Genomic DNA, 110,947 nt, shown 5'->3' on the forward strand with positions numbered 1-110,947 from the left:
ACATGGAGGACAAGCAGAAGGGCCAGGGCGAGCAGTTCGTGATGATCAGCGCCGAGGATGCGCGGGCGCGGGGCATCCTGGACGGGGACCGGGTGAAGGTCGCCAACGACCGCGGCGCCTTCAAGGGAGTGGCGCGGATCACCGACGACGTGAAGTCCGGCATCGTGGTGGCGACGCTGGGCTACTGGCGCCAGCTCAACGAGGGCACGGTGAACAGCATTTCGTCGGGCGCCTTCACCGACATGGGCCACGCGCCGTCCTTCTCGGACAACCTCGTCGAGGTCTCGCGCGCCAACTGACGACCTGGCTTGGCAAGCTCGTGCGCCCGTCCCAGGCCGGGTCGCACGAGCACGGGTTTCGTGGCGGGATGAACTTGAACCGGTTCGTCCTGTAGCCGATACTGTCGCCTGCGTTATGTGTCGGTATGCGCTGCTTCCCGCCTGAACGGATCGTGTGTCTCACGGAGGAGACCGTCGAGACCCTGTATCTTCTGGGCGAGGAGGACCGGATCGTCGGCGTGTCAGGCTATGCCGTCCGCCCGCCACGGGTGCGTCGCGAGAAGCCCCGTGTGTCAGCCTTCACCAGCGCCGACATCCCCAAGATCCTGGCCCTCGCGCCGGACTTGGTCCTGGCCTTCTCGGACCTGCAGGCCGGCATCGTCGCCGACCTCGCCCGGGCCGGCGTTGCGGTCCATCTCTTCAACCAACGAGACGTGGCCGGCATCCTCGCCATGATCCGGACGGTGGGAGCCCTCGTGGACGCGAGGGACCGTGCGGAGGCGCTAGCCCGCGGCTACGAGGAACGGTTGGCAACGGTCGCCGGACAATCGCACGGACGCCCGAGACCCCGGGTGTACTTCGAGGAGTGGGACGAGCCGCTGATCTCCGGCATCGGGTGGGTGTCCGAGCTCGTGCGCATCGCGGGCGGTGACGACGTCTTCCCCGAACTCGCCCGGCAACCGGCCGCCAAGGACCGCATCGTCACGCCAGAGGCGGTGTTGGCCACCCAGCCGGAGGTCATCCTGGCATCCTGGTGCGGGAAGAAGGTGGTGCCGTCGCGCATCGCGTCGCGGCCCGGTTGGTCGTCGATGCCGGCAGTTGCGGAAGGACGGATCGTCGAAATCAAGTCGCCACTCATCCTGCAGCCGGGGCCGGCGGCACTGACTGACGGCTTAGACGCGATTGTTCGGGGGCTGGGCCTATCGCTCTAACGCGTAAGTAGACGCATTAGCCCGTAAACGTAAGCAAATCCGCATCCACCGGAATACAGTATTGCTAGAATTCAATTAATTGCAAGATAAACTTCGGCACGAAAATCAAAAATTTGGATGTTTGATCAACACCGGAACAATATTGAGCCGTCATTATTGGCATCACGCTCGATTCACAACGCAATGCAGACCCGGGTTGGTGCAGACGAAGTACTAGGGCTCCTTCAGTGACAGTTCCTCCGTAGACGATACAAGCCCAGCCCCAATCGCGATCCAGACGAGATGCGCATCGGTGCGTGCCCCGAGCGTGGCGCGGATCACCGAGAGGTTGTTGTGCACCGTCTTGAGGCTCAGACACAGTGCCTCGGCGACGGCTTGGGCGGTCATCCCGCCGACGGTCAGACTCAAGATTTCGAACTCCCGCGGGCTTAGGTCGTCAAGCGCCGTGCGCCCCCCGGCCACCTCGTCCTGAGCGATCGCGCGCGCAATGTCGGTACTCATCGCCTGCTCGCCGCGGAGCACGGTCGCAACCGCCGCCAGCAGCTCACGGGGTGGGCTCGCCTTGCTGACATACCCGCTCGCCCCGGCGGCGAAGGCTTGGCGCGCGATCATCGCCCCGGTGCGCATGCTGAACACGACGATGCGGGCGGACCCATCCCATTGGCGGATGTGACGGATGGCTTCGATGCCGCTGGGGCCGGGCAGCGACAGGTCGAGGATCACGAGATCGGGGGCGTGAGCCTTGTACTGGGAATAGGCCATTGCCGCGCTTTCGGCCTCCGCGACCACCACGAAGCCCGGCTGTCGCTCAATCAGGCGGCGATAGCCCTCGCGCACGACGGGATGGTCATCGACGAGCAAAATGGTCGTGGCCATGGGGCGCTCTCAGCCAGCCGTCGGGACGGATGCGCAGGCACGGATGCCCGAACCGGTGCCGGTGAGCGAAAAGCTTCCTCCGAGGGCGGCGAGCCGTGCTCGGATGCCGACGAGCCCACGACCATTGTGAGAAGAGGTTCGGGACACACTGCCCCCGCCGTCATCGTCGAGAGTCAGCGTCACCGTTCGTGGTCCGGCCTCCGAACGACCGAGGCGCAGGAAGATCCGGCTCGGCCGGCCGTGGCGCAAGGCGTTCGTCAGCAGTTCCTGCGCGATCCGATAGAGGCTCGCCGCCACGTTCTCGGGTATGTCGGTGAGATCCCCCCTGACATCGAAATGCAGGGCCGGGCCGGACCTGAATTGTCCTCGCCAGTCCGCCACGAGACCACGCAGCGCCTCCTCCAATCCGGCCTCGGCGAGATCGGGCAGTTCGAGGCGGGCCAGGGCTCCCTGCAGGCTCTCCCGCATGGTGGCGATAATGGCTTCGATACCCTGGGCGTCGTCGCGAAGATCGTCGCGCTCCGGGGGGGCCGCCAGTTCGATCGCCGCGGCCCGTGCCCCCGCAGCGGCCAGGCACTGGCCGAAGGCATCGTGCAGGTCGCGCGCGAGAGCCTGCCGTTCTTCTTCCTGAACCGTGACGAGCCGCTGCATCAGGCCGGCGCGCTCGGCCTCAGTGTCGGCAAGCCGGTCGGCGAGGGCGTTGCAGGCGTGGGCAATCCGGTCGAACTCGGTGGCGGCGAAGCGTGGCAGCGGCGGGCGGGTGCTGGCCGCGTCGAGGTTTTCCAGCCCGTGCACGATCCGCCCGACCGGGGCGACGAGGCGCGTCACGGCGAGCCAGTTGAGCAGGAGCGTCGCTGCCGCCACACAGAGGGCCAGCCCGCCCGCGAGGCGCACGCGCCGCCAGAGACGAGCCGCCGACGCCATTGCATCGGGCCACGCCGTGACACTGCCGATGGTGCGTTCGCGATACACGATCGCCCGGATCGTCGGCGTGGCGGCGGCTTCCCAGACGAGGGTGTCGCGGAACCACGCGGGGGCGGCATCGAGGCCGTCCCAGTCACCGCAGAAGCGGCGGGGCAATTCCACGCCGAGATGAATGTCGGCGCAGATGCCCGGCAGGAGCGTGACGATGGCCGGGGCCGCCTGTGGTGCGCTGGCGGGCATGGCCGCCGGTCCGGCGCTTCCGAGGCCCGGCTGACGCGCCAATTGTGCGGCGATCCGATCCGCCGACATGGCGGCCTCCCAGCGGAGGCTCGCGTGAGCGTCCCAGACGGCCCATGCGATCGCCCCCACTAGGCAGAGCGCAGCCACAACGAGAAGGCGCAGACCGAGATGCGTGGGTAGGCTCATGGATCAAGCAGCCGGGCTCGAAGCGAGGCTCTGATTTGGCACCGGGACCGTCGGGGTGCGCAAGCCATCGATCATTCGGACGGGAAGAATGCCCGGGCTTCAGCGGGAGGACTTCCCTGGTCTGATCCCGTCACGATCCGGAAGATGGTGATGTCCCTGCTCCATGGAGCCGACCATGACGCTTCACCTCTCTCGCCGCAGCCTCTTGGCCGCGTCCGCCCTGCTACCCCTGGGGTTGCAGGGGCCTGCTGTCGCCGCAGCCTCGAGCGGTTCTTACCGGGTCGGTGCGTTCACGGTGACGCCGTTGCGTGACGGCCTCTTTCCGCTGGAGCCGAGCATGATCCCGGCCGCCGAAAGCCCAGCCGGACAAGCCTTGCTGAAGGGGGCCGGTCTTCCTGCGAAGGGCCCCTCGCCGGAGCCGGTCAACGCGTTCCTGATCCGACGCGGGGAACAGCACTGGCTGCTCGATGCGGGCTGCGGCACCGTCCTCGGGCCAGGCTTCGACCGCGTAACCGCGGCACTGGCGGCGGAGGGCGTGCGGCCGGAACAGATCGAGACCATCTGGCTCAGCCATCTGCACGCAGACCATGCCGGCGGTCTCTTGACGCCGGACCGCCTCGCGCGGTTCGCGAATGCGGAACTGGTGCTGCAGGAGCGTGAGGTGGCCTACTGGTCGGATGCGGCGGCCAGAGCCTCCGCTTCGGCTCCCTTGAGCCCAATGTTCGAGACTGCACAGGCGGTGCTAGCGGCCTATCCCGACCGGGTCCGGCGTATCTCCGGCGAGGCGGAGCTTGCACCGGGTATCCATGCTGTGCCGCTGCCCGGCCATACGCCGGGACATATGGGCGTCTTGATCGCGGACGGCTCCGACCGCCTGCTGATCTGGGGCGATATCGTCCACTCGCAAATTCTGCAGATGCCGCATCCGGACTGGACGGTGATCTGGGACACCGATCCAGCGGAAGCGATCACGACGCGACGGCGCATCCTCGATCGTGCGGCAGTGGACGGCTTGACGGTGACCGGGATGCACCTCGCGACGAGAGGACGGATCGAGCGCAAAGATGCCGGTTACGCGCTAGTCTAGCTGCGCCAAAACTAGGGGATTGCGGATGTTCACTTCTGAGGTCACTTTAATGATCAATTGGCGACGGTCTGCTTTCAGGCGTCGAACTCGAAAATCGGACGTCCGACGAAGAGTTGAGTCTCGCCAAGCGCGATGCTTCCCCCCTACCAACGAGGCGGTGCGGGTGACTTGAGAAGGCGAAGTCACGGTACCGTTCGAGCTTGTGCATCTGGTGTGCGGCTGCTGGCCGCCGTTGGCGACCGGCGTGACTGGGTCCGGCTGCTCCGCCTTCTGAGCCTGGTTCCGCCTCGACAGGTCACCGCTGTGGCTGGTCCCGGGCATGGCCTGAGCGGGGCGACCCGGCGTGCGATCAAGGATCACCGCCCCTTGGGCAAGCGCTAACTCGCGAGACATGCTCCGAGACCCGACCGCGGCGCCTTATGACTTACCTATATCGCGGCGCCCGCCTCCGTCTTGTTCCCTAACGGCGTAAGCGGGACCTCTCGCACCACCGGGCCTTCGCCCGCGTGGAGCATCCAGATGACCGTCTTCCGGCACATCGCTGCGGAATACAGGGACGACCGCGTCTTCGCCGTGATGATCCTCGTCCTCGGATCGTGGACGGCCGTCTCCCTCGCACTGCTCGCCCTGAACGTCCTCGCCGTGCTGTCGGCATCTTGAGTGTCGGTCCCCGCCTGGGCCTGCGCGGCCGGTTGCCGTGCCCGACCCCCAGGTTTCCCTTAGCCTCCCCGGCGCCGGAAGCCGCAGCCGCGACGGACGCCGTCCTTCGCCACATCGACGGCCGCTGCACCGCGTGCGGCATCCCGTTCAGCGGCTTCGCCGGTGCGGAGACAAGCGTGGTCCGCGTCGACCGGGCCTCGTGGCGCGCGGCCTGCCATCGGGCGGCGCACATCGACACGCCCGGCGCCTGCCAGGAACTGCGTTCCGCCTGGCGGCCAGGCACCTGTCCGGCGAGCGCGGACGGCCCGGAATCCGAGCGATCCTAACGGCTTCCTTATAAGATCGCCCTTGGCTCCGTCTCGAACCCTAACGCGGTTCCGGTCCACATTCAGGGTCGGCCAAGACCGGTCGCGGCGTCCCCGCGGTCGGCACGCCGAACCGGATCCGACCATCATGCTCGACATCGTCTTCATCGCGGGTGCGCTCGCGTTCTTCGCCGCGGCGGCGGGCTACGCCGCGCTCTGCGAACGCCTCTGAGGGCCGCCGCATGACCCTCGACCTTGCCCTCGGCGCCCTCGTGACCGCCGGCCTCCTCGTCTACCTCACCTACGCCCTCGTCCGCCCCGAGCGGTTCTGAGCGGCCAGACGGACCTCCGCCCATGACAACCACCGGCTGGATCCAGATCGCGCTGTTCTGCGCGGTCGTCCTGGCGCTCGTGAAGCCGCTCGGGGCCTACATGACCCGCGTCTTCACCGGAGAGCGCACTGTCCTCTCGCCCGTCCTCGCACCCGTCGAGCGCGGGCTCTACCGCGTGGCCGGCATCGACGCCCGCCACGAGCAGACCTGGCTCGGCTACGGCCTCGCCATGCTCGCCTTCCACCTGCTCGGCTTCCTGTTGCTGTACGCCGTGCTGCGCCTGCAGGACGTGCTGCCGCTCAACCCGATGGGGCAATCGGCGGTGGCGCCGGACCTCGCCTTCAACACCGCCGCGAGCTTCGTCACCAACACGAACTGGCAGAACTACGGCGGCGAGAGCACGCTCTCGTATCTCTCCCAGATGCTGGGCCTGACGCACCAGAACTTCCTGTCGGCGGCCACCGGCATCGCGCTCGCCGTGGCGCTGATCCGCGGCTTCGCCCGGGCCTCGGTCAAGACGGTGGGCTCGTTCTGGGTCGATCTGACCCGCTGCACTCTCTACGTGCTGCTGCCGATTTGCATCGTCTACACCCTGTTCCTCGTCTCGCAGGGGATGCCGCAGACACTGGGCGCGTACGTGGACGCGACCACTCTGGAGGGCGCCAAGCAGACCATCGCGGTCGGGCCGGTGGCCAGCCAGGTGGCGATCAAGATGCTCGGCACCAACGGCGGCGGCTTCTTCAACGCCAACGCCGCGCATCCCTTCGAGAACCCCACCGCCCTGTCGAACTTCGTGCAGATCGTCTCGATCTTCGCGCTCGGCGCCGCCCTCACCAACGTCTTCGGCCGGATGGTCGGGGACGAGCGCCAGGGCTGGGCCATCCTCGGCGCCATGACGGTGCTGTTCGTGGCCGGCGTCGCGGTCACCTACTGGTCCGAGGCCAACGGCAGTTCCGTCCTCAACGGCCTCGGGCTGACCGGCGGCAACATGGAGGGCAAGGAGACCCGCTTCGGCATCGTCGCCTCGGCGCTGTTCGCGGTGGTCACGACCGCCGCCTCCTGCGGCGCCGTCAACGCCATGCACGACTCGTTCACGGCGCTCGGCGGCCTGATCCCGATGATCAACATGCAGCTCGGCGAGATCATCGTCGGCGGTGTCGGCGCCGGCCTCTACGGCATGCTCGTGTTCGTCGTCATCACGATCTTCGTGGCCGGCCTGATGGTCGGCCGCACACCGGAATACCTCGGCAAGAAGATCGAGTCGCGAGAGGTGAAGATGGCGATGCTCGCTATCCTGTGCCTGCCGCTGATGATGCTGGGCGGGACCGCCGTCGCCACGGTGGCGGCCGCCGGCCTCGCCGGCCCCGCCAACGCGGGCCCTCACGGCTTCTCGGAGATCCTGTACGCCTTCACCTCGGCTGCGGCGAACAACGGGTCTGCCTTCGGCGGCCTGAGCGGGAACACGCTGTTCTACAACAGCCTGCTCGCCATCGGCATGCTGGTCGGCCGGTTCTTCGTGATCATCCCGGCCCTGGCCATCGCGGGCTCGCTCGCGGGCAAGAAGACGCTCCCGGCCTCCGCCGGCACGTTCCCGACCCACGGCGGCCTGTTCGTCGGGCTCCTCGTGGGCGTGATCCTCATCGTCGGCGGCCTGACCTTCTTCCCGTCCCTGGCGCTCGGACCCATCGTCGAGCACCTCGCCGGGTCGGCCGGCCAGACCTTTACGACGGGGGGCTGAGATGCCCCGCGCCTTCCCGTCCCGGCGTGTGCCGCGCCATCACCTCGCGCTGCACCGGCCCCCGCAACGGCGGGAGCGCGCCAGCGCCCAGCCCCTGCGGACCTCCGACCTCGTCCTGGCGCTGCTCGGTGTCGTGATGCTCGGCGGCCTCGCCCTCACCGCAGCCTTCGTCCTCGCCGCCGGCAACGCCTGAACCCGGCAGGCCCGGCCCATGAGGCCGGGCCTCGATGCCCCTCATCGGACACGTCATCCCATGTCCCGCCAGTCCTCATCCCTGTTCAGCGCCGCCCTCGTCGGGCCGGCCCTCCTCGGCTCCGTCAGGAAGCTCGACCCCCGCGCCATGATCCGTAACCCGGTCATGTTCGTCGTCGAGGTGGTGGCCGCGTTGACCACCGTGCTGTTCCTCCGCGACCTCGTCACCGGGGGCAGCGACTTGCTCTTCTCCGGCCAGATCATCCTCTGGCTGTGGTTCACCCTGATCTTCGCCAACTTCGCCGAGGCGCTGGCGGAAGGCCGCGGCAAGGCCCAGGCCGACAGCCTGCGGCGCACCCGCACCGAGATGACCGCCAAGCGGCTGACCGGCCAGGGTCGAACCTACGAGAGCGTGCCCGGCACCTCCCTCAAGGTCGGCGACGTGGTGCTCGTCGAGGCCGGCGACCTGATCCCCTCCGACGGCGAGGTGATCGAGGGCGTCGCCTCGGTGAACGAGGCCGCCATCACCGGCGAGTCCGCCCCGGTGATCCGCGAATCCGGCGGCGACCGCTCGGCGGTCACCGGCGGCACGCAGGTCCTCTCGGATGAGATCAAGGTGCGCATCACGGCCGCCGCTGGCTCGACCTTCGTCGACCGGATGATCGCGCTGGTCGAGGGCGCCTCCCGGCAGAAGACGCCGAACGAGATCGCCCTCAACATCCTCCTCGCCGGCCTGACCATCGTGTTCGTCTTCGCGGTGGCCTCGATCCCGAGCTTCGCGAGCTACGCCGGCGGTTCGATCCCGGTGATCGTACTGGTGGCATTGTTCGTCACGCTGATCCCGACCACCATCGGCGCGCTGCTCTCGGCCATCGGCATCGCCGGCATGGACCGGTTGGTGCGCTTCAACGTGCTCGCCATGTCCGGCAGGGCCGTCGAGGCGGCGGGCGACGTCGACACCCTGCTGCTGGACAAGACCGGCACCATCACCCTCGGCAACCGGCAGGCCACCGAGTTTCGCCCGGTGCGTGGCGTCTCCGAGCAGGACCTCGCCGATGCGGCGCAGCTCGCCTCGCTCGCCGACGAGACGCCGGAGGGCCGCTCCATCGTGGTCCTCGCGAAGGAAAAGTACGGCATTCGCGCCCGGGATATGGGCAGCTTGAACGCCACCTTCGTGCCCTTCACCGCCCAGTCGCGGATGTCGGGGGTGGACCTGCAGGGCACGTCGATCCGCAAGGGCGCGGTCGATGCCGTCATCGCCTCGGTCTCGGGTCAGCCCGTCGCGTCGCGCGGCTCGAACGTCGCGCTGGCGGTGCGCCCCGAGGCCGAGACCGGCGTCGTCGGCGAGATCCGCGCCATCGCGGAGGAGATCGCCAAGGCCGGCGGCACGCCGCTCGCCGTGGCCAAGGACGGACGCCTGCTCGGCGTGGTCTACCTGAAGGACATCGTGAAGGGCGGCATCCGCGAACGCTTCGCCGAGCTGCGCCAGATGGGTATCCGCACGGTGATGATCACCGGCGACAACCCCATGACCGCCGCCGCCATCGCGGCCGAGGCCGGCGTCGATGATTTCCTCGCCCAGGCCACCCCGGAGGACAAGCTGGCGCTGATCCGCAAGGAGCAGTCGCAGGGCAAACTCGTCGCCATGTGCGGCGACGGCACCAACGACGCCCCGGCGCTCGCCCAGGCCGATGTCGGCGTCGCCATGAACACCGGCACGGTGGCCGCCCGCGAGGCCGGGAACATGGTCGATCTCGACAGCGACCCGACGAAGCTCATCGAGATCGTCGGCATCGGCAAGCAGTTGCTGATGACGCGCGGGGCGCTGACGACCTTCTCCATCGCCAACGACGTGGCGAAGTACTTCGCCATCATCCCGGCGATGTTCCTGACGCTCTACCCGCAGCTTCAGGCGCTGAACGTCATGCACCTCGCTTCGCCGCAGAGCGCGATCCTGTCCGCGATCATCTTCAACGCGCTCATCATCATCGCCCTGATCCCGCTCGCCCTGAAAGGCGTGACCTACCGGGCCGTCGGCGCCGCCGCGCTGCTGCGCCGGAACCTGCTGATCTACGGCCTCGGCGGCGTCCTCGTGCCGTTCGTCGGCATCAAGGTCATCGACCTCGCCGTCAGCGCTCTCCATCTCGCCTAAGGTCCCGGAGACCTCCCATGTTGAACCAGCTTCGCCCCGCCCTCGTCCTCCTCGTCGCCCTGACGGCGGTCACCGGCCTCGCCTACCCGCTCGCCATGACCGGCATCGCGGGGGCCATCTTCCCGGCCAAGGCCGCCGGAAGCCTCATCGAGCGCGACGGCAAGGTCGTCGGTTCCAGCCTGATCGGCCAGAGCTTCACCGGGGCCAACTACTTCCACGGCCGCCCCTCGGCCACCACGGCGGCCGACCCCGCCGACGCCACCAAGACCGTGCCGGCGCCCTACAACGCGGCGAACTCGTCGGGCTCCAACCTCGGGCCGACGAGCGCGGCGCTGGCCGAGCGGGTGAAGGCCGACCTCGAGACGCTGAAGGCCGAGAATCCCGGCCAGCCGGTTCCCGTCGACCTCGTGACCACCAGCGGCTCCGGCCTCGATCCCGAAATCAGCCCCGATGCGGCCCTGTTCCAGGTGCCGCGCGTCGCCAAGGCCCGGAACGTGTCCGAAGACAAGCTTCGCGACCTCGTCGCCAGCCAAGTGCAGGGCCGCACGCTCGGCCTACTCGGCGAGCCGCGCGTCAACGTCCTGGCGCTCAACCTCGCCCTGGACGATATGGCGAAGCGCTGAGGAGCCAGGATGCCCGAGACCGGCCGCGACCCGAACCGCCCCTCGCCCGACGCGCTGCTCGAAGCGGCGCGCCGGGAGGAGCGGACGCGCGGCCGACTTAAGGTGTTCCTCGGCGCCGCCCCCGGCGTCGGCAAGACCTACGAGATGCTGACCATCGGCCGCGCCAAGGCGAAGGCCGGGGCCGACGTGGTGATCGGGGTGGTCGAGACCCACGGCCGCGCCGAGACCGAGGCCCTGATCGACGGGTTCGAGGTGATCCCCCGGCGGCCCGTGCCGTATCACGGCACCGTCCTGGAGGAGATGGACCTCGACGCCCTGCTGGCCCGCCGCCCCCAGATCGCCCTGGTGGACGAACTCGCCCACACCAACGCGCCGGGCTCGCGCCATCCGAAGCGCTATCAGGACGTCGAGGAACTGCTCGACGCCGGCATCGACGTCCTGACGACCCTCAACATCCAGCACGTCGAAAGCCTCAACGACGTCGTCGCCTCCATCACCCGCATCCGCGTCCGCGAGACCGTGCCGGACGGTGTCCTCGACCGGGCCGACGACATCGAGGTGGTGGACCTCAATCCCGACGACCTGATCGACCGCCTGAAAGCCGGCAAGGTCTACGTCCCCACCAACGCCGAGCGTGCCCTGAAGCACTACTTCTCGCGCGGAAACCTCACGGCGCTGCGCGAATTGGCCCTGCGCCGGACGGCCGACCGGGTCGATGACGAACTTCTCGGCCATATGCGAGCGAACGCGATCCCCGGGCCCTGGGGTGCGGGGGAGCGCGTGCTGGTCTGCGTCAGCGAGGACCCCCGCTCGTCCGGCCTCGTGCGCTACACCAAGCGGCTCGCCGACCGCCTGCACGCCCCCTGGACGGCCCTGGCTGTGGAGGGGATGCGCTCGGCCTCCCTGAGCGAGGCGGAGCGCGACCGCATCGCCGAGGCATTGCGGCTCGCCGACAAGCTCGGGGGTGACGCCGTGACCCTGCCGGGTGGTCGCCGCATCGCCGAGGATATCCTGGCCTTCGCCCGCTCGGCCAACGTCAACCACATCGTCGTCGGCAAGTCCGAGCGCTCCCGCCTGTTCGAACTCGTCAACGGATCGGTGGTGCACGACCTCGTGCGCCAGGGCGGCGCCATCTGCGTTCACGTCGTGCCCGGCGAGGCGGTGCAGCTCGAGAAGCCGACGCGCCGGGCGGTCGCGACCGCCGCGCCCCGGGCGACCTTCGACCCCCGCCCCTACCTCGTCGCCCTCGCCGCCGTGGGGGCCGGCCTCGGCACGGCCATCCTCGCCCAACCGTATGCGGGCGTCGAGAACGCCGACCTGTTCTTGCTCACCGCCGTGGTGGGCGTCGCCGTCCGGTGGGGCCTCGGCCCGGCGCTCGCGGCAGTCCTCGCCGCCTCGCTGTCCTACAACTTCTTCTTCCTGCCGCCGGTCTACACCTTCACCATCGCCGACCCGACCAACGTCGCGGCCTTCCTCCTCTTCACCCTCGTCGCCGTGCTCGTGTCGAACCTCGCCGCGCGCGCGCGACTCACGGCGGTGGTCAGCCAGGGCCGGGCGCGGTCCACCGAGCGCCTGTTCGGGTTCTCCCGGAAGCTCGCCGCCTGCGGCACCCTCGACGACGTGCTCTGGGCGACCTCGGCCCAGGTCGCGGCCATGCTGAAGGTGCGCGTGGTGCTCCTCCTGCCCGAGGGCAAGGCCGTCACCGTCAGGGCCGGCTACCCGCCGGAGGACATGCTGGACGAGGCCGACGTGGCGGCGGCGCAATGGGCCTTCGACAACGACCGCCCGGCGGGCCGTGGCGCCGACACGCTGCCGGGCGCCAAGCGCCTGTTCCTGCCGATGCGCACGGGCCGCGGCACCATCGGGGTGATCGGCCTCGACGCGGACGGGACCGGCCCGATCCTGACGCCGGAGGGCCGCCGCCTCCTCGATGCCCTCGCCGACATGGGGGCGCTCGCCATCGAGCGGGTGCGGCTGGTGGAGGATCTCGACCGGGCCGAGCGCGCCGCCGAGACCGACCGCCTGCGCCAGGCGCTGCTCACCTCGATCAGCCACGACCTGCGCACGCCGCTCGCTTCGGTTCTGGGCGCGGCCAGCACGCTGCGCGACCTCGACGCCGTCCTCGATACGGAGGCCAAGGCGGACCTTCTCTCGACCGTCATCGAAGAATCGGAGCGGCTGAACCGCTTCATCGCGAACCTCCTCGACATGACCCGCCTCGAGGCCGGCGCGGTCGCGCCGAACCTCGCCCCGCAGGACGTGGCCGAGACCGTCGACACGGCCCTGCGCCGGCTCGAGAAGATGCTGCGCGGGCACCGGATCGCGGTCGATCTCGCGCCGAACCTGCCGACCCTGCGGCTCGACCCGGTCCTGTTCGAGCAGGTGCTGGTCAACCTCCTGGACAACGCCGCGAAGTACGCGCCCGAGGACACGACCGTGACGGTGCGGGCCCGGCAGGACGGACGGTCCGTCCGCATCGAAATCCTCGATGAGGGCAACGGCATCCCGGAGGAGGACGTCGAGCGCCTGTTCGACAAGTTCTACCGGGTGCGCAAGAGTGACCGTGTCCGCGCGGGCACCGGACTGGGGCTCGCCATCTCGCGCGGCTTCGTCGAGGCGATGGGTGGCACCGTCACCGCAGCCAACCGGCGGGACCGCTCCGGCGCCGTCTTCACCGTGACCCTGCCGGTTCCCGCCCGCACGCTCAAGGACATCGCCGCATGAGCCCGACCGTCCTCGTGATCGACGACGAGCCGCCGATCCGCAAGCTGCTGCGCATGGGCCTCTCGACCCAGGGCTACGCCATCCTGGAGGCGCCGAACGGGGCGACCGCCCTGGATGTGCTCGGGCGAGAGGGCGTGGACCTCGTCCTCCTCGACCTCGGCCTGCCGGACATGCGCGGCCACGACCTGCTCCGCGCGATCCGGGCGAGCCATCCCGGCCTGCCGGTGGTGGTGCTGTCGAGCCGGGACGACGAGGGCGGCAAGGTCGAGGCCCTCGATCTCGGCGCCGACGATTACGTCACCAAGCCGTTCGGCATGGCCGAGCTCCTGGCACGTCTGCGCGCGGCGCTCCGCCACCAACTCGCCCAGCGCGGCGAGCGTCCGGTGTTCCGGGTCGACGGTCTCAGCGTGGACCTCGTCCGCAGGATCGTGAAAGTCGACGATTCCGAGGTGAAGCTGACCCCACGGGAATACGATTTCCTGCGCGTGCTCGTGCTCCATGCCGGCAAAGTGCTCACCCACGCGCAGCTCATGAACGAGGTCTCGGTCTCCTCGGACCCGCAATATCTGCGCGTCTACGTGCGCCAGCTCCGCCAGAAGCTTGAGGCCGACCCCGAACGGCCGCGCATCCTTCTCACCGAGACCGGCGTCGGCTACAGGCTCCGCGCCCCGGACGACGAACCGAACATCAAGCCGCGCACGACGGAGACAACGCATTGATGCCGCTCACGACGCTCCGCCGGCCGGCACCATGACCATCGACGAAATCCTCGCGCCCGAGGACGTCCTCGCGAACCTGCGTGCGCCCTCCAAGAAGGCCCTGCTGGAAAGCCTGGCCGCGCGTGCGGCGGACCGGCTCGGCCTCGGCGTCGATGACATCCTCGCCCCGCTCGTCAAGCGGGAGGAGTTGGGCTCGACCGGCGTCGGGGACGGCGTAGCGCTGCCCCACGCGAGGCTCGAAGGCATTGATCGCCCGTTCGGCCTGCTCGCGCGGCTGCGCGATCCGCTGGACTTCGACGCGGTCGACGACCGCCCGATCGACCTCGTCTTCCTGCTGCTGCTCCCCGCCGACAGCGAGGGGCAACACCTGAACGCCCTGGCCTGCGTGGCGCGGTGGCTGCGGGATCCGGAGACGGCGGCCGCCCTTCGCGGCGCCCGCGACGGCGCCACGCTCCACGCCGTCGTCGGCGCCCGGACGCTCAGCAAAGCCTGAGCGAGACCGGGCCGAGCCCGCCGAGCCGGGCCGTCAGGGTCTGACCGGGCAGGACCTGTGCGAGGCCGCAGCAACTGCCGACCGATACGAGGTCGCCGCCGTTCAGGCCCGAGCCACGGTCGGCGAGATGGCGTGCCAGCCACGCGACCGCGGCAAGGGGGATCACCCATGACGTCGCGCCCGTGGCCACGGGTGACCACGTTTCCGTCGATGGCGAGGCTTGCCTCGCCGGCGGTGATGTCAGCACTCATCCAGCCGTCGATCCACGGTCCCGCCACGTGGGCGACTTCCAGCCCGAGGTCCGCCGTCGCTGCCCGCGCGTCGAGTACCGTCGGCAGCGCGGTGCGCCTCCCCACGACGTGGAGGTCGAGCCGGCAGGCGGCGCAGGCGCCGTAGGCGTTGCGCGCCGTCGTCGCCTCCTCGTCGGTGAACGGGTACGAGCGGCCGATCAGGAAGGTGAGTCCCACCCCGGCGCCAAGCACGCCGCGCGGCAGCCGGAGGGTCGTACCGTTTTCAAGGATGGCCTCGCGCAGGAGCGGGCCGACGACCGGCGCGTCCAGCCGGAGGATCCGCGCCACGCCGGGATGCGTGCCGACGAGGGCGTAGCCGACCTGCGCCCAGCCCAGCGCCCGCACGGTCGCGTCGGAGAGGTCCTGAGCATCCTCCAGGGTCGTGACGGCCGAGAGGTCGACGTCGGCGAGGCTGCCCGCGAGGCACGCCTGCGCGAGCCGTCGCCCCTGGGCGTCGGGATCGATGGCGGCGGTGCTGATCGCGAGCATGAGCGGGTTCCGACTCGGATCGGTGACAGGAACGATGTGCGAGGCGCGGCCCGACCGCTCCAATAGGCCGGGCACGGTCTCAGATGTGGAGTTCGACGCGCTCACCTGACAGGAAGACCGCGTCGGGCCGGTGGCCGGTCTCGTCCTCGGCGTAGTCGACGGCGGCCTTCCGGCTGCGGAAGAGGCCGCCGGCCCGTCCGTGGGTCTCGATGGCGACCCAATGCCCTTCCGGGTCCTGGCCAACGATGAACCGGGCGGCTTCCGAGGCAGGGGCCTCGGCGTGGATGGCGGCGACGTGGATGATGGAAGACATCGTGTGTCTGGGGTTCGCGCGGTCCTCGTGGAACCGCGCCCCTAAGCTGGGCTCGAACGCGTAAGGGTACGAGCGGGAAGCGACACCGATTTCGTGAGTGTGTCGTTAGGATTTTCGCAACCCGTCGACGCCACCTGCAATGCGCCGGGAACCGGACTTTGGGGGCCGGGTTCGCAGGCGTACCTTAATCCCGTCCACCTCAGGATCATCCGGGGCGCGGGTTGTTCCTGTTGCAGATCGATGCGATAGGCCCGGCAGGGTGCGCGGTCCGTCATTTCGGACCGGTAGGTCGAGCGCTGGTCGGGCCGCCAGCGCCGGAGACCCGTGCCCGTGTCGTCCACCACCCAAGCCGTTCCGCGGCGTCGCCGCCCCGTGTCGGTGTTCCGCGATATGCTCGTCAGCGAGGCCGGCGGCGGCCTCGTCTTGATGGCCAGCGCGGCGCTGGCGCTCGCCGTCGCCAACTCGCCCCTGGCGGACACCTACTTCGCAGCCCTCAAGGCCCATCTCGGCCCGCTCTCGGTCCTGCACTGGATCAACGACGCCCTGATGGCGATGTTCTTCCTGCTCGTCGGCCTGGAGATCAAGCGCGAGGTGCTCGACGGGCGCCTGCGCACGTGGCCCGACCGGATCCTGCCGGGGCTGGCCGCGCTCGGCGGCATGGCCGCGCCGGCAATCGTCTACGCGGCGGTAAACTGGCACTCCCCCGAGACGCTGCGCGGCTGGGCGATCCCCGCCGCCACCGATATCGCCTTCGCCCTCGGCGTGCTGGCGTTGCTGGGCTCGCGCGTGCCGGTCTCACTCAAGATCTTCCTCACGGCGCTCGCCATCATCGACGATCTCGGCGCCGTGCTGATCATCGCCCTGTTCTACACCGCGGACCTCTCGCTCCCGATGCTAGCCGGGGCTGCGGCGACGCTCGCAATGCTCTACGGGATGAACAAGGCCGGCGTCGCGCGCCTGTGGCCCTACCTCGTTCTCGGCATCGTCCTCTGGGTGTTCGTCCTCGCTTCAGGCATCCACGCGACGATCGCGGGCGTGCTGCTCGCCCTCACCATCCCGCTGCGCCTCAGCGTCGGCAAGCCGGACGATCCGACTTCGCCGCTGCATATCCTGGAGCACGCGGTCCATCCCTGGTCGGCCTATCTCATCCTTCCAATCTTCGGCTTCGCCAATGCGGGCGTGTCGCTTGCGGGGATCACGCCGCGCATGCTCCTCGACCCGGTGACGCTCGGCGTGGCGCTGGGCCTGTTCGTGGGCAAGCAGGTCGGCGTGTTCGGCCTCGTCCTTGCGGCCGTGAAGCTCGGGCTGGCGCAGCGCCCCGCCCATGCCGGCTGGTGGCAGATCTACGGCGTCGCACTGCTCTGCGGCGTCGGCTTCACCATGAGCCTGTTCATCGGTCTGCTCGCCTTCGCGAACGCGCCCGAACTCGAAGCCGAGACCAAAGTGGGCGTGCTGATCGGCTCGCTCGCCTGCATGGCCGCCGGAGCACTGGTGCTCCGGTTCGCCCCGGCCCGCCCGTCTCACCGCTGAGCCGACTGATCTCCACCTTCATCCGGCTCCCTGACCGATGACGACGTTCACCGCGACGCTGCGCGAACTCTACGAAGAGGACACCGGACGCGCACACCGCTTCCGCTACGCCCTGCTGGTGTTCGACGTGGCGACCATCGCCTTTGTGGTCGTCACCTCGTTCCTGCCGCTGAACCCCTGGATCGTCGCCTGCGACGTGGTGGTGGGCCTGGTTCGATTGTGCCCGGCCATGTGAACGGTGGCCGTTCTTCGCATCATGCACGGCCAAGCCCGCAAGTAAGGAAAAATAAGCCCCGCCGAACCGGAAAAAACACGCGCGCGTGGGATTTTCCCTCGTGTCGCCGGGCCGCAAGTCTATGAAAGTCTGTTGATCCCGGTCCTCACGGCGACGACATATTCAAGTGCACTCACGCGACCGCACGCGACAGGCGCCCTTGAAAGCCGGTCGCCACGGCTTTCCGAGGTCATTGAGCGATTGCGTCGGAGACCGTCGCGGCCCTGGCCCGAGAAGCGGGACTGTCGCGTTCGACACGCTTCGAACGGTTCGGGCGCGAGTTGGGCGTCACGCCGATGGCGTATCGCGCTGGCGAAGGATCTGCTCAGTCGCGAGGGAGCCGGCGTAGCGGAGGTCGCCGAGCGCGTGGGCTACGGGTCTTCCAGCTCCTTCAGCACTGTCTTTGCTCGTCATGTCGGCAGACCGCCGATCCACTACGCCCGTGAGCAGCGCGCCCAATCCCGGAGCCCTACACCTCCGAACGTTTGAGCAAGGTGGGTTTCTGCCGGCCCGCTTTTGGACCGCGGATGCATCGGAGCCGACATCAATGCGAGAATCGCACTCAGCTATTGCTGAGAATGGGAACGTTCGCTTCCCAGCGCTTGCCTGCTCCCGCAAGGCGTGCTCTTTTTTCCTTTGCCTACGACTTCAAAGCATCAAACGCAGCCGGCATGCCAAATCTCGCACAGAACAAGGCGAACGTAATCGCGTTCTATAAGCTAATGTTCAACGATTGCCGTCCGCGCGAGGCTATCGAGCGTTATGTCGGCGCTACTTACATCCAGCACAACCCACACGTCGCCACGGGCAAGGACGGCTTCGTTGCCTATTTCGAGCGCATGTCGCGCGAGTGGCCGGGCAAGCGAGTAGAGGTCAAGCGGGCAATTGCTGAAGGCGATCTGGTTGTGTTGCACTGCCTTCAGCACTGGCCGGGTGATCATGACTATGCGGCCATAGATATTTTTCGCCTCGATCAGGACAGCCGGATCGTGGAGCACTGGGATGTGCTGCAGATCATGCCGGATGCCTCAGCCAATCCGAACGGGATGTTCTAGATTTCGGATACTTACTCGGTCGCGGCATCGATGGTGGCATCTGATCTGCCATCACGAATAGAATTCGCGCGACGGATGCGAGATCGAGACTGTAGCCGGCGCCCGCGACAACGTCGTTCTGGCTATCGAGGGGGAGCAAACCACCGCGGTTTCGGACATACGGCTGATGCCAACGCAACTTCGACAGCTTCAGCCCGAAGCGCTTCGCCTGCTTGCGCAGTTGTGCAAGGCGGAGGGCGTCCTGATAGCTTGGGGTCAAGTCGATCTCGCTCACAGCTACCTCCCACGCCATGGCATGTCACCATGGCACGCCATGGGGCGGGCCATGGTCATCACGCCCACTGCAGCTCTGCGCCTCCATCCTCAGCCGAAGGTGACGCCAATCACCACCGATAAATCAGACTGCCGATTACCGTCGCTGGCTGGTTGAAGTTGCAAAAGCCGAACGAGCAGGTCGTGTAGTTCCGGTTGAAGATATTGTAGCCGTTGATCTGCGCGCGGAAGCCCTTGTACTTTGGATCGAGCGCGGCAAAATCGTAGGCGACCAGCGCATCGTAGAGCGTGACGGCGGTGTTGCGCACAGTGTTCTGGTCATCGGCAGGGCTCGACCCGATGTAGCGGATACCACCGCCGATTTGCAGACCGCGCAGAGGCGAGGAAGGTGGGAACGCATAGGTCAGGAAGGAAGCGTAGGTGTCACTGGGGATGCCGGATACGCGGTTCCCGTTGAGAGACTCGCCGGTGAACGAGGTCGAGTTCACAAACCGGATGTCGACGTGCGTGTAGGCGATAGTCAGGTTCGTTCCGGGCGCAAGGTTGGCCGTGGCCTCGGCTTCGAAGCCCTTCGAGCGAACGGCACCGCCAGCGGTCTGAAACGCAATATTGGTTGCGTCAGGGATAAGGATGTTCGACTGGTTGATGTCGAAGCCGGCGAACGCTGTTTGGATGTTGGTGTTTGGGATCAGGTACTTCACCCCGGCCTCGATCTGGTCGCCTGTGGCGGCCTTGAACGCCTGTCCGTTCCGGTCGAGGCCGACCTGAGGCGTGAAGGTCGTGGCGTAGCTGGCGTAGGGCACGAGCCCGGGCGCCAGGACGTAGCCTAAGCCGACGCGGCCGGTAAAAGCGGTGTTATCCTGGCGCGAGACCGGACTGTCAGGTGTGGCGAAGCTGTCTTGGGAAACCCAATCGTGGCGCCCATTGAGTGTCAGGATGAAGTCGCCGAACTTGGCCTGATCCTGCAGGTAGACGCCGATCTGGTCCTGCGTCTGGCGCGAGGCGGATCCCAGGGCTGGCGTCGGGATGAACTGCTGGCCGTAGTTCCGCGTGACGAGGTTCAGGTCCGGGGCCAAGCCGAACCCGAGTCGCTGGCTTAGGCTGTATCGGGCATAGTCGACGCCGCCGACCACGGTGTGACCGATGGGACCAGTAGCGAAGCGTGCCTCCAGCTGATTATCCAAAGTTTGCTGCACCAGCCCTTCGCGAATATAGCCGGTGTCACGCGTGCCGATAGTGCGCTCAGCGTTGATGTTGTTGATGTCAACGTACTTGCCGCTGAGGAACAGGCCGTAGTGCCGGAAGTTCTGGCGGAAAACGAGATCGGGCGTGAAAAAGTGCTCGAAGGCGTAGCCGACCCGGTACTGCGTTTGGTCCAGGCCAATGAAGCGCGGGTCACCCTGATAGAAGTTGGTCACCTGGAAGCCTGGGTCATTATAGAAGAACGTCGCCGCCGGCGTATTGGTGATTTGGAACTCACTCAGGAACGTGAAGGTGGTGTCGGCCGATGGCTTCCAAGTGAAGGCGGGCGCGATGTTGAATTGGTCGTCTCTGGTACCGAGGCCGATGAATGTGCCCGCCTCGCGGCGCACGCCGGTGAGGCGATAGGCCATGGTGCCATCCGAGCCAGCGATCGGACCTCCAAAGTCGAAATTGCCCTGAAAGCGGTCGAAGCTGCCGGCCTGAAACTGGACCTCACCGAACGGCACGAAGACGGGGCGCTTGCTCGTGATGTCGAGGATGCCGCCGGGTGAGCCGAGGCCGTAGAGGCCGGACGCCGGACCCCGCAGAATGGTGAGCGCCTCCGCGCCATAAGGCTCGCTCTTCGGGTAGGCGAAGCCGCTGCCGATCACACGCAGACCGTCGCGGTAGATGCCTTGATTCGTCAACACGTCGAAGCCGCGGATAAAAATCTGGTCGAAGCGTGGATCAAAACCAGATCGGGCAGAGATGGCGCCCGGCACGTAATTGACCGCGTCCGTAAAGGTTTGGACGTTGCGGTCGTTCAGTTGCTCACGGGTGACCACCGAGACTGATTGAGGCGCCTCGATCAAGGGGGTGTTGGTCTTCGTCGCGGCAGTCGAGACTCGAGCCGTATAGCCCGTGACCCCAGAGGGGCCACCGCCGCCGCCACTCGTGGCTGCCGTTCCGCCGTCGCCGGCACTGAGATTGAGTCCCCCCGGGCTGGGCGCGGGAGCGGAATTACCAGGCGCCGCTGCCTCGACCGACAGCTCGTTGAGCTGCACGGCATTCTGCGCGGCTGCCGGACCGACGAGGATAGTGGAAGAGAGAACGACAGGGAGGAGCGAAAAGCGTTGAGACATGGATCACGCAGGCACGCGCCATAAGCGGCGCAGTACCGAAGTCATCGCCGTCGACCACTCCGCGATCAAGAAAGAAAAGTGTTATAAATGACACGTTTACATCGGTTCAAATCTGAAGTTGTTCTAAGCTGGGGATTATGGGCAGGGCTTGTCCATCGAAAATCGTGTCATTTCTGCGGGATCGAGCTGAGAGTGAACTTCAGTACATCGGTGTGGATCAGTCGATAGTTGCAGAGAAGGACTTAGTCGATGCTCCGTGTTCAAGCCTTGAGCTAGATGTTTGATCCCAGAGTTTGATGGTGCAGTCTACACATCGAAGCGGAGGGACGCGCTATGGGCTAACTTCACGGCAGCGCCACGACGATTGAGGCAATCAGTCAAGTGATCCAGCATAGTGAAGCGAGACTGAGAGCACTCTCATAGCGCGACGGGATCAACCAGGAGACGGTCGCCAAGTGGCGGCAGCGGACCTCGGTAACCGTCCAGCGCACTGGTGCGAGGGAACCGCATTCGACGGTGCTGTCGCCCGAGGATGAATCGTTCGTCGTCGCCTTTCGTCGTCACAGACCTTTGTCGCTGGACGACTGCGTCTACGCGCTGCGGGCCACGATCCCGCACGGACGTTCCGTGGGACCGAAAGGCCTCGACTCCCCTATCGTCGCGCCAGATCGACCCTTCTGCACGGCTTCGCGAACGGTGACGGTCTATCGTCGTCTCCAAGGACCGGGCAGACGGTGTTGTTCGCCCGGTCCTCACCGTCCAAAGCTCGTGACCACTTCTTCGCGATACGGCTGATCCCAATCAGAAGGCGTAGCGCACCCCGCCACGGACCGCCTGGATCGTGTCGCTGGAGGCGAGTTCCGCGTCGTAGGCGACGAAGCCCTGGAGGCGGGGGGCGAACTCCATGCCGAGACCCGCCGAGACGAGGGCGCGGTCCCGGTCGAGCCGCCGTCCGGTCACGAGGAACGGCACGGTCGGCGCCAGCGTGAAGCTCGCGCTGATCGTCCGGTTCACGTCCGCGAAGTCATGGACGTAGGCCGCCTTCACCCAGAGCGAGACGGGCTTGCCCGCGACGGCCGTGGCCGTCTCGATCCGTCCACCGACCAGTGTCCGCGCGGACAGGAAGTCCTTGCCCGCGACGGTCAGGTCGAACAGGCCGCCGCCGGTCTCGCGGACGCGATCCTGGCTGAACGTGTTCACCTGATAACCGACGAGGGGGACGATCTGCGTCGCAGTGGCGACGGGCACCCGGTAGCCGAGTTCACCTGCCGCGATGAATTGGTCGCCGCCGATATCACCCTGGGCGCCGCCGGGCTGGAGTTGCGGCAGGCCAAGGGAACGGTTCACGCGGCCCTCGGCGCGGGCATAGCCCAGGGCGCCGTTGGCGTAGAACGCCCCGTCCGTGTAGCCGCCGTAGACACCAACCTGCGCATTGTCGACATGCGCCCTCTCGCCGGTGCGCCGGAGCGACACGTCGACGGAGCCGTAGCCCACCGCAACGCCGACGACCGTGTTGATGGTCGGATGCATGTCGATGCCCGCCGCCATGCCCGCGACGGTCTCGCTACGGCCCGCTGAGTTGGCCGTGGAATCGACGTTCCCGAATTGGCCGTAGCCCGTCGCCCACACGCCGTAGCCGCGGTTCACTTCGACGAAGCGCGGAGCCGGTACCGGCCCACGGTTGGGCAGGTCGGCGGCATAGACCGCCGGGGGCAGCACGAAGCCGGTCGATCCGGCCTCACTGCCCGCCGCATAAGCGCGGTTCATCATCTGGCTGCCGAAGGCGCGGCCGGAGCGCAACACGGGATCCGCCACGGAGGCGTAGCCCTGGCCCGAGAGCCGGTCGAGGGTCGCTGCATTCTGTGCGTCGCTCTGATTGTCGAGCACGGTGAGCGCGGCCCGGTTGCCGGCAAGCAGCGTATCGACGCCGCGCGCCACGCTGCGCTGGTTGTCGGTCCGGGCGACGAGGGCGAAACTCTGCTGCGCGAGGGTGACCGTCGTGGCATTGCCATTCGAGGCCAGGGCCGCAGCCAGAAGCGTCGGAAGCCCCGTCGAGGAGACCGAGGTGAAGGCCCCCGTCGTCGAACCGGCGGTCAGAACGGTGTAGGTGGTGCCCGGCACGTAGGTTCCGGCGGCCCCGTTCAGGACGAGGGCGCCGTCGAGCTGCGCCCGACCGGTCACAGCCAGCTGCGCGTTGGCGCCCGGCGCCACCGCGATGGCGAGGGTGCCGCCCGGCGCTTGCATGTAGTTGCCCGCGACGGTCAGCGTGCCGTAAGGCGCAGCGGCGCTGCCCGGGGCAACGGTGCCCGCATTGGTCACCGCGCCCGTGATCGTGCCCGCCCCGCCGAGCGTCGCGCCGGACGCGACCTGTGTCGCCGCGTTGAGCGCGGAGTTCACGGTGAGGGCGCCCCCGGCCACCGTCGCGCCGCCGGAGAAGGTCTGGGTCGTGCCCGAGGCCAGGGTCCAGGCGCCGTCCGTCTGTGTGAGGGTGGAGAAGCCCGCCACGTTGCTCGCCAGCGTCCCCGTGCCCGTGAGGGTGAGGGCGTTCGTGCCGCGCCCCGTCGCCGTGATCGCACCGCCGACCACCGATCCGGTGCCGAGGGTGACTCTGTTGCGGCTGGTGGCGACGTCCGCGAAAGTGATCGATCCGCTGATCGTGCCGGTATTGGTCAGGGTCTGGTTACCCATCCCATAGGCCAGGTTGCCGTTGATCGTGCCGGTGTTCACCGTGGTCGAGTTGCGCCGATTGGCGGTGGTGGTGTTCTGCGGGTCGGCATCGATGAAGCGGACGTCGCCGGTAATGATCCCGCTATTGGTCAGCGACGCAGTGCCGGCGCCGGAGACGACGATGGCCTGCGCGCCGGACGTGGCGCTGATCGTGCCCGCGTTGGCGATCGTGTAGCTCTGCGCGCGGCCCTGGATCGCCCGGGCATTCGTTCCGCTGGCGGCGATGCGCGCACCCGCTTGGTTGGTGACGGTGAGGGCGACGACGTCGTCGTCCGAATCAACGGCAGCGACGGCGGCGGTCCCCGTCGAGCCCGCCGCGCGGGTGGCGGAGATGGTGCCGGCGTTGGTGATGCTCATGGAGGCGATGTTCTCGCCCGCATAGATGCCACGGGAGATGCCGATCCCGTTCTCGGTTACCGCGATGGTGCCGTTGTTCACGACGGCGACATTGGCGAAGTCCGCCCCCGTCGAGTTCGAGATCACCCCGTAGATCCGGTTGGCGGCAGTGTTCGCGCGGCCCGAGGCGCCGGTCCCGGTGATCGTGCCATTGTTGACGAGGCTCGTGTTCGATCCGGACAGGTTCACCGTCTTGGCGAGCGCCGTGTTGTTGGTGAGTTGCGCCCCGGACCCGGTGACCTGGATCAGGCCGCCGACGCTCTGTTGCGAGCCGGCCGCCAGGGTGAGGTTCCCGCCGGCCACGGTGAGATTGCCGGAGATGGCGACGGTGGAGTTCGGTCCGAGGGTCCAGGCACTGCCCACGCCGTTCTGAGTGAGGCTCGTGAAGCCCGACAGACTGCCCGCGAAGGTGCCCGTGCCTGAGAGGTTCAGGGTGTTCGTGCCGAGGCCCCTGGCGGTGATCGCCCCGCCGATGACCGAGCCGGTGCCGAGATTGACGGTGTTGGTCGTGTCGGCGACGTCGAGGAAGCTGATGTTGCCGGTGATGGTGCCGGTGTTTGTCACCGTCTGGTTGCCGCCGCCGAAGGCGACGTTACCGTTGATCGTGCCGGCATTGCTGAGCGTCCCAGTGCGGCGCAGGTTCACGACGGTCGCTGCGGTCTGGAGGTCCTGATCGGTGTTGCGGACGTCGCCGTTGATCACGCCGGTCGCCGTGTTGACGATCACGGTGTTGTAGGCGCGGGTCGTCGTCGCGCCGGCGTTGCCGGCATTCACTGCGAAGGTCGCGATCGCCGCCTCGCCCGGCGTGGTGTTGCCGATCACGCCGGCATTGGTGATCTCGTACTGTGCGGCCCGCCCGCTCAGCGCACGGCTATTGGCGCCGCTCGCCGTGATGCGGCCGGTGGCACCGTTGGTGACGACCAGCCGGTCGGTGTCGTCATCGGAATCGATTCCCGCGACGGCGTTGGTGCTGGCGGTGGCAGTGCTCCCCCGCGCTGCCGAGATCAAACCCGTATTGGTGATCGTGAACAGCGAGGTGTTCTCGCCTGAATAGATGGCCCGGGCGATGCCGTTGCCGTTCTGCGTGACCGAAATGGTCCCGCTGTTGGTGACGGTCGTGCTCGCGTACTGGCTTCCGTCCGGCGCGCTGGAAAAGGCGCCGTAAACCCGGGTCGTGGTGTTGCCGGCGGGCGCGGTAAGCGTGATCGTCCCGGTATTGTTGAGCGTCGAGAGGTCGCCGGCGAGGTTCACGCCATAGTTGTCGCGATTCTGCGCCGCAGCATTGCTGATTGTGCCTGCATTGTTGACGATGCTCGACCCGTTCACGCGGATATTGGTGAAGCTCGGATTGGTGCCGCCGCTGGTCTGCGTCGCCGCGACGGTGGCGTCGGGGGTGATGGCGACGGTGAGGGAGTTCACGCCGGCCGGCGCGATGAACGCGGCCGACGCGCCCGAGCAGGTCACCGTCTGGCCCGCTGTGGGCGTCCCGGGGGCGCAGGCCGCTTCGGCGCTTGTGACGTTCGCCCCGGCGAGGACAGCAGCCCAGGCCGGCACGCCGGCAAGAAGCGAGCGGCGCAATCCGCCGATGCCCGAACTGATCACGATGTATCCCCCAATTTATAGGTTGGCCGCTTATGACGCGGCAGCGCATTCTTGCGCGCAATCGAACGCTAATTTGGCAGGCTGAATTTCGTCAAACTGTTGTTGCAATCAAAGCCTGTGCTGCATTCACGGACTTACAAACTGTTGCAACAATGAGACTTAGTTCTAGAATGGCGCCAAAACATCCCTAGATCGGCCGGGATACTGTAGAAAATTTGGCCAAGGATATTCGGCAAGATCGCCCGGGAGTTTTAGGCGTAGGGCGAAAGAGGTGACGCCCTGCCCCGATCGAAGAGCGCGATGGCGATCTTGCTGTCCCGCGAAAGGCAGGACCGCTCTCGATGGCGAATCGAATCGCACCTGCATTGACCGATCCCTGCAACCGGCAATGGCGATCGGGAATTCTTTATGATTGTATTATATAGGAGAAGTGGCAGCCCCAGATGGCAATATATCTTGCCTCTGATTGTCAGTCATCATAAGCAAAATTTTAGCAATAATAGCCTTGACGACATGCGTTAGAACGAGGGACCCTAGACCCACTTTCGGGCGGTCGACGGATTGATAGGACTTCGACACAACGAAGGCCGACCTTATCTTCGATCAATGTGCCTGAGCTTCGCTGCGATCCGACCATTCAGGATCCACCGACCCATGACGTTCGCGCGGTCGACGCAGCGTCCTTCATCCACGGGCAGGCAGTCGCGATGAAAAGGCTCTCGTTCGTCCTTGTCTTCTGCTGTGCCATGGGGTCGGGGCCGGCCTGGGCGCGCCTGAAGATGGACGATCTCGCCTCGCTCTGGCCGCGGGCCTCGATCACTGACAAGATCGACTTCACCAACCGTATGGGCAAGGCGATGGTCGCGCTCTCGCCGGATCTCACCCGCGAGTATTTCATGCGCTGCCTGGAGGAGACGGCCAACATCGGCGACACGAGGAACCTGACCTTGAGCGACATGGTCCGCACCTGTGTCTCGCTGCATGCGCAGCCCTCCAGCGAAGAGCCGTGATGGCGCCTTGCGGCGGGGATCGGCGATATGAGTCGGGCGGTATTCCTCCTCGCCTCCGTAGCGTTGCTGAGCGCCGGTTACGCGCCGGCCGGCGACATCGCCAATTCGGCTTCCGATCCCGAGATCATGGGTGTCGCCACCGCCGCGATTGAGAGGCAGCTCGGCAGCGCCGATGCTAGGGTGAGCGGCCTGCGGATGGGCCGGAGCGGAGTCCTGTGCGGACGTGTCGATGTCCGCAACCGGATGGGCACCTATACCGGCGCACGGCCCTTCGTCTTCGACCCCGCCACGGGCGTAGCCGGGCGGCTTCCGGAGGGCCCGGAACTCCGTAATCCGGCCAGCATGGCCGATTACCAGGCGTTGGAGCGGACAAGGGCCCTCTATGGTGCCCACTGCACCGGTCTGTAATTCAAAAGAAGGATCATCCCCATGTGGTTTCACGCTGTGCTTCTGGCGGCGTCTATGCTCGTCGCGGCCGGACCGGCCGCGCGGGGCCAGGAGGCCGGCGACATCCCTGCGGAAAAGCGCAACGCGGCCAAGCTTGCCGGTCTCGTCGGCTTCGTGAACCTCCATTGCAGCGCGCTCAAATCGGACGCGGAACGCTTCAAAGGCGCGGTCCGGTCGATGGGAGTCGATCCCGCAGAGATCGATCGCGACGCGCTGATGCTGCAGGCCCGCGCCTACCTTGCCGCCTACGAGAAGGATGTGCCGGCAAATTGCGGAAAGGCCGCGGAGCTGTTCGGTGAGAAGGGCCGGATTATCCCGGGGATCTTCCTCCCACGGTGACCCTCACCCAGCCCTCCCACCGGACTGGCCCAGGGCGATGTGGATGAGTTCGGCGAGGCTGCCCGCGCCGAGCTTGACCCGCATGACGGCGGTGATGCTCACGACGCTGCGGTAGTTCAAGGTCAGGATCCGGGCGATTTCCGTATAGGTTTTGCCCTTGCCGAGCAGCGACAGGATCTGGAGCTCCCTCGCGGTGAGGCGCGAGAGGGGCGAGCGGTCGGGCGCGAGATCGAGCATCGCGATACCGGTCGCGATTGCGTGCGGCAGGTATCCCCGGCCCGTCCGAACGGCCTCGAGGGCTTCGAGGAAAACCTCGACGGACGAATCCTTCATCACGAAGCCCAGTGCTCCGGCTTGGACCGCGCGGGCGGCGATGACCGGGTCGTCGTACATGCTGAAGGCGAGGATGCGGGTGGCTGGTTCCAGCGCCTTGATCCGCCGGATCAGCGAAAGGCCGGACAGCCCGTCCTCTCCCAGCGACAGGTCCGCCACGACGAGGCCGGGCCGATGCCGGTGGAAGATCCTGTAGGCGGAGACGACATCGCCCGCCTCGTACACCGGCCCGATCTCGTCCATCTCGGCGAGCTGCCGGAATCCCTGAAGCACGACCGGATGATCGTCGACCATCAGGATTCCTTCGGGCGAACGAGAGGCCCTCCGGGGCGGGGCGATGTCGAGGCCGGCGCTCACGGCGTGCTCCGGGTGAGAGGCCGCATCTCGTGCGCGGAGAGTTCGGCAAGCGCCGCCTCGTGCCCCAAGCCACGGGTGCGGATGTTGAAATAGTGCTGGCACATCTCGCCGTAGAGGCTCTTGTGTCGGCCCCGGGTGGCAGCGATCTGCGCGAAACCGTCGAGGAGCGTCCCGTAGGCCTCACCCTTGCCGACCTCGCCGAGCATCTGGCCGAGTTGCACGGTGCGGTTGGCGATCATCCGGCGATCCTCGACGAAACCCTCCGCAGCCCGGACGAGGCTCCCGCGCATCGCCTGCACCTGCGGCGCGTCGAGGGCCAGGGGGTGCCCCGCCTCTCGGCCGGCGAGCCATCGGCCGGGATCGGTTCCGTCGCTGTGCGTGAGCCAAGCGGGCAGATCGGTTTCCGACGTGCGGGCGACCACCGCTTGATCGGCATTCGCCTCCTCGTCGCCACGGTTGCAGGCGGTGAGCGAGACCGTGAGCGCAAGGGCGGACAGCAGAAGACACCTCATCGTGCCGCCTCCGGTGGGGCGATCCGCGCCACGGCGAGGGTGCGCGGGCCCTCGGCCACCGGGAGCCGGCGCACTTCCTTTCGGGCGGCGAGGTCGATGACCGAGACGTCATCGGAAAACCAGTTGGCGACGTAGGCGAAGCGACCGAGGATCGCCACCCCCTCGGGATACCGACCAACCGGAATCGTGGCGGAGACGGCGAGCGCCCGAGCCTCGATCACCGAGACGGACGCGGCGTGCTGGTTGGTGACGAGCACCCGGCCGCCACCGGAAACGACGGCGACGCCGTAGGGCGCCGTCCCCACCGGGATGGTGGCCAGCACCTGCCTGGCCGCCGCGTCGATGACCGTGACGTCGTTGCTGCGGACGTTCGCCACGTAGAGCCGGGCGAGATCGGGATCGTAGGCAAGGGCGAAGGGGCCGTCGCCCACCGGCAGACCCCCGACGCGTCGGAGCGCGCCCGTGTCGATCACGCCGACCGAGCGCCCCTCCCGCTCGGCGACGTAGAGGCGCCCAGGCTCGCCGAGAACGAGGCCTGCCGGGTCCGGTCCGACCGGGATTTCGCCCGCGACGGCTCCGGTCGGGAGGGAGAGGCACAGCACCCGGTGGCCCGACCAGTCACCGACATAGAGACGGCTTCCATCCGGCTCGACCGCGAGGCCGAAGACCTGAGCCGGCAGGGGCAGGCGGCGAACCGCGCCGTCCGGCTCGATAACCGAGACCGCGCGTCCGTCCGGGTGGCTGACATAGAGCCGCCCGCGTCCGTCGGCGGCCACGACCGCCGGCGAGGCGGGAACGGTGAAAGACCCGGTGACGGCCTCGCCCTCGATCCGCGTGAGCCGCGCGCCCTGCTGGCTCGCGACGACCACGGCCTGCCCGGCCGCAGGCCCTGCGATCAGCGCGATCAGGAAGGCGAGACAGGACCGCCGGGTCGTCATGGCGTGCGCCCGCCCTCCACCTTCGCTTTCAGGCCCTTGAGTCCGTCGGCGAAGTAGCGGTTCATCGCCTCGCGTCCGGCCTCGTCGCTGAGGTTGTCCGGTGGCTCGTTGCCCGTGTCGCCGCGATAGAAGCGACCCATCCATTCGACCTTGGAGCCGTCGCCGTCCGGGGTCACGGTCAGGGTGGCCGAGTAGGAGGAGACCGGCAAGGCCGTGAGGTCGGGGTCGGACATCCGGTAGGAATAGGTCCGCTCCGGCACCTTCCACTCGTCGCGGCCCTCGACCAGCGTCCCGCCGGACTTGAGCGTTACCTTGCGCGTCGCGCCCTCGGCGTTGCCGCCGGTCGCCTCGGCCTTGGCGACATCCGGATGCCAGGAGGCGATCCCGCCGAAATCGCCGACGACCTTCCACACGGCGTCGGGCGATGCCTTGATCGTCACCGTCTGAGCGATCTTCTGAGGCGTCGGGCCGTGCGCCAGGGCGGGACCGGCGGCGAAGGCCAGGAACAGGGCCGGAAGGACGCGACGCGGCAACCAAACCATCAGGTTTTCTCCGAGGGGGACAGAACGCGCGGGAGGCGGCGGCGCAGGGCGTCCGCTTGGCCGGCGCCCAGGGTGGCGAGCACCAGGGCGAGGGCCATGCCCCCCAGGACGGGGCGCAGATCGAGGGAGCCCGGCAACGCCCGGGGTGTCGCGGCGGCGCGCACCGGCCCTTCGAGGTCGTCGGGACCGTCGAGATGGGCGTAGGCGAGGCCGGTCGCCGCCGCGAGGCGCTTCAGGTAGGGCTCGCGCACCGAGGAAAGATGCTCGGTGCCCTGGGCGGCGGCCGAGCCGAAGGGCGCGTTGCGCGGGTTGTAGCCTTCACGGGTTTCCGCGTCGGCGGGGGGCGGGCCGAAGCGGTTCTCCTGCGGCACGTCGGCCTCGCCGTAGAAGCCCTTTTCCCGGCCGCGATCATCGTAGCGGGGAATCGGCGAGAGGGCGTATCCGCCCGCGCCGACGATGAGGCCGCGCACCGCCCCCGGCTTGCCCTCGAACGTGGGCGGCTCCCCGCCGGGCAGCGGTGGCGATTCTTGGCCATCGGTGACGAAGACGAGGTCGGTCCCGAGCCCGGCCGCCATGTCGATCGCCCGGTACAGCCCGGCCGCGACGCGGCTGTCGCCCTCCCAGGCCATGCGCCAGTCGAGGGCGGCCAGGGTGCCGTCGAGGGGGGCGAAGTCGCCGCAGGTTTCGATCGGCTCGAACAGGAGGAACGGGCGCCGCTCGGTGAACAGGCCGAGCGCCACCCGCGAACCGCAGGGCAGCTCGGCCACGAGCCGGCGCAGGGCGGCCTTCGCCCGATCGAGCCGGCTCTCGGGACGGCCGTCGCGGGCATAGTCGCGGACGTTCATCGAGCCGGTGATGTCGATGACCGCCAGGAGCTTGACCCCCGTGCGCGTGAACGGAACAGCCGGAACGACCAGAGCCGCGCCGGCGAGCGCCAGCGCCAGGGCGAGCGCCAGAAAGCGCGGCGCGCGCAGGTTGCGGGCGAGCGGCAGGGCGGCGCTCACGGGCCGCCCTTCGGCTGGCCGGGTATGTCGGTCCAGATCTTCTTCGGCTCGACGCGCAGTTCGTCGCCCTCGCCCCGGCTCAATTCCGGGTAGTCGCGGATCAGGCGGGACGCGACGTCGAGGTTGAACTTCGCGTCCCAGAAATCCGGCATCGCGGTCAGGGCCCGGCGATACTCTTGTCGGGACAGCGTCACCTGTGGCCCGGCCTTGCCCAGGTCGCCCCGGGCGAGCAGGCCGAAGGCCTCTCGCATCCGGGCGTTGGCGATCTGGTAGCGGGCGCGGGCGACAGCGCCGGACTCGCCGACGGCATCGAGGGCGGCGAGCAGCCGCTCGGCCTCTTCCCAGCGTCCGCGCCCCGCCAGGAACCCGACCCGCGCCGCGAGGACCGGGGCCGGGGCATCGGCCGCCACCGCCACGTCCCGCCCGCTTTCGAGTGCGGCGATGGTGCGGTTCGCCATCTCCTGACGCCACGCCTGGAAGCCGAAAGCCGCCGCCAGCCCAAGAAGCACGATGGGCAGCGCGACGACGATCTGCGGACGCAGGCGGCGCCACACGCTTCCCCCACCCCGCAAGGACGGGAAGCTGAGCGCGGTCGATCCGCGGCGCGTCTCCGAAAGGCCGATCATGCCGCCCTCCGCAGGGGCGCGTCTTCTGCCGGGCGCTCCACCCGGCGGCGCGCGGACATGTCTGCCTCGGCGAGCGCCGCGAGAACGAGGACCGCGAGGCCCAGAGCGGCAAGGCCATAGGCCCAGCCGGTGAGATCGCGGCGGGGGCGGACCTCCGTGTAGGGGATCGGATCGCGCTCCAGGGCCTCGATCCGGGCGATGGCGTCGGCCACTGCCTGCGGTCCCTCGGCCTCGAAGGCCCGATAGGGGATGCCGAGACTCTTGAAGAACAGGTCGAGGTGGCGCTCCGGGGCGGCCTGGGGCGTATCCTCGCCCTCCGGCCGGTCCTGGATCGACGGGGAGCCCTTGGTCCGCAGGAACAGCCAGTAGAGGTTCGGGCGGATCTTCGCGAAGTCGGCCCGAAGCTGGTCCTGCACCCTGGGGTCGATCACCGCCGCGCCGTCCGAGATGAACAGCAGCACGCGGGAGATGCCGTTGTCCGTGCCGAATTGCGAGAGCGCCATGGCGAGGCCACGGGCGACGTTGGTGTAGTCGAGGCCGGGCCGGTCAATCGCCGCGATCGCCGCCCGCACGGCCTCATGCCGGTCGGTCATAGGCAGGACGAGCATCGGCGCCGTCGAGAAGGCCGTGACGGCGAACAGATCGTGCTCCCGTTCGCCGACGAAGCCCGCGAGCAGGCGCCGGGAGGCCGCGGCCTTGGATGCCTCCGCACCGGAGGGCTGCCGCCCGGCGAAGGTCTCGTTCATGCTGCCCGAGCGGTCGATCAGCATCGAGACCTGGGCGCCGATGCCGATCCGCGTCACCCGCTCGCCGACCCGGTAGGGCTCGGCCAGCCCGAGCACCAGACCGGCGACGGCGGCAACCCCCGCGAGGGTGAGGGTGGCACCGATCCACCGGGACAGCGCATCCGGCGGGGCCGCCGCGACGGCGGGCACCGCATGTCTGCGCCGCCCCGTGGCGACGAGGGGCAGGAGGGCCAGCGGCAGGAGCCAGAGCGCGAGGGGCAGGGCGAAGCCGAAGAGGGCGAGGTGCGCACTCATCTCACGCCCTCCGCTCGGCGGCGGCGAGGCGACCCACGGCCGCCTGCAGCGTGGGCCAGGGCCAGAGCTCGCGCGCCTCATCGACCGCCCGACCGAAGAAGGCCCGGCGCGAGGCCGCGAAGAAGCGCGCCAGCGCCTCTCCCTCGCCCCGGAAGGCGGGGTGCCTGTCGAGGAAGTCCGGAAGGTCGTCCGCGAGCAGCCGCCGCCCGTCGGTCTCGTCGAGGCCGCGATGAATCAGGCGCAGGGCCTCGCGGTAGCCGCCCTCCCCTCCTCCGGGGAGCTTGCGCAGGCGCCGGGCGGCCCGGGCAAAGGGGCGGCCCCGGCGGCGGCCGAGCCAAGCCCGGTCCCAGGCCAGCAGCGCCAGGGCGGGCAGCGCGAGTCCGGCGAAACCGAGCGCCGCCATCGCGGCGGGCTCCGGGTCCATGCGGCGCGTGCGGCCGTCCGGCTGAAGGTAGTCGGCCGGGTCGTCGCGCCTCTCCGGCTGCACCTCCCTCAAGGGAGAGACGCCGAAGGTCCAGGCCGGGATCTCGGCCTGCGCCGTCGTGGTGCCGCCGGGAGTCTCGTCGGCGAGTGCCACGGTGAATCCCGGCACTTCGAGCCGCCGCGCATCGAGGGCGGCGTAAAAGCTCTGGTAGGTCAGGCGCAGGCGCAGGCCCCCCGCGATCCGCTCGACGGCGACGTCGCGCAGGTCGAGCCAGTAGGTCACGGGGCCGGGGCGCGGCAGCGAGGCCTGCTGCACGGTGGTGCCGGGTTCGAGGGCGATATCGACCCGGGCGTGCAGGAGGTCGCCGAGGAAGTATCCAAAGCCACGGGGCACCCGCACCTCGACGGAGCGCACCTGCGCCGCGGCGGCGCCGGCCTGGAGGACGAGGAACAGGACCGCGAGGAAGCGCATCTCAGTTCGCCAGCAGATGGCGGCTGAGCGCCTGGGCATCGAAGCGGTCGACCATGGCGAAGGGTCGGCGTGCGCCCGCCGCCGCCGCAGCGGCGGTCAGCGCCTCGCGACGCTCCCGCTCCCGGGCGATCCAGCGGCGACGCAGGGAAGGGCGCAGGAACACCAGCCGCCGGCCGGCGCCTTCGAGATCGTCCAGTTCCGCCAGCCCCCATTCGGGCAGACCCTCGTCCTCGGCGCTGTCCGCCAGGATGACCGGCACGACATCGTGGAGCGCCAGCGACTCGAAGACCCGTCGGGTCAGGTCCGGCGGCCAGCGAAAATCCGAGATGAGGAAGACGAGCCGGGGCCGCCCGAACAGCAGCCGCGCGGCCTCCAACAGCCCCCCGGGACTGCCCGCCGCGCAGCGGGCTCCGGACAACTTGCCGGCCATGGCCAGGGCGGCGCTCCGATGGCGGGTGGCCATCAGGGTCAGGTCGGCGCGGATGGCCGCGTCGCAGCCGATCAGCCCGAACCCGTCGCCGATCCGGGTCGCGGAGGCGGCGAGGCCAGCGCAGAGTTCGCCTGCCAGCGCCATCCGGTCGCCGGCGCCGCGATAGCGCATCGAGGCGGAGAGATCGACCAGCGCCCAGATCTCGACCGGCACCCGTGCCTCGAAGCGGCGGACATGCACTCCTTCGAACGGGTCGCGCAGGGTCGCGCGCAAGTCGATCCGCCTCGCATCCGGCAGGCTGAGGAAAGGGACCTGATCCCGGAACGTGCCGAGACCGCCGGCATCCCGCCCGCGATGCGCGCCCGGGCGGCTTCCCCGGGGCCGCCAGCGCGGCAGGTAGAGGATGTCGGCCGAGGGGGGCTCGCTCATGGGGCCGGCACCGTGTCGAACACCGCCCGGCAGAGGGCCGGGACGATCTCGGCCCGGCGCAGCTCGTGCACCGGCTCCAGGAAGATGCGGTGGGCCATGATTTCCGGGAAGATCGCCCGGATATCCTCCGGCACGAGCCACGCTCGGCCCTCCAGCCAAGCGCGGACACGGGCGGCCCGGACGAGAAAGGCGAGGCCGCGGGGTGAGGCGCCCCCCTGGACGAGACGACCCATGTCGAGATCGGCCAAGCGGATGCCGGCCTCGGCCGGGCGCAGGAGCGCATCCCACAGGGCGACGACGTAGGCTTCGATCTCCGGTGTGGCCTCGACCGCGTGCTGGATCGCCCCCGCGATTCCGCCGATCGCGGCATGGTCGAGTATGCCCGGCGCGACCTCAGCGATCAGTCTGTCGGTGTCGTGGAAGCGCGGATCGAAGGCCAGCGCCCGCCGGGCTTCGGCCTCTCGCGGCGCCTCCATCCCGATCTCCATCAGGAACCGGTCCCTGGCGGCGGCGGGGAGTTCGAAGGTCTCCTCCCGCTCGACCCGGTTGCGGTCGGCGAACACCTGGAGATGGGGGAAGCGCCATTCCCGCTCGAAGGCCGTCACGGTCCGCTCGGCCATCAGGCGCAGGAGCAGGGCGTGGACCTGGGGACGGGCGCGGTTGATCTCGTTGAAGAAGAAGATCGACAGGTCCTCGGCCTGCCGCAGCACCGGCCCGGGCTCGATCCGCGGGCGGCCATCCTCACCGAGAAAGGTGTGGTAGATCAGGTCGGTCGGCATCATGTCGACCGTGCCCTCGACGCGCTCGTAGGCGCCTCCGAGCGCCCGGGCGACGGCGCGCAGGAGGGTCGTCTTGCCGACGCCCACATCGCCTTCCAGCATCACGTGGCCACGGGCGAAGATCGCGATGGTCACGAGGCGGATCGCGCGGGCTTGGCCCACCACCGCCTTGGCAATCTCGGCCTCGAAGCGTCCGGCCGCCTCCCGCCAGTCTGTCAGCATCGCGTCGCCGGGGCGCGGAGGGTTCATGGATCGCAACTCGAGACAGGGTCCGGGCCGATGAGCATGCGCAAGGCGGACATGGACCGGTGCCGGCCCATGTCCGCTCAGTCTCAGTTCGCCGAGATCTTGGCGACGTCGTATTCGAACTTGCCGGTCTTCTTGGCGTTCTCAATGCGCTTCTTGTTGCGCTCTTCCATCGCCTTGATGGAATCGGCTTGCTTCGAGAGTTCCTTCGGGTCGTGCTTCGGGTCGTACTTCGATCCCGCGACCTTCTCGGGGAAGCCGGGCTTCGGTTCCCAGCAATTGCCGGGCGCCTTGCACTTCTGCCCGTCATAGGCCGAGGCCGGGCCCGCGAGCAGGGCCGCACCGGCGATCACCGCCGCCATCATCACCGTCTTGCGCATGTCAGCTCTCCTCGTTCTCTCCCCAGGGCGGCCTTGAGGGCCGTTCGCTCGCCCCTTGCCGGGACGTCGCTCCGCGCGGACGCTCACTCCAGCGGCTTGCACTGGCCGGGGGCGTCCTTGGCGAAGGTCTCGCCTTCCTTGAACGGCGTGTAGTTCTTCTTCTGCTCGTCGGTGAGCCACGCCGCATCCTTGACCGGACCGGTGTAGAGATGCCGGATCCAGGCGATGACCTGCAGCATCTCGTCGGGGTTCAAGTCCTCATTGTGGGGGCCCATCATGCCGTTGGCACCGCCCCACAGGGTCGAGAACAGACCGACATCTTCCGTGTTGGCCGGGTAGGTCCAGTAATTGTCGTTGAGACCGGGGCCGACCTTGCCCTCGGCGAGGTGTCCGTGGCAGCCCGAACACGAGGTCAGGAACAGGCTCTCGCCGTTCCGCAAGCAGGACTTGTCGTCGATGTAAATGTTCTGCCCCGTTTGGAAGAACGTCTTGACCGCCTGGGTGTCCCGGCCACCGGCCTTGCCCTCGTGGGTGTCCATCGCCTCGCCGGTGATGATGTTGCGGAAGACGATGCCGCTCTGGGCGCCCGCCTGGGGCTGGGCCAACACCGCCCCCGCCAGCACCGCGGTGCCGAGGCCGAGGGCGGCCGCCATTGTCAGGATACGCGTCGATCCGATCATCCGAAGATTTCGCATTTCTGATGTGATGAGGAGTGGGGGCGAAGGTCAGTTGGTCGCGATGACCGGGACGCCGTCCTGCTTCAGGATGGCATCGACCTGCGGCTTCGCCTTGGGGATCGCGGCGTCGAGAGCGTCGCGGAGCGCGGTGTCGTCCTTGCGGACGCCCATGGACTGGTCGAACGCCTGGGGCATCTTGCGGCCGTCGCTGCTCACCGTGTCGTTCGGCACGGGGTTCATCCGCAGCGGGACCGTCGAGTCCTTGACGTAGCGGGCGATGTCCGGGGCGAAGGCGACGCCGACCGCAGCCTTGCCGCCGGCCACCTCGTTGACGAGGCGGGCGGGATCGATCTGCGTGTACTGGTTGCGCGGCGCACGGAAGTTCACCAGCGAGTAGAGGTAGGCCATATCCTCCTCGTAGCGGCCGATATCCTTGAGCATCGCCTCGCCGGGGGAGCCGAAGGGGACGACCATGTGGTCGATCGTCTTCAGCCGCGGGTCGGACCAGGACTTGATGTCGAGGTCACCGTCGGCGCGGGTGAGGAAGACATAGCCGCTGCGGTAGTAGGGCTTGGTTGTGAGCACCCGCGGGTCGTCGCTGTCGAGGCCGACGACGACGTCGCAGAGCTTCTTCTCCAGGCCGTCGCGGACGAGGTAGATCGCGGGCTTGGCGATCCAAACGAAGACCGGCTTCCGGCCCATCGCCTCGGCGACGGCGGCGGCGATCCGGTTCTCCAGGCCCGAGCCGTCCCGCATGGACAGGGGCGGCTGCTTCTCGGACGCGCAGATCCGCAGCGTCGACGGGTCTGTCGGAGGCGCCGCCGGGAGCTTGGGCGAGTCGGTCCGGTCGGCCTGCGCCTCGGATTCCTGCGCTTGCGTTTGGGTACTGAGCGGCAGGGCCGCCAGTGTCAGAAGGGCGGCGGCACAGGTCGCCGCGCGCAAGGGCCCGCTGAGGAACAGCATGAGTTCCGATCCCTGATGTCGTTTTCTGGTTGCCGTCGCGCCGGCCCTTGAGCGGGACTGGCGTGCCCCGGGGCTCTGGCGGTCGTGTCGGGATGGGGCCCCGCCGGCCCGAAGGCCGGCGGGAACGTCGTGAGGCCTACTTCACGGCCGCCTGCTGGTATTCGCCGACGTTCGGGTCGTCGTAGGGACCCTTGCCGTCGAGGGAGAATACGATCACGCCGCCGCCCATCTGGGTGTAGTTGGCGAGCTTCTTGAACGCGCCGACCGCGCCGAGACCGGCCGTCGGATCCTGCAGGTCGAACACCAGGCCCACGCCCGGCCAGCCACCGACGCCGTAGTTGATGGCGACGTACTGCGTGCCCTTGTGGGTGTAGGTGATCGGATAGCCAATCGCGCCCGAGGGAAGCTTGAACTTCCAGAGCAGATCGCCGTTGTCCGAGTCACGGGCCTTGATGAAGCCGTCGAGGGTTCCGTAGAGCACGATGTTGCCGGCTGTCGCCGTCGTGCCGCCCCAGACCGCGAAGCGCTCCATCTTCTCCCAGTTGAACTTGCCGGTGATGGCGTTGTAGCTCTTGATCTGGCCGAGACCTTCGTAGTTCTGCCGATCACCCTTCGGACCCGGATACATGTTCAGCGTCGCACCGACGAAGAACTGTCCCGCCCGGTAGGGCAGCATGAAGGGCTCCCAATCCATGCAGATGTGGTTGATGCCCATGAAGAAGGCTTCACGCTTCGGATCGTAGGAATCGTGGCCCTGGTTGTGGTAGCCCATCGCCGAGGGACAGATGTCCTTGGCGAGGTGGTCCATCCGGGTGCCGTATTCCGGATCGCGCACGGGGGTGCCGGTCTTCAGATCGACCGACTTGAACACGTTGACCGTGTCGTCGATCTTGTTGGCCGAGACGAGCGAGCCGTCCGTCCGGTCGAGGGTGTAGACGATGCCGTTGCGGTCCGGGTGGGTGAGGAGCTTCCTCATCTTCCCGTCCTTGTCCTTCTGTTCGGACAGCATCATCACGTTGACGCCGGCATAGTCCCACTCGTCGTGAGGCGTCTTCTGGTAACCGAAATGCGCCTGACCGGTATCGGCGTCGCGGCCGAAGATGGTCATGGTCCACTTGTTGTCGCCCGGACGCATGGTCTCGTTCCACGGCGCCGGGTTGCCGGTGCCGAAGTAGATCATGTTCGTGCCGGGATCGTAGGCGTACCAGCCCCAGTTGGTGCCGCCGCCGATCTTCCAGGCATCGCCCTCCCAGGTCGTCGTGCCGAGGTTCTTCTGCCCGTAATGGGCGTTCTTGATGTTGAAGTCGTCGGCGAGCAGCAGATCCTGGTCCGGACCCGTCGCGTAGGCGCGCCACACCTGGGCACCGGTCTTGACGTCATAGGCGGTCAGGTAGCCGCGCACGCCGAGCTCGGCGCCCGAGGAGCCGATGATTACCTTGTCCTTCACGACATAGGGGGCGATCGTCAGCGTCGAGCCGACTTTGATGTCGGAGTTCTCGACCTTCCACACGGTCTCGCCGGTGTTGGCATTGAGCGCCGCGACGTTGCCATCGAGCAGGGTCTTCAGGATCAGCGGCGGCGTCTTGCCGTCGCCGGGCCAGTAGGCGAGGCCTCGGTTGACGAGATCGCAGCAGGCGACCGAGCGCGCGGCCGGGTTCTGCTTCGGCTTGTCCTGCCAGAGGATATGGCCCGGATCGTCCAGATCGAGGGCGAAAGTGTAGTTCGGGAACGAGGTGTGGATGTACATCTTGCCATCCACGACCAGGGGCGCACCCTCGTGGCCGTTGAGCAGGCCGGTCGAGAACGTCCAGGCCGGCTTCAGCTGCTTGACGTTGGTCTTGTTGACCTGAGTCAGATCGCTGAAATTGTTCGAGTCATAGTTCTTACCGGGCATCACCCAGTTGTCGTCGCTTTTCGACATCTCGACGAGCTTGTCGTTGGCGCTGGCGCCCCCCACCAGACCGACCGGCGTGGCCAGGGCCAGGGTCAGGATCGACACCGACCGTGAAAGCCTTCCCAATCTCATTGTGCATCTCCTCGCCAAGCCGCCGCGCCTTCAGGCCTCGCGGCAGATGTTTGTGCGATGCGAGACAAACACCAAGTCCATCTCTGTGGCTGCTCGTCGATTACAAGAACTTACAGAAGCAAGCTTCTTATAAAAGACTTATTACAACCGCAATCGCTTGTCATTTTTACAGAGTGAACCTGGGAATTGTCTCTAGGATGTCGGTTATTTGTTGGCGGGATAAATCGGCAATAGATCGCGGATAGTATGGAATTCGTCTGAACTGCTTGACGGCGGCGTGGCGCATGCTCAACCATTGGGCTTTTCACCGGCAGCGCGGTCATGGCGGGGGCGAGATGGGACGCGTGCAGGCTTGGCACTGGTGGACCCGAACCCTCCCGCTGCTGGCTGCCGCACTGCTTGGCCTCTCCAGTGCGTCACAGGGCGAGCCTCGGCTGGCCGCCCTCTATCCGAAGGACGGACGACGCGATCTTACCGGCGCCGATCTCGACCGCTACAAGGGCGCGGGCGTCCTCTGGTGCCGTCGGCCGGACGGGGTCCCACGGCGAGCGGCGGCGGCGTGGCTGATCGCCGACCCCACGATCGTCGTTCTCAACGCCCACAACTTCCGCAGCCGTCGCCTGGAGACGACGCGACAGGTCTCGGACTGCTATTTCCAGATTGCGGGCCGCAACTACGAGTTCGTGCCCGACAGCCTCCACCTCGGGACAGCCCCGGACGCCACGGCCCTGCACATCACCGACGACTGGGCCATCCTGCGCCTCGCCACCCCGGCAGATGTGCCCCCCCAGCCCCTGCCGCAGCCCCCCGACCTGCCGACGGGGGACGTTTCCCTCTCGGTGACTATGGTGTCCCCCGCGGGCCACGAGAATTACCGGGGCGAGAGCAGCCTGGAGCACTGCACCGTCCGTCGCATCGATCCGCCGGGCGAGGACGGCATCCGGCGCATCCGCCACGATTGCAACGACGGCTACGGCGGATCTGGATCGGGGCTGTTCGATGAAGGCGGGCGGTTGCTCGCGATGCAAAGCGCTTCATCGGTGATGAACGCCAAGCACGCGTTCGATCCCGAATTCCACTACGGCTCGGCTTTACTGTTTGAAGGGCAACTGACAGCTGCGCTGGCAACGATGCGTAGACCTGCGCGGTGATCGTCGATCGTTTGGCTCAAGGCGGCTGTCGTCATCCTGGCGACCGGCAACTGTTATGGGAGTACGCCTGCTTTCGGCCAAGGCTGCTCCGTAGCAAGCATGCTGCTTTCGGACCGTTTCTGACGGACCCCGGACGTCCGATTTCTTATCTTTGCACCCGAGAGCAGAAGGACAGGAAGCCACCCGACCTAGCCATTCAGCGACATCCGCCTGAGCGACAGGGTTTGGCCGTCAGCGGCGGATCCGCTTCGGAGATGATCCGTCGCAAAGCCGGACAGTCTCCTGCCGGCCTATGGTTACTGCTCAGATCGACTACGGCACCACCCGGAAACGGCATCCGACAGATCGTCAGTAAATCTTTTTTCAGATAAGATAATTCTATCACACTTTGCTTATGATTGATAGTTCTTAGGTTTAAGCCCACGCCGCATCGGTCCAACTCAATCGAAGATGTCAGATCCCTAGGCGCTGAGCAGCTGCCAACGCGGCTTCCTGGGCTTGGCCGTCCATCCAGACCCGTCCAGACCAGAAGAACGTCCTCCGCCCCGCCCCCGCCAGCCCGCTGCTGTTCCAGTCCTCGACCGGTCAAGTCCGCTCGCACGGCCTCGAACTGGAGGCGACCGCCTCCCTCGCCCCAGGCTGGAACTTCACCGCCGCCTATACGCATCTCGACGTGACGATCGTCAAAGGCATCGACGATCCGACGTTGGGCGTGACGACCGGCAAGCAGCTGTCCGGTATTCCCAACGACACCTTCGCGGCTTTCGCGAAGTACACCTTCCCGCCGGGCTCCATCCTTGCCAGCATCGGCATCAGCGGGGCGTCCGCTACCTGGGTCCGACCTTCGCCGACGACCAGAACACTTTCCGCAGCAAGGGCGCGGCCCTGATCGACGGGGTGATCGACTACGACTTCGCGCGATTGAACCCGAAATACGCAGGGTTCAGGGCGCAGGTGAACGCCACCAACCTGTTCGATACGCGCCGCGTCGTCTGCCAGAGCGGTCTCTGCCTCTACGACGCACGGCGTCAGGTCATCGGCAGCCTGATCTACCGCTGGTAGCGCCTATCCCGCCTTCGCCCCCTCCCCTCAAGGATCGTCACATGCCCGATATCGATCGCCGTAAAGCCGCCCTTCTGGCCCTGCTCGCGCCCTTCGCGAGCGAGGCTGCGCAGGCCGAGACCCCGACGCCATCGACGCACCCGGCAATGGAGGGCTTCGATATGGGCCGTGGGGACGGTGTCCACTGGATCGGCCACGAACAGATCGCGATGCTGATGTATCCCGGCATGACGGTGATGGATCTCATCGGCCCACACAGCATGTTCGCGGGAATGATGGGGGCGACGATCCATCTCGTCGCCAAGACGGTCGACCCGGTGACGAGCGATGCCGGCGTCACCATCACCCCGACCGCGACCTTCGAGACCTGCCCCCGCGACCTCACCGTGCTGTTCACGCCGGGCGGAACGGACGGCACGCTCGCGGCGGCCGTCGATCCGGCGACCCTGGCCTTCATGGCCGACCGGGGCGCGCGAGCGACTTACGTCACCAGCGTGTGTTCGGGCTCGCTGATCCTCGGGAAGGCCGGCCTGCTCAAGGGCTACCGGGCGACCTCGCACTGGTCCTGCCGCGACGCGCTCGCCGGCTTCGGCGCGATCCCGACGGAGGCGCGCGTTGTGCGCGACCGCAACCGGATCACCGGGGCGGGCGTGACGGCGGGGCTCGACTTCGGCCTGACCATGGTTGCCGAGATGCGGGACCGGACCTACGCCGAGTGCTGTCAGTTGATGGGCGAGTACGATCCGGACCCGCCCATCCACGCCGGCTCCTTGAAGACAGCGCCGCCGGAAGTACGCAAGCCGATGGAGGAGTTGATCGCGGGCTTCAAGCAGCACGCGCTGGCTCTCGCGGCGACTGGCCCGATGCCGTAACCGCATCGGCGCTGCAGGTTATTCGTACGACGTTGCAAATGTTGACGCTGCGAAGGTCATAGGCAATGTTGATTATACAGAGTAATTTTGGGATAGAGGCGCCTCCGCATCGCACGCGATCGAGTTACGAATTCGAATAATTCCAAATTTTACAGGAACGCGATGCCGGTCTAGAGGATGGGCGCCGTTCACGTGCCCGCAGAGATCGCCCATGGCCGATGGCTCGACCTTCCTCCAAGCCTTCACCATCCTGTTCCGTGAGGGGCTGGAAGCGCTGCTGATCGTCTCGGCACTGGCGGCCTTCCTGCGGCGGGCCGGGGCGGGCGAGCGGATCGCCTCGGTCTATGCCGGGGCGGGGGCGGCGGTGATCGCCAGCGCCGGCATGGCCTGGGTGTTCTGGACCTACTTCGACGGCAACCACAGCGACCTGTTCGAGGCTGCCGTGATGATCGCGGCGGCGGCCCTGATGTTCTATATGAGCGGCTGGCTGTTCGTCCGGCAGGACCCGAAGGCGTGGCAGGCCGATCTGGACCGGCTCGCCCGGCGGGCGCTCGGGGCCGGCACGGTCCTGTCCCTCGCCGGCATCGCCTTCCTGGCGGTGTTCCGCGAGGGCGCGGAGACGATCCTGTTCCTCCAGGCCCTGGCGAAATCCGCCAACGGGTTCGACGGTGCCCTGCTCGCGGGTCTCGCCGCGGCGTCCCTGGCGCTGGCGGCGATGTTCGTGGCGATGCAGTGGTTGGCCCTGCGCTTGCCGCTGCGGCCGATGTTCCTTGTCACCTCGGCCTTCCTGTTCGTGATGGGCCTGAAGCTCGTGGGCGAGGCGATCCAGGAGTTGCAGGAGCAGACCATCGTGTCCGTGCACAACGAGACGGTGCCGGACTTCGTGACGACGCTGGGGCTGAACGGAAGTTGGGAGGCGCTCGCCGTGCAGGGCGTGCTCGTCCTGATCGCGCTCGCCTGCCTCGCCACCCATCTCGTCCGCGGACGGCGGGTCCAGCCGTCAAGGCGTCTTGAGCGGGCCCCTGCCTCCTGACTGTTCGGCCTGCTGCCGATGATGGAACCCGAGCGGCCGATCCGTGGTCGCGCGTCGATGCCGCGTTGACGATCGGTCGGCCCGTGGCGCACAGTGCTCCCATGCGCAGGCTCTCGGACCGATCGGCTCGATGCCGCGCGGTCCTTGCCGTGGCCGCGCTCTACGGCCTCGTGCTGCAAGCGTTCCTCGTCACGTGGCTGCCCATCACCGTGCAGGCCCGCGAGAACGGGGTGATCTGCGCGGCGCAGAACGATAGGGCGTCCGACCACGGGACACCGTGTCCGAAGCAGCTCTGCTGCCTTGTAGCCAATCTCGCGCAACCGCTCGTTGCGCCGGATCCGCTTCCCGTCAGCCTGGTCGTTCCGTGGCGGCATGCGGTGGTCCAGGTTTGGCGGCCCGTTGCCGTTCGATCAGCCCGTGGTCCGCCGGATCGCGCTGTCTCGTCACGAGGTCCACCGGCCGCCTGATCGATCCGCTTTCGATCGCTCAAGGCCACGGACCGTTCCATGTCTCTCCTTCCGAGTGCTTGCGCGCCTTTCGGCCTGCGCTCCCGCTTGTCCATGGGTCTGCCCTGCGACAGGACCCGATGACCGGTTGCGCGCCCGAGCGCTGCCCATGTTCGCCCTGACGCCCCCCGTTCCGATCGGCCCCGCTCCGTCCCGCCCTTTGCGGCCGACGGCCTTCGGAGCCCAACTCGCGGCCATCCTCACCGTCTATGTGATGGTCCTCCAGGCCGTGCTGGGGGCCGCCGTCGTGGCCGCGCAGGCCGAGCCCCATCATGATCCAATCTTGTGCGCGCCTCTCTCGACGGGCGGCGAGTCGCCGTCAGCGCCAGCACAATCTCAACGCCATCCCTGCTGTCTTGTAGCGTGCCGGGCCGGCGCGCCTCCGCCGGAGGTGCCCGAGCTCTCGGATCCGGACGTCATCGTTCGAGCCGTCGTCTATGGTGGGGCGCCCGCCGCCGCGGCTCCCGTCCGCCATCCCATCACCGGCTCTGCCCGGGGCCCCCCGCTCTCCTGAGACACTGGCCGTCCGAGGTCGCGCCATGTGGCGATCCCGGTTCCTGCACGCCGGCCGCCCTGTGAGGGGCCGGTCCTGTCGAGATGGAGAGTCCCTTTGTACGTCAGCGCCACATCCGTCGATCCGCCTTCGTTCGTCGAGCAAGATGCCCCTTTCCGGGTGATCGTGACCCCTTATCGTGCCCTGTCGGGCCCGCAGTACATCGCCCTTGCGAGCCTGTGCGTGACCCTCACTCTGGCTCTCCAGATCCCCCTCGCACGCGCCGGGGCGTGGCCTTGCCTCGTGTTCGGCTTGAGCGAGACCACGCTCCTGCTCGGCGCGATCTGGCTGCATCGCCGCAGCCAGGATCGGAGCGAGACCATCGCGCTTGCCGGCGGCAGCCTCCAGGTGGTCCGCTGCTACCGGGGCCAAGTCCTCGACTCCCGCCGCCTGCCGGTCTTCGGCCTGCATGTCATCAGGACCGACGACCCCGATTACGGTTGCCAAGCGATCGCCGTAGAGAGCCGTGGTCGCCGGATCGAGATCGGCCGTGACCTGTCGCCCGATGAGCGTCCGAGCCTCGCACAAGCGCTCACCGACGCCGTCGAAGACGCCGGCGGATCGCCGCGATTGCGGATCGAGACACGCCGTTCCCTTCTCGAACACCTGTCACCGAGAGAAGCACAATGATCCGTTTCACACGTTCAGCAGTCCGAAAGTCCGTCCTTGGCGTCGTCGGCTATGGCCTCGCGGGTGCGTTGTTCGTCGCCCCGCTCGCCGCCGCGCACGACTACACGGCGGGCGCCCTGAAGATCGGTCACCCCTGGTCGCGGGCGACGCCCAACGGGGCGAAGGTCGCGGGTGGCTACCTGACCGTCACGAACACGGGCGCCGAGCCCGATACGCTCACCGGCGGCACCTTTGCTGAATCGGGCAGCGTCGAGTTGCACACGATGTCGATGGAGGGGGGCGTGATGAAGATGGCCCCTGTCGAGGGCGGGCTCGCGATCAAGCCCGGCGAGACGGTGACGCTCGCCCCCGGCGGCTACCATCTCATGTTCATGGGCCTGAAGGATCAGCTCAAGAAGGGAACACGCGTCAAGGGCACGTTGACCTTCAAGAAGGCGGGCTCCGTGCCGGTGGAGTTCGCCGTCGAGAGTATTGCCGCCAAGGCGCCCGGCGGCGAAGCCGGAGGCATGACGATGGACCATGGCGGTGGCCATCAGCACTGAGAACGCTCTGCCTCGCTTCTCGCGAGGACCGCGTCGCTAACCCCCGGTTTTCGTACGCGAGCCATCGCCATGGCCGGGATAGCGACCATTCTCGGACCCGGGGGCTCAACACCCTCGGGTTTGGCCGGTCCTCGACCCAGGTCTGTTCCTTCTCCGGTCTCGTCCGGCACGACCATCGGCGCCATGGTCCTGCCGGGTGGCCGTCTTCTAGGTACTTCGGCTGATGCGTTGCTCGATCATCGCCCCCTCCCACAGCAAGCACGTCCGTGGATTGCGGCAGAGGGTCGGCCTGCTCTACGCCGTGCTGATCACAGCCAATGTCGCGGCGTGGCTCTGGGCCTATAGCCTGTTCGCAGGACAGCCTGCGCTGCTCTCGACCGCGCTGCTGGCCTACGTCTTCGGTCTGCGCCATGCGGTCGATCCGGACCACATCGCCGCCATCGACAACGTCACCCGTAAGCTCATGCAAGACGGTCAGCGGCCGGTCACGGTCGGCTTCTGGTTCGCGCTCGGTCACTCCACGATCATCGTCATCGCGGCCGCCGCGGTGGCCTTCGCGGCCCAGAGCCTGTTGACCGCCTCAGAAGGCTATCGGGAGCTTGGAAGCCTCATCAGTACGAGCGTCTCGGCCGCGTTCCTGATCCTCATCGGCGTGGTCAATCTCGTCGTACTCACCGGCGTCTGGCGTACCTTCCGGCAGGTGCGCCGCACGGGACGCTACGTCGTGGAGGATCTCGATCTGCTGCTTGCCAACCAGGGCTTGCTCGCGCGCCTTCTGCGCCCCCTGTTTCGCCTCGTGACCCGATCCTGGCACATGTACCCGCTGGGCTTCCTCTTCGCGCTGGGCTTCGATACGGCGACCGAGGTGAGCCTGTTCGGCCTCTCGGCGGCAGAGGCCAGCAGAGGGACCGGCATCGGGACGATTCTCGTCTTCCCAGCGCTGTTCACCGCCGGGATGGCGCTGGTGGATGCCACTGACGGTGTGCTGATGCTGGGCGCTTACAACTGGGCTTACGTGCAGCCGGTCCGGAAGCTGTTCTACAACCTGACGATCACCCTGGTCTCCGTCGCAGTCGCCCTCGTGATCGGCACGCTGGAGGCTCTCAACCTCATCGGCGACAAGCTCGGTCTAAAGGGAAGCTTCTGGACTTGGATCGGTGCGGTCAACGACAATTTTGGCGTTCTCGGCTTCGCCATTGTCGGCCTATTCGCGGCGGCATGGCTCCTGTCCTACTTGGTCTATCGCCTCGGCGGCTTCGACAAGATCGCGGCGACACCGGCCGACGCCGCCTGAGTTCTGTGAGGCTGTCGCAAAAGGCCCAATCCAGACGAAAATGCCTGCGGCAATTGACGCGTTGTTTCCGTATCGCCTAGCGTAAGCGCGACGGTTCCCCTCGGGGATCAAAAGGGAACGCGGTGAGGGTGCAAGCTCGATGCCGCGGCTGCCCCCGCAACTGTAAGCGGCGAGTCCTTCATCACGGCGTCACTGGGCGGCCTCGCCCGGGAAGACGATGAGAGGACAGCGACCCGTGAGCCAGGAGACCTGCCGTCAGCCGTGGTCACACGCGGAGCTTGCCGGGCGGGGTGTCCTGGGAGGTGTCGCGGCGCCGTGGTTCCCTTGAGGACGCGACCGCCGAGGCCTCGTTCGCGGTGACGTGCCACAGCCGTCCCCCGAGGCCGTCCCGTGTCCTGTTCCGTCCCCTCCGCGCTCCGGCGCACGCTGGCGCTGTCCTGCGCCGCATCCGCGCTGCTCGTCTCCATTCCCGCCTTCGCGCAGCAGGTCGCCGCGCCCTTCGCCGATGCCCAGGGAGGCGCGCAGGCCGCGGTCTCCCTGTCCGAGATTTCGGTCTCGGCCACAGGTGTGCCGACGCCGATTGCCAACACCGGATCGAGCGTCACCGTGCTCACCGACCGCCTGCTTCAGGAGCAGCAGCGCCGGACGGTGCCGGATGCCCTGCAGCAGGTGCCCGGCCTCAACGTCGTGCAGACCGGCGGCGCCGGCGGCCAGACCTCGGTCTTCATCCGCGGCACCAACTCGAACCACGTGAAGGTTCAGATCGACGGCATCGACGTCAACGACCCCTCGACCCCGAACCGCGCCTTCGACTTCAGCCAGTTGCAGACCTACGACCTCTCGCGGATCGAGGTGTTGCGCGGGCCGCAGAGCGGCCTCTACGGGGCCGACGCCATCGGCGGCGTCATCTCCGTCGTGACCAAGCGTGGCGAAGGGCCGGCTCAAGCGACGGCGACCGTCGAGGGCGGCTCGTTCGGCACGTTCAACCAGTTCGGCAACATCTCGGGCTCAGAGGGGATCTTCGACTACTCGGTGTCGGTCGGCCACATCCGGCAATCCGCCGTCCAGATCACCCCGTTCGAGCTACTACCCCGCGGCGTGCCGCTGCGGACCGCCTTCACCGACATCAAGACGGTCTCGACCAAGCTCGGGGCGCAACTTACCGACGCGTTCCGCCTCAATTACGTCCTGCGCTTTTCCGACAGCGCCTATCTCGACCAGGCCGATGGCGGCTTCTCGTACGTGCCGCTGCCGTACCGGAACCTCAACGACCAGCAGCAACTGATCATGAGGGGCGAGGCCGAGTGGACGCCGGTGCCGGGCTTCCACAACGTCTTCGGCGCGAATTACTCGAAGTTCGACTGCCTGTTCGCCGGCCCGCTCGACCCGCTCGCGCCGCCGACGCCCACCACCTACCTCGGTGAACGAACCCGGTTCGATTACCGTGGCGACTGGCAGGTCTCGCCCGGCAACCTCGTCCTGTTCGGGGCCCAGCGCGAGGATGAGCGCTTCGAGACGACCGGCATCGACCGGTCCAACGGCAACACCGCCGGCTTCGCCGAGCTTCAGACGACGCCCTTCGCGGGAGCCGCGCTGGTGGCCAACATCCGGCACGACGCGAACGACCAGTTCGGCGGCGCCACCACCTACCGGGTGGCGCCGAGCTACATCGTGCCCGGCACGGGGACCCGCTTGAAGGGCAGCGTCGGCACCGGCTTCAAGCCCCCGACCCTCAGCCAACTCTATCAGGATTACCCGGGCTTCCGCTTCTTCGGGAACCCGAACCTGCGGCCGGAGGAAAGCTTCGGGTTCGACGGCGGCTTCGAGCAGCCGCTGTTCGACGGGTTCATGACCGTGGGTGCGACCTACTATCAGACAGACTTCAAGAACCTGATCCAGACGGCCTACTACCCGACCTTCTCGACCAACGTGAATGTCGGCCGGGCGACCGCCTACGGCACCGAGAGCTTCGTCGCCCTGCGGTTCAACGAGTTCTGGAGCGGGCGGCTGGACTGGACCACCACGGTGACGAAGTACGAGATCGCCCACCAGGAGTTGCTGCGCCGGCCCCGCAACAAGGTCAGCGCGACCGCGATTTGGAACCTGATGTCGGGCCTGACCATGACCGGCACGCTCATCGTGCTGGGGTCGTTCGTGGACGGCAACCGCGACTTCTCCGTGCCGCGCCTGAAGGCCCCCGGCTTCACCCTGGTGAACCTGTCGGTCAACTACGCCTGGAGCGAGACCCTGACGGTGTTCGGGCGGATCGATAACCTGTTCGACCAGCGCTACCAGAACCCGACCGGCTTCCAGGGCCCGGGGCTCGCCGTCTACGGCGGCGTCCGCGTGACGTCGTTTTGAGGTCAAGGATGCTGTCACGCCTCGCGCTCGCCCTCGCGGTGATCCTGTCCGCCGTGCCCTCGGTCGCGGCGGCGGCACCCGTGCGTGTGGTCTCGATGAACCTCTGCGCCGACGAACTCGTCCTACGGCTGGCCGACCGCGATCAGGTGCTGGCGGTCACCTACCTTGCCCGTGATCCGCGTGGGTCGACGGTCGCGGCGGAAGCGGTCGGGTTGCCGGTGATGCGGGGGCTCACCGAGGAGGTCGTGGCCCTGAAGCCCGACCTCGTGATCGCCGGGGCCTTCACGACGCGCATGACGGTAGGCATGCTGAAGCGCGTCGGCGCCCCCGTGCTCGAACTCGGCGTGCCGTCCGACCTCGACGGCGTTCGCGCCCAAATTCGGCAAGTCGCGGCGGCGCTCGGCCACCCCGAACGAGGCGAGGCGATGGTCGCGGCGCTCGATGCGCGTCTCGCTTCCATCGTGCCGGCGAGGCAGCCCCTTCGCGCGCTGGTGATGCGTCCGAACGCCTTCACGGTCGCGCCCGGCGGGCTCGGTGACGCGCTGATCCGCGCCGCCGGCCTCGTCAACGTCTCGGCCGAGATCGGGCGTGACCGCTTCGGGCAGGTTCCCCTCGAAGAGGCAGTGCTGGCCAAACCGGACCTGATCGTGGTCGACGAGGGCGAGCCGGGCTGGCCTTCCTTGGCCGATACCCTTCTGCACCATCCCGTCTTCCAGGCCCTCGCGCGGGCGCACTGGACGGTCGACATCCCGAACCGCTTCTGGACCTGTCCAGGACCACAGGTCGCGGAGGTCGTGGCGCGCCTCGCCGACGCAGCGAATGCGCAGGCGCCCCGGCCATGAACGCTCCGGTCACCTCGCTCCGTCCAACGGCCTCCCGTCGCCTCGGCACACCGCGCGCCCGGCGAACTGTCATCGCCGTCCTCGGGCTGACCGCCCTCGCGCTGACGCTCGCCTCCCTTGCCATCGGCTATGCGCCGTTCGACGTGCCCGCCGCCTTCTTGGACCTCGTTGCCGGTCGCACGACGCTTCCATCCCTGGTCCTGTGGGAGCTTCGCATTCCGCGCGCCTTGCTCGGCGCCCTGGTCGGCTTCAGCCTCGGTCTGACCGGCGCGGCGATGCAGGGCTACCTGCGCAACCCGCTCGCGGACCCGGGAATCCTCGGCATCTCGTCAGCGGCGGCGCTGGGCGCGGTCATCGTCTTTTACGGCGGTTTCGCCGCCACCATGAGCCTTGCCCTGCCGCTCGGCGGTATCGCGGGCGCCGGCGTCGCCGCGCTCCTCCTGAACGCGCTCGCCGCCCGTGGCAGCAGCACCCTCGGGCTGATCCTCGCGGGAGTCGGGCTGTCGAGCCTGGCCGGGGCTTTGACCGCGCTGGCGCTGAACCTGTCGCCGAACCCCTACGCGGCCCTGGAGATCGTGTACTGGTTGATGGGCTCGCTCAGCGACCGCAGCCTCGACCACGTGCTACTCTGCCTGCCGCTGATGGCTGTCGGCTGGGCGCTGATGCTGTCCACCGGCTCCGCCCTCGACGCCCTGACGCTCGGCGAGGACACCGCCGCGAGCCTTGGGGTCGGCCTAGTCTCCGTGCGCCTGCGTCTCGTCACCGGTGCGGCCCTGGCCGTCGGCAGCGGGGTTGCGGTCTCGGGTGCCTTCGGCTTCGTCGGCCTCGTCGTGCCGCACCTGATGCGACCGCTCGTCGGCGCCCGTCCCAGCGCCAGCCTGCTGCCGAGCGGCCTCGCGGGGGCGGTCCTGGTCCTTGCGGCGGATATCGGCGTGCGCCTGCTCGCCACCCGGCCGGAACTCAAGCTTGGCGTGGTAACGGCGCTGATCGGGGCGCCGTTCCTGATCGTGCTGCTCCTGCGCAGTCGCGGGAGGCGGGCATGAGCCTCGCCCTGCAGGACGCCCGGGTGACGCTGGATGGCCGGACCATCCTTTCGGACATCGGTCTCGCCCTGGAGCCCGGCCGCTTCGTCGGGTTGGTCGGCCCGAACGGGGCCGGCAAGACTACGCTTCTTCGCGTTCTGGCGGGGCTGATCACCCCGAACGGGGGTCGGGTCACCCTCGACGGTCGTCCGTTGTCCGCCTTGGCCCGCGAGGAGCGTGCCCGCCGCATCGCGGCTCTTTTCCAGGGGGCTGGCGTCGGCTGGCCGATGACGGTTTACGAGATCGTGGCGCTCGGCCGGCTGCCGCACCGTCGTGCGTTCTCGTCCCTGGCCGAAGCCGACGAGGTTGCGGTGGCGCGAGCGATGGCGCGGACAGACACCGCCCATCTCGCCGCCCGAGCCGAGCCGACCCTTTCCTCGGGCGAGCGCATGCGCGCGTTGCTCGCCCGGGCGCTCGCGGTCGAGGCGCCGTGGCTTCTCGTCGACGAGCCGGTCACGGCCCTCGACCCGGCACACCAACTCGACGCGATGGCGCTTCTGCGGTCCATCGCGCGAGACGGCACCGGCGTCGTCGCCGTGCTGCACGATCTGACGCTTGCGGCCCGGTTCTGCGACCGCATCGTCGTGCTGGCGGATGGCCGCCTCGTTGCCGACGGCACTCCGGAGGAGGCCCTGAGCGATGTCCTGCTGGCGGGGGCGTTCGGCGTCACCGCTGAGCGGGGCTGGGCTTGCGACGGAACACGATACATCCTGCCCTGGGCGCGATCCGGGGCTACGACGATGGAGGAACGCGATGACGTCACCAACGCAGGCTGACGCGGTCACGACCCTGCTCCGAGAAGCGCTGGCCGATCCCGCCACCGCCTGGAGCCTCGGCAGCTTCGGCGCCATCGCCGAATTCATGCGCGATCCCGACGAGGCCACATCGTCGCTGCCGGACGGGCGCATGGGCCTGTCGACGGAGCGGGGCGCCATCGCGCTCCTACCCTGCCCCGATCTCCGCCCGGTGGCCTACGAGACCGCCGTCACGTCAGGCTGGAACCACGCCGTCGCCCTGTGCCTGCCGGAGGCAAGTTGCGCCATGAACTTGCGCGGCATGGTGACCGAGCTTGGCCCCGACCGGGACGCCGCCTGCGAACGGGACCAGGACGCCATTCTGTTCGACCTCGGCCTCGGTCTGCTCGCGGTGGATGCCTGCGTCCGCACGAGCGACCCGGAGGCCATCGCCTGCCTTCGGTCCGGCGTCGGGCTTCCCCTGTTCGACCCTGCCAACCCCATCGGCCGCCAACTCGTGGCGCTGAGCCCTCACCGGGTGTTCCTCGCCCGGATCGGCCGCATCGAGGTCTACGCGCCGATCCCGGGGCCCGGCGGCACCAGCCCGGAGGGTCCCCACACACATGTCCTGCCTAAACTCTTGCGCGGTGGCCGCACGCATGCGGCGACCACCCCGATCCCGGCGGGCTGGGTCCCCTGTGCCGGCATTCATCCGGCTCATCCCTACAAGGACATGATGGGCAAGCGGATCGCCTTCAACGTCGCCCGGCACGACGCCTTTCAGGTCCTCCTCGACCGTTGGGGCGATCCGGACCTGCTCGCGGCCAAGCGCGGCGGGGACCTTGGCCCGGACAGTCCCGTGTCGAACCGTCACGCGCAAGCCGCCCGCCGCGTCGCCGAAGTCCAGGCGCACTATCTCCGTGGAGAGACTGTCGCGGCCGATCCCGAGAGCGATGAGGACGAGGATGTCACCCACCATGCCTGATCCCGCCTTCCATGGACGGTAAGGCCCCCCTGCGCCGGCAGAGGGTGGTGGGGCTGATCGGGTGCCCCGGTGCGGGCAAGACGACCTACGCGCGTCGGTTTTTCGACCCGATGCAGGGCTGGGTGCACCTGACCCTGGACGACCTGCGTCAGACCCTCTGGCCCCCGGACCGCCAGGTCTACTGGCAGGTGCGACGGACGGGGTGGGACGAGGGGGCCCACAAGCTCCTCCACGGCGTGAAGGTCGCCGCTTTGGATGCGGCCCTGGCAGCGGGATTCAGCGTGGTGATGGCCGACACCCACCTGACCCGGGAGGTGTTCGAGGCCGAGCTCCAGGTCATCGAGCGGCGTGGCCTCTCGGTCGAGTGGAAGGTGTTCGACCTGTCCTGGGAGAACCTGCTGGCCCGCAACGAGGCACGCGGTGAAACCGACCCGTCGCATCGTCAGCCGGAGACCATCCTGCGGTTGGCCTACGACACGTTCCGCTCGCCGGACGCTTGGTGGCGCTTACTCCCATCGGATCAGGTCGAACTCATCGAGCTTTGAGCCGTGCTTTTTGTGATGGACTGTAATTCGACCATCGCTGAGACGCCATTGGACCGTCCGCTTTTGAGATGCTGTTAAGCTCTGCTGAGCAGTAGCAATGGGCGCGAAGCCGAACGTCCGTCTCGGAATGTGCGATGCAGTTCGGTGAGATTTTCCGCCGATAGTGACTTGCCAGGGCGCAGCGTTGCCTTGAGATTTACCGTGCTACCTTAAAGACATAAGTGTTCGCAGCTCCGTTCGGACTGGCGCGCCATTGTCTCAAATCCAGCGACATTTGCAGCCAGGAAGCTTCGGTGGTAGCCGCAGATTCCTCGCGGCATCACGAGATGACTGGCCATGGGCCTGCTGGATGGATTGCTCGGTCATGGCTCGGCCGTCGATGGGGCCTCGCTCGAGCGGAGGCTGGACGGGATCCTGATCGAGGGTGAGACGGCGCGGCTGGCCTTCAAAATCATCCGTGACGTCTTCGTTTTTACCGAACGCCGGGTCATCCTGATCGACGTCCAAGGCGTGACCGGCAGCAAAGTGGAATTCCTCTCGGTTCCCTATCGCGCCATCACCCGATTCTCGGTCGAGACGGCCGGCACGTTCGATCTCGATGCCGAACTGAAGATCTGGGTGTCGGGCGCAGCGGAGCCGATCCAGCGAACCTTGAAGAAGGGCGCGGATGTCCGGGGCATTCAGCGTGCTCTGGCGGAAGGCGTCTTGCGGTGATCGACAGGAGCACCGTTACCGTCATGATCTCCGGCGGCTTCGCGCTGGCCTACCAGACGGCCCTTCCCGACTTTCAGCGTCGGACGGGGATCACGGTCGAGACGCTGTCGGGGGCCTCCCAGGGCAACGGCCCGAAGACGATCCGCCATCAGCTGGCCCACGGGGCCGAGGTCGACGTCGTGATCCTCTCGAACGAGGGGCTGCACGAACTCGCGGCAGACGGCCGGGTCGCCGAGGGGACGGCCGTGGAACTCGCGACGGCTCCCCTCGCCGCCGCCGTGCGCACCGGGGCGCGCAAGCCCGATGTCAGCTCGGTCGCGGCGCTGACCCGAACCCTGTCCGAGGCGCGCCTGATCGGGGTACCCGGCAGCACCAGCGGTCTTTTCATTCAGACCGACATTCTCCCGGCCCTCGGCATCGCCGAGACGGTGCGATTGAAGGTTTATCCGAGGGGAACGGATTCGACCGCTGCCCTCGCCGCGGGGGAAACGGACATCGCGCTGGGGCCCATCAGCGAATTGGTCAACATCCCCGGTGTCGAGCCCATCGGGCACCTGCCCGACGCGGTGCAACTCGTCCAAACCTTCACGGCGGCCGTCGTAGCGGGCGCGCGGCACCCCGATGCCGCGAAGCGCTTGATCGTGTTCCTTCAATCCGACGAGATGAGTGGCGCGATCAGAAGTGTGGGCATGGAGCCGGTGCGGCCGTAGGCCCCTCGTTTCAGCCTTGCAGGCTCTCGGCGAAGTCTTCGGGGATGTCGCCCCATTGGCCGAGGATGGTCACGCTTTCCAATTCGCCCGTCTCGTCGTCGGCGACCACCTTCAGCGCGGCCGCGCCCGGCATGCGCTTGGCCAGATTCTCGGCCTTCTTGACCGCGCCGCTCTCCGTCTGGGCCTGCTCCTGGCGGGCGGGCCTCAGGCGTTTGCGGTGAAGCTCGAACGGCTGCACCACGTAGCTCGTCTTCATCGCCATCGGCGGTCGGTCCTGTCCTGAAAGCTCAATGGCGGCGGTCGAGGGCGGCGACGTAGAACCCGTCCGTTCCCGTGCGCAGCGGCGTCATCTGCACACCGTGGGTCGTATGGCGAATGGCATCGCTCAAGGAGGCCGGAGCCCCAGCCAGCAAATCGGCGGCGAGAACCGGCGCAAAGTCCTTCCGCCGCGAGAGCAGCGCGGCCACCGCGTCGTCGTTCTCCGAGGGGAACAGCGAGCAGGTGACGTAGACGACGCGTCCCCCCGGCCGCACGAGGCTCGCCGCGCGGTCGAGCACCGCCGCCTGCTCCGCGTGGCGGGTCGCGAGACTGCCGGGACGAAGGCGCCACTTCGCGTCCGGGTTGCGGCGCCATGTGCCGGAGCCCGTGCAGGGCGCATCCACCAGCACGCGATCCACCGTGCCGTCGAGGTCGGCGATCACGTCGGCGCGCTGCTTTCCGCCGCGCGGCGTGCGCACCTCGGCCTGAGCGCCGGAACGGCGCAGACGCTCGTGGATCGGGGCGAGGCGGCGCGGGTCACCGTCGGTGGCGATCAGCCGGCCGGCGTTGCCCATCGCGGCGGCGAGGGCCAGGGTCTTGCCGCCCCCGCCCGCGCAGAGGTCCACGACGGTCTCGCCCGGCTTCGCCCCGGCGAGCAGGGCCGCGAGTTGCGAGCCCTCGTCCTGGATCTCGTACCAGCCGTCGAGGAACTCCGCCTCGACATGGAGGGCCGGGCCGCGCCCGTCGGCGCCGACGGGCACCCGCAGACCCTGCGGCGCGTGCGGCGTCGGGGCGGCGCCGTAGCCTTCGAGAGCCGAGAGGATGGTGTCGCGCGGGCCGCGCAGGGCGTTGACGCGCAGGTCGAGGGGCGCGCGGCGGGCCAGCGCGCGCAGTTCCGGAATCAGGTCGACGCCGAGTGCGGCTTCGAGGTCGGGCAGGACGAAGGCCGGGGCGTCGCCCGCGATCTCCGGCGGGGCGTCGTCGAGAATCGCGGTCTCGATGCGCGTGCGCTCCTCGGCCGTGAGGGCGGGTGGGGCGTAGCCTTCGCCGGAGAACAGGGCGGCGATCGAGGGGGCAGCGAGGCCCTGCTGCAGGCGCAGGGAGCCGATCACGATGGCGCGCGGCGTGTCCGCGCCCATGATCCAAGCGGCGGAGGCGCGGCGGCGCAGGGCATCGTAGACGAGGCTCGCGATGCCGGCGCGGTCGCCGGAGCCGGCGAAGCGGTGGGCGAGGCCCCAATCCTTGAGGGCGTCGGCGGCCGGGCGGCGGCGCTCGGTGATGTCGGACAGGACTTCGATGGCGGCAGCGCAGCGGGCGGCGGGGGTCAGGGGATCACTCCTCGAATCGGTCGGGTTCGCAACGGGTTGTTCAGGGCGATAGCCCCGAAGTCGACGGCGCGGAAGGGGTTTCGCGGCGGCCACGATAAGGCCAAGCTTTGGCGCGACGATGGATGGTCATGCCTCGCGTCCCGTTCGGGCGGCGGGCCTGCACCGGAGTCGCAACGTCCATGTCGTCCCACACTCGAATCGTCAGCCGGATCGTCCTGCTCGGCTTCGCCACGTCGCTGCTCGCCGCCTGCGCCACCGCGCCGGCCGCCACCGACCTGACGCCGCCCCCTCGCCGGCCCGTCGATGCCAAGACGCAGCTGGAATACGGCAACCCGCCCCCGCCGCCCCCGCGCTACTGATCCCGCACGGGCGGCGCTCCGGCGCCGTCCTTCACGGGGCCTTGGTCTCGCGCGCCCGGCGCGCCTCGTAGGCCTTCAGGCCGGTATAGGCGAGGTCGAGCATCGGCGTCGCGATGCCCTGCGCCTCGCCCCGCGCGATGAGATCGCCGATCACATGGTCGGCCTCGATGCGGCCCTTGCCCTCGATGTCGCGCAGCATCGACGCCGTGAAGGTCGAGCCCGCCGCCGTCAGTTGCCCCCTTGCGCCGGCAGCTACCTTCTCGCGCGGGGCGAAACCCGACGCGTCGGCGATGGCGGTGCATTCTTCGTGCAGGGCCGTCAGGAGGGCGGTGCCGCCCGGCGCGGCGACGATGTCGCCGATGGCCGCGCGCATCAGGGTCGTTCCGGAAGCGAGCGTCGCGAGGAAGACCCACTTCTCCCACATCTCCAGCTGGATGCGGTCGGAGAGGCGCGGCTGGAACTTCGGCGCCGCCGACTTCATCAGCGCATCGACCGAGGCAATGCGGTCGGTCGTGCCGCCGTCGCGCTCGCCGTAGGTGATGCTGCACAACTCGCTCATGTGTCGGATCGTGCCCTCCGGCGTCAGCATCGCCGCGATGGCGCAGCTTCCGCCGAGCACCTTCGCCGCGCCGAACCGGGCATCCAGCGCGTCGAGATGGGCCATGCCGTTCAGCACGGGCAGGATCGCGGTCCCCTCCCCCACGGCCGGTGCGACGTCGGCGATGGCCGCATCGAGGTCGTAGGCCTTGCAGGACAGGAGAACGAGGTCGAACGCCCCGACCTGCGGAAGGTCGGTGGCGGTAATCGTGCGAGGCTCGCGCAGGTGGAGGTCCCCGAGGGGGCTGGCCACCTTCAGCCCCTCGGAGGCCAGCCGCGCGGCGCGGGCCGGGCGGACGAGGAAGGTGATGTCGGCGCCGGCCTCCGCGAGGCGCGCGCCGTAATACCCACCCGTCGCACCCGCTCCGACCACCAGCGTCCGCATCGGCCTCATCCTTCGTTCGTCAGGTCCGGGAGGGGTAGTTGGGGCTTTCGCGGGTGATCGTCACGTCATGGACGTGGCTCTCGCGCAGGCCCGCATTGGTGATGCGGATGAACTGCGCCCGCTCCTGGAACTCCGGCACCGTCGCGGCGCCGACATAGCCCATCGCCGCGCGCAGGCCGCCTGAGAGCTGGTGCAGCACGGCGGCCACCGGGCCCTTGTAGGGCACCTGACCCTCGATGCCCTCCGGCACGAGCTTGTGCGTGTCGCTCACCTCGGCCTGGAAGTAGCGGTCGGCCGAGCCGCGCGCCATGGCGCCCACCGAGCCCATGCCGCGATACGACTTGTAAGAGCGGCCCTGGTGCAGGAACACTTCGCCGGGGGCCTCGTCGGTGCCCGCAAGCAGCGAGCCGAGCATGGCGACCGAGGCGCCCGCCGCGATGGCCTTGGCGAGGTCGCCCGAGTACTTGATGCCGCCATCGGCGATCACCGGCACGCCGGCTTCCGAGGCGGCCTCGACGGCTTCCATCAGCGCGGTCAATTGCGGGACGCCGACGCCGGCCACGATGCGCGTGGTGCAGATCGAGCCCGGTCCGATGCCGACCTTGATGGCGTCCGCCCCGGCATCGATGAGCGCCTGGGCGCCCTCGCGGGTAGCGACGTTGCCCGCCACCACCTGCACGGCGTTCGAGAGCTGCTTCACCCGGCGCACGCTATCGAGCACCTTGATCGAATGGCCGTGAGCGGTGTCGACAACGATGACGTCGCAGCCGGCATCGATCAGGCGCTCGGCCCGCTCGAACCCGCCATCGCCGGTGGTCGTGGCGGCGGCGACGCGTAGGCGGCCTTGCTCGTCCTTCACTGCGTTCGGGTAGGCGACCCGCTTCTCGATGTCCTTCACCGTGATCAGGCCGATGCAGCGGTAATGGTCATCGACGACGAGAAGCTTCTCGATACGGAATTGGTGCAGGAGGCGCTTGGCCTCGTCCTGCGTCGTGCCCTCGCGGACGGTGATGAGCCGGTCGCGGGTCATGAGTTCGGACACGGGCTGGCTCGCCTCGGTGGCGAAGCGCACATCGCGGTTGGTGAGGATGCCGACGAGCTTGCCGCGATTGCCGTTCGGCCCACGCTCGACCACCGGGATGCCGGAAATGCGGTTCGCCCGCATGATCTCCAGGGCGTCCGCCAAGGTCTCGTCGGGGTGGATGGTGATGGGGTTCATCACCATGCCGGACTCGTACTTCTTCACGAGGCGGACCTGAGCGGCCTGCTCCGGCGGCTCGAGGTTGCGGTGGATGACGCCGAGGCCACCCATGGCGGCCATGGCAATGGCCATCGGCGCCTCGGTCACGGTGTCCATCGCCGAGGACATGATCGGCATGTGGAGGGCGATGGTGCGGGTGAGCCGCGAGGCGATGTTCACCTCGGTCGGCATCACCGACGAGGCGGCGGGCCTCAACAGCACGTCGTCGAAGGTCAGGCCCTCGATGATCGACGCGGAACTGAGTCGGGCCATGTGCCAACGGTCCTTGAAGCGAGCGGCGCGGGTCGCGCCGCGGGGAGCGGGTTGGCAAGTGGCCCTATCACGCAAGATGCAGCCACGCCAATGCGAGGATGCCGCGATGCGGTAGGCTTGTGTGCATGGCTGGCAGGCGCGGAGGCCTCAGCGCGCGGGGACGGCCGGTCCCTTGTCCGCGTATTCGGGCGGCAGGCCGATATAGTCCGCCGCGATGCCATCGATGCCGGGCGCCCGACCGAAGGCCTCGCAATCGGGATCGAGGGGGGCCTCGCCGAGGATCGTCACGCGGATGCGGTCCCAGGTCGGCAGGGTGTTCGGGGCCAGGAACGGGTCCTCGCCACGGGCCATGAAGTACCCGAAATCCTGCCCGAACTCGCCCGCGAGGTCGTACGGATCACTGGAGGCCGCGAAGCGCGGCTGGCTCGTGAAGGAGTTGGCGGCGCCGCCCCAAACCATCGCGGCCCTCTGCTGGTGGCGGCGGTCCAATGCCTCGGCCTCGACGGTGAGGCTGCCGAGGCCGATGGGCAGGCGCGGGATCGGGATGCGGCCGATGCCGTCCGCGAAGCCGACGCCGAGTTGCGAGGCGATGCTCACCGCCGCCGAGCCGGCGATGGTGCCGCCCGCGCCGATGAGGTTCGTGGGCTCCACGTGCGTCACCTGGGCCCGGACGGTGAGGTCCGCGTCGCGGCTCGTCACGATGTCGTAGCGCAGGGAAAGATCGTAGCAGAGCGCCCGGTCGGCCGCGTTGGCGATGAGACGACGGTCGGCGGCCGTGAGCGGCCCCGACCCCAGAACCTCGGCGGGGAAAGAGGTCGGAATGATGCGCACGGTGCGCGCGCGCTCGACGGCCGGCCTGTCGATGTAGAGCCGCGCCTCGGTGGCGGTGGCCGCGGAACGCTGGAGCCGGTCGTAGCGCGTGAGCGATCCGGAAGAGTTGATGATCACGGTGCCGCATGCCGCGACCCCCGTCATCAGGGCCGCCGCAGCCAACAGGCGAGACAAGGCGCGACGGTCAGGCCGGCTGGATTGCATCCGCTCTCTCAATATCACGCTCTCGGTGGAGCGCCCGCCACGCGGGCCGGACGGCGCAACGCCGGTCCTTGCCGAAAGCTTATCCGTCACGCCCCCGTGAGGATAGCGGCCAAGCTACCTTGGCTATGCCGCCACGCTCCGGCTGTGGCTTCGCGGATACAATTCTGAAACGCCCAGATGGAAAACGCCGCAACCCCACATGGCCTTGCGCGTCTCCCGTCCGATGCCCCGTTCCCTGACCCTCTCCCAACGGATCGTCCCCCTCACGGTGGCGACCGCCCTCTTCATGGAGAACACCGACTCGACGGTGATCGCCACGGCGCTGCCGAGCATCGCGGCGAGCCTTCACGAGGACCCCATCGCTCTGAAGCTCGCGCTGACGGCGTATCTCGTCAGCCTCGCAATCTTCATTCCCGTCAGCGGGTGGGCGGCCGACCGGTTCGGGGCTCGCACCGTGTTCCGCGCCGCGTTGTGCGTCTTTCTGGCGGGGTCGCTGGCCTGCGCCGGGGCGAACGGTCTCGGCGGGTTCGTGGCGGCCCGCTTCCTCCAGGGGATGGGCGGGGCGATGATGGTGCCGGTCGGGCGCCTCGTGGTGCTGCGCTCCGCGCCCAAGGCGCAACTCGTCACCGCCCTCTCGTATCTGACCCTGCCGGCCATGGTCGGGCCGGTGATCGGGCCGCCCCTCGGCGGGCTCATCACCACCTGGCTCGACTGGCGCTGGATCTTCTTCATCAACGTGCCCATCGGCATCGTCGGGTTCATCCTCGCGACGCTCTACTTCGAGGACCTGCGTGAGGAGGAGCGCCCGCCCCTCGACGTGCTGGGCTTCCTGCTGCTCGGCGCCGGTCTCGCCTCGCTGATGCTGGGCCTTGCGTCGCTGGGGCGGCACCTGCTGCCGGCTTCCGTCACCTGGGGATGCTTCGCCGCCGCCTGCCTGCTGCTGCCGGGCTACTTCTGGCATTCGCGGCGCGTGGCGCATCCGGTCGTGCGTCTCGACCTGCTGCGCTACCCGACCTTCCGCGCGGCGGTGACGGGCGGAAGCCTGTTCCGTATCGGCACGGGGGCCATTCCCTTCCTCCTGCCGCTGATGCTGCAGATCGGCTTCGGGCTCGATGCCCTGCGCTCCGGCCTCATCACCTTCGCGGCGGCGGCGGGGGCGATGTTCGTGAAGACGATGGCGCCCGCGATCCTGCGCCGGTTCGGCTTTCGGCGGGTGATGGTGGTGAACGCCGTGCTGGCCTCGGCCTTCTTGGCGGTCAACGGGCTCTTCACGGCGCAGACGCCCCATCTCGTGATGCTGGCGGTCCTGTTCGTCGGCGGGTGCTGCCGCTCGGTGCAGTTCACCTGCGTGAACGCCATCGCCTATGCCGACCTCGACAAGCCGCAGATGAGCGCCGGGACCAGCTTCGCCAGCGTGGCGCAGCAGCTTTCGCTGAGCCTCGGCGTCACCTTCGGGGCGCTGGCGCTGGAAGGCACGGCGGCCTTCCATGGGCGGACGGCGATCGAGGCGTCGGATTTCGGCCCGGCCTTCCTGGCGGTGGCCGTCATCTCGCTGCTGTCGGTGTTTCCCTTCCGCGCCCTAGCGCCGGAGGCCGGCGCCGAGGTGTCGGGCCGGCAGATCGCCGCGACGCCGTCGAACGCGGCGCCGGGGCGAAGCTGAGCCTCAGGCCGCGCGGGCCTGGGGCGCGCGGCGCCCGCCGCCGGACTTCGCACTCGACTTGGAAGCGGGCTTCGCGCGCGGCGCGGGTGTGCCCATGCGCCAGCCTTGCCAGCTCCACGCCCCCGGGCCGGTCATCGCATAGAGGAGGTAGCCGCCCGCGAGGCCGAGATCGGCCAGCATGAGCGTCCGCTCGGCCACCAGGGCCGGGCCGGTGAACTGCCAGAAGGCGTGGAGCACGCAGGCCGTCGCGGCGGAAAACAGCGCCAGCGCGAGGCCGGTGAGGCGCGGCAGCACCCCGAGGATGAGCGCGAGCGGCCCGAAGACCTGCACCACGACCGCCGTCGTCGCGACGGCATTCGGGAACGGCATGCCGGCTCCGGCGAGCGTCAGGGCGAAGCCGGAGACGTTCAGGGCGCGGGCGATGCCGGTGGGCAACAGGGCCGCCGCCAGCAACAGGCGCGCGGCCAGAAGGGTGGCATCGTTGGCGCGGGCGAGCATGAGGGTGAGTCCGGGGCGCGAGGAAGTTCCTCAGACTCGCGGCTTCGATTGAACGCCCCGTTAAGCGCAACCGTAAATCAGGTGGATGACCCGGGCGCGAACAGGCGCCCGCGCTCCGTCCACGCGACCACGAGGAGGGCGAGGCCGCCGAGGGTGGCATAGCCGATGCCGATGGGCATCACGGTGCCGTCGAAGGCGTGGCCGATCAGGTAGCCGCACAACGCGCCGAGGATGGTGGTGTAGCAGCCGAGGAACGACGAGGCCGTGCCCGCCACCGCGCCGAGGGGTTCGAGCGCCAGGGCGTTGAAGTTCGGCATGGCGAAGCTGATGAGGAACTGGTTCGCCGCCAGCACGCCGAGGAACAGGGCCAGCGGCGGGTGTCCGTCATAGGCGAACCCCAGCGCCACCTGCCCCAGCCCGACGATCGTGAAGGCCAGAGTCCCGGCCTGCGAGAGCGTGCGCATCCCGAGCCGGCGCACGACGCGGGCGTTGATGAGCGTCGCCGCGCCCATGGCGCCCGCCACGAGGCCGAAGGCGACGGGAAAGAGCGGCCCGAGCTTGTAGAGCCCCGTGTCGAACACCTGCTGCGCCGAGCCGACATAGCCCATGATGCACCCCGTCAGCAGGCCGAGCGCCGTGGCGTAGCCGACCGCGACGCGGGTCGAGAGGGTGAGCCGCACCGCCTGCGCCGTCGCCTTGAGCGAGAGGGGGCGGCGGTATTCCGGGTGCAGCGTCTCCGGCATCCGCCAGCCGAACCACGCCGTCACGATGAAGGCGAGGATCAGCATCGAGACGAAGACGTAGACCCACGAGCCGAAGGCCAGCATCGCGCCGCCGATGGCCGGGGCGATCATCGGCACGATCAGGAACACCATCATGATGAGGGACATCACGCTCGCCATCTCGCGCCCGGCGAAGCGGTCGCGCACGATGGCGGTGGAGAGCACCCGCCCGCCGGCCGCGCCCATGCCCTGGATGACCCGCGCCGCAAGCAGCCAACCGAAGCTCGGCGCCAGCATGGCGAGGACGCAGCCCGCGACGTAGACGGCGAGGCTCGCCATCAGCACCGGGCGCCGCCCGAGGGCGTCCGAGAGCGGCCCGTAGATGATCTGCGCCGGCCCGAAGCCGAGCATGTAGACGTAGACGAGAAGCTGGAGGTGGTTCGGATCGGTGACGCCGAACCGCGTTTCGATGGCCGGGAAGGCCGGCAAAAGATTATCGATGGAGATCGCCGTCACCGCCATCATGAGGGCGACGATGGCGACGAACTCGGTGAAGCCGGGCCCAACCCAGGCGCGGCGGGTTTCGGCGGCCTTCACGGTCGGAAGGGCATCGGACAAGGGGCGACTCGCGAAACAGGAAGGCCGGACGGCTCACCGCCTCGGCGCGTGTCCTTCTAACGCTCATCGCCCCGCGCGGGCCGCAGTTCAGGCCGGCTGCGGGCGCATCCCGACTTCGGCCTCGGGCCGGCGCCCGACGAAGAGGGACATCATCGCCGCGACGAGGCAGAGGATGCCCGCCGCCACGAAGGCCTGGGTGTAGGTCCCGCTGCCTGTGCGGGCCACGCCCGCGAGCCACGCCGCGGAGGCCGCGCCGATCTGGTGCGCGGCGGCGATCCATCCAAACATCAGCGCGGCGTTGCCCTCGCCGAAGGCCTTGCCCGCGAGGTTCACCGTGGGCGGCACCGTGGCGATCCAATCGAGCCCGTAGAACACGGCGAAGAGCGACAGGCCGTAGAAGCTCAGATCGAACGAGTAGGGGAGGAAGATCAGCGAGAGCCCGCGCAGGGCGTAGTACCACGCCAGCAGCTTGCGCGAGTCGAACCGGTCGGTGAGCCAGCCGGAGGCCGTGGTGCCGACGAGGTCGCAGATGCCCATCAGGGCCAGCAGGCCGGCGGCGGTGACTTCCGGGATGCCGTGGTCGAAACAGGCCGGGATCAGGTGCGTGCCCACGAGGCCGTTGGTCGAGGCGCCGCAGATGAAGAACGTGCCGGCCAGCAGCCAGAAATCCTTCGAGCTCAGGCCCATGGCGAGGCCACGCAGCGCCCGCTTGGCCGGGTTCTCGGTGAGCACCGGAACCGGCTGGAGCGCCGTTTCGCCGTAGCGCGGCAAGCCGAGATCGGACGGCCGGTCGCGCAGCAGCAGCCAGACCAAGGGCACGAGGACGAGCGTCGCCGCCGCGACGGTGAAGGAGACCGTCCGCCAACCGTAATCGACGGCGAGGTGGGCCAGGAGCGGCAGGAAGACCAATTGGCCGGTGGCGCTGCTGGCGGTCAACAGGCCGATCACGAGGCCCCGGCGCTGGCCGAACCAGCGCCCGGCCACCGTGGCGCCGAGCACGTTTGCGACCATGCCGGAGCCCGAGCCGACGACGAGGCCCCAGAGGAGCATCATCTGCCAGGGCGTCTGCATCAGGCTGGTGGCGCTGGTGCCGACGGTGAGGACGAGCAGCGCGCTGCAGACCGAGGCGCGCAAGCCGAACCGCTCGATGATCGCCACCGCGAACGGGCCGATCATCCCGTAGAGGAAAATGTTGATCGCAATGGCGATGCCGATCGTCGCCGCGCTCCAGCCGAACTCTTTCTCCCAGGGCACGATGAGCACGCCCGGCGTCGCGCGCACCCCGGCTCCGACGAGAAGCACGACGAACGTCACCGCCGCGATCACCCAGGCGTAATGGAAGCGTGGGGCCGGGCGGGTCTCGGCGGAAGAGGTCATGGTGTCGGGTCTCCCGCGCTCATGCGCGCAACGCTTCGGCCAGCGACCGCACCGAATCGGGATCGATCCGCTGCGCCAGTTGCTCCTGAGCCGCCTGCCAATGCGGCTTTGCCTCCGCGAGGGTGGCGCGGCCGGCTTCCGTCAGTTCGGCCAGGCGGCTGCGCGCGTCGTTCTCCCCCGTGCCGACGCGCACGAGACCGCGCCGCTCCAAGGGGTCGAGGTTGCGCGCCATGGTGGTGCGTTCGAGGTCCGCCTCGGCGGCCAGCCGGGTGACGGGCAGCGGCCCGCAGCGGTCGAGGATTCTCAGGATGGCGTATTGCGTGACCCGCAGCCCGGTCGGCTTCAGCGCCTGATCGTAGAGGGCCGTGGCGGCACGGGCCGCCCGACGCAGCGCGCCGCAGGTGCAGAGGTCTCGCTCCAGGGCCGGGGGCGCGTTCATGGATGCGTGTATATGCACCTAACTGCCGTCGAGCAAGCGGGTGACGGATCGCCGGGATCGACTCCCCCGCCCTGGCGGGTGTCATCGACTCGCTGAACGGCTCTGGTAACGCTCAGTCCGTCTGCAAACCCGGTACGGGAGACTCGCATGACCCTCGAGACCGCCACCGCCCTCTCCTCCCACGAAGAGCGCAGCGCCCGGACGGGGCTCATCGATGCGGCCGCCGATCTCGTGACCGGCCAGGGCGGGCCCGGCGGCTTCGTGCGCGACCTGTTCGGCCGCGTCCCGCCGGAGGACTTGTCGCCCTACCCGGCCGATGCCTTGGCCGACCTCGCGGGCCGCGCGCGGGAGTTCCTGGCCGCCCCCCGCCATCCGGGCGACCCAGCGCGGCTGAGGCTGTCCGATCTTACGCTTCCCCGCGACGGCAAGCAGCGGGACGTGACGGTGCTCGAAATCGTCAACGACAACCGCCCGTTCCTCCTCGATTCGACGCTGGCGGCGCTGACCTTCCACGGGCTGACGGCGCAACTCGTCGCCCATCCGATCCTCGGCGTCGAGCGCGACGCGAACGGCGGCCTGATCCGCGTCGTGGGCGAGACCACCGCCGACGCCCACGGCACGCTGGCGCGGGAGAGCCTGCTCCACATCCATCTGGATCGCCTGGAAGGCGAGGCACGCAAGTTCCTCGAAGCGAGTCTCGTCCAGGTCCACCACGACGTCGCCCACGTCGCCGCCGACCACGAGAAGATGCGGGCGCGACTCGACGACCTCGCGGCGAGCTACGGGCGGACGCCGTCGCCCCTCCCGGAGGCCGAGACCAACGAGGCCCGCGCCTTCCTCAACTGGCTGGCCGACGGCCATTTCACCCTGCTCGGGATGCAGGAACACGGCATTCAAGGCGACCAGCATCCGCTCGTGCCCGATACGAGCCTCGGCGTTCTGCGCGATCCGGGCACGGCGGTGCTGCGCCGGGGCGGGAGCCTCGTGGACTACACGCCCGAGATCCTCGCCTTCCTCGAAGAGCCGCAGGCGCTCATCATCACCAAGGCCAGCGCCCGCAGCCGCGTCCGCCGGTCGAACCATCTCGACTATATCGGGGTGAAGCTGTTCTCCGCCGCCGGCAAGCTCGCCGGCGAGGTGCGGATCGTCGGCCTGTTCACGGCGGCGGCCTATGCCAGCCCCGCCCGCGAGGTGCCGGTGATCCGCCGCAAGGTGGAGGCGGTTCTCGCCCGCGCCGGGCTCGACCCGACGAGCCATGCCGGCCGCAGCCTCCTGGCGGTGCTGGAGACCTACCCGCGCGACGACCTGTTCCAGATCGACATCGAGCGGCTGACGCGCTTCGCCCTCGGCATCGTGGACCTCGCCGACCGGCCGCGCATCCGCGTCCTGTCCCGGCCCGACCGGTTCGGGCGGTTCGTCTCGCTCCTCGTCTACGTGCCGAAGGACCGCTACGATTCGGGCATCCGCGCGAAGATCGGCGCCTATCTCGCGCAGAGCTACGGCGGCCGGCTTTCCGTCGCGCAGCCGGACTTCCCGGAAGGGCCGCTGGCGCGCACCCACTACATCATCGGCCTGTCGGAGGAGGCGCCGCCGGAGCGCGACCCCGCCACGCTGGAAGCCGGGATCGCCGCCATCGTCCGCACCTGGGCGGACGGATTGCGCGCCGCCCTGGCCGAGCGCGGCCGTGCGCGGGGGCTCGCTACACGCTACGCCGAGGCGTTCTCGGCTGCCTATCGCGAAAACTTCGTGCCGGAGGTGGCGGTCGATGACGTCGCGACCCTCGATGCCTTGAGCGACACCAACCCCCGCGCCGTCTCCATCGGCCGGCGGGAGACGGACCCGCCCTCGCAGATCCGCTTGAAGGTCTTCTCGCGGGGCACCGCCATCGCCCTGTCGGACCGGGTGCCGGGGCTCGAAAACCTCGGCTTCCGCGTCATCAACGAGCGGACCTATCGCGTCGAGCCGCCCGGCACGGGCGAGGCGGACCGGATCTGGCTGCACGACATGCTGATCGAGCGCGCGACCGGCACGCCCATCGACGTGCCCGCGCTGGAAAAGCCCCTCGAAGCGGCGATGCTCGCCATCGCCGACGATCTCGCGGAATCCGACGGCTACAACCGCCTCGTCCTCGAAGCCGCCCTCCCCTGGCGCGAGGCCGCACTGCTGCGCGCCTTCGGCCGCTACCTGCGCCAGCTGCGCATTCGCTACGGGCAGGATTACATCGCCGGGACGCTCGCCCGGCACGCGGGCATCACCCGCGATCTCGTCGCCCTGTTCCATGCCCGCTTCGACCCCGCGGCCGAGGGCGACCGCGACGCGGCGCAGGCGGACATCCGCGCGCGGATCGAGGCGGCGCTCGCCGAGGTCACGAGCCTCGACGACGACCGCATTCTGCGGCGCTTCGTGAACCTGATCGAGGCGGCGATCCGCACGAACTTTTTCCAGACGGACGAGGCCGGCGCCCCGCGCGGCACGATCAGCTTCAAGTTCGCCTGCGCCAAGGTGTCGGGGATGCCCCTGCCCCGGCCGCTCTTCGAGATCTTCGTCTATTCGCCCCGGGTCGAGGGCGTGCACCTGCGCTTCGGCTACGTCGCGCGCGGCGGTCTGCGCTGGTCCGACCGGCCGGAGGATTTCCGCACCGAGATCCTGGGCCTCGTGAAGGCGCAGCAGGTGAAGAACGCGGTGATCGTGCCGGTGGGCGCCAAGGGCGGCTTCTTCCCGAAGCGCCTGCCCCCGGCCTCCGACCGCGCCGCCTGGATGGCGGAGGGCACCGAGAGCTACCGGATCTTCATCCGCACGCTCCTCGAACTCACCGACAACATCGTGGACGGCGAGATCGTCCCACCGCCGAACACCGTGCGGCAGGACCCGGACGACGCCTATCTCGTCGTCGCGGCGGACAAGGGCACGGCGACCTTCTCCGACATCGCCAACGCCATCTCCATCGAGAAGGGCCATTGGCTGGGCGACGCGTTCGCCTCCGGCGGCAGCCAGGGCTACGACCACAAGGGCATGGGCATCACGGCGCGGGGCGCCTGGGAGGCGGTGAAGCGCCACTTCCGCGAGATGGATCTCGACACCCAATCCGACCCCTTTACCGTGGTCGGCGTGGGCGACATGTCGGGCGACGTGTTCGGCAACGGGATGCTGCTCTCGAAGACGATCCGACTCGTCGCCGCCTTCGACCACCGCGACATCTTCCTCGACCCGAACCCCGATGCGGCGACGAGCTTCGCAGAGCGCGAGCGGCTGTTTGCCCTCGGCCGGTCATCCTGGGCCGACTACGACAAGGCGCTAATTTCCTCCGGCGGCGGGGTCCTCTCCCGCAGTCTCAAGACTATCCCCCTTTCCGCCGAGATCCGTGCTGCGCTGGCCTTCGACCGCGCCGAGGCGACGCCGGCCGAACTGATGCAGGCGATCCTGAAGGCCCCGGCCGACCTGCTCTGGTTCGGCGGGATCGGCACCTATATCCGCGCCACCACCGAGACCGACGAGGATGCCGGCGACCGGGCGAACGACGCGATCCGCATCGCCGCGCCGGAATTGCGCGCCAAGGTGATCGGCGAGGGCGCCAATCTCGGCCTCACCCAGCGCGGGCGTATCGAAGCGGCCCGCTCCGGCGTGCGCCTGAACACCGACGCCATCGACAACTCGGCCGGCGTGAACACCTCCGACGTGGAGGTGAATATAAAGATCGCCCTGATGGGTCCCGAGCGCGACGGACGCCTGACCTACGACGCGCGTAACGAACTCCTCGCCGCCATGACGGAGGAGGTTGGGCACCTCGTCCTGCGCAATAACGAGTTGCAGACTCTCAGCCTATCCCTCGCTCAGCGCGGCGGGCTCGGCGAGACCGGCTTCGCCATGCGGACCATGCAGGCGCTGGAAGCCGAGAACCGGCTCGACCGGTCGGTAGAATACCTGCCCGACGATGCCACCCTCACCGAGCGGATGCGCCGAGGCGAGGGCCTGACCCGGCCGGAATACGCGGTGCTCCTCGCCTACGCGAAGCTGTCCCTGCACGATGCGATCCTCGCGAGCGCCGTGCCGAACGACCCGTATTTCGACCGCGAGGTGCAGCGCTACTTCCCGAAGGAGTTGCGCGAGCGCTTCCCCGACGCGATCAAGGGCCACCGCCTGCGCCGGGAGATCATTGCGACGGCGCTCGCCAACATCATCGTCAACCGGGGCGGCCCCTCGCTGGTGACGCGCCTCGTGGATGGCACCGGGGCGGATGCCGCCACCATCGCCAAAGCCTACGCCGCGACGCGGGACGCCTTCGGGCTGATGGAACTGAACCTCGCCATCGACGGGCTGGCGGGGCGGATCGGGGGGCAGGCGCAACTCGGCCTCTACGCCGAGGTGCAGGAGGTCCTGGCGAACCGCATCGTCTGGTTCATTCGCAACCTCGACCTGTCGGGCGGCCTCTCGCCCATCGTCGCCCGTTACCGGGATGGCGTCGCGGCGGTGGAGGCGGCGTTGCCTCAGGTGCTGGGCGAGGACGCACTCGCCGAAGTCGAAGCCCGCGAGGCCGAACTCACCGAGCGCGGCATGGCGCAGCCCCGCGCCCGCCGCCTCGCCAGCCTGCGGGCGCTGGTCTCCGCGCCGGACATCGTGCGCGTCGCCGAAACGAGCGGGCGGCCGGTGGAGGAGATCGCCTCGACCCACTTCGTACTGGAGCGCGAGTTCGGCCTCGACGCTTTGGCCGCCGCCGCGCGGACGGCGCCCGTGTCGGACACGTTCGACCGCATCGCCCTGGAACGGGCGGTTGCCGGCATCGCCTCCGCTCACCGCCGGCTGACGGCCGAGGTCGTGGCGGATATCGGCGCCGGCCCGGAGGCGGTGGCCGCCTGGGTGAAGGCGCGGGGGCCGGCGCTCGCCCGCATCCGCGACGCGGTGGAAGGCATCGCCGCCTCGGACCTGACGGTGTCGAAGGCGACCGTCGCCGCGAGCCTGCTCGCGGATCTGGCGCGGGCCAATTGACGGCAAACGCAGCATTCCCGTGTCGGGAAAGCTCTCGACAGCCGCGATAGCAATGGATGGATTGCCTCCGAACGATCTCGGGGGCTTAGCGCCGTTGACCGGCCATTAACCGTACCCTGCTACGACCAATTAACCATGATGGTCGGCAGCAATCAGCGCTGTCATTTCGGCTATCGGCCGATTTTCAGTTGCGTTTTGCGGGACGGGGGCGGCGAGTGCGGGGCTGGAAGACCGACAGCGATGCCGTGACGACGCGAGCCGTCTTCGTGCCGGCCGCCGGCGCTGCCCTGGCCCTCGGCTTCGTCGGACTGTCCAGCGTCGCCACCGCGCAAGCGCCGCCCCGCTTCGATGCCATCAGCCCGGTGCAGGGCGCCCCGGACAATCCCGGTTCCGGGCTCGATGCCGGCGCCAACGGCCTGCCGCAGCTTCGCCGGCGCCTGCCCGACAACCCGAACAGCGACGGCCGCACCACTCCGGCGACGCTGGGACTCGGCGGGGAATCCGGCGCGGGCGCGTCCCAATCGAACGCGACAAGCCAGGGCTTTCAGGATCCGAACACCTTCCGCCTCGACGACCGCGTGACGATGAGCGGAGAGCGCACGGGCGGCAAGTCGACGGCGGTCTTCAATCGCGGCCTCTCCCCGGCCCTGCGCTTCCGCGCGGCGCCGTCCCGCCGCAACGGCTCGGCGATCCGCGGGACCATTCGGGAAAGCACCCAGACCTCGGTGCAATCGCCCCGGCTGACGCCCGTGGTGCAGGAGGCCGTGGTCGGCGTTCCGCTGCCCTACACGGCCACGGGCTCGCGCCTGCCGCTGCTGGCCACCAACCCGGCGCTCGGTCTGCTGACACCGGGCTTCATCCTCGGCACCGACCTGTCGCGGCCGATCCCCGCCGCCGATCCCGCCTATGCGCAGGTCGGCTACCGGATCGGCACCTTCACGGTGCTGCCGACCTTCACCCAAAGCATCGGCTACGATTCGAACCCCGACCAGACCACCCGCCAGTTTGCGAAGAGTTCGGCCGCCCTGCGGACCGAGGGCACGGTGGATTTCCGCAGCGACTGGTCGTCCAGCTCCCTCGGTGGCTCGCTGCGCGGCGCCTATCTAGAAACGCCGCAGAACGAGATGGCGAGCCGCCCGGCGGCGGACGGCATCGTGAACCTGCGTGTCGATGCCAACCGCGACCTGCGGATCGATGCCCAGGGCCGCTTCCTCATCGACACCCAGCGGACGACGACGCCGAACCTTCAGGCGGCCTCGGCCGTCAGCCGCCCCCTCGTCGCCCTGTACGGCGCCACGCTCGGTGCGACGCAGACCTTCAATCGCCTCTCGGTGACACTGAGCGGCCTCGTGGACCGGTCCGAGTTCGAGGACGTGCGCCTGACCAACGGCGGCACGATCCGGCAGGCGGACCGCAACCTCAACCAGTACAGCCTGCGCCTGCGCACCGCCTACGAGATCAACCCCGACCTCTCGCCCTTCGTGGACGTGATCGGCGACACCCGCGTCTACGATCAGCGCATCGACTCCTCGGGTGTCCAGCGCGATTCGGATGGCGTCGGCGTCCTCGTGGGCGCCTCGCTCGGCCTCGCCCGTCAGGTGACCGGCGAGGTCTCGGCCGGCATCCAGCACCGCAGCTACGCCGACCGCACCCTCCGGGACATCGACGCCCCCCTCGTGAACGCGACGCTGGTTTGGACCGCGACGCCCCTCACCACCGTGCGCTTCAACGCGGCGACCGGCGTCACCGAGACGACCATCCCCGGCTCGGCGGGCGTGCTCACCGAGGTCGCGACCTTGGAGGTGCAGCACGATCTGCTGCGCAACCTATCCATCGTGCTCGGTGGTTCGGTCCTGCACAACGAGTACAAGAACAGCACCATCCGCGATAACGGCTTCTCGGCCACCGCCCGGCTCGATTACCGCTTCAACCGTTGGCTGACCCTGCGCGGCACATACATCTATCAACAGATCGACAGTACCTCGGCCTTCTCCAGCTTCCGGGACAACACGTTCCTGATCGGGATGCGGGTGAACCCCTAATCGCGCCGCGCGGCGAAGAAGTCGCGCAGCATCGTGGCGGCCTCACCCTCGCGAAAGCCACCATACACCTCCGGCGCGTGGTGGCAGGTCGGCTGGTTAAAGACCCGCGGCCCGTGCTCCACCCCGCCCCCCTTCGGATCGAGGGCGCCGTAATACAGGCGGCGGATCCGGGCGAAGGAGATCGCCCCCGCGCACATGGGGCAGGGTTCCAGCGTCACGTAGAGATCGCAGCCCGAAAGGCGCTCGTCACCGAGCGCGAGGCAGGCCGCGCGGATAGCCAGAATCTCCGCGTGTGCCGTGGGGTCGCGCAAAGCCTTCGGCCGATTGTGCGCCACGGCGACGACCCGTCCGTCCTTCACGACGGCCGCGCCGACCGGCACCTCACCCTCCTCCGCCGCCCGGCGGGCGGCCGCGAAAGCGAGATCGAACGGCGCCGTTTCATCACTCGGCGGCACGCGGTGCTCCGATCTTCGTGATCATCGGAGATGTTAACAAGCGGAACATTCCTCGATGCATGCCCGTTGCTGGTCCGACGCGGCTATGCCGTAACAAGACAGAATGGAGTGACGCCATGAGCAGCACCACTGACAAGATCAAGGGCGCGGCCAACGAGCTGGTTGGCAAGGCCAAGCAGGGCATCGGCGACGCGACCAACAACGACAAGATGAAGACCGACGGCGCCGCCCAGGAGCTCAAGGGCAAGACCCAGAGCACGGTCGGCGACGCCAAGGACACCGTCAAGTCGGCCACCGACAAGCTCTGATTCCTCGGCGGTCCGGCGCGTGGTTTCACCGAAACGTCCGCTGCCGGGCCGTATTGTCTTCGAAAGAGGTGGTACCGATAGGGTACCATTCTGCCCCACGGCGTAGGAGTTTCCCATGATCGGCTGGGCCATTACCTTTCTCGTCGTCGCCCTCGTCGCGGCCCTCCTGGGTTTCGGCGGCATCGCCGGCACGGCCGTCGAAGCGGCCAAGCTCGTGTTTTTCGTTGCGATTGCCCTGTTCCTGATCTCCGCCGTGTTCGGCGTGATGCGTGGGCGTTCGCCCAGGCTGTAACAGTCCCCAATGAGCGATCCGGCCGGGCGATTGCGTATCCTCGCCCGCCGGATGCCTCCAGCGGTCTCGCCTGAGAGGGGCGGCTCTGATATGGGCCGCCAATGACCGACATTCCAAACGACGAAAACCCGGGCAAGGACCGGGACGACGCGCAATCGAAAGAGCGCGAGGCTTCCTGGCAGCCGTCCACCGATGCAGGCAGCGCCAAGGATCTCGCCGAGGAGAAGGCGCCGTGCGGCAAGACCCGCTCCGCCCCCTCCGGCGATGCCACGATGAAGCGCCGTGCCGCTGCGCCGGCCGCTCCCACCGAAGATACGACACCCGCCGAGGACGAGCCGGAGAACGGCTTCGCGGGCGAGCGGATCGCGAAGGCTATCGCGCGGGCGGGCCTCGCCTCCCGCCGCGACGCCGAGGCGATGATTCTCGCCGGCCGCGTGAGCGTGAACGGCGAGGTGATCGATTCGCCCGCCCTCAACGTCACCGACGACGACATAGTTGTGGTGGATGGCGAGCCCATGCCCGCCCGCGAGCGCACTCGCCTGTGGATCTTCCACAAGCCGCGCGGCCTCGTGACCACCGCCCGCGACCCCGAGGGCCGGCAGACCGTCTTCCAGGTTCTGCCTGAGGACCTGCCGCGCGTCGTGGCCGTCGGCCGGCTCGACATCAACACTGAGGGCCTTCTGCTCCTCACGAACGACGGCGGTCTCGCGAAGGTCATCGCCCATCCCGACACAGGCTGGCTGCGCCGCTACCGCGTCCGCGCCCACGGCGACACCGATCAGGCGCAACTCGACCGCCTCTCCAAGGGCGTGACCATCGACGGCATGGAATACGGCCCCATCGAGGCCACCCTCGACCGCGTCCAGGGCGACAACCTGTGGCTGACGCTCGGCCTGCGCGAGGGCAAGAACCGCGAGGTCAAGCGGATCCTCGAACATCTTGGCCTGCAGGTGAACCGGCTCATCCGCATGTCGTTCGGGCCGTTCCAGCTTGGCGACCTCGAAGTCGGGTTGGTGGAGGAGGTGCGCACCCGCGTCCTCAAGGATCAGCTCGGTAAGACGTTATCGGAGCAGGCCGGCGTCGATTTCGAGAGCCCGGTGCGCGAGCCGATCGCGGCCTTCGGCGGCGGCGCCAAGCCCGCCCGCTCGGACGCCGACCAGGGCAAGCGCCAGGATCGCCGCGCGCCCGCCCGGCCCGCCCCGCAGCGGGTCTCGACCGGCGGCTCCGGCCCCAATCCGCAGCGCTCCGTATGGCGGGACGAAGCGCAGAATGACGGGCCCTACAAGCCCGGCCGTCCGCCCCGGCGGGGCGCCGATCCGCGCATCGATCAGGCGCAGGCGGCCGAGCGCGGCCGCGAGCGCGTCGGCGCCATCAAGTCCGGCGACCGGCGGGTGCTGGTGGAGCGGCTGTCGCCCACGCCCGCCCAGCCCGCCGTGCGGGAGGAGCCCCGCCGCCGCTATTCGAAGGCGCCGCCCGCCGGTTCCAGCTTCGAGGGACGCCGCGACGAGCGCCCCCCACGCGGCCAGGACCGGCCGACGGGCACTCGTCCGCCGAGGGCGTCGCGTCCCCGCGAGGAGGGCGAGAACACGGGCTTCCGGGGCAACGGCCCGCGCCGCGAGGGGGGAGCCCCGCCGCGCGGGCGCTCCTTCGACCGCAACGAGGGCGGCGGACAGCGCGGCGAGCGTCGCGCCCCGCGCCCCGAGGGCGAGGGCTTCAAGGGCCGCTCCAGCGGGTCGGGGAAATCCTTCGGGGATCGTCCTGCGGGTAAGTCCTTCGGGGATCGTCCAGCCGGCAAGCCGTTCGGGGAACGCCCGGCGGGCAAATCCTTTGGTGATCGCCCCGGGGGCAAGTCCTTCGGCGGCGGTGGCCGTCCCGGCGGGGGCAAGCCCGGTGGCGCGGCCGGTCGCGGCGGCAAGCCGGGCGGCGGCGGGTTCAAGGCCGGTGGGTTCAAGCCGGGCGGAAGCCGTCCCGGCGGTGGCAAGCCCGGCGGCCCGAAGGGCGGCGGTCGTCCGCCGCGCGGCACCCGGTAAGGCCGGCGCCCATGCGGATCGTCGGCGGGCAGTGGCGCGGGCGGCGTCTGGCCACCCCCCGGACGGACTCCATCCGTCCGACCTCCGACCGCCTGCGCGAATCGTTGTTCAACGTGCTCACCCACGGCTACGACGATGCCGTGGAGGGCGCGCGGGTGCTCGACCTGTTCAGCGGGACGGGCGCCCTCGGATTCGAGGCCCTGTCGCGGGGGGCGTCCTACGCGCTCCTCGTCGATGAGGGCACCGAGGCGCGCAGTGTGATCCGCGCGAACATCGAGGCGTTCGGCGCGGAAGGCATCACCCGCCTGTTCCGGCGCGATGCGACGAAACTCGGTGAGGCCGGGCCTGCGGGGCGATTCTCGCTGCTGTTCTGCGATCCACCCTACGGCAAGGATCTCGCTCCGGCAGCCCTGGCCAGCGCCGCCGCCGGGGGCTGGCTGACAAAGGATGCGCTCGCGGTGGTGGAGGAGGTCGCCTCGGCGACGGTGGCGCTGCCGCTGGGCTTCACCGAACTCGAACGGCGGGTCTACGGCGATACGGCGGTCACGATCGCGCGCTACGCGGCCTGACCGCGCTCAGTGCGCGGCCGGCTTCTCCGCCCGTGCCTCGGCGGCCTCGGCCTTCGCGGGAGCCTTGCCCGTCTCCTCCTCGGCACCGGACGTGGTGGCCTTGGAGACGCGCAGCATCGCCTTCACCATCGTGAGGATGCTCCGGCGCACCTCTTCGTCGGTGATCGTGGCGTAGGCGCGCAGCAGATCGATGGCCCCGTCGCTGTGCAGCAGCATTTCGATGGCGTCGTCGGGCGGGGGCTGAGTCGTGTCCTCGAAGAAGGTCGCGACGGACACGCCGAGCCGGTCGGCGATGGCCTGAAGGCGCCCGGCGCCGACGCGGTTCTTGCCGGCCTCGTACTTCTGAACCTGCTGGAAGCTGATTCCCAGCGCTTCGGCCAGCTGCGACTGGCTCAGTCCATTGGCGGTGCGCAGGAGCGCGATCCGGCTGCCGATGCCCTGATCGACGGGGGTGGATTGCTTCGGCTTCGTCTTTCTCATCGCTACCGCTCCGGCAGGAATCCGGTGCCGCCGAATTCCTCGGCACCTCAACCCCTGGTCGTAAGGCGATCTAACGCGATGACGATGAACAGGCTATGGGCGCCGCGCGGAAAGGATGCCGTCGCCTGACGGAAAAACAGCCAGGCACTGCAGGGCGCCCGGCTTCCAGTGCATGGCTCAGGCGTGGAGAGGGATGCCGCGCCCGATGCGGTGGCCATAGCCCCGCGAGCGGATCGGCTTCTCCGGCGACAGGGCTCCGGCGGCGGCGACGATGCCCTCCGCATCGATCCCGTAATGGCGGTACAGGTCCGCGACAGTGCCCGTCTGGCCGAACCGCTCGATGCCGAGGGCGCGGGTGCGGTGGCCGTGGACCGCACCGAGCCACCCCAGCGTCGCCGGGTGCCCATCGACCACGGTCACGAGCCGGCAATGGGGCGGCAGTCCGTCGAGTAGGTCCTCGATATGGGAGCGTGCCTCCCGGTCCCCCGCCTCGCGGGCGCGCTGGGCTGCCGACCATCCGGCATTGAGCCGGTCGTAGGAGGTAACGGCGAGGAGGCCGATGTCGCGGCGGTCCTCGGCCATGAGCCCGACCGCCTCGATCGCCTCCGGCGTCGGCGCGCCGGTCACGGCCACGACGAGGTCGGCGTTTGGGCCGGGCTCGCGCAGCCAATAGGCGCCCTCAATGATCCCGTGCTTCAACGCGGGGCTCATCTCACGCTGAGGTTGGGCGAGGCTGCGGGTGGACAACCGGAGGTAGACGGAGCCGCCCTCCTTGCCGTCGCGCTGAACGTAATCGAAGGCGTGGGCCATGATGACGCAAAGCTCGTCGACGAAGGCCGGCTCGAAGGTCAGGAGCCCGTCCTGCGCCATGCCGATCAGCGGCGTGTTGATCGACTGGTGCGCGCCGCCCTCCGGTGCCAGCGTCACGCCCGAGGGGGTCGAGCCGATGATGAACCGGGCATCCTGGTAGCAGGCGTAATTCAGGGCATCGAGGCCCCGGCAGATGAAGGGATCGTAGAGCGTCCCGATGGGGATCAGCCGCTCGCCGAACAGGCGGTCGGACAGGCCGAGCGCCGAGAGCAACAGGAACAGGTTCATCTCCGCGATGCCCAGCTCCATGTGCTGGCCCTTCGTGGAGAAGTCCCAGTTGAACGTCGAGGGGATGCGCTCGGACTTGAACAGGTCCCGCATCTCCTGCTTCGCGAACAGGCCGCGCCGGTTCACCCAGCCGCCGAGATTGGTCGAGACGGTCACATCCGGCGAGGTGGTGACGATGCGCTCGGCGAGCGGCGTCTCCTGCTTGCCGAGTTCGTTGAGGATCAGGCCGAAGCCGGCCTGGGTGGAGAGGCTCGGCTGGCGGGGGCACGGGAAATCCGCCGGCACCGGCAGCTTCGGCGCCGCATAGCGGCGCGGCCCCGCCGAGAAGAACGGCGAGTGCTCGATGAAGCGGCGCAGATCCGCCTCCGGCATCTGCGCGCCCTCGAAGGGCTCCCATTCGTGGCCGGCGCGGACGCCGACCTTCTCGCGGAACAGCTCCGTTTGGGCGGGGGTGAGGAGACCGGAATGGTTGTCCTTGTGGCCGGCGAGCGGCAGGCCGTAGCCCTTCACCGTGTAGGCGATGAAGACAGTCGGGCGGTCGTTGTCGGCCGCCTCGAAGGCCTTCAACAGGTTCACCATGTCGTGCCCGCCGAGGTTCCCCATAAGCGCGGCGAGTTCGTCGTCGTCGCGGCGGGCGACCAGGGACAGGGCGTCGGGCTCGCCGGCGAGGTCCTGGTTGAGGCGCTTGCGCCACGCCGCGCCGCCCTGGAACGTCAGGGCCGCGTAGAGCTGGTTCGGCGCGGTGTCGATCCAGCGGCGCAGGCTCTCGCCACCGGGCTCGGCGAAGGCCGCATCCATCAGGCACCCGTATTTCAGGACGACCACGTCCCAGCCGAAGGAGCGGAAGATCTCCTCGAAGCGGGTGTACAGGCCCTCACGGATCACCGCGTCCAGGCTCTGACGGTTGTAGTCGATGATCCACCACGTCCGGCGCAGGCCGTGCTTCCAGCCCTCCATCAGGGCCTCGAAGATGTTGCCTTCATCCATTTCGGCATCGCCGACGAGGGCGACCATGCGGCCCTCCGGCTTATCCAGGCCCCAGCCATGGGCGCGGACGTAGTCCTGCACCAGCGAGCCGAACAGCGTCTGCGCGACGCCGAGGCCGACCGAGCCGGTGGAGAAATCGACGTCGTCAGTGTCCTTGGTGCGGGACGGGTAGGATTGCACGCCGCCGAAGCCGCGGAAATTCTCCATCTTCTCGCGGGTCTGGCGCCCGGCGAGGTATTGCAGCGCGTGGAAGACCGGCCCGGCATGGGGCTTCACCGCCACCCGGTCCTCCGGCCGAAGCGCCGCGAAGTAGAGCGCCGTGAGGATGGTTGCCATGGAGGCGGACGAGGCCTGATGCCCGCCGACCTTCATCCCGTCGTGGTTCGGACGGATGTGGTTGGCGTTGTGGATCATCCACGTGGAGAGCCACAGGGCCCGGCGCTCAAGCTCGCCGAGGAAGGGCAGGCGCGGATCGGCGTGAGTGGCTTCGGGCGAAATGGCGGGGGACATCGGCGGTCTCTTCGGCAGATGCGCCAGCATCGCATGAGGCCAACAGCAGGAATTGCCAAATCCGCTCCGCAGCCATATTTTTTTGGCCGATCCCACTAAGAGCGCGGCCGTGGACAGCAGAAGATGCCAGAACGCGCGATAGATGCCATCGACCGCAAGATCCTGGCCGAATTGCAGCGGGATGGGCGGATCACGGTGCAGGACCTCGCCGAACGGGTCGGGCTCTCACCCTCCCCCACCCTGCGGCGTATCCGGCTGCTGGAGGAGGCGGGCATCCTGAAGGGCTATGTCGCCCTGGTCGATCAGGCACGGGTCGGCCTGCCGATCTCGGTCTTCGCCTCGGTGAAGCTCGAACGGCAGCGGGAGGAGGAACTCGACCGCTTCGCGGAGGCCGTGGCCCGCTGGCCGGAGGTGGTGGAGTGCTACCTGATGACCGGGCGGCACGATTACCTCGTGCGGGTCGTGGTGCCCGATCTTGCGGCTTACGAGCGCTTCCTGAAGGACAAGCTCACCCGTCTCGGCGGCGTCGGCTCCATCGAATCGAGCTTCGCCCTGGGACAGGTGAAGTATACGAACGTTCTGCCGCTCTAGAAGGGCCCGGCCGCCACGGGGACGGCCGGGATCGCGCGGCGGAGCGTCAGTATTGGATGCCCGTGAAACGGCAGATCGTTTTGCAGCGTGGGCCACCATTGGTCCAATAGGACTTCGCGTGGCCGATGGAGCCGGTCATGTCCTGCGTCGGGTTCCCGCCCGGTCGCTTGACGACGATGTTGCACTTGTCCTGCGGCGTCTGCTGGTAGCGCGGGCAGGCCGGCGTATCCCGCCCGGCGAGCAAATCCATCAGCGTGTCGGAGCGCGCCTGGGCGTGGTTCGGCGCTGCGAGCAGCAGCGTGGCGAGGGCGGCGACAGCCATTGCGAGTTTTCGCATGAATGCACTCCATCTGGGCAGTTGTTGCTTCTTTTGCCGGCAGATGGAGCCATACCAGTGCAGTCGTACTGCTAAAGTGCCTCCTCACACATCAATATTGCCTAATTTTAATCCATCGAAGCCGTGATATTTATTGCTGGATGATTTGGCCTCATCAAACGTAACGCGCTGAAACGACAACGGGCGCGGGATTCACATCCCACGCCCGCACGCTTTCGACGCTGGACCGGCGAAGGCCGGATACGTCACTCGATCCCGAGCTTGGCCTTCAGCAGGGCGTTGACGGCGGCTGGGTTGGCCTTGCCGCCGGTTGCCTTCATGGTCTGGCCGACGAACCAGCCGAGCAGGGTCGGCTTCTCCTTGGCCTGGGCGACCTTGTCGGGGTTCTTGGCGATGATGTCGTCCACGGCGGCTTCGATGGCACCCGTGTCCGTCACCTGCTTCATGCCGCGCACATCCACGACGGCGCGCGGGTCGCCCCCCTCGGACCAGACGATCTCGAACAGATCCTTGGCGATCTTGCCGGAGATCACGCCCTCGCCGATCAGGTCCACGATGGCGCCGAGCTGGTCGGCCGAGACCGGCGTCTGCTCAATGCCGAGGCTTTCCTTGTTCAGGCGGCCGAACAGCTCGTTGATGACCCAGTTCGCCGCCGCTTTGCCGTCGCGGCCTTTGGCGACCGCTTCGTAATAATCGGCGGAGGCGCGCTCGGCGACGAGCACGCCGGCATCGTAGGTCGAGAGCCCGTAATCCTTGACGAAGCGGGCCTTCTTGGCGTCCGGCAGTTCCGGCAGGCCCTTGGCGAGTTCGTCCACGAAGGCCTGGTCGAATTCGAGCGGCAGCAGGTCCGGGTCGGGGAAGTAGCGGTAATCGTGCGCCTCTTCCTTGGAGCGCATCGAGCGGGTCTCGCCCTTGCCCGGATCGAACAGGCGCGTCTCCTGATCGATTTTACCGCCATCCTCCAGGATCGCGATCTGGCGGCGCGCCTCGGTCTCCACCGCCTGCCCGATGAAGCGGATCGAGTTGACGTTCTTGATCTCGCAGCGCGTGCCGAGCGGATCGCCGGGGCGGCGCACGGAGACGTTCACGTCGGCGCGAAGGTTGCCCTTCTCCATGTCGCCGTCGCAGGTGCCGAGGTAGCGCAGGATCGTGCGCAGCTTCGTCACGTAGGCCTTCGCCTCCTCGGAGGAGCGCAGGTCTGGCCGGGAGACGATCTCCATCAGCGCCACGCCGGAGCGGTTCAGATCCACGAAGCTGCGGGTCGGGTCCTGATCGTGCAGGGACTTGCCCGCATCCTGCTCCAGATGCAGCCGCTCGATGCCGACCGTGAAGGACGAGCCGTCGAGCATGTCGACCAGAACCTCGCCCTCGCCGACGATGGGGTCCTTGTACTGCGAGATCTGGTAGCCCTGCGGCAGATCCGGGTAGAAGTAGTTCTTCCGGTCGAACACCGAACGCAGATTGATCTGGGCCTTCAGGCCGAGCCCCGTGCGCACCGCCTGGGCGACGCATTCCTGATTGATCACCGGCAGCATGCCCGGCATCGCCGCGTCGACGAGCGAGACGTGGTCGTTCGGCTCGCCGCCGAACGCCGTCGCGGCGCCGGAGAAGAGCTTCGCCTTGCTGGTCACCTGGGCGTGGATTTCCATCCCGATCACGACTTCCCAGTCGTGCAGGCCGCCCTTGATCAGCTTCTTGGGGTCAACGGGTGCGTTCATGATCGGTCCGGGCCGCGACGGCTTCAACGTGTTCGGCAGTTAGGAGCCCCCTGCCGGAGGGGTCAAGCGCGCCGCCGGGTCGCTTGGCGGGCGCCGTAGCCGAGCATCGCCCAGAGCAGGGCCGCCACGGCGCGGACGGTGAAGAAGGTCGGCCCGTCATGGGTGATCGGCGCCGGCCAGGGGATGCCTGCCGCCGACACCGCCCACGAGAACAGCACGGCGATCGCGAAGGCGATGATCGCCGCGATGAAGCACTTGCCGAACTGGTCGGCCTTCCAGCCGAGATAGACCGCCACCACGATCAGCGCCGGGTCGAACCCGGCCCAGATCCAGACGGTCCAGGGATAGAACGGGACGGTCATGCCCACCACGCGGCGGGCAACTGCGTCCGTCCGGCGGAATCCTCGATCACCTGCGCGGCGGCGAACAGCGTCTCCTCATCGAACGGACGGCCGATGAGCTGCAGGCCGAGCGGCAACCCCTGCGAATCGAGCCCCGCCGGCACGGCGATGCCCGGCAGGCCCGCCATGTTCACCGTCACCGTGAACACGTCGTTGAGGTACATCTCCACCGGGTCGGCATTGGCCTTCTCGCCGATGCCGAAGGCCGACGAGGGCGTCGCCGGGGTCAGGATGGCGTCCACGCCGTCCGCATAGGCGGCCTCGAAGTCGCGCTTGATCAGCGTGCGGATCTTCTGAGCGCGCACGTAATAGGCGTCGTAATAGCCGGCCGAGAGCACGTAGGTGCCGATCATGATCCGGCGCTTCACCTCGCGGCCGAACCCGGCGGCGCGGGTGTTCTCGTACATCGAAGCAATGTCCTTGCCCGGCACGCGCAGGCCGTAGCGGACGCCGTCGTAGCGGGCGAGGTTCGAGGATGCCTCGGCCGGCGCCACGATGTAATAGGCCGGCAGGGCGTAGGAGGTGTGCGGGAGCGAGATCTCCTTGATCGTCGCGCCGGCCGCCTTGAGCCACGCCGCGCCCTCGTCCCAGAGCTTCTGGATCTCGGCCGGCATGCCGTCGACCCGGTACTCCTTCGGGATGCCGATGGTCAGGCCCTTCACGCCGCGACCCACCGACGCCTCGAAATCCGGCACGGGCAGGTCGGCGCAGGTGGTGTCGCGGGCGTCCGCGCCGCTCATGGAGGCGAGCAGGATCGCGCAATCCTTCACCGTGCGGGCGATGGGGCCCGCCTGATCGAGGGAGGAGGCGAAGGCCACCGTGCCCCAGCGGGAGCAGCGCCCGTAGGTCGGCTTGATGCCGACCGTGCCGGTGAAGGCGGCGGGCTGGCGGATGGAGCCGCCCGTGTCCGTTGCCGTGGCGCCGAGGCAGAGCCGCGCGGCGACGGCCGCCGCCGACCCACCGGAGGAGCCGCCGGGGACGAGCGGCGCGTCCGAATCCTTGCGGCGCCAGGGGGAGACGACGTTCCCGAAGGCGCTGGTCTCGTTGGATGAGCCCATGGCAAACTCATCGAGGTTGAGCTTGCCGAGCATCACGGCACCATCGCGCCAGAGATTGGCCGACACTGCCGATTCGTAATGCGGCTGGAAGCCCTCGAGGATCTTGGACCCCGCCGTCGTCTCGACACCCTCGGTGCAGAACAGGTCCTTGATGCCGAGCGGGATGCCCTCCAGCGGGCGGGCCTCGCCGGCGGCGATCTTCGCGTCCGACGCGTCGGCCATCGCCAGCGCGCGGTCGGGCGTTTCGAGGAGGTAGGCGTTCAGCGCCCGCGCCTTGGCCATGGCGTCGAGATGCGCGCTCGTCAGCTCGCGGGCGGAGAGGGTCTTCGCCTTCAGGGCGTCCCGCGCCTCGGCGAGGGTGAGTTCGTTGGGGCTGCTCACGCGTCTCAAGTCCCTGCGCGCCCCGGGGGCGCGTGCAATCGGAAAGGCCCGGCCCGGAGGATTACTCGACGACCTTCGGCACGAGGAAGTAATGATCCTCCGTCTCGGGCGCGTTGGCGATGACGGCGTCGGCGCGGCCGCCATCGGTCACGGCGTCCTCGCGCTTCTTCATCGCCATCGGCAGCACGGAGGTCATCGGCTCGACGCCGGAGACATCGACCGCGCCGAGTTGCTCCACGAAGGCCAGGATGTTGTTCAGTTCGGCGCCCAGCGGCCCGACTTCGTCGTCGGTGACCGCGATCCGCGCCAGATGTGCGATCCGCCGCACAGTCTTCTCGTCGACCGACATGCCGCCCCGTTCATCGCGGCCGGGGACTCGTTCCCTCGGCCGGGCGGGCTATAGCATTGCGGTTCCAAGCCCCGCAACGCACCGCGCTCAGGTGACGACGTGGTTCGGCCGCATCGTCTGCTCGATGGCGATGCCCGGCGGCTTGATCGGCCGCATCACGGATTGCGCCGCGCCGAACACCAGCACCTCGAAAGCCAAGAGGAGCATCCAGCGATGCCGGCGGCGCCGCGCCCGCTGATCCTGTGTCGTGGTTGAAGCGACCGCCACCGCCGTCCCCGCTCGATCGATTAACGAAGTCTTAACCAACCTTCTTAGCGGTCGCAGGCTCCCCGTACATCCGGCCAGAGCGCGGAGATGGTTAAGCCTGTGGACGGGACGGTGGCGCCGGGCCCGCGCCTCGCGTAGGCCCTCCGCCATGGACAAGCAGACGTTCCGCGACTTCGCGGTGGCCTCGCGCGGGGGCGCCCGCCTGATCGGCCTCGACCTCGGCACCAAGACGATCGGGCTCGCCCTGTCGGATCTCGGCCGGCAGATCGCGACCCCGTTGGAGACGATCAAGCGGGTGAAGTTCACGCCGGACGCCCTGCGGCTGAAGGCGATCTGCGAGACGCATCGCGTCGGTGGCCTGGTGCTGGGGCTGCCCCTCAACATGGACGGCAGCGAGGGGCCGCGCGTGCAATCGACCCGCGCCTTCGCCCGCAATCTCGCGCCGATCCTGCCCCTGCCGGTGCTGTATTTCGACGAGCGGCTCTCGACGGCGGTCGTCACCCGCGCGCTCATCGAGGCGGACGCCTCGCGCCAGCGCCGGGGCGAACTCGTGGACAAGCTCGCGGCCGCCTACATCCTGCAGGGATGCCTCGACGCGATGCGCAACGTCGCCGACGAGGATGCCGGCGACGAGGAAGAGGCGTAGCGCCTTATTCTCCGGCGCTGGACCGCATGCAGACGCGGTTGTCCGCGTCGAGGGTCACGCCCTCCCAGCCATCTCGCGTCAGGCGACCGCAGACCCGGAAATCCTGATTCGCGGTCATGGGCGAAACACCCCGGTGGCGGAAACGCGCCGGCACCCGGCCAAGCATCGCTGTCGCGAGGTTCATGAGCAGCGTCGCCTGGATCGGCCCGTGCACCACGAGGTCGGCATAGCCTTCCACCTGCGTCGCGTAAGGGTGATCGTAGTGGAAGCGATGGCCGTTGAAGGTCATGGCCGAGTAGCGGAACAGCAGTGTCGGCGTGGCCGGCAGCGTCCAGCATTGGGCGTAATCCGCCGGATCACCGCGCTCGGGCTCGGCGCCCGCGCCGGTCTGGGCGCCGGCCGCCTCGCGGTAGACGATGTCCTGCCGCTCTCTGATCGCAGGGCCGCGTGGACCGCTGACCACGTGATCGACGGTCACGAAGCACAGCCGCCCGCTGCGGCCCTCCTTGAACGCGACGTCCCGAACGGTCTCGACGCGTATGACGGCATCGCCCTCGCGGAGCGGCGCCAGCGTCTGGACCTCGCCGCCGGCCCACATCCGCCGGGGCAGCGGCACCGGGGGCAGGAAGACGCCCTTCGCGGCATGGCCATCCGGCCCGAGGGCGTCGATGGCCGGCGTGTCCGGCGCGAGGCACCAGTGCAGCGCGGGCCACGCCTCGCCATCCGGGATGGGTGCCAGATGCGGCGTGAAGGTTGCCCGGAACTCGGCCATCAGCCGGGGCGTCACGAGGTCCCTGCCCTCGCGCGTCCGGCCGATCCACTCCGCGAAATCGCCGCCCATGCCCGGCTCGCTCACGCGGTGCGGCCGCCATCGACGGGCAGGTCGATGCCCGTGATGAACTCGGCCTCGTCGGAGGCGAGGAACAGCGCCGCCGCCGCGATATCCTGCGCCGTCGAAAGGCGTCCGAGGGGTATCGTGGAGATGAACTTGGTGCGGTTCTCCGGCGTGTCGGGCACGCCCATGAACTCTTCGAGCAACCCCGTCGCGCCCATCACCGGGCAGAGGGCGTTCACGCGGATCTTCCAAGGGGCGAGTTCGAGGGCCAGCGAATGGGTCGCGAGGCTCGCCGCTCCCTTCGAGGCGTTGTACCACGTCAGCCCCGGACGCGGCCGGAGCGCCGCCGTCGAGCTGACGTTGAGGATCACCCCGCCGCCGTTGTCGCGCATCACGGGCGCCGCCGCACGGACGAAGTGGAAGATCGACTTCACGTTGACGCGGAAGACCCGGTCGAAATCCTCCTCCGTCACCTCCATCAGCGGCTTGTTGCGGTGTGTAGTGCCGGCGTTGTTCACGAGAATCTGCGGCGGGCCGAACCGCTTGCCGGTCTGCTCGACGACGGAGGCCACGTCGGCGGCCGAGCCGACATCCGCCGCCAGCGCGATGGCCCTGTCGCCGAGGCTGCGCGCCAGATCCTCCACCGCCTCCCGGCGGATATCGACCAGCGCGACCCGCGCGCCTTCGGCCGCGAAGCGCTCCGCGATGCCGGCGCCGAACCCGCCGCCCGCACCCGTGACGATGGCGATCTTGCCTTCGAGCCGCATGTCGTCCTCCCGTTGAGTTGGTCTCAATTGGCCCGGAACTCCTCACGGATCCGGGTGCTGTGCTCGCCGATGGCCGGCACGGGGCCAAGGGGGCGGACTTCGCCGTCGATCAGGACCGGCGGCGCCACGATCCGCGCTGTCCCAGCCGGCGTCTCAACCTCGGCGCGGACCAGCGCCGGATGGGTGGCGAGGTCGGCCAGCGTGTTCACGAAGCCATAGGCCGTGCCCGAAGCCTTCAGCCGCGCGGCGGCATCGTCTCGGGTGAGTTTCCCGAGCACCTGCCCGATCAGCCCATCGACGGCCTCGCGGTTGGCGACGCGGGCATTGTTCGAATCGAAGCCCTCGGCGCGGGCGAGCGAGGGCTGTTCGAGAACCCCCGCGCAGAAGGCGGCCCATTCGCGTTCGTTCTGGATGGAGATCAGCACGAGGCTGTCGTCGGCGGTTGCGAAGGCGCCGTAGGGGCTGATCGAAGGGTGGGCGAGGCCGAGCCGTTGCGGCGTGCGCCCGGTGCCCTCGAAATACAGGAGCGGGACGTTCATCCAATCCGCCGCGCCGCTGAACAGGCTGACGTCCAGCGCGGCGCCCTCCCCCGTGATGCCCCTGGCGATCAGGGCTTCGAGGACGGCGGCATGGGCGTCCATCCCGCAGGCGACATCGCAGACCGAGACGCCGACCCGACCCGGCCCGGCGGGATGCCCGGTGATGCCCGCGAGCCCGCTCTCGGCCTGCACCAGCAGGTCGTAGGCCTTCATGTCCGAATAGGAATGGCCGGTGCCATAGCCGGTGATGTCCACTGTGATGAGGCGCGGATGGCGGCGGCGCAGCTCCGCCGAGCCGAAGCCGGCCCTCGCGGCGGCGCCCGGCGCGAGGTTCTGCACGAAGACGTCCGTCTCGGCGAGGATCCGGTGCAGGAGGGCCGCGTCGTCGGCATCCTTGATGTCGGCCACGAGGCTTTCCTTGCCCCGGTTGAGCCACACGAAGTAGCTCGCCAGCCCGTTCACCGCCGCATCGTAGCCCCGGGCGAAATCACCCTCCGGCCGCTCGATCTTGATGACGCGGGCGCCGGCATCCGCCAGCCGCGAGGTGCAGTAAGGCGCGGCGACCGCCTGCTCCAGGGCGAGCACGGTCAGCCCCTTCAACGGCAGTGTAGTCCCTCGGCCCTGCCTCTCAGGCGGCATCGCACCCCTCCCCCGATCCGCTTCTCACATGGCGCGGGATCGCCGGCCTGTCCAACCCACCCGGAGCGCCGGGTCGATCCGCCGGAAGGGAGATGGATTCATTCACAAAGTGCGGACGCTAGATTGCACAAAACCTCGGGTTTAGTTTATGCGCCCACATTATGGTGATCCGCAGCAAAAGTAACATTGGGATCTTGAAACGACCCTGTTTGTGATGACATTGCTGACGAACGAATCAAGATAACGGGGATCGACAACATGTCCGATGACGCCACGCAACCCGCAGGCGGTGATGTAATGCATCAGCTCGCGCTCTACGCGAGCGATGTCATCTCCGCATACGTGGCGAACAACCCGCTCCCGGCCGCCGAGCTTCCGGCGCTCATAAGCAGCGTGCACGCGGCCCTGAAGCGTCTGGCCGAGACCGACATGGCCGAGAGCGGCGCGAAGGAATCCGACAAGGCCCATCGTCCGTCCAACTCGGAGATCCGCAAGTCCATCGGCCGCGACGGTCTGGTGAGCTTCATCGACGGCAAGGTCTACAAGACCCTGAAGCGGCACCTGTCGAGCCACGGGCTGGACCCCGAGACCTACCGCGAGCGCTTCGGCCTGCCGTCCGATTATCCGATGGTGGCACCGAGCTATGCCGCCCGTCGTTCCGCCCTGGCGAAGGAGATCGGCCTTGGTCGTCCCGGTGCGCTGGCCGCGCGGCAGGCCAATCGCGACGCCGCCTAACGAAACCCGGTCGTCGCGAAACAACGGCCGACGTTCGACCCTCTCGGCTGGGCAATGCCTCATATTCGGGCTGGACCACGCTGGCGTGGAACAGTACCGAATGGCCCAAACTCACCTGGGAGGTACGACATGGACGCTGTCGTCTTTGCGATGACGCGCGCGTCGGCTTCGAACGACGCGGATCTTCGGCAGAAGAAGGCTGACGCGGACGCGCTTCACTCGGCGCTCCGCGCCAACCTCCGGGCCTGCGACGAGCGCACCGCGCGGTTGCGCGCCATGCTGCTGGCCGTCGGGGATGAAACCCGCACCTGATCCGTCAATACATTATCCGTCACGTCTCGGACGGCTCATCGAGATGGGCTGCCAGTGCGCGGGCGGCGGCATAGGCCAGGAGTTCCGCGCAGGCGATCATCGTCGGATCGCCCTCTTTCCGCGCGGCTTCGAGCATCGCGAGCGCCAGCCGCGCTGCCGCGATGTCGGGAGGGTCTTCGGACCTCTCATCCTGCCCTTTCTGGCTCGTCATATCGGGTCGATCATCGGCACGGCGTTGAACGTCAGGCCCTTCGCTGAACGATGGATGCGTGCTCCCGTTCCACCCGCTGCGGCACTGCGGAACAGCGTGTCGCATTTCCGTGAGGTTGCATTCGCCCCTGGCAATCCTGCGGGGATCGCGTCGCGCCGGCCTTGACGCACCGCCGAGCATGATCCTTGCTCCGCCGGCTTTGACCGAGGACAAGACGAGGCAATCGTGCTGCTTACCCCCCGCGAGAAGGACAAGCTGCTGATCGCGATGGCGGCGCAGGTGGCGCGCAACCGCCTCGCCCGGGGCGTGAAGCTCAACCATCCCGAGGCGGTGGCGCTCATCACGGATTTCGTGGTCGAGGGCGCCCGCGACGGGCGCACCGTGGCGGAGCTGATGGCGGCGGGCGGCACCGTGCTGACGGCCGATCAGGTGATGCAGGGCGTGCCGGAGATGATCCACGACATCCAGGTCGAGGCGACCTTCCCGGATGGCACCAAGCTTGTGACCGTGCATCACCCGATCCGGGGCGCCCCCTCGGACGACGTGCCCGGCACGGTGACGACCTTGCCCGGCGAGATCGTCTTCAACGCCGACGCCGAGCGCACGGTGATCGAGGTCGCCAATGTCGGCGACCGGCCGATCCAGGTCGGCTCGCACTACCATTTCTTCGAGGCCAATCCCGGCCTCGTGTTCGACCGGCCGTCGGCGCGGGGCAAGCGCCTCGACATCGCGCCGGGCACGGCGGTCCGCTTCGAGCCGGGCTCGACCCGGCAGGTGGCACTGGTGCCGCTGTCGGGCGACCGCATCGTCCACGGGTTCCGCGGCGACGTGATGGGCAAGCTGTGATGGGTGCGGGCGCACTACGGAGGCCGACGCCGTGAGCAACACCCCGAAGCCCGCGAGCTTGCCGCGCGCGGCCTATGCCGACATGTTCGGGCCGACGACCGGAGACAAGATCCGGCTGGCCGACACCTCCCTGGAAATTACGGTCGAGCGCGACTTCACCACCTACGGCGAAGAGGTGAAGTTCGGCGGCGGCAAGGTGATCCGCGACGGCATGGGCCAGTCGCAGGCACCGAACGCGGCGGGCGCGGTCGATACGGTGATCACCAACGCGGTGGTGCTCGACCATTGGGGCATCGTGAAATGCGATGTCGGCATCGTGCGCGGGCGGATCTTCAAGCTCGGCAAGGCCGGCAACCCGGACGTGCAGCCGGGCGTCGACATCGTCGTCGGGCCGGGCACGGAGGTGATCGCGGGCGAGGGCAAGATCCTCACGGCCGGCGGCTTCGACAGCCACATCCACTTCATCTGCCCGCAGCAGATCGAAGAGGCCCTGTGCTCGGGCATCACGACGATGCTCGGCGGCGGCACGGGGCCGGCGCACGGCACCTTCGCCACCACCTGCACGCCGGGCCCCTGGCACATCGCGCGGATGATCGAGGCGGCGGACGCCTTCCCGATGAACCTCGCCTTCGCCGGCAAGGGCAACGCCTCGCGGCCGGAGAGCCTGATCGAGATGGTGCGCGGCGGCGCCTGTGCGCTGAAGCTGCACGAGGATTGGGGCACCACCCCCGCCGCCATCGACACCTGCCTGAGCGTCGCCGACGAACACGACGTGCAGGTGATGATCCATACCGACACGCTGAACGAATCGGGCTTCGTGGAAGACACGATCGCCGCCTTCAAGGGCCGGACGATCCACGCCTTCCACACCGAGGGCGCGGGCGGCGGCCACGCGCCGGATATCATCAAGGTGGCGGGGCTGCCGAACGTGCTGCCCTCGTCCACGAACCCGACGCGGCCCTACACCCGCAACACCATCGACGAGCATCTCGACATGCTGATGGTGTGCCACCACCTAGACCCGTCGATCCCCGAGGATCTGGCCTTCGCCGAGAGCCGGATCCGCAAGGAGACCATCGCCGCCGAAGACATCCTGCACGATATCGGCGCGCTCTCGATGATGTCGTCAGACAGCCAAGCCATGGGCCGGGTGGGCGAGGTCATCATCCGCACGTGGCAGACCGCCGACAAGATGAAGCGCCAGCGCGGCGCCCTGCCGGGGGATTCCTCCGGCACGGACAATCTGCGCGCACGGCGCTACGTGGCGAAGTACACGATCAACCCGGCCATCGCGCACGGCGTGTCCCGGCATATCGGCTCGGTGGAGCCCGGTAAGCTCGCCGACCTCGTGCTGTGGACGCCGGCCTTCTTCGGCGTGAAGCCCGATCTGGTGCTGAAGGGCGGCACCATCGCCGCCGCGCCGATGGGCGACCCGAACGCCTCGATCCCGACGCCGCAGCCGGTCCATTACCGGCCGATGTTCGGCGCCTACGGCCGCGCGCCCTATTCCACCGCCCTCACCTTCGTCTCGAAGGCCGCCCTTGAGGATGGCCTGCGGGAAAGGCTCGGCGTGCAGAAGCAGATGGTGGCGGTCGAGAACGTGCGCGGCGGCATCTCGAAGAAGAGCATGATCCTTAACGACGCCACCCCGGTGATCGAGGTCGATCCCGAGACCTACGACGTCCGCGCCGATGGCGAGTTGCTGGTCTGCGAGCCCGCCGAGATCCTGCCGATGGCTCAACGGTACTTCCTGTTTTGATCCGCGCCACACGCTTCCTCCGTGCCGCCGCCCTCACGGGCGGCGAGATCGTCGACCGTGTCGTGCTGGACCATGGCGAGCGCCACCGCCGCCGCACCGCCATGCGGGGTATCGGCGGCACGCGCTTCCTGCTCGATCTGGCCGACGCGACGGTGCTCGATGACGGCGACGCCCTCGTTCTGGAGAACGGACGGCTCGTGGAGGTCGAGGCGGCGCCGGAACGCCTTCTCGAAATCCGCGCGCCGAGCGAGCACGCCCTGCGTCGGTTGATCTGGCACATCGGCAACCGGCACATCCCGGCCGAGATCGGGCCGGAGGCGGTCTGGATCGCCTACGATCACGTGCTCGCGGAGATGGTCCGGGGCCTCGGCGGCACGGCCGAGGAGGTGGAGCGCCCGTTCCGCCCTGAGGGCGGGGCCTATTCCGGCCACGGCCATTCGCATTCCCATGGCTGAGGACGCCGCCGAGGCGCTTCGGCTGTTCGCGTGGCTCTCTCCCGGCTACCCGGTGGGGGCCTACGCCTATTCGCACGGGCTCGAAGCGGCGGTGGAGGCCGGCGACGTCACCGGCGAGGACAGCCTCACCGCGTGGCTCGGCGATGTCTGCGAACGCGGGTCCCTCCGCAACGATCTGATCCTCGTGCGCCATGCCCACGCCGCCGCGCTGGCGGGTCGGAAGGACGACCTCGCCGCTGTCAACGACCTCGCCCTGGCCCTCGCCCCCTCGCGGGAGTTGCATCTGGAGACCAGCCAGCAGGGGCGCAGCTTCCTCGACGCGACGCTCGCCGCATGGCCCTGCCCGGCCCTCACGGACATGGCAATCGCGCTGGCGGGGGCCGTGGCCTATCCGGTGGCGGTCGGCGTGGCCTCCGGCGCGCATGGCATGAGGCTGTCGCCTGTGCTCGGATCCTACGCCCTCGCCTTCGTGCAGAACCTCGTCTCGGCGGCCCTGCGGTCGGCGCCCGTGGGGCAGGCGGCGGGTACCCGCATGGTGGCCGCCCTCTCCGCGCGTCTCGTGCCGCTGGCGCAAGCCGCCGAGGGCGCGAGCCTGGACGCAATCGGCTCGGCCTGCCTGCGGCTCGATCTCGGCTCGTTCCGGCACGAGACGCAGTATTCCCGCATCTTCCGATCATGAGGCTTCAGCGATGAGCACATCCGCCAACGGACCCCTGCGGGTCGGCATCGGCGGCCCGGTGGGCTCCGGCAAGACGGCGCTGATGGAACAGCTCTGCAAGCGGTTCCGCGACCGCTACGAGATCTGCGCGATCACCAACGACATCTACACGAAGGAGGACGCCCGCATCCTCACCGTGGCCGGCGCCCTGCCGGAAGAGCGGATCCTCGGCGTCGAGACCGGTGGCTGCCCGCACACCGCGATCCGCGAGGACGCATCAATCAACCTCGCCGCCGTGGCGCAGATGCGGGCGAAGTTTCCGAAGCTCGATCTGGTGCTGATCGAATCTGGCGGCGACAACCTTGCCGCGACGTTCTCGCCGGAACTCGCCGACATTACCCTCTACGTGATCGATGTGGCGGGCGGCGAGAAGATCCCGCGCAAGGGCGGCCCGGGCATCACCCGGTCGGACCTGCTGATCGTCAACAAGACCGACCTCGCGCCCCTCGTCGGGGCGGATCTCTCGGTGATGGAATCGGACACGAAGCGGATGCGCGGCGCGCGGCCCTACGTCTTCGCGTCCCTGCGGGCGGGCGACGGGGCGGATACCGTCGCCCGCTTCATTGAGGAGGCCGGCGGCCTCGGGCGCTAACGCTCGGCGGAGGCCGAGCGGGTGCGCGCCACGGGCGCCGTGCCCATCAAGGCGTCGAGGCGGTTCATCCGCGCGGAGAAACCGTCCATCGCGGCCTGCCGGGCCTTCGCCGGAGGCGCCGCCGCGACCTTGCCGTGCTGGACGGGGCGGGCCTGCGCGGCGAGCGTCGTGGCCAACAGCGCGACGCCGAGTGCGAGTATGCGGAAGAGATTCGTCATGGGACGTGTCTCGAAAGTCAGAAGACCCGAGCGTAATCCCGGCTTGGCCGTTCGAACGTGCGCTTCCGCACGACAGTCACGGCGATAGTTTCGCCGGCTACGGTGAACTGTCCGGCGCTACGCATCGTTCCTCCCTCGCCCGGCCGCACTGGCGGCCCCTGACGAGGACGCGGTCCATGCGGCATCTCCGATGGCTGGCGGTTCTGCCGTTTCTTGGCATGCTGGTCGGCCCGTATTTCCTGAACCGGGTCGAGCCATTCATCCTGGGCCTGCCGTTCCTGCTGGCGTGGCTGGTCTTCTGCGTGCTCGCCACCAGCGCGATCATGGCGCTCATCTACTTCACCGACCCGCAGAACCGCACGCCGGAGGAAGGCCGTTGAGCGCCGCCCTTCTCATCGTCGCGGCGGCCTTCGCGGTCGCCCTCGGCCTCGGTCTTCGCGCCCGCGCCGGGCGGGACATGGGCCTCGAACAATGGACCGTGGGCGGGCGGGGCTTCGGCACCGCCTTCGTCTTCCTGCTGATGGCGGGCGAGATCTACACGACCTTCACCTTCCTCGGCGGCTCCGGCATCGCCTACGGCAAGGGCGCGCCCGCCTATTACATCCTCTGCTACATCACGCTAGGCTACGTGACCTCGTATTGGCTGCTGCCGCCGGTCTGGCGCTTCGCCAAGGAGCGCAGGCTGTTCACCCAGCCCGATTTCTTCGCGGCGAAATACGAGAGCCCCGCCCTGGGGATGCTCGTCGCCCTGGTCGGGCTCGTGGCGCTCGTTCCCTACATGGTGCTGCAGTTCAAGGGGCTCGGCATCATCGTCTCGACCGCCTCCTACGGGGCGATCTCGCCCACCGTGGCGGTCTGGATCGGCGCCGTCGCCGTCACGGCCTATGTGGTGGTGTCGGGGGTGCACGGATCGGCCTGGAACGCTGTGCTCAAGGATATCAGCATCCTCTGCGTGGTGGTGTTCCTCGGCATCTACTTGCCGCTGCATTATTACGGCGGCTACGAGGCCATGTTCCAGGCGATCGAGGTGCAGAAACCCAGCTTCCTCGCCCTGCCCGCTCTGGGCCAGAGCCCGACATGGTTCGCCTCGACCACCCTGCTGACGGCGCTCGGCGCGTTCATGTGGCCGCACACATTCGGCTCGCTCTACACGGCGAAGGAGCCGCGCTCCTTCCGGCGCAACGCGGCGATCCTGCCGCTCTACCAGCTCATCAACCTGTTCGTGTTCGTCGTCGGCTTCGCCGCCGTGCTGCAGGTGCCGGGGCTGACCGGGCCGGATGTCGACCTCGCCCTGTTTAAGCTTTCGCTCCAGAGCTTCCCGCCGTGGTTCGTCGGCATCATCGGCGCGACCGGCGTGCTGACGGCCCTCGTGCCGGGCTCGATGATCCTCATCGCCGGGGCGACGCTTCTCGCCAACAACATCGTGCGACCCCTGCGGCCCGGCATGGACGACGCGGCGACGGCGAGCCTGTCGAAGGCCTTCGTGCCGGTGATGGCGCTGGTCTGCGTCGGCTTCACGCTGTCGGGCGGCGATACCATCGTCCAGTTGCTGCTGATGGGCTACAACTTCGTCACACAGCTCTTCCCGTGCTTCCTCGCGAGCCTGATGCGCCGCAACCCCCTCGACAAGCGCGCGGCGGCGGCGGGGATCGTGGCGGGCGTGGCGATGGTCGCGGCGACCACCATCGGAGGGTTCAGCCTCGCGCGTTACCCGCAGCTTGGGCCCCTGCGCGACGTGAATATCGGCGTGCTGGCGCTGGTGCTGAACCTCGTCGTCACGGCGTTGGTCGCGAAGCTCGTGCAGCCCTCCGAGCGGATCAGCCGCCTCGCTTCGCGGTGAGGATCGAGGCGGTTAACACCGCGACGCTGACGAGGCCGACGAGCAGCGTCGAGGCGGCGTTGATCTCGGGGTTCACCCCGAGCCGCACCTGGCTGTAGAGGCGCATCGGCAGGGTGGTTGCGCCGGGGCCGGAGACGAAGCTCGCGATGACGAGATCGTCCAGCGACAGGGTGAAGGCGAGGAGCGCCCCCGCCACGATGGCTGGCGCGAGAAGCGGCAGGGTGACGGTGCCGAGCACCCGCAGCGGCCCGGCACCGAGATCGGCCGCCGCTTCTTCGAGCGAGCGGTCGAGCCCCCGCAGGCGGGCCGAGACCACCACCGCCACGAAGCCCGTGCAGAAGGTAGCGTGGGCGATGACGATGGTGGCGACGCCCCGGTCGAGCCCGATGCCGATGAAGGTGAGAAGCAGTGAGAGGCCGATCATCACCTCCGGCATCACCATCGGCCCGTAGACGAGGCCCATGAACAGCGAGCGCCCGCGAAAGCGCCCATGCCGCTCCATCGCGAGCGCGGCGAGCGTCCCGAGGACGGTCGCGATGAGGCTCGCGAGCACGGCCACGCGCAGGGAGACCCAGGCGGCGGCGATCAGCGGCGCGTCGGAGAAAAGCGCCGCATACCAGCGGGTGGAGAACCCGCCCCAGACCGTAACCAGCGCGGAGGCGTTGAAGGAATAGGCGACCAGCACGAGGATCGGCGCGTAAAGGAAGCCGAGCCCGAGCCAGAGAGCGGCGCGCGTCACCCCGCTCATGCGCCCTCCCCGCCCGCCCGCAGGCTGTCGCGGAACAGCATGACAGGGCCGATGACGATGACGAGCAGCACGACCGCCACTGCCGCCGCGAGCGGCCAGTCGCGGTTCGAGAAGAACTCGCTCCACAGCACCCGGCCGAGCATCAGCGTCTCGGAGCCGCCGAGGAGGTCGGGGATCACGAACTCGCCGACCATCGGGATGAAGCACAGCCCGGCGCCGGCCGCGATGCCGGGCAGGCTGAGGGGCAGCGTCACGGTCCAGAACACCCGCGTCGGGCTCGCGCCGAGGTCGGCGGCGGCCTCGCGCAGGCTCGGATCGAGGCGGTTCATCACCGCGTAGAGCGGCAGCACCATGAACGGCAGGTAGGCGTAGACGAGGCCGATCATCACCGCCGCATCGGTGTTCAGGATCTCCAGCGGCTGGGAGATCACCCCGAGCTTGAGGAGCGCGAGGTTCAGCAGGCCCTCCTGCTTCAGGATCGCGATCCAGGCGTAGATGCGGATCAGGAAGCTCGTCCAGAACGGCACCACCACGAGCGCCACGAGCAGAGGTTGCCAGCGCTCGGGGGCGCGGGCCAGGGCGTAGGCGATGGGCGTGCCGATGAGGACGAGCAGCAACGTCGCCACCCCCGCATAGGAGAGCGAGCCGATGACGGCCGCCTGATAGAGGTCGTCGCGGGCGAGCGTCAGGTAGTTCGTGAAGTTCAGCGCTTCGAGGAAGCTCGACCAGCCATCGAGGCCGCCCTGCCAATCGAGGATCGGCAAATAGGGCGGGATGGCGGTCGCCGGCTCGGACAAGCTGATCTTCAGCGTGACGAGGAACGGCAGCAGGAAGAAGGCGCCGAGCCACAGGAACGGCGGAAGCCGCATAAGGCGGGCGACGATCCTGTCGGGCTTCAGAGCCGCCATCGTGTGTCTCAGGCCGGGAGGATGACGGCATCCGCCGGGGCGAAGCCGACCTGCGTCGCGGCCCCGCGCTCGGGGCCGCCGCCGGGCGGGCCGCTCGCGTGGAGGAGCGTTCCGTCGGGCAGGCGCAGGACACGGCGGATGCGGTCGCCGAGGAAGGTCTCGTCCTCGACGGTGGCGGTCAGGCTGCCTTGGCCGAGGATCAGGCTCTCCGGCCGCACCGCGACCACCACCTCCGCGCATTCGGCCGACACGGCATCGCCGGCCTGAGCCGTCAGCGTGCCATGGGCGGTGACGATCTCGCGCGTGTCGCCCGGACCCGCCGGCCCGAGCCGGCCGGGGATGAGGTTCACATCGCCCAGAAGCCCCGCCACGTAGCGGCTCGCCGGGCGGCGGTAGAGGTCGGCGGGCTTGGCGACCTGCACGAGGCGCCCGCGCTCCATCACCCCGATCCGGTCGGCCAGCATCATCGCCTCCTCGGGATCGTGCGTGACCACCACGAAGCTCGTTCCGAGCCGCCGTTGCAGGCCGCGCAACTCCCCTTGCGTCTCCTCTCGCAAACCCCGGTCCAGGGCGCCCAGGGGCTCGTCCAGTAAAAGAAGCCCCGGCTCGCGGGCCAGGGCGCGGGCGAGAGCGACCCGCTGGCGTTGTCCGCCGGAGAGCGTGTCCGGCCGGCGATCGCCGAAGCCGTCGAGGCGCACAAGGCGCAACAACTCCGCGACTCGGTCCTTCGCGTCCGGCCGCCCCTTCAGCCCGTAGGCGATGTTCGCCGCGACGCTCATGTGCGGAAACAGGGCGTAGGACTGAAACATCATATTCACCGGCCGCCGATGCGGCGGCAGCGCGGTGATGTCGGCGTCGCCGACCTCGATGACGCCTTCGCTCGGGCTCTCGAACCCAGCGATCATCCGCAGGAGCGTGCTCTTCCCGCAGCCCGAGGGACCGAGCAGGCAGAAGAACTCCCCCGGCGCCAAGTCCAGATCGACGCCATCGACCGCGACATGCGTGCCGAACCATTTGACGAGGCCCCGGATCCTCAGGGATGGCGCCGCCAAGGGGTCAGGAATCCTCGCGCAGGGCCTCGGCGACCCGCGCCTCCAGCAGATCGGGCCGGCGCAGGACCAGCGCGCCGCGCGTCCGGTCCACGAGGCCCTCGGCCGCCATGGCGGTAAATTCCCGCGTCACCTGCTCCCGGCGGCAGCCGATGCGCGCCGCGAGGACGTGGTGATAGGGCGGCGGCGTCACCACCCGCTCGCCACCGGCCCCGGCGCGGGGCACCGAGAGGCGCAGCAACTCCGCGTAGAGCCGGTGCCGCAGGTCGAGCAGCGCGTGCTCCATCAGGCGGGTGTTCAATTCGCGCACGCGCTTGGCGAGCAGGCGCATCAGCCGGTCGGCGATGGCCTCCGAGGCGAAGACGATCTGGCGGAACACGCTGGCGGGCACGACGCAGACCTCGCCGCGCGTGAGCGCCGTCACGTTGGCCGAGCGGCCGATCCCGTCGATGGCGGCGAGTTCACCGAAGAACGCGCCCCCGCGCATCTCGCCGAGGATGACTTCCTTGCCGGACTGCGTGCGGTTCAGAATACGCACCTCGCCCGAGGCGATGAAATAGACGTCGGTAGAGATGTCGTCGAAATCGACAAGCGTCTCGTTCTCATCGAACCGCCGCCAATGGCAGCGGTTCTCGAAGGTCGCGAGCTCGATGCCCGCATCCTTGAAGAACGGAATGGTCCCCAGGCGCGCCATTACCGATGTACCTCGCCGTCCCCAGCCCCTTCGGCTTCCGGCCGGCGTCCCCGGGAAAGAAACCGCCCGATCCCTCGCGATGCGAGATCCGCCGAGCCCTTCGGGATGGTGGCCGGGGCGTTGCGCAGGGTCAACCCACCACGACAGTGTGATTCCTCCTTTGGCGTGGATCACGGCATATGGATCCACTTGCCTATCCTTCTCTTCCCCGATGCCGAACGTCTCGAACCTCTCCGCCCCGGCGTCCTTCGCGGCGACGGGACGGTGCCAAGCAACCCTGGGTGCTGCCTTCGAGCGATCCGGACGCGGCCTGCATACCGGCCGAAGCGCGCGGGTAAGGGTGTCACCCGCGCCCGCCGGGCATGGGATCGTGTTCCGTCGGCACTTTCGGGACGGGCGCTCCGTCGACATCCCCGCCCTGTGGCATCACCAGGAGACCGCGCCCGCCTGCACGGCGCTGCGTGCCGAAGGCGTCCTCGTGCGCACCGTCGAGCACCTGCTCGCTGCCCTCTACGCGCTGCGCATCGATAACGCGTTGATCGATACCGACGCCGAGGAGATGCCGATCTTCGACGGGAGCGCCCTCCCCTGGTGCGAGGGGATCGCGGGGGCGGCGCGCGTCGAGCAGGCCGAGTCGACGCGGGTCCTGCGCGTCCTGCGCCCGGTCAGCATTGTGAACGGGCATCGCCGGCTGTCCATCGGCCCGGGACGCGGCCTGACAGTCTGCGCCCATATCGAACTCTGTCGTTTCGGCACGTTCGATTGGCAGGGAGCGATCACACCCCACAGCTTCCAGCAGGAGATCGCCCCCTCGCGGAGCTTCGGCCGCTTCATGCGCGTGATGGCGGGGCGGGCCTACGGCTTCCTGACGCGCAAGCCGCTGCTCCAGGGCTGCGGGCCGCGCTCGGCGGCGCTCCTGTTCCGCGACCGGGTGATCGGGGGCCTGCGCATGGAGGATGAACTCGTCCGCCACCGAGTGCTCGACATCGTGGGCGATCTCGCCCTCATCGGGTATCCGGTGGAAGGGCTCGTCATCGCCTCCCATACCTGCCACGACCTCAACCACGCCCTCGTCGCCGCGCTGATGCGCGACCGGACGGCGTGGGAACTGGTCTGAGCCTTCAGGCCGAAAGCTGCACGTCTTCGAGGTCGCTGGCGAAGGCCACGGGGCCGAAGGCGCGCAACAGGTCCATATCGAGCTTGTCGGTCATGTCGAGCATGATCCCGTAGGCGGTGCGGGCCCCCATCGGCGCCTTGTAGGTCCGCCGTTCGATCAGCGCCGCGAAGATATCGCAGATCGTCACCAGCCGCACGATGTCGGGGATCTCCTCTCCGCGCAGGCCGTCGGGATAGCCCGCGCCGTCCAGGGTCTCGTGGTGCGAGCGCACCACCCGCATCGCGGTGTCGCTGAAGCCCTTCCCCTCCAGCATCTCGAAGCCGATCTGCGCGTGCTGCGCCATGATCTTGCGCTCGGGCACGGTGAGCGGGCCCGGCTTGTTCAGGATCTCCAGGGGGATCCGCGCCTTGCCGATGTCGTGCAGCAGCGCGCCCTTCGTGAGGAGGTGCGCGTCGGCCGGGTTGAAATGCAGCGAGGCGGCGAAGGCCGCCGCCAGCCCAGCGACGGTGAGGCAATGCCGGTGGGTCACGTCATCGAAGGCGGCGACGAGGCTCAGCCAGTTCCCGACCTTCATGTCGAGGATCGCACGATTGACGATCTCCGTGCCGTGATCGACCAGATCGTGCGCTGGACCAGCCGCGGTGAAGATCGAGGCGAACGCCTCCCGCGCCGCCTCGACATGCTCCACGGGCGTCAGCGGCACCACCGGAGCGGGCGCCAGCGCCTCGACGGTCTTCGCCAGGAGCGCGGCGGCGGACATGGCGGAGAGGGATTTCGAGGCGCCGAGCATCGCGGCCTGGATCTCACCGCGCGCTTGGCTGCCGTGGAACACGTAGAGCAGCGGCGTCGCCGGCCCGCGTGCGCCGGCCAGGGCGCGCTTCAGCCGGTTGATCGAATCCGAGTGCGGCAGGTGGATGTCGGCGATGATGAGCCGCGCGGCGGTGGTCGTGGGGCCATCCTCGTACAGGTCGCGGACGAGCGTTGCGCCGCCGACCGCACGGGCGAGGCGGTTTCCACTCTCGGGGTCGTCGGTGAGAATCAAGATCGGGCTCGCCACGCAAACTCTCTCTTTGTGCGATATGAAACTTTTAAAAGCTGAATTCGGAAGTGCAACCTGACTAAATGTAGCTACGCTAGACTGTTGCGCGCTTAAGATGCCAAACCGTTAAGGCGGTGGTGAAACTCGGGCCTTGCCTCGCGGGCTTCGCCCGGCCAGAACGCCGCGATGCTGCGCGTCAACGACCTGACCTACCGCATCGGCGAGCGCCTGATTCTCGACGCTGCGAGCTTCACAATCCCGGAGGGAGCCCATGTCGGGCTCGTCGGCCGTAACGGCGCCGGCAAGACGACCCTGTTCCGGGCGATCATGGGCGACCTGCCGGTGGATTCGAAGGCGGTCTCCCTGCCGAAGGGCATGCGCATCGGCGCCGTGGCGCAGGAGGCGCCGGCCGGGCCGGAAACCCTCCACGCGGTGGTGCTCGCCGCCGACACCGAGCGCGCCGCGCTGATGGCGGAGGCCGAGCACGCGGACGGCCTGCGCCGGGCCGAGATCGAGACGCGGCTCGTGGATATCGGCGCCCATTCGGCCCCTGCCCGCGCGGCGGCGATCCTGCACGGCCTCGGCTTCGACGCGGCGGCGCAAGCCCGGCCGTGCGCGGACTTCTCCGGCGGCTGGCGGATGCGCGTGGCCCTGGCGGCGGTTTTGTTCTCCGAGCCCGACCTGCTGCTGCTGGACGAGCCGACCAACTACCTCGACATCGAGGGAACGCTCTGGCTCTACGATTACCTCGAGCGCTACCCGCGCACGGCCATCGTCATCAGCCACGACCGCGACCTGCTCGACACATCGGTCGATCACATCCTGCATCTCGACCGGGGTAAGCTCTCGATCTACCGGGGCGGCTATACGAGCTTTGCGCGGCAACTCTCCGAGAAGCGGGTCCTTCAGGCGAAGGCCAAGGCGAAGCAGGACGTGGAGCGGGCGCACCTCCAGAGCTTCATCGACCGGTTCAAGGCCAAGGCGACCAAGGCGCGGCAAGCGCAATCGCGCATGAAGCGGCTCGCCAAGATGGAGCCCATCGCCGCCCTCCTCGAAGACGACGTGCCGGTGATCCACCTGCCGAGCCCGGAGAAACCGCTCTCGCCGCCCATCGTGGCGATGGATCGGGTGAAGGCGGGCTACGGCGAGCGCGTGGTGCTCACCGGGCTCAACCTCAGCCTCGCGCCGGACGACCGGGTGGCGCTGCTGGGAGCCAACGGCAACGGCAAGTCGACCTTCTGCAAGCTGATCGGTGGGCGCCTGCCCCCGCTGGCGGGGGAGATGAAGCGCTCGTCCAAGATGGACGTGGCCTATTTCGCCCAGCACCAGCTCGACGAGTTGCGCCCGGCCGAGAGCGCCTACGCCCATGTGCGCACCATGATGCCGGACGTGCCGGAGGCGAAGGTACGCTCCGCGACCGCCCGCCTCGGCTTCGGAGCCTCTAAGGCGGATACGCCGGTCGAGAAGCTGTCCGGTGGTGAGAAGGCCCGTCTGCTGATGGGGCTCGCGGCCTTCCACGGGCCGCACCTGCTGATCCTCGACGAGCCGACCAACCACCTCGACATCGAGAGCCGTCAGGCCCTCGTGGAGGCGATCAACGATTACGAGGGTGCCGTGATCCTCGTGAGTCACGACCGCTTCCTCATCGAGGCCTGCGCCGACCGGTTGTGGCTCGTCACGGACGGCACGGTGAAGACCTTCGACGGCGACATGGACGATTACCGCCGCCTCGTGCTGGCGGGGCCGGAGCGCGAGGGCGAGCGCGCGGCCGACGCCGCCGGGGGGCAGAAGGCGGAGGCCCGGCGGGCGGGCGTGGAGAAGCGGGCGGCCCTGGCGCCCCTGCGCAAGCGCCTCGAAGGGGTGGAGGCGCGGATGGCGAAGCTCACTGCCGCCATCCAGAAGATCGACGCCGCCCTGGAGGACGGCTCGGCCTTCCGCGAAAACGCGGCGAAGGCCGGCGAGATCGCCAAGATGCGCGCCGACGCCGCGAGTGCCCTCGCGACGGCGGAAGAGGAATGGCTCGAACTGTCCGGTGAGATCGAGGCGGCCCTGGCCTGACGGGCCGCCTCCCCCACTCACGCGGCACGCACGGTCCTGAGGAAGCGGGCGACTTCCTCCGTCAGGTGCTCGGACTGGCGGGACAACTCGCCCGAGGCCGCCAGCACATGCGTCGCGGCGGTGCCCGTGTCCTCGGAGGCGCGGGCGACGCCGACGATGTTGCTCGTCACCTCGCTCGTGCCCGACGAAGCCTGCGCGACGTTGCGGACGATTTCCTGCGTCGCCGCGCCCTGCTCCTCCACGGCAGCGGCGATGGAGGTCGCCACCGTGTTGATCTCGCGGATCCGGCCGGTGATCGCGCCGATGGCGGTGATGGCCCGGTCGGTGACGCCCTGAACCTCACCGATCTGCCCGGCGATCTCCTCGGTCGCCCGGCTGGTCTGGTTGGCGAGTTCCTTCACCTCGGCCGCGACCACCGCGAAGCCGCGCCCCGCATCGCCCGCTCGGGCGGCCTCGATGGTGGCGTTGAGGGCGAGCAGGTTGGTCTGCGACGCGATGTTGGAGATCATCCCCACCATGTCGCCGATCCGCGTCTAGGTCTCGCGCAGGGCCTGCACGAGGGCGGCGGTCTGGTCGGCCTCGGTCATGGCCAGTTCGGCGAGCCCGGCCGAGCCCTGCACCTGCCGGCCGATCTCCTGCACCGAGGTGCCCAACTCCTCCGCCGCCGCCGCGACCGTGCTGACGTTGGAGGCGGCCTCCTCGGCGGCGGCGGCGACGGTGGTCGATTGCGCGGCCGTCTCGGCGGCGGCCGAACTCATCTGCTGGGCGGTCGCCTGAAGCTCCGTCGCGGAGGAGGACACCATCCCGACGATGCCCCCCACGGCGGTCTCGAACCCGTCCGCCAGTTCCACCATCGTGCGCCGACGCTCGGTGGCAGCGGCCTCGTCGGCCAAACGCTGCATCTCGGCCTGCTCAAGAGCCTTGCGCGCGACCATCTCCTTGATGGCTTCCACCGCCTTGCCGACGGCGCCGATCTCGTCGCCGCGCTGCGCCTCGGCGATCTGCGCGTCGATGTCACCCTTCGCCATGCGCTGGAGCACCGACACGAGGCTGCTCAGTGGTCGGTTGATGCCGAAGATCACGATGGTGAAGGACAGTCCGATCGCCATGACGAACCCCACCAGGGCGGAGCCGATCAGGATGAACTCCGCGCGGCTCTCGGATTGCGCGGTCGCCTCCCGAAGCGCCTCGAACTCCTTCTTGAGGGTCGCGGTGCGGGCCTGGACCATGTCCCGAAGCTTCAACCGGACTGGCGAGGCATCGAACATCGCCACCTTGGTCGCACCCTCGACGTCGCCCTTCAACCGGAGCTCGACGGCGCGGTTCAGCAGGGTCATCAACTCGGTGAGGTTCTGGGCCAGGCTTTCGTTGGCCGCGTGGCGCTCGGCGGTGTCGGCGAGCTTGTTCAGGCTGTCGAGGGCGATCCGCGAAGCGGCGAAGGCCGTGTCGTAGCGCACCCGGTAGCCTTCCATTTTGTCGTCGCGCTTTTCGATGATCATGTTGCGGACGACGACCGAGGCCTCGTTCGTCTCAATATTGAGCTTGAGAATGTATTCCAGGCGAACAGCCTGAACGTCCGTGATGACCCGGATGTCCTCGGACAGATTGATGAGTGTGGTGCGCGCATAGAGCACCAATCCGCCCGCAAGAAGGGCGAGGACGATCTGTGGAATTGCCGCCTTGACCATCAGGCGGGTGTCGCGGAAGAAATTCATCGAGGCCATCCCAAGCCGAGAACCGGCCGCCCCGTGCGGTGGAGCGACAGGCCCAAGGCTCGCGCAAATCCTTTCAGAAAACCTGATCGAAGCAATCCCGGAGCCGCTTTTAGCACGGCAGAAAATCAATCTTTTTGCCTATATGCGTTTGCTTTTCTCTAGATAATCAATCATGACCGCAAGCATAAACAGTAGCCATTAGGTGCATCTACTGGCGGTTGCATGAAGCCCCACGGAGTTTGCCGCCGGTACGGGGACATGCGATGGACGGCGCCATGTCCACCCTCGATGCAGTCCGGCGTGCCCAATACTGGCTGTCGCAAGTCGGCAAGTCTCGGGCGCGGAACCCGCGCCTGCTCGTCCTCGGCGTCTGCCAAGCCGGCACGGTGGCGCGGGCCATGCGCTACCTCCTGCCCGACGCGCAGGTGGATTTCCTCTCCGTCTTCACCCTCGGACGCCGGTTTCGCCGCCTCGCGGACGTGATCGCGCGGGCCGACCGCTACGATGCCGTCTTCACCAACATCTATCTCCCGCCCTTTCGCGACGGCGGGACGATCCTCGACCTGCGGGCCCGGCCGAACGTTCACGTCATCCCCACCGTCGCCTTCGCGGCGTATCACCCGGACGTGGTGTCCGTCGGCGTGCAGGACCACGCGACCCTGCGCGGGCTGATCTCCGGCCCGATGGGGCATTCGCACTCGGCGGTGACGCTCTTCGCCTACCTCGCCGGCTTCACGCAGGCCCAGGCCCTGCGGCTGTATGACGAAGCGGTGTTCGAACGCCTCGGCTACTACGAGTTCTGGGACGAGGCCGTGGCGAGCCTGCGCCGGCTCGGCAGCGAGGCGGGCTACGACCTCGACGGCCATCTCACCCGCTGGGCGCGGCGTGGCTGCTTCATGCACTCGACCAACCACCCGAAGCTCTACGTGATGAGCGACATCGCGCGGGGGCTGCTCGGCAAGGCCGGCATCGCCTTCGAGGAATGCGACCTCGACGCGTTCCTGCCCGACGACCTCGGCGGCATGGGTAGCTGGCCGGTCTATCCCGAGATCGCGCAGCATTACGGGGTGCCGGGGAGCGCCCTGTTCTTCAAGGCCGAGACGCCCCGCTCCGGCCCCGCCCGCACCATGACCCGCGCCGCCTATGTCGCCGCCGCCTACGCCTATTACGACAACCGGCCGAAGGAGGTTCTGGTGAGCCAGCGCGTCCAGGCCTGGCGGGGGGATGCGGCCACGGTCGAGTTCCTGCGCCATGCGGCCGGGCACCGGGAGGAGGCGCCGCTCGCGTCACGGCGCGGGGCACGCGCCCTGGCGGGGTCCATCGTCGCAGGGTAGCGCCGACGCCTTGGTCGCCCCTGCGCGGGATTGTAAGTTGCGACGACTTGGCACCTTCGGCCCGAACCCGCGTTGACGGGCTGGCCCACACCCGACCCCTTCCCGCTGTGATGTGCTCCCTCGCTCGCCCGTCCGGGCGCACACTCCTCACCCTCGCGGCCTCGGCCGGCACGCTCGCCCTCGCGCGCCATTTCCGCAGCGAGACGGCCGATCCCCTGCCCGCCGCCCTGCCGGGGACGCGCGAGAGCGTGGCGGACCAGCAGGTCGGGTCGATCTCCTATTACGCCTCGCCGGAGGGGAGCGGACGCCCGCTCCTGCTGATCCACTCGATCAACGCCGCCGGCAGCGCCTACGAGACCCGACCCCTCTACCTGCATTACCGCGAGACGCGGCCCGTCTACGCTCTCGACCTGCCGGGCTTCGGCTTCTCCGAGCGCAGCCGGCGCCGCTACACGCCGCGCCTCATGGCCGAGGCGATCCACGCCGTCACGGCGCAGATCCGCGCCCGGCATGGCGGCGACCCGGTCGATGCCATGGCGATCTCGCTCTCCTGCGCGTACCTCGCCAAAGCTTGCCTCGCCCGGCCGGCGGACTACGCCACCCTCGGCCTCATCAGCCCCACGGGCTTCGACGGGCGTCTCTCCGGCGAGGGGCCGCCGGACGGGCATCGCGGGCGGGACATCGTGCGTGGTCTGCTCGATCGGCCCCTGGTCGGCCCTGCCCTGTTCGGGGCGCTGGCGAGCCGGGTGAGCATCCGCTTCTTCCTGGAGAAGACCTTCGGCGCGACGAAGATCGACGAGGGGCTGCTCGATTACGCCTACGCCACGGCCCACCAGCCGGGGGCGGAGCACGCGCCGTACTGTTTCATCGCCGGGCACCTGTTCCGGACCGACTCGACGCTGCTCTACGACCGCCTCCGCCTGCCGGTGTGGATGATCCACGGCCAGCGCGGCGACTTCGTGGATTACCGCCTCGCCCCGCGCTTCGCCGACCGGCGCAACTGGCGGATCGATACGGTGCCGACCGGCGCGCTGCCGCAATTCGAGCGGCTGCGCGCCGTGACGGCCTATTACGACAGCTTCCTCGGGGCGATCAGGCTTCCTCCCCGACAGGGGTGATGCGGTAGCGCAGCCAGACGGTGCCGTCGTCGAGCGGCTCGCAGGATTGCAGATCGAGCTTGCGGCGCTTGCCCATCGAGTCGGATTCCTCGCCGCGGAAGTCGAACACGGCCGGCGTCCCGGAGACGCCATCGACGGCCGGCGCCAGGAGCAGGCTGAGTTCGTCGATCACCCCGGCTTGCAGCATCGAGCCATTGATATGCCCGCCGCCCTCGACCAGCAGGCGCTCGATGCCAAACAGCGCCTTCAGCTTGCGCACCGCCAGCGCGAAATCGACGTCGCGCTCCCCGGCGAACAGGTAGGATTGGCCGCCGGCCTTGAGCGCACGCAGGTGCTCGTCGGGCACCGATTCCGTCAGCACCACGACCACGTGGTCCCCGGTGATGTCGTTGCGGGCACCCCAATCGAGCCGGCCGCGCGCGTCGAGGGCGATGGCGTAGCCCTTCGCGTCGCGCGTCGCGACATGGTCCTCGCGCAGCACCGGCACGCCGTCGTCGGCGGGGGCCTGCGGCAGCGGGTCGGCGCTGTCGGCATAGCCCTGCATGGTGATGCGCCCGCACATCCAGGCATCGCCGCCGAGTTCGGCATGGATGCGCTCGTAATGCCGATCGGCATCGGCCAGCCAGCGGCGGACCTTGATCCGCCCATCGACGGAACTCGTCATGTGGCAGAGGACGTAGGGGCGGTCGGGGTGGGGATTGTCCATGATCGGCTCGGGTCGCGTCGCGAGAGCCGGTATCGCTCCGGCGACGCCATTGGTTCCGGCGCGGATCAGGAGAGCATTCGCGTGTCGCCGTCGATGGCGATGGCCTGCCCCGAGATCGTGCGCCCCCGGTGCGAGGCGAGCAGCAGGATCTGGTCGGCGAGCTGCCGCGCGGTGACGTATTCCTTCATCGACACGAAGGAGAAGGCCCGCGCCTCCATGTCCGCGAAGCTCGTGCCCTGCTGCTGCGCCTTGGCCTCGAGCACGCGTCGCTGCCGATCCCCCGCCACGAGGCCGGGCAGGATCGCGTTCACGCGAATGCCCGCCTCGCCGAGTTCGATGGCGAGCGACTTCGTGAAGCCGATCACCCCCCACTTCGCCGCCGCGTAGGGGCTGCGCAGGGCGAAGCCGAATTTGCCGGCCGCCGAGGACAGGTTGACGATGGAGGCGTTGTCGCTCGCCCGCAGGTAGGGCACCGCGAGGCGGGCGCAGTTGAACTGGCTCGTCAGGCACACCGTCAGGCAGCGGTCCCATTCCTCCGGGGCGATGTCCTCGACGCGGCCGGTCGGCCCGGCGATGCCCGCGTTGTTCACGAGCACGTCGAGCCCGCCGAGGTCGGCGACCGCCGCCTCCATCATCGCGGCGACCTGATCGCGCTCGCCCACATCGGTGCGGCAGCGACCCACGTCCGTCGGCAGGCCGGCGAGGGCGGCTTCATCGACATCGCAGGTGAAGACCCGCGCGCCCTCGTCTAGGAAGGCCTCGACGATGGCCCGCCCGATGCCGTTGGCGCCCGCCGTGACCAGCACGCGCAAGCCGTTGATGCCGAGGTCCATGATGCGTCCTCTCGATTCAGGGGGTGTCGGTGGCCGGCAGGGCGCCGCGCGACAGGATGAAATCCGCCGCGTCGCCGATATCGGCCGCGATGGCGGCTTCCGCCGCAGGGCCGTCCCGCGCCTCGATGGCGGCGAGCGCTTCGGCGTGGCGGCGGACGGCGAAACCCTGCCGTAGCCGCTCGGGATGGGCCCGCAGATCGAGGTTCAGCACCGGCCCGGCCTTCAGCCACAGGCGGGCTATGATCTCCCGGAGCGGTTGCAGACCGCAGGCGGCATAGATCGCGAAATGCAGATCGCGGTTCAGCGCCACCGCACGGGCACCATCGGGCTCGGCCGTTTCCGCCAAAGTGCGGAAGGACGCCTCCGCCCGGCGGATCGTCGCCAGTTCCTCGCCGCTGCGTCGCATCGCGGCCCGCGACGCGGCCATGCCCTCCACAGCCATGCGCGTTTCGGCCAGTTCGCGGAACGCGCTGGCGCTAAGGATCGGGACCCGCAGGGCGCGGTTCGGCGCGACCTCCAGGGCGCCGTCCGAGGCCAACCGGCTCACGGCCTCGCGCACCGGCATCACCGACACCCCGAGCGCCGCCGCCGTCTGGCGCAGCGAGAGCTTGTCGCCGGGCGCGAGGCGGCCGGAGGCCAAGAGATCGCACAAGGCGTCGTAGGCGGTGTCCGCAAGGGTGCGCTGCTCGATCAACGGCAGATCCGCGAGGGCGCTGGGTGAACTCATGTGCCGACCCTAGACGAAAGCTGCACTATCACGCTAGTGATGTGTGATCACAGTTCAGGCGGCTGCGAGAGGATCGAGACTTGGAGCGGAACGCGTTGTGGCTCTGACCGAAACCGTCGCCATCGTCGGCGCTGGCCTGATCGGCCGATCCTGGGGGATGATCTTCGCCCGCGCCGGCTGGGATGTGCGCCTGTTCGACAAGGCGGAGGGCGTCGCCGACGGGGCGGTACCGCTCTGCGCCGAGGGTTTGCGGACGCTCACAGCCCACGGTCTCTGCGACGAGCCCGAGGGCGCCGCCGGCCGTATTCGCGCGGTGCCGAGCCTCGCCGACGCCCTGTCCGGCTGCACCTTCGTGCAGGAGAACGGGCCTGAGGTGGCGGAGGTGAAGCGCGCTCTCTTCGCCGAGATGGACGCCCTCGCGCCGCCGGAGACGGTGATCGCCTCGTCCTCCTCCGCGATCCGCTGCTCGCTCTTCACCGAGGAACTGGCCAGCAGAAGCCGGTGCCTCATCGGCCATCCGGTAAACCCGCCGCATCTCATTCCACTCGTGGAGATTTCCGGCGCGCCCTGGACCGATCCGGCAGCCCTGATACGGGCGCGGGACGTCTACGAGGCCATCGGGCAGGCGCCGATCACCGTGCTGAAGGAGGTCGAGGGCTTCATCCTCAACCGTCTCCAGGGGGCGCTTCTTGCCGAGGCTTTCCGCCTCGCCTCGGAAGGCTACGTGACGCCTCAGGATCTTGACCGCACCGTCGCGGACGGGCTCGGCCTGCGCTGGAGCTTCATGGGTCCGTTCGAGACCATCGAACTGAACGCGCCGG

At 68.6% G+C, this 110,947-nt stretch carries 110 protein-coding genes, 3 pseudogenes and 1 riboswitch (1 of these 114 cut by a window edge); of the genes and pseudogenes, 61 read left to right on the top strand and 52 right to left on the bottom strand.

From position 1 onward, the window contains the following. On the top strand, positions 1-299 hold a 299-nt coding region (locus tag AAHF99_RS16475), incomplete at its 5' end, for a molybdopterin dinucleotide binding domain-containing protein (protein ID WP_342165572.1). A 125-nt stretch (positions 300-424) separates the two neighbouring features. Continuing rightward, complete coding sequence (locus tag AAHF99_RS16480) at positions 425-1,210, top strand: cobalamin-binding protein (protein ID WP_342165574.1); 786 nt, start codon at positions 425-427, stop codon at positions 1,208-1,210. Between the two features lie 213 nt (positions 1,211-1,423). On the opposite strand, the gene AAHF99_RS16485 is transcribed toward AAHF99_RS16480, so the two are convergent. Together AAHF99_RS16485 and AAHF99_RS16490 are read right to left on the bottom strand one after the other, a co-directional pair. After that, positions 1,424-2,086 (bottom strand): response regulator transcription factor, encoded by a 663-nt coding sequence (locus tag AAHF99_RS16485; protein ID WP_342165576.1) that lies wholly within the window; start codon positions 2,084-2,086, stop codon positions 1,424-1,426. A gap of 9 nt (positions 2,087-2,095) precedes the next feature. Further along, complete coding sequence (locus AAHF99_RS16490; protein ID WP_342165578.1) at positions 2,096-3,436, bottom strand: sensor histidine kinase; 1,341 nt, start codon at positions 3,434-3,436, stop codon at positions 2,096-2,098. 175 nt (positions 3,437-3,611) lie between these two features. Here AAHF99_RS16490 and AAHF99_RS16495 point away from each other — a divergent pair, with 175 nt between their 5' ends. The 10 genes from AAHF99_RS16495 to AAHF99_RS16540 all read left to right on the top strand — a co-directional run bounded on the left by AAHF99_RS16495 (position 3,612) and on the right by AAHF99_RS16540 (position 14,461). Then, on the top strand, positions 3,612-4,523 hold the full coding sequence (locus AAHF99_RS16495) for an MBL fold metallo-hydrolase (protein WP_342165580.1): 912 nt from the start codon (positions 3,612-3,614) through the stop codon (positions 4,521-4,523). 519 nt (positions 4,524-5,042) lie between these two features. Further along, positions 5,043-5,183, top strand: a complete 141-nt coding sequence (locus AAHF99_RS16500; protein WP_342165582.1) for a hypothetical protein — start codon at positions 5,043-5,045, stop codon at positions 5,181-5,183. Between the two features lie 547 nt (positions 5,184-5,730). Next, positions 5,731-5,820, top strand: a complete 90-nt coding sequence (locus AAHF99_RS16505) for a K(+)-transporting ATPase subunit F (RefSeq protein ID WP_017484418.1) — start codon at positions 5,731-5,733, stop codon at positions 5,818-5,820. Positions 5,821-5,842: 22 nt separating this feature from the next. After that, positions 5,843-7,558, top strand: a complete 1,716-nt coding sequence (gene kdpA, locus AAHF99_RS16510) for a potassium-transporting ATPase subunit KdpA (RefSeq protein WP_342165584.1) — start codon at positions 5,843-5,845, stop codon at positions 7,556-7,558. 1 nt (position 7,559) lies between these two features. Then, on the top strand, positions 7,560-7,751 hold the full coding sequence (locus tag AAHF99_RS16515) for a hypothetical protein (RefSeq protein ID WP_342165586.1): 192 nt from the start codon (positions 7,560-7,562) through the stop codon (positions 7,749-7,751). 60 nt (positions 7,752-7,811) lie between these two features. Next, on the top strand, positions 7,812-9,902 hold the full coding sequence (kdpB, locus tag AAHF99_RS16520; protein WP_342165588.1) for a potassium-transporting ATPase subunit KdpB: 2,091 nt from the start codon (positions 7,812-7,814) through the stop codon (positions 9,900-9,902). Positions 9,903-9,919: 17 nt separating this feature from the next. Beyond that, positions 9,920-10,525, top strand: coding sequence for a K(+)-transporting ATPase subunit C (locus AAHF99_RS16525; RefSeq protein ID WP_342165589.1), 606 nt, complete (start codon positions 9,920-9,922; stop codon positions 10,523-10,525). Positions 10,526-10,534: 9 nt separating this feature from the next. Continuing rightward, complete coding sequence (locus tag AAHF99_RS16530; protein ID WP_342165591.1) at positions 10,535-13,249, top strand: sensor histidine kinase KdpD; 2,715 nt, start codon at positions 10,535-10,537, stop codon at positions 13,247-13,249. Next, on the top strand, positions 13,246-13,968 hold the full coding sequence (locus tag AAHF99_RS16535) for a response regulator transcription factor (RefSeq protein ID WP_342165593.1): 723 nt from the start codon (positions 13,246-13,248) through the stop codon (positions 13,966-13,968). The genes AAHF99_RS16530 and AAHF99_RS16535 overlap by 4 nt, the downstream gene beginning before the upstream one ends. Before the next feature lie 31 nt (positions 13,969-13,999). Beyond that, positions 14,000-14,461 (top strand): PTS sugar transporter subunit IIA, encoded by a 462-nt coding sequence (locus AAHF99_RS16540; RefSeq protein WP_342165595.1) that lies wholly within the window; start codon positions 14,000-14,002, stop codon positions 14,459-14,461. Here the strand turns inward: AAHF99_RS16540 and AAHF99_RS16545 are convergent. Beyond that, positions 14,448-14,627 (bottom strand): hypothetical protein, encoded by a 180-nt coding sequence (locus AAHF99_RS16545; RefSeq protein WP_342165597.1) that lies wholly within the window; start codon positions 14,625-14,627, stop codon positions 14,448-14,450. The genes AAHF99_RS16540 and AAHF99_RS16545 overlap by 14 nt on opposite strands. A gap of 16 nt (positions 14,628-14,643) precedes the next feature. Between AAHF99_RS16545 and AAHF99_RS16550 the strand changes: the two genes are divergently transcribed. Beyond that, positions 14,644-15,306 carry a hypothetical protein gene (locus AAHF99_RS16550; RefSeq protein WP_342165599.1) on the top strand — a complete coding sequence of 221 codons (663 nt, stop codon included), beginning with the start codon at positions 14,644-14,646 and terminating at the stop codon, positions 15,304-15,306. 13 nt (positions 15,307-15,319) lie between these two features. Here AAHF99_RS16550 and AAHF99_RS16555 read toward each other — a convergent pair whose 3' ends face one another. Then, on the bottom strand, positions 15,320-15,553 hold the full coding sequence (locus AAHF99_RS16555) for a hypothetical protein (RefSeq protein ID WP_342165601.1): 234 nt from the start codon (positions 15,551-15,553) through the stop codon (positions 15,320-15,322). Positions 15,554-15,883: 330 nt separating this feature from the next. Here AAHF99_RS16555 and nhaA point away from each other — a divergent pair, with 330 nt between their 5' ends. The 4 genes and pseudogenes from nhaA to AAHF99_RS16575 all read left to right on the top strand — a co-directional run bounded on the left by nhaA (position 15,884) and on the right by AAHF99_RS16575 (position 18,412). Continuing rightward, on the top strand, positions 15,884-17,083 hold the full coding sequence (gene nhaA, locus AAHF99_RS16560) for a Na+/H+ antiporter NhaA (protein ID WP_342165603.1): 1,200 nt from the start codon (positions 15,884-15,886) through the stop codon (positions 17,081-17,083). Positions 17,084-17,120: 37 nt separating this feature from the next. Then, positions 17,121-17,318, top strand: coding sequence for a hypothetical protein (locus tag AAHF99_RS16565; protein WP_342165605.1), 198 nt, complete (start codon positions 17,121-17,123; stop codon positions 17,316-17,318). 251 nt (positions 17,319-17,569) lie between these two features. Beyond that, positions 17,570-17,846 (top strand): annotated as a pseudogene (locus AAHF99_RS16570) (helix-turn-helix domain-containing protein); the annotation flags it as partial. Positions 17,847-18,028: 182 nt separating this feature from the next. After that, entirely contained in the window at positions 18,029-18,412 is a 384-nt protein-coding gene (locus tag AAHF99_RS16575) for a nuclear transport factor 2 family protein (RefSeq protein ID WP_342165816.1), read from the top strand. Here the strand turns inward: AAHF99_RS16575 and AAHF99_RS16580 are convergent. Together AAHF99_RS16580 and AAHF99_RS16585 are read right to left on the bottom strand one after the other, a co-directional pair. Beyond that, the gene (locus AAHF99_RS16580) at positions 18,372-18,686 is read right to left on the bottom strand and encodes a hypothetical protein (protein WP_342165607.1); all 315 of its coding nucleotides are present in this window, start codon (positions 18,684-18,686) and stop codon (positions 18,372-18,374) included. The genes AAHF99_RS16575 and AAHF99_RS16580 overlap by 41 nt on opposite strands. Before the next feature lie 109 nt (positions 18,687-18,795). Continuing rightward, complete coding sequence (locus AAHF99_RS16585; protein WP_342165609.1) at positions 18,796-21,009, bottom strand: TonB-dependent siderophore receptor; 2,214 nt, start codon at positions 21,007-21,009, stop codon at positions 18,796-18,798. 363 nt (positions 21,010-21,372) lie between these two features. Between AAHF99_RS16585 and AAHF99_RS16590 the strand changes: the two are divergent. Beyond that, positions 21,373-21,627: pseudogene (locus AAHF99_RS16590) on the top strand (IS481 family transposase); the annotation flags it as partial. A 183-nt stretch (positions 21,628-21,810) separates the two neighbouring features. Here AAHF99_RS16590 and AAHF99_RS16595 read toward each other — a convergent pair. Then, entirely contained in the window at positions 21,811-25,734 is a 3,924-nt protein-coding gene (locus tag AAHF99_RS16595) for an autotransporter outer membrane beta-barrel domain-containing protein (protein WP_342165611.1), read from the bottom strand. Positions 25,735-26,342: 608 nt separating this feature from the next. Here AAHF99_RS16595 and AAHF99_RS16600 point away from each other — a divergent pair. From AAHF99_RS16600 to AAHF99_RS16610, 3 genes are read left to right on the top strand one after another with little or no spacing between them, the layout of a single operon-like run. Next, positions 26,343-26,744 (top strand): hypothetical protein, encoded by a 402-nt coding sequence (locus AAHF99_RS16600; RefSeq protein WP_342165613.1) that lies wholly within the window; start codon positions 26,343-26,345, stop codon positions 26,742-26,744. Positions 26,745-26,771: 27 nt separating this feature from the next. Next, the gene (locus tag AAHF99_RS16605; protein ID WP_342165615.1) at positions 26,772-27,152 is read left to right on the top strand and encodes a hypothetical protein; all 381 of its coding nucleotides are present in this window, start codon (positions 26,772-26,774) and stop codon (positions 27,150-27,152) included. 21 nt (positions 27,153-27,173) lie between these two features. Beyond that, the gene (locus AAHF99_RS16610) at positions 27,174-27,530 is read left to right on the top strand and encodes a hypothetical protein (RefSeq protein ID WP_342165617.1); all 357 of its coding nucleotides are present in this window, start codon (positions 27,174-27,176) and stop codon (positions 27,528-27,530) included. 3 nt (positions 27,531-27,533) lie between these two features. On the opposite strand, the gene AAHF99_RS16615 is transcribed toward AAHF99_RS16610, so the two are convergent. From AAHF99_RS16615 to AAHF99_RS16680, 14 genes are all read right to left on the bottom strand, one after another. Next, positions 27,534-28,157, bottom strand: coding sequence for a response regulator transcription factor (locus AAHF99_RS16615; protein ID WP_342165619.1), 624 nt, complete (start codon positions 28,155-28,157; stop codon positions 27,534-27,536). Positions 28,158-28,216: 59 nt separating this feature from the next. Beyond that, positions 28,217-28,732: an MxaH protein gene (locus tag AAHF99_RS16620; protein ID WP_342165621.1), complete on the bottom strand. Its 516-nt coding sequence runs from the start codon at positions 28,730-28,732 to the stop codon at positions 28,217-28,219. Continuing rightward, positions 28,729-29,670: a YncE family protein gene (locus AAHF99_RS16625; protein ID WP_342165623.1), complete on the bottom strand. Its 942-nt coding sequence runs from the start codon at positions 29,668-29,670 to the stop codon at positions 28,729-28,731. Before AAHF99_RS16625 ends, AAHF99_RS16620 begins: the two co-directional genes overlap by 4 nt. Continuing rightward, positions 29,667-30,212, bottom strand: a complete 546-nt coding sequence (locus tag AAHF99_RS16630; protein WP_342165625.1) for an SRPBCC family protein — start codon at positions 30,210-30,212, stop codon at positions 29,667-29,669. Before AAHF99_RS16630 ends, AAHF99_RS16625 begins: the two co-directional genes overlap by 4 nt. Continuing rightward, positions 30,212-31,216 carry a vWA domain-containing protein gene (locus tag AAHF99_RS16635; protein WP_342165628.1) on the bottom strand — a complete coding sequence of 335 codons (1,005 nt, stop codon included), beginning with the start codon at positions 31,214-31,216 and terminating at the stop codon, positions 30,212-30,214. Before AAHF99_RS16635 ends, AAHF99_RS16630 begins: the two co-directional genes overlap by 1 nt. Further along, a complete protein-coding gene (locus AAHF99_RS16640) occupies positions 31,213-31,842 on the bottom strand; it encodes an MxaK protein (RefSeq protein WP_342165630.1) in 630 nt (209 codons plus the stop codon). Before AAHF99_RS16640 ends, AAHF99_RS16635 begins: the two co-directional genes overlap by 4 nt. Beyond that, complete coding sequence (locus AAHF99_RS16645) at positions 31,839-32,882, bottom strand: vWA domain-containing protein (RefSeq protein ID WP_342165632.1); 1,044 nt, start codon at positions 32,880-32,882, stop codon at positions 31,839-31,841. Before AAHF99_RS16645 ends, AAHF99_RS16640 begins: the two co-directional genes overlap by 4 nt. A gap of 1 nt (position 32,883) precedes the next feature. Next, a complete protein-coding gene (locus AAHF99_RS16650) occupies positions 32,884-33,777 on the bottom strand; it encodes a nonribosomal peptide synthetase MxaA (protein ID WP_342165634.1) in 894 nt (297 codons plus the stop codon). Between the two features lies 1 nt (position 33,778). Next, on the bottom strand, positions 33,779-34,636 hold the full coding sequence (locus AAHF99_RS16655; protein WP_342165635.1) for a DUF58 domain-containing protein: 858 nt from the start codon (positions 34,634-34,636) through the stop codon (positions 33,779-33,781). Further along, entirely contained in the window at positions 34,633-35,664 is a 1,032-nt protein-coding gene (locus tag AAHF99_RS16660) for an AAA family ATPase (protein ID WP_342165636.1), read from the bottom strand. The genes AAHF99_RS16655 and AAHF99_RS16660 overlap by 4 nt, the downstream gene beginning before the upstream one ends. 83 nt (positions 35,665-35,747) lie before the next feature. Beyond that, on the bottom strand, positions 35,748-36,041 hold the full coding sequence (locus tag AAHF99_RS16665; protein ID WP_243952232.1) for a methanol dehydrogenase [cytochrome c] subunit: 294 nt from the start codon (positions 36,039-36,041) through the stop codon (positions 35,748-35,750). 83 nt (positions 36,042-36,124) lie between these two features. Beyond that, on the bottom strand, positions 36,125-36,721 hold the full coding sequence (gene moxG / locus AAHF99_RS16670; protein WP_243952231.1) for a cytochrome c(L), periplasmic: 597 nt from the start codon (positions 36,719-36,721) through the stop codon (positions 36,125-36,127). A 45-nt stretch (positions 36,722-36,766) separates the two neighbouring features. Further along, positions 36,767-37,681 (bottom strand): methanol oxidation system protein MoxJ, encoded by a 915-nt coding sequence (gene moxJ, locus AAHF99_RS16675; RefSeq protein ID WP_342165637.1) that lies wholly within the window; start codon positions 37,679-37,681, stop codon positions 36,767-36,769. Between the two features lie 136 nt (positions 37,682-37,817). Further along, entirely contained in the window at positions 37,818-39,707 is a 1,890-nt protein-coding gene (locus AAHF99_RS16680) for a methanol/ethanol family PQQ-dependent dehydrogenase (protein WP_412759902.1), read from the bottom strand. Between the two features lie 284 nt (positions 39,708-39,991). On the opposite strand from AAHF99_RS16680, the gene AAHF99_RS16685 reads away from it, so the two are divergent. From AAHF99_RS16685 to AAHF99_RS16760, 16 genes are all read left to right on the top strand, one after another. Continuing rightward, a complete protein-coding gene (locus tag AAHF99_RS16685) occupies positions 39,992-40,858 on the top strand; it encodes a trypsin-like peptidase domain-containing protein (RefSeq protein WP_342165638.1) in 867 nt (288 codons plus the stop codon). Positions 40,859-41,366: 508 nt separating this feature from the next. Further along, entirely contained in the window at positions 41,367-41,747 is a 381-nt protein-coding gene (locus tag AAHF99_RS16690) for a TonB-dependent receptor domain-containing protein (RefSeq protein ID WP_342165818.1), read from the top strand. Between the two features lie 8 nt (positions 41,748-41,755). Next, the gene (locus AAHF99_RS16695; protein WP_342165639.1) at positions 41,756-41,920 is read left to right on the top strand and encodes a hypothetical protein; all 165 of its coding nucleotides are present in this window, start codon (positions 41,756-41,758) and stop codon (positions 41,918-41,920) included. 41 nt (positions 41,921-41,961) lie between these two features. Further along, a complete protein-coding gene (locus AAHF99_RS16700) occupies positions 41,962-42,792 on the top strand; it encodes a DJ-1/PfpI family protein (RefSeq protein ID WP_342165640.1) in 831 nt (276 codons plus the stop codon). Positions 42,793-43,003: 211 nt separating this feature from the next. Next, entirely contained in the window at positions 43,004-43,825 is an 822-nt protein-coding gene (locus tag AAHF99_RS16705) for an FTR1 family iron permease (protein ID WP_342165641.1), read from the top strand. 1,116 nt (positions 43,826-44,941) lie between these two features. After that, complete coding sequence (locus AAHF99_RS16710; protein ID WP_342165643.1) at positions 44,942-45,514, top strand: DUF2244 domain-containing protein; 573 nt, start codon at positions 44,942-44,944, stop codon at positions 45,512-45,514. Continuing rightward, the gene (locus AAHF99_RS16715) at positions 45,511-46,056 is read left to right on the top strand and encodes a copper chaperone PCu(A)C (protein ID WP_342165644.1); all 546 of its coding nucleotides are present in this window, start codon (positions 45,511-45,513) and stop codon (positions 46,054-46,056) included. Before AAHF99_RS16710 ends, AAHF99_RS16715 begins: the two co-directional genes overlap by 4 nt. 223 nt (positions 46,057-46,279) lie before the next feature. Beyond that, positions 46,280-47,350 (top strand): HoxN/HupN/NixA family nickel/cobalt transporter, encoded by a 1,071-nt coding sequence (locus tag AAHF99_RS16720; RefSeq protein WP_342165645.1) that lies wholly within the window; start codon positions 46,280-46,282, stop codon positions 47,348-47,350. A gap of 74 nt (positions 47,351-47,424) precedes the next feature. Next, positions 47,425-47,621: riboswitch (cobalamin riboswitch) on the top strand. A 119-nt stretch (positions 47,622-47,740) separates the two neighbouring features. After that, positions 47,741-49,711 carry a TonB-dependent receptor plug domain-containing protein gene (locus AAHF99_RS16725; RefSeq protein ID WP_342165646.1) on the top strand — a complete coding sequence of 657 codons (1,971 nt, stop codon included), beginning with the start codon at positions 47,741-47,743 and terminating at the stop codon, positions 49,709-49,711. Between the two features lie 8 nt (positions 49,712-49,719). Then, positions 49,720-50,553 (top strand): ABC transporter substrate-binding protein, encoded by an 834-nt coding sequence (locus tag AAHF99_RS16730; protein ID WP_342165647.1) that lies wholly within the window; start codon positions 49,720-49,722, stop codon positions 50,551-50,553. Then, the gene (locus tag AAHF99_RS16735; RefSeq protein WP_342165649.1) at positions 50,550-51,596 is read left to right on the top strand and encodes a FecCD family ABC transporter permease; all 1,047 of its coding nucleotides are present in this window, start codon (positions 50,550-50,552) and stop codon (positions 51,594-51,596) included. Before AAHF99_RS16730 ends, AAHF99_RS16735 begins: the two co-directional genes overlap by 4 nt. Next, positions 51,593-52,411, top strand: coding sequence for an ABC transporter ATP-binding protein (locus tag AAHF99_RS16740; protein ID WP_342165650.1), 819 nt, complete (start codon positions 51,593-51,595; stop codon positions 52,409-52,411). The genes AAHF99_RS16735 and AAHF99_RS16740 overlap by 4 nt, the downstream gene beginning before the upstream one ends. Then, positions 52,389-53,354, top strand: coding sequence for a DUF6925 family protein (locus AAHF99_RS16745; protein ID WP_342165651.1), 966 nt, complete (start codon positions 52,389-52,391; stop codon positions 53,352-53,354). The genes AAHF99_RS16740 and AAHF99_RS16745 overlap by 23 nt, the downstream gene beginning before the upstream one ends. Positions 53,355-53,365: 11 nt before the next feature. Beyond that, positions 53,366-53,899: an AAA family ATPase gene (locus tag AAHF99_RS16750; RefSeq protein WP_342165652.1), complete on the top strand. Its 534-nt coding sequence runs from the start codon at positions 53,366-53,368 to the stop codon at positions 53,897-53,899. 336 nt (positions 53,900-54,235) lie between these two features. Beyond that, positions 54,236-54,613 carry a PH domain-containing protein gene (locus AAHF99_RS16755; protein WP_243955820.1) on the top strand — a complete coding sequence of 126 codons (378 nt, stop codon included), beginning with the start codon at positions 54,236-54,238 and terminating at the stop codon, positions 54,611-54,613. A 23-nt stretch (positions 54,614-54,636) separates the two neighbouring features. Next, the gene (locus AAHF99_RS16760; RefSeq protein ID WP_342165653.1) at positions 54,637-55,323 is read left to right on the top strand and encodes a substrate-binding domain-containing protein; all 687 of its coding nucleotides are present in this window, start codon (positions 54,637-54,639) and stop codon (positions 55,321-55,323) included. A 10-nt stretch (positions 55,324-55,333) separates the two neighbouring features. Here the strand turns inward: AAHF99_RS16760 and AAHF99_RS16765 are convergent, their stop codons facing one another. Both AAHF99_RS16765 and AAHF99_RS16770 read right to left on the bottom strand, forming a co-directional pair. After that, positions 55,334-55,585 (bottom strand): hypothetical protein, encoded by a 252-nt coding sequence (locus AAHF99_RS16765; RefSeq protein ID WP_342165655.1) that lies wholly within the window; start codon positions 55,583-55,585, stop codon positions 55,334-55,336. Between the two features lie 25 nt (positions 55,586-55,610). Beyond that, positions 55,611-56,909 carry an RsmB/NOP family class I SAM-dependent RNA methyltransferase gene (locus AAHF99_RS16770; RefSeq protein ID WP_342165819.1) on the bottom strand — a complete coding sequence of 433 codons (1,299 nt, stop codon included), beginning with the start codon at positions 56,907-56,909 and terminating at the stop codon, positions 55,611-55,613. A gap of 179 nt (positions 56,910-57,088) precedes the next feature. Here AAHF99_RS16770 and AAHF99_RS16775 point away from each other — a divergent pair, with 179 nt between their 5' ends. Continuing rightward, positions 57,089-57,268 carry a hypothetical protein gene (locus AAHF99_RS16775; protein ID WP_342165656.1) on the top strand — a complete coding sequence of 60 codons (180 nt, stop codon included), beginning with the start codon at positions 57,089-57,091 and terminating at the stop codon, positions 57,266-57,268. A gap of 31 nt (positions 57,269-57,299) precedes the next feature. Here AAHF99_RS16775 and panE read toward each other — a convergent pair whose 3' ends face one another. From panE to AAHF99_RS16790, 3 genes are all read right to left on the bottom strand, one after another. After that, positions 57,300-58,250 (bottom strand): 2-dehydropantoate 2-reductase, encoded by a 951-nt coding sequence (gene panE / locus AAHF99_RS16780; protein WP_342165657.1) that lies wholly within the window; start codon positions 58,248-58,250, stop codon positions 57,300-57,302. A gap of 19 nt (positions 58,251-58,269) precedes the next feature. Continuing rightward, the gene (guaB, locus tag AAHF99_RS16785) at positions 58,270-59,763 is read right to left on the bottom strand and encodes an IMP dehydrogenase (protein ID WP_243955810.1); all 1,494 of its coding nucleotides are present in this window, start codon (positions 59,761-59,763) and stop codon (positions 58,270-58,272) included. A gap of 147 nt (positions 59,764-59,910) precedes the next feature. After that, entirely contained in the window at positions 59,911-60,798 is an 888-nt protein-coding gene (locus AAHF99_RS16790; RefSeq protein ID WP_342165659.1) for a DUF3313 domain-containing protein, read from the bottom strand. Between the two features lie 223 nt (positions 60,799-61,021). On the opposite strand from AAHF99_RS16790, the gene AAHF99_RS16795 reads away from it, so the two are divergent. Then, positions 61,022-62,458: an MDR family MFS transporter gene (locus AAHF99_RS16795; RefSeq protein ID WP_342165660.1), complete on the top strand. Its 1,437-nt coding sequence runs from the start codon at positions 61,022-61,024 to the stop codon at positions 62,456-62,458. Positions 62,459-62,461: 3 nt separating this feature from the next. Here the strand turns inward: AAHF99_RS16795 and AAHF99_RS16800 are convergent, their stop codons facing one another. From AAHF99_RS16800 to AAHF99_RS16815, 4 genes are all read right to left on the bottom strand, one after another. Further along, positions 62,462-62,956 carry a DoxX family protein gene (locus tag AAHF99_RS16800; RefSeq protein ID WP_342165661.1) on the bottom strand — a complete coding sequence of 165 codons (495 nt, stop codon included), beginning with the start codon at positions 62,954-62,956 and terminating at the stop codon, positions 62,462-62,464. A gap of 77 nt (positions 62,957-63,033) precedes the next feature. Next, positions 63,034-64,200 carry a multidrug effflux MFS transporter gene (locus AAHF99_RS16805; RefSeq protein WP_412759907.1) on the bottom strand — a complete coding sequence of 389 codons (1,167 nt, stop codon included), beginning with the start codon at positions 64,198-64,200 and terminating at the stop codon, positions 63,034-63,036. A gap of 183 nt (positions 64,201-64,383) precedes the next feature. Next, on the bottom strand, positions 64,384-65,673 hold the full coding sequence (locus AAHF99_RS16810) for an MFS transporter (protein ID WP_342165663.1): 1,290 nt from the start codon (positions 65,671-65,673) through the stop codon (positions 64,384-64,386). A gap of 19 nt (positions 65,674-65,692) precedes the next feature. After that, entirely contained in the window at positions 65,693-66,112 is a 420-nt protein-coding gene (locus tag AAHF99_RS16815; RefSeq protein ID WP_342165664.1) for a MarR family winged helix-turn-helix transcriptional regulator, read from the bottom strand. A gap of 147 nt (positions 66,113-66,259) precedes the next feature. Between AAHF99_RS16815 and AAHF99_RS16820 the strand changes: the two genes are divergently transcribed. After that, positions 66,260-71,095 carry an NAD-glutamate dehydrogenase gene (locus tag AAHF99_RS16820; protein ID WP_342165666.1) on the top strand — a complete coding sequence of 1,612 codons (4,836 nt, stop codon included), beginning with the start codon at positions 66,260-66,262 and terminating at the stop codon, positions 71,093-71,095. A gap of 245 nt (positions 71,096-71,340) precedes the next feature. Beyond that, on the top strand, positions 71,341-73,137 hold the full coding sequence (locus AAHF99_RS16825) for an outer membrane beta-barrel protein (protein WP_342165667.1): 1,797 nt from the start codon (positions 71,341-71,343) through the stop codon (positions 73,135-73,137). Here AAHF99_RS16825 and AAHF99_RS16830 read toward each other — a convergent pair. Beyond that, positions 73,134-73,592: a nucleoside deaminase gene (locus tag AAHF99_RS16830; protein WP_342165668.1), complete on the bottom strand. Its 459-nt coding sequence runs from the start codon at positions 73,590-73,592 to the stop codon at positions 73,134-73,136. The genes AAHF99_RS16825 and AAHF99_RS16830 overlap by 4 nt on opposite strands. Positions 73,593-73,708: 116 nt before the next feature. On the opposite strand from AAHF99_RS16830, the gene AAHF99_RS16835 reads away from it, so the two are divergent. From AAHF99_RS16835 to rsmD, 4 genes are all read left to right on the top strand, one after another. After that, a complete protein-coding gene (locus AAHF99_RS16835) occupies positions 73,709-73,900 on the top strand; it encodes a CsbD family protein (protein WP_243955795.1) in 192 nt (63 codons plus the stop codon). A 115-nt stretch (positions 73,901-74,015) separates the two neighbouring features. After that, positions 74,016-74,192 (top strand): DUF1328 domain-containing protein, encoded by a 177-nt coding sequence (locus tag AAHF99_RS16840; protein WP_238249729.1) that lies wholly within the window; start codon positions 74,016-74,018, stop codon positions 74,190-74,192. 101 nt (positions 74,193-74,293) lie between these two features. Then, complete coding sequence (locus AAHF99_RS16845; RefSeq protein WP_342165671.1) at positions 74,294-76,222, top strand: pseudouridine synthase; 1,929 nt, start codon at positions 74,294-74,296, stop codon at positions 76,220-76,222. Positions 76,223-76,233: 11 nt separating this feature from the next. Continuing rightward, positions 76,234-76,791, top strand: coding sequence for a 16S rRNA (guanine(966)-N(2))-methyltransferase RsmD (gene rsmD, locus AAHF99_RS16850; RefSeq protein ID WP_342165672.1), 558 nt, complete (start codon positions 76,234-76,236; stop codon positions 76,789-76,791). Between the two features lie 6 nt (positions 76,792-76,797). Here rsmD and AAHF99_RS16855 read toward each other — a convergent pair whose 3' ends face one another. Both AAHF99_RS16855 and AAHF99_RS16860 read right to left on the bottom strand, forming a co-directional pair. Continuing rightward, a complete protein-coding gene (locus AAHF99_RS16855) occupies positions 76,798-77,271 on the bottom strand; it encodes a helix-turn-helix domain-containing protein (RefSeq protein WP_342165673.1) in 474 nt (157 codons plus the stop codon). A gap of 177 nt (positions 77,272-77,448) precedes the next feature. After that, entirely contained in the window at positions 77,449-79,866 is a 2,418-nt protein-coding gene (locus AAHF99_RS16860; RefSeq protein ID WP_342165674.1) for a transketolase-like TK C-terminal-containing protein, read from the bottom strand. A 123-nt stretch (positions 79,867-79,989) separates the two neighbouring features. Between AAHF99_RS16860 and AAHF99_RS16865 the strand changes: the two genes are divergently transcribed. Beyond that, positions 79,990-80,457 carry an Lrp/AsnC family transcriptional regulator gene (locus tag AAHF99_RS16865; protein WP_342165675.1) on the top strand — a complete coding sequence of 156 codons (468 nt, stop codon included), beginning with the start codon at positions 79,990-79,992 and terminating at the stop codon, positions 80,455-80,457. Positions 80,458-80,503: 46 nt separating this feature from the next. Here AAHF99_RS16865 and AAHF99_RS16870 read toward each other — a convergent pair whose 3' ends face one another. From AAHF99_RS16870 to gatC, 5 genes are all read right to left on the bottom strand, one after another. After that, on the bottom strand, positions 80,504-80,779 hold the full coding sequence (locus AAHF99_RS16870) for a hypothetical protein (RefSeq protein WP_342165821.1): 276 nt from the start codon (positions 80,777-80,779) through the stop codon (positions 80,504-80,506). Positions 80,780-81,039: 260 nt separating this feature from the next. Then, the gene (gene gatB / locus AAHF99_RS16875; RefSeq protein WP_342165676.1) at positions 81,040-82,512 is read right to left on the bottom strand and encodes an Asp-tRNA(Asn)/Glu-tRNA(Gln) amidotransferase subunit GatB; all 1,473 of its coding nucleotides are present in this window, start codon (positions 82,510-82,512) and stop codon (positions 81,040-81,042) included. Positions 82,513-82,574: 62 nt separating this feature from the next. Next, positions 82,575-82,874 (bottom strand): hypothetical protein, encoded by a 300-nt coding sequence (locus AAHF99_RS16880; protein ID WP_342165677.1) that lies wholly within the window; start codon positions 82,872-82,874, stop codon positions 82,575-82,577. After that, positions 82,871-84,352, bottom strand: coding sequence for an Asp-tRNA(Asn)/Glu-tRNA(Gln) amidotransferase subunit GatA (gene gatA / locus AAHF99_RS16885; RefSeq protein ID WP_342165678.1), 1,482 nt, complete (start codon positions 84,350-84,352; stop codon positions 82,871-82,873). The genes AAHF99_RS16880 and gatA overlap by 4 nt, the downstream gene beginning before the upstream one ends. Before the next feature lie 61 nt (positions 84,353-84,413). Continuing rightward, entirely contained in the window at positions 84,414-84,701 is a 288-nt protein-coding gene (gene gatC, locus AAHF99_RS16890) for an Asp-tRNA(Asn)/Glu-tRNA(Gln) amidotransferase subunit GatC (RefSeq protein ID WP_342165679.1), read from the bottom strand. A 415-nt stretch (positions 84,702-85,116) separates the two neighbouring features. Here gatC and ruvX point away from each other — a divergent pair, with 415 nt between their 5' ends. After that, the gene (gene ruvX, locus AAHF99_RS16895; RefSeq protein ID WP_342165680.1) at positions 85,117-85,614 is read left to right on the top strand and encodes a Holliday junction resolvase RuvX; all 498 of its coding nucleotides are present in this window, start codon (positions 85,117-85,119) and stop codon (positions 85,612-85,614) included. Between the two features lie 4 nt (positions 85,615-85,618). Here the strand turns inward: ruvX and AAHF99_RS16900 are convergent, their stop codons facing one another. From AAHF99_RS16900 to AAHF99_RS16910, 3 genes are read right to left on the bottom strand one after another with little or no spacing between them, the layout of a single operon-like run. Then, positions 85,619-86,455 (bottom strand): HTD2 family dehydratase, encoded by an 837-nt coding sequence (locus AAHF99_RS16900; protein WP_342165681.1) that lies wholly within the window; start codon positions 86,453-86,455, stop codon positions 85,619-85,621. 11 nt (positions 86,456-86,466) lie between these two features. Beyond that, on the bottom strand, positions 86,467-87,216 hold the full coding sequence (locus AAHF99_RS16905) for a glucose 1-dehydrogenase (protein WP_342165682.1): 750 nt from the start codon (positions 87,214-87,216) through the stop codon (positions 86,467-86,469). A gap of 23 nt (positions 87,217-87,239) precedes the next feature. Continuing rightward, positions 87,240-88,394 (bottom strand): CaiB/BaiF CoA transferase family protein, encoded by a 1,155-nt coding sequence (locus AAHF99_RS16910; protein ID WP_342165683.1) that lies wholly within the window; start codon positions 88,392-88,394, stop codon positions 87,240-87,242. Between the two features lie 258 nt (positions 88,395-88,652). Here AAHF99_RS16910 and AAHF99_RS16915 point away from each other — a divergent pair, with 258 nt between their 5' ends. Then, the gene (locus AAHF99_RS16915; protein ID WP_342165684.1) at positions 88,653-89,129 is read left to right on the top strand and encodes a Ros/MucR family transcriptional regulator; all 477 of its coding nucleotides are present in this window, start codon (positions 88,653-88,655) and stop codon (positions 89,127-89,129) included. Between the two features lie 129 nt (positions 89,130-89,258). Next, positions 89,259-89,441: a hypothetical protein gene (locus AAHF99_RS16920; protein WP_342165685.1), complete on the top strand. Its 183-nt coding sequence runs from the start codon at positions 89,259-89,261 to the stop codon at positions 89,439-89,441. A gap of 19 nt (positions 89,442-89,460) precedes the next feature. Here the strand turns inward: AAHF99_RS16920 and AAHF99_RS16925 are convergent, their stop codons facing one another. Next, positions 89,461-89,652 carry a hypothetical protein gene (locus tag AAHF99_RS16925; protein ID WP_342165686.1) on the bottom strand — a complete coding sequence of 64 codons (192 nt, stop codon included), beginning with the start codon at positions 89,650-89,652 and terminating at the stop codon, positions 89,461-89,463. Positions 89,653-89,877: 225 nt separating this feature from the next. Here AAHF99_RS16925 and AAHF99_RS16930 point away from each other — a divergent pair, with 225 nt between their 5' ends. From AAHF99_RS16930 to ureG, 5 genes are read left to right on the top strand one after another with little or no spacing between them, the layout of a single operon-like run. Continuing rightward, positions 89,878-90,498, top strand: a complete 621-nt coding sequence (locus AAHF99_RS16930; protein WP_342165687.1) for an urease subunit gamma — start codon at positions 89,878-89,880, stop codon at positions 90,496-90,498. A 31-nt stretch (positions 90,499-90,529) separates the two neighbouring features. Next, on the top strand, positions 90,530-92,257 hold the full coding sequence (gene ureC, locus AAHF99_RS16935) for an urease subunit alpha (protein WP_342165688.1): 1,728 nt from the start codon (positions 90,530-90,532) through the stop codon (positions 92,255-92,257). Continuing rightward, positions 92,254-92,712: an urease accessory protein UreE gene (locus AAHF99_RS16940; RefSeq protein WP_342165689.1), complete on the top strand. Its 459-nt coding sequence runs from the start codon at positions 92,254-92,256 to the stop codon at positions 92,710-92,712. Before ureC ends, AAHF99_RS16940 begins: the two co-directional genes overlap by 4 nt. Further along, the gene (locus tag AAHF99_RS16945; protein WP_342165690.1) at positions 92,705-93,391 is read left to right on the top strand and encodes an urease accessory protein UreF; all 687 of its coding nucleotides are present in this window, start codon (positions 92,705-92,707) and stop codon (positions 93,389-93,391) included. The genes AAHF99_RS16940 and AAHF99_RS16945 overlap by 8 nt, the downstream gene beginning before the upstream one ends. 10 nt (positions 93,392-93,401) lie before the next feature. After that, positions 93,402-94,022 (top strand): urease accessory protein UreG, encoded by a 621-nt coding sequence (gene ureG, locus AAHF99_RS16950; RefSeq protein ID WP_342165691.1) that lies wholly within the window; start codon positions 93,402-93,404, stop codon positions 94,020-94,022. Here ureG and AAHF99_RS16955 read toward each other — a convergent pair. Beyond that, complete coding sequence (locus AAHF99_RS16955; RefSeq protein WP_342165692.1) at positions 94,019-94,240, bottom strand: hypothetical protein; 222 nt, start codon at positions 94,238-94,240, stop codon at positions 94,019-94,021. The two genes, ureG and AAHF99_RS16955, sit on opposite strands and share 4 nt — an antisense overlap. A gap of 176 nt (positions 94,241-94,416) precedes the next feature. On the opposite strand from AAHF99_RS16955, the gene AAHF99_RS16960 reads away from it, so the two are divergent. Both AAHF99_RS16960 and AAHF99_RS16965 read left to right on the top strand, forming a co-directional pair. Continuing rightward, a complete protein-coding gene (locus AAHF99_RS16960; RefSeq protein WP_342165693.1) occupies positions 94,417-94,620 on the top strand; it encodes a DUF3311 domain-containing protein in 204 nt (67 codons plus the stop codon). Then, positions 94,617-96,080, top strand: a complete 1,464-nt coding sequence (locus tag AAHF99_RS16965) for a sodium:solute symporter family protein (protein ID WP_342165694.1) — start codon at positions 94,617-94,619, stop codon at positions 96,078-96,080. The genes AAHF99_RS16960 and AAHF99_RS16965 overlap by 4 nt, the downstream gene beginning before the upstream one ends. Here AAHF99_RS16965 and AAHF99_RS16970 read toward each other — a convergent pair. Genes AAHF99_RS16970 through AAHF99_RS16985 form a run of 4 tightly spaced genes read right to left on the bottom strand, consistent with a single transcriptional unit; the run spans position 96,058 to position 99,479 of the window. Then, positions 96,058-96,828, bottom strand: a complete 771-nt coding sequence (locus tag AAHF99_RS16970) for an ABC transporter permease (protein WP_342165695.1) — start codon at positions 96,826-96,828, stop codon at positions 96,058-96,060. The two genes, AAHF99_RS16965 and AAHF99_RS16970, sit on opposite strands and share 23 nt — an antisense overlap. Further along, positions 96,825-97,736, bottom strand: coding sequence for an ABC transporter permease (locus AAHF99_RS16975; protein WP_342165696.1), 912 nt, complete (start codon positions 97,734-97,736; stop codon positions 96,825-96,827). Before AAHF99_RS16975 ends, AAHF99_RS16970 begins: the two co-directional genes overlap by 4 nt. A gap of 8 nt (positions 97,737-97,744) precedes the next feature. Next, positions 97,745-98,788: an ABC transporter ATP-binding protein gene (locus AAHF99_RS16980; RefSeq protein ID WP_342165697.1), complete on the bottom strand. Its 1,044-nt coding sequence runs from the start codon at positions 98,786-98,788 to the stop codon at positions 97,745-97,747. Between the two features lie 4 nt (positions 98,789-98,792). After that, the gene (locus tag AAHF99_RS16985; RefSeq protein WP_243955752.1) at positions 98,793-99,479 is read right to left on the bottom strand and encodes a Crp/Fnr family transcriptional regulator; all 687 of its coding nucleotides are present in this window, start codon (positions 99,477-99,479) and stop codon (positions 98,793-98,795) included. 211 nt (positions 99,480-99,690) lie between these two features. Between AAHF99_RS16985 and AAHF99_RS16990 the strand changes: the two genes are divergently transcribed. Beyond that, entirely contained in the window at positions 99,691-100,596 is a 906-nt protein-coding gene (locus AAHF99_RS16990) for a UDP-3-O-acyl-N-acetylglucosamine deacetylase (protein WP_342165698.1), read from the top strand. Positions 100,597-100,600: 4 nt separating this feature from the next. On the opposite strand, the gene AAHF99_RS16995 is transcribed toward AAHF99_RS16990, so the two are convergent. Continuing rightward, positions 100,601-101,653: an HD-GYP domain-containing protein gene (locus AAHF99_RS16995; protein WP_342165699.1), complete on the bottom strand. Its 1,053-nt coding sequence runs from the start codon at positions 101,651-101,653 to the stop codon at positions 100,601-100,603. Between the two features lie 168 nt (positions 101,654-101,821). Here AAHF99_RS16995 and AAHF99_RS17000 point away from each other — a divergent pair, with 168 nt between their 5' ends. After that, positions 101,822-103,693 carry an ABC-F family ATP-binding cassette domain-containing protein gene (locus AAHF99_RS17000; protein WP_342165700.1) on the top strand — a complete coding sequence of 624 codons (1,872 nt, stop codon included), beginning with the start codon at positions 101,822-101,824 and terminating at the stop codon, positions 103,691-103,693. A gap of 17 nt (positions 103,694-103,710) precedes the next feature. Here AAHF99_RS17000 and AAHF99_RS17005 read toward each other — a convergent pair. Then, positions 103,711-105,408, bottom strand: a pseudogene (locus tag AAHF99_RS17005) (methyl-accepting chemotaxis protein). Positions 105,409-105,683: 275 nt separating this feature from the next. Between AAHF99_RS17005 and AAHF99_RS17010 the strand changes: the two are divergent. Together AAHF99_RS17010 and AAHF99_RS17015 are read left to right on the top strand one after the other, a co-directional pair. Next, a complete protein-coding gene (locus tag AAHF99_RS17010) occupies positions 105,684-106,742 on the top strand; it encodes a WcbI family polysaccharide biosynthesis putative acetyltransferase (protein WP_342165701.1) in 1,059 nt (352 codons plus the stop codon). 110 nt (positions 106,743-106,852) lie between these two features. Further along, on the top strand, positions 106,853-107,860 hold the full coding sequence (locus AAHF99_RS17015) for an alpha/beta fold hydrolase (RefSeq protein WP_342165702.1): 1,008 nt from the start codon (positions 106,853-106,855) through the stop codon (positions 107,858-107,860). Here AAHF99_RS17015 and AAHF99_RS17020 read toward each other — a convergent pair. The 3 genes from AAHF99_RS17020 to AAHF99_RS17030 form a co-directional block, all read right to left on the bottom strand. Continuing rightward, a complete protein-coding gene (locus AAHF99_RS17020; protein ID WP_342165703.1) occupies positions 107,835-108,566 on the bottom strand; it encodes a RibD family protein in 732 nt (243 codons plus the stop codon). The genes AAHF99_RS17015 and AAHF99_RS17020 overlap by 26 nt on opposite strands. Positions 108,567-108,631: 65 nt before the next feature. After that, positions 108,632-109,399, bottom strand: a complete 768-nt coding sequence (locus tag AAHF99_RS17025) for an SDR family oxidoreductase (RefSeq protein WP_342165704.1) — start codon at positions 109,397-109,399, stop codon at positions 108,632-108,634. 16 nt (positions 109,400-109,415) lie between these two features. After that, complete coding sequence (locus tag AAHF99_RS17030) at positions 109,416-110,126, bottom strand: GntR family transcriptional regulator (RefSeq protein ID WP_342165705.1); 711 nt, start codon at positions 110,124-110,126, stop codon at positions 109,416-109,418. 103 nt (positions 110,127-110,229) lie between these two features. On the opposite strand from AAHF99_RS17030, the gene AAHF99_RS17035 reads away from it, so the two are divergent. Continuing rightward, positions 110,230-110,947, top strand: partial view of a 3-hydroxyacyl-CoA dehydrogenase gene (locus tag AAHF99_RS17035; RefSeq protein WP_342165822.1) — the 5' portion only. Its footprint extends 206 nt past the window's final position; 718 of the gene's 924 nt are visible here — the first part of the coding sequence; its start codon is at positions 110,230-110,232; its stop codon lies off the right edge, out of view.

This window comes from Methylobacterium litchii (assembly GCF_038442315.1).
Lineage (GTDB): Bacteria > Pseudomonadota > Alphaproteobacteria > Rhizobiales > Beijerinckiaceae > Methylobacterium > Methylobacterium litchii.

Bases quoted from the DNA above. Each gene is read 5' to 3' on its own strand.
- AAHF99_RS16480 (WP_342165574.1), top strand. From the start codon at position 425: ATGCGCTGCTTCCCGCCTGAACGGATCGTGTGTCTCACGGAGGAGACC.
- AAHF99_RS16485 (WP_342165576.1), bottom strand. From the start codon at position 2,086: ATGGCCACGACCATTTTGCTCGTCGATGACCATCCCGTCGTGCGCGAG.
- AAHF99_RS16490 (WP_342165578.1), bottom strand. From the start codon at position 3,436: ATGAGCCTACCCACGCATCTCGGTCTGCGCCTTCTCGTTGTGGCTGCG.
- AAHF99_RS16495 (WP_342165580.1), top strand. From the start codon at position 3,612: ATGACGCTTCACCTCTCTCGCCGCAGCCTCTTGGCCGCGTCCGCCCTG.
- AAHF99_RS16500 (WP_342165582.1), top strand. From the start codon at position 5,043: ATGACCGTCTTCCGGCACATCGCTGCGGAATACAGGGACGACCGCGTC.
- AAHF99_RS16505 (WP_017484418.1), top strand. From the start codon at position 5,731: ATGACCCTCGACCTTGCCCTCGGCGCCCTCGTGACCGCCGGCCTCCTC.
- kdpA (WP_342165584.1), top strand. From the start codon at position 5,843: ATGACAACCACCGGCTGGATCCAGATCGCGCTGTTCTGCGCGGTCGTC.
- AAHF99_RS16515 (WP_342165586.1), top strand. From the start codon at position 7,560: ATGCCCCGCGCCTTCCCGTCCCGGCGTGTGCCGCGCCATCACCTCGCG.
- kdpB (WP_342165588.1), top strand. From the start codon at position 7,812: ATGTCCCGCCAGTCCTCATCCCTGTTCAGCGCCGCCCTCGTCGGGCCG.
- AAHF99_RS16525 (WP_342165589.1), top strand. From the start codon at position 9,920: ATGTTGAACCAGCTTCGCCCCGCCCTCGTCCTCCTCGTCGCCCTGACG.
- AAHF99_RS16530 (WP_342165591.1), top strand. From the start codon at position 10,535: ATGCCCGAGACCGGCCGCGACCCGAACCGCCCCTCGCCCGACGCGCTG.
- AAHF99_RS16535 (WP_342165593.1), top strand. From the start codon at position 13,246: ATGAGCCCGACCGTCCTCGTGATCGACGACGAGCCGCCGATCCGCAAG.
- AAHF99_RS16540 (WP_342165595.1), top strand. From the start codon at position 14,000: ATGACCATCGACGAAATCCTCGCGCCCGAGGACGTCCTCGCGAACCTG.
- AAHF99_RS16555 (WP_342165601.1), bottom strand. From the start codon at position 15,553: ATGTCTTCCATCATCCACGTCGCCGCCATCCACGCCGAGGCCCCTGCC.
- AAHF99_RS16565 (WP_342165605.1), top strand. From the start codon at position 17,121: ATGACGACGTTCACCGCGACGCTGCGCGAACTCTACGAAGAGGACACC.
- AAHF99_RS16575 (WP_342165816.1), top strand. From the start codon at position 18,029: ATGCCAAATCTCGCACAGAACAAGGCGAACGTAATCGCGTTCTATAAG.
- AAHF99_RS16585 (WP_342165609.1), bottom strand. From the start codon at position 21,009: ATGTCTCAACGCTTTTCGCTCCTCCCTGTCGTTCTCTCTTCCACTATC.
- AAHF99_RS16605 (WP_342165615.1), top strand. From the start codon at position 26,772: ATGAGTCGGGCGGTATTCCTCCTCGCCTCCGTAGCGTTGCTGAGCGCC.
- AAHF99_RS16610 (WP_342165617.1), top strand. From the start codon at position 27,174: ATGTGGTTTCACGCTGTGCTTCTGGCGGCGTCTATGCTCGTCGCGGCC.
- AAHF99_RS16615 (WP_342165619.1), bottom strand. From the start codon at position 28,157: ATGGTCGACGATCATCCGGTCGTGCTTCAGGGATTCCGGCAGCTCGCC.
- AAHF99_RS16620 (WP_342165621.1), bottom strand. From the start codon at position 28,732: ATGAGGTGTCTTCTGCTGTCCGCCCTTGCGCTCACGGTCTCGCTCACC.
- AAHF99_RS16625 (WP_342165623.1), bottom strand. From the start codon at position 29,670: ATGACGACCCGGCGGTCCTGTCTCGCCTTCCTGATCGCGCTGATCGCA.
- AAHF99_RS16630 (WP_342165625.1), bottom strand. From the start codon at position 30,212: ATGGTTTGGTTGCCGCGTCGCGTCCTTCCGGCCCTGTTCCTGGCCTTC.
- AAHF99_RS16640 (WP_342165630.1), bottom strand. From the start codon at position 31,842: ATGATCGGCCTTTCGGAGACGCGCCGCGGATCGACCGCGCTCAGCTTC.
- AAHF99_RS16645 (WP_342165632.1), bottom strand. From the start codon at position 32,882: ATGAGTGCGCACCTCGCCCTCTTCGGCTTCGCCCTGCCCCTCGCGCTC.
- AAHF99_RS16650 (WP_342165634.1), bottom strand. From the start codon at position 33,777: ATGCGCTTCCTCGCGGTCCTGTTCCTCGTCCTCCAGGCCGGCGCCGCC.
- AAHF99_RS16655 (WP_342165635.1), bottom strand. From the start codon at position 34,636: ATGAGCGAGCCCCCCTCGGCCGACATCCTCTACCTGCCGCGCTGGCGG.
- AAHF99_RS16660 (WP_342165636.1), bottom strand. From the start codon at position 35,664: ATGAACCCTCCGCGCCCCGGCGACGCGATGCTGACAGACTGGCGGGAG.
- AAHF99_RS16665 (WP_243952232.1), bottom strand. From the start codon at position 36,041: ATGCGCAAGACGGTGATGATGGCGGCGGTGATCGCCGGTGCGGCCCTG.
- moxG (WP_243952231.1), bottom strand. From the start codon at position 36,721: ATGATCGGATCGACGCGTATCCTGACAATGGCGGCCGCCCTCGGCCTC.
- moxJ (WP_342165637.1), bottom strand. From the start codon at position 37,681: ATGCTGTTCCTCAGCGGGCCCTTGCGCGCGGCGACCTGTGCCGCCGCC.
- AAHF99_RS16680 (WP_412759902.1), bottom strand. From the start codon at position 39,707: ATGAGATTGGGAAGGCTTTCACGGTCGGTGTCGATCCTGACCCTGGCC.
- AAHF99_RS16685 (WP_342165638.1), top strand. From the start codon at position 39,992: ATGCTCAACCATTGGGCTTTTCACCGGCAGCGCGGTCATGGCGGGGGC.
- AAHF99_RS16700 (WP_342165640.1), top strand. From the start codon at position 41,962: ATGCCCGATATCGATCGCCGTAAAGCCGCCCTTCTGGCCCTGCTCGCG.
- AAHF99_RS16705 (WP_342165641.1), top strand. From the start codon at position 43,004: ATGGCCGATGGCTCGACCTTCCTCCAAGCCTTCACCATCCTGTTCCGT.
- AAHF99_RS16715 (WP_342165644.1), top strand. From the start codon at position 45,511: ATGATCCGTTTCACACGTTCAGCAGTCCGAAAGTCCGTCCTTGGCGTC.
- AAHF99_RS16720 (WP_342165645.1), top strand. From the start codon at position 46,280: ATGCGTTGCTCGATCATCGCCCCCTCCCACAGCAAGCACGTCCGTGGA.
- AAHF99_RS16730 (WP_342165647.1), top strand. From the start codon at position 49,720: ATGCTGTCACGCCTCGCGCTCGCCCTCGCGGTGATCCTGTCCGCCGTG.
- AAHF99_RS16735 (WP_342165649.1), top strand. From the start codon at position 50,550: ATGAACGCTCCGGTCACCTCGCTCCGTCCAACGGCCTCCCGTCGCCTC.
- AAHF99_RS16740 (WP_342165650.1), top strand. From the start codon at position 51,593: ATGAGCCTCGCCCTGCAGGACGCCCGGGTGACGCTGGATGGCCGGACC.
- AAHF99_RS16745 (WP_342165651.1), top strand. From the start codon at position 52,389: ATGACGTCACCAACGCAGGCTGACGCGGTCACGACCCTGCTCCGAGAA.
- AAHF99_RS16750 (WP_342165652.1), top strand. From the start codon at position 53,366: ATGGACGGTAAGGCCCCCCTGCGCCGGCAGAGGGTGGTGGGGCTGATC.
- AAHF99_RS16755 (WP_243955820.1), top strand. From the start codon at position 54,236: ATGGGCCTGCTGGATGGATTGCTCGGTCATGGCTCGGCCGTCGATGGG.
- AAHF99_RS16760 (WP_342165653.1), top strand. From the start codon at position 54,637: ATGATCTCCGGCGGCTTCGCGCTGGCCTACCAGACGGCCCTTCCCGAC.
- AAHF99_RS16765 (WP_342165655.1), bottom strand. From the start codon at position 55,585: ATGGCGATGAAGACGAGCTACGTGGTGCAGCCGTTCGAGCTTCACCGC.
- AAHF99_RS16775 (WP_342165656.1), top strand. From the start codon at position 57,089: ATGTCGTCCCACACTCGAATCGTCAGCCGGATCGTCCTGCTCGGCTTC.
- panE (WP_342165657.1), bottom strand. From the start codon at position 58,250: ATGCGGACGCTGGTGGTCGGAGCGGGTGCGACGGGTGGGTATTACGGC.
- guaB (WP_243955810.1), bottom strand. From the start codon at position 59,763: ATGGCCCGACTCAGTTCCGCGTCGATCATCGAGGGCCTGACCTTCGAC.
- AAHF99_RS16790 (WP_342165659.1), bottom strand. From the start codon at position 60,798: ATGCAATCCAGCCGGCCTGACCGTCGCGCCTTGTCTCGCCTGTTGGCT.
- AAHF99_RS16795 (WP_342165660.1), top strand. From the start codon at position 61,022: ATGCCCCGTTCCCTGACCCTCTCCCAACGGATCGTCCCCCTCACGGTG.
- AAHF99_RS16800 (WP_342165661.1), bottom strand. From the start codon at position 62,956: ATGCTCGCCCGCGCCAACGATGCCACCCTTCTGGCCGCGCGCCTGTTG.
- AAHF99_RS16805 (WP_412759907.1), bottom strand. From the start codon at position 64,200: ATGGCGGTGACGGCGATCTCCATCGATAATCTTTTGCCGGCCTTCCCG.
- AAHF99_RS16810 (WP_342165663.1), bottom strand. From the start codon at position 65,673: ATGACCTCTTCCGCCGAGACCCGCCCGGCCCCACGCTTCCATTACGCC.
- AAHF99_RS16815 (WP_342165664.1), bottom strand. From the start codon at position 66,112: ATGAACGCGCCCCCGGCCCTGGAGCGAGACCTCTGCACCTGCGGCGCG.
- AAHF99_RS16820 (WP_342165666.1), top strand. From the start codon at position 66,260: ATGACCCTCGAGACCGCCACCGCCCTCTCCTCCCACGAAGAGCGCAGC.
- AAHF99_RS16835 (WP_243955795.1), top strand. From the start codon at position 73,709: ATGAGCAGCACCACTGACAAGATCAAGGGCGCGGCCAACGAGCTGGTT.
- AAHF99_RS16840 (WP_238249729.1), top strand. From the start codon at position 74,016: ATGATCGGCTGGGCCATTACCTTTCTCGTCGTCGCCCTCGTCGCGGCC.
- AAHF99_RS16845 (WP_342165671.1), top strand. From the start codon at position 74,294: ATGACCGACATTCCAAACGACGAAAACCCGGGCAAGGACCGGGACGAC.
- rsmD (WP_342165672.1), top strand. From the start codon at position 76,234: ATGCGGATCGTCGGCGGGCAGTGGCGCGGGCGGCGTCTGGCCACCCCC.
- AAHF99_RS16855 (WP_342165673.1), bottom strand. From the start codon at position 77,271: ATGAGAAAGACGAAGCCGAAGCAATCCACCCCCGTCGATCAGGGCATC.
- AAHF99_RS16860 (WP_342165674.1), bottom strand. From the start codon at position 79,866: ATGTCCCCCGCCATTTCGCCCGAAGCCACTCACGCCGATCCGCGCCTG.
- AAHF99_RS16865 (WP_342165675.1), top strand. From the start codon at position 79,990: ATGCCAGAACGCGCGATAGATGCCATCGACCGCAAGATCCTGGCCGAA.
- AAHF99_RS16870 (WP_342165821.1), bottom strand. From the start codon at position 80,779: ATGGCTGTCGCCGCCCTCGCCACGCTGCTGCTCGCAGCGCCGAACCAC.
- gatB (WP_342165676.1), bottom strand. From the start codon at position 82,512: ATGAACGCACCCGTTGACCCCAAGAAGCTGATCAAGGGCGGCCTGCAC.
- AAHF99_RS16880 (WP_342165677.1), bottom strand. From the start codon at position 82,874: ATGACCGTCCCGTTCTATCCCTGGACCGTCTGGATCTGGGCCGGGTTC.
- gatC (WP_342165679.1), bottom strand. From the start codon at position 84,701: ATGTCGGTCGACGAGAAGACTGTGCGGCGGATCGCACATCTGGCGCGG.
- ruvX (WP_342165680.1), top strand. From the start codon at position 85,117: ATGGACAAGCAGACGTTCCGCGACTTCGCGGTGGCCTCGCGCGGGGGC.
- AAHF99_RS16900 (WP_342165681.1), bottom strand. From the start codon at position 86,455: ATGGGCGGCGATTTCGCGGAGTGGATCGGCCGGACGCGCGAGGGCAGG.
- AAHF99_RS16905 (WP_342165682.1), bottom strand. From the start codon at position 87,216: ATGCGGCTCGAAGGCAAGATCGCCATCGTCACGGGTGCGGGCGGCGGG.
- AAHF99_RS16910 (WP_342165683.1), bottom strand. From the start codon at position 88,394: ATGCCGCCTGAGAGGCAGGGCCGAGGGACTACACTGCCGTTGAAGGGG.
- AAHF99_RS16915 (WP_342165684.1), top strand. From the start codon at position 88,653: ATGTCCGATGACGCCACGCAACCCGCAGGCGGTGATGTAATGCATCAG.
- AAHF99_RS16920 (WP_342165685.1), top strand. From the start codon at position 89,259: ATGGACGCTGTCGTCTTTGCGATGACGCGCGCGTCGGCTTCGAACGAC.
- AAHF99_RS16925 (WP_342165686.1), bottom strand. From the start codon at position 89,652: ATGACGAGCCAGAAAGGGCAGGATGAGAGGTCCGAAGACCCTCCCGAC.
- AAHF99_RS16945 (WP_342165690.1), top strand. From the start codon at position 92,705: ATGGCTGAGGACGCCGCCGAGGCGCTTCGGCTGTTCGCGTGGCTCTCT.
- ureG (WP_342165691.1), top strand. From the start codon at position 93,402: ATGAGCACATCCGCCAACGGACCCCTGCGGGTCGGCATCGGCGGCCCG.
- AAHF99_RS16955 (WP_342165692.1), bottom strand. From the start codon at position 94,240: ATGACGAATCTCTTCCGCATACTCGCACTCGGCGTCGCGCTGTTGGCC.
- AAHF99_RS16960 (WP_342165693.1), top strand. From the start codon at position 94,417: ATGCGGCATCTCCGATGGCTGGCGGTTCTGCCGTTTCTTGGCATGCTG.
- AAHF99_RS16970 (WP_342165695.1), bottom strand. From the start codon at position 96,828: ATGAGCGGGGTGACGCGCGCCGCTCTCTGGCTCGGGCTCGGCTTCCTT.
- AAHF99_RS16975 (WP_342165696.1), bottom strand. From the start codon at position 97,736: ATGGCGGCTCTGAAGCCCGACAGGATCGTCGCCCGCCTTATGCGGCTT.
- AAHF99_RS16985 (WP_243955752.1), bottom strand. From the start codon at position 99,479: ATGGCGCGCCTGGGGACCATTCCGTTCTTCAAGGATGCGGGCATCGAG.
- AAHF99_RS16990 (WP_342165698.1), top strand. From the start codon at position 99,691: ATGCCGAACGTCTCGAACCTCTCCGCCCCGGCGTCCTTCGCGGCGACG.
- AAHF99_RS17000 (WP_342165700.1), top strand. From the start codon at position 101,822: ATGCTGCGCGTCAACGACCTGACCTACCGCATCGGCGAGCGCCTGATT.
- AAHF99_RS17010 (WP_342165701.1), top strand. From the start codon at position 105,684: ATGTCCACCCTCGATGCAGTCCGGCGTGCCCAATACTGGCTGTCGCAA.
- AAHF99_RS17015 (WP_342165702.1), top strand. From the start codon at position 106,853: ATGTGCTCCCTCGCTCGCCCGTCCGGGCGCACACTCCTCACCCTCGCG.
- AAHF99_RS17020 (WP_342165703.1), bottom strand. From the start codon at position 108,566: ATGGACAATCCCCACCCCGACCGCCCCTACGTCCTCTGCCACATGACG.
- AAHF99_RS17025 (WP_342165704.1), bottom strand. From the start codon at position 109,399: ATGGACCTCGGCATCAACGGCTTGCGCGTGCTGGTCACGGCGGGCGCC.
- AAHF99_RS17030 (WP_342165705.1), bottom strand. From the start codon at position 110,126: ATGAGTTCACCCAGCGCCCTCGCGGATCTGCCGTTGATCGAGCAGCGC.